At 41.6% G+C, this 84,279-nt stretch carries 97 protein-coding genes (1 of these 97 running past the window's edge); 64 read left to right on the top strand and 33 right to left on the bottom strand.

Annotated elements, in window-relative coordinates:
• Positions 1-382: 382 nt before the first annotated feature.
• The gene (locus tag AC1DO4_RS05630) at positions 383-1,312 is read right to left on the bottom strand and encodes an alpha/beta hydrolase (RefSeq protein WP_477413713.1); all 930 of its coding nucleotides are present in this window, start codon (positions 1,310-1,312) and stop codon (positions 383-385) included.
• A 65-nt stretch (positions 1,313-1,377) separates the two neighbouring features.
• On the opposite strand from AC1DO4_RS05630, the gene trxA reads away from it, so the two are divergent.
• The 7 genes from trxA to AC1DO4_RS05595 all read left to right on the top strand — a co-directional run bounded on the left by trxA (position 1,378) and on the right by AC1DO4_RS05595 (position 7,516).
• Positions 1,378-1,674: a thioredoxin gene (trxA, locus tag AC1DO4_RS05625; protein ID WP_295717750.1), complete on the top strand. Its 297-nt coding sequence runs from the start codon at positions 1,378-1,380 to the stop codon at positions 1,672-1,674.
• A 108-nt stretch (positions 1,675-1,782) separates the two neighbouring features.
• Entirely contained in the window at positions 1,783-2,418 is a 636-nt protein-coding gene (locus tag AC1DO4_RS05620; protein ID WP_477413711.1) for a TetR family transcriptional regulator C-terminal domain-containing protein, read from the top strand.
• Positions 2,419-2,439: 21 nt separating this feature from the next.
• On the top strand, positions 2,440-3,807 hold the full coding sequence (locus AC1DO4_RS05615) for an ABC1 kinase family protein (protein WP_477413709.1): 1,368 nt from the start codon (positions 2,440-2,442) through the stop codon (positions 3,805-3,807).
• Positions 3,808-3,968: 161 nt separating this feature from the next.
• Positions 3,969-4,283 carry a Dabb family protein gene (locus AC1DO4_RS05610; RefSeq protein WP_477413707.1) on the top strand — a complete coding sequence of 105 codons (315 nt, stop codon included), beginning with the start codon at positions 3,969-3,971 and terminating at the stop codon, positions 4,281-4,283.
• 71 nt (positions 4,284-4,354) lie between these two features.
• Complete coding sequence (locus tag AC1DO4_RS05605) at positions 4,355-5,308, top strand: NAD(P)H-binding protein (RefSeq protein ID WP_477413705.1); 954 nt, start codon at positions 4,355-4,357, stop codon at positions 5,306-5,308.
• A complete protein-coding gene (locus AC1DO4_RS05600) occupies positions 5,305-6,204 on the top strand; it encodes a TIGR01777 family oxidoreductase (protein ID WP_477413703.1) in 900 nt (299 codons plus the stop codon). The genes AC1DO4_RS05605 and AC1DO4_RS05600 overlap by 4 nt, the downstream gene beginning before the upstream one ends.
• Positions 6,197-7,516 carry a cryptochrome/photolyase family protein gene (locus AC1DO4_RS05595; RefSeq protein ID WP_477413701.1) on the top strand — a complete coding sequence of 440 codons (1,320 nt, stop codon included), beginning with the start codon at positions 6,197-6,199 and terminating at the stop codon, positions 7,514-7,516. The genes AC1DO4_RS05600 and AC1DO4_RS05595 overlap by 8 nt, the downstream gene beginning before the upstream one ends.
• Here the strand turns inward: AC1DO4_RS05595 and AC1DO4_RS05590 are convergent.
• The 4 genes from AC1DO4_RS05590 to ggt all read right to left on the bottom strand — a co-directional run bounded on the left by AC1DO4_RS05590 (position 7,513) and on the right by ggt (position 11,449).
• On the bottom strand, positions 7,513-8,448 hold the full coding sequence (locus tag AC1DO4_RS05590; RefSeq protein ID WP_477413699.1) for an FKBP-type peptidyl-prolyl cis-trans isomerase: 936 nt from the start codon (positions 8,446-8,448) through the stop codon (positions 7,513-7,515). The genes AC1DO4_RS05595 and AC1DO4_RS05590 overlap by 4 nt on opposite strands.
• Positions 8,449-8,508: 60 nt before the next feature.
• Positions 8,509-9,006, bottom strand: a complete 498-nt coding sequence (locus AC1DO4_RS05585; RefSeq protein WP_477413697.1) for an FKBP-type peptidyl-prolyl cis-trans isomerase — start codon at positions 9,004-9,006, stop codon at positions 8,509-8,511.
• A gap of 189 nt (positions 9,007-9,195) precedes the next feature.
• Positions 9,196-9,648: a MarR family winged helix-turn-helix transcriptional regulator gene (locus tag AC1DO4_RS05580; protein WP_477413695.1), complete on the bottom strand. Its 453-nt coding sequence runs from the start codon at positions 9,646-9,648 to the stop codon at positions 9,196-9,198.
• Positions 9,649-9,730: 82 nt separating this feature from the next.
• Complete coding sequence (ggt, locus tag AC1DO4_RS05575; RefSeq protein ID WP_477413719.1) at positions 9,731-11,449, bottom strand: gamma-glutamyltransferase; 1,719 nt, start codon at positions 11,447-11,449, stop codon at positions 9,731-9,733.
• 253 nt (positions 11,450-11,702) lie between these two features.
• On the opposite strand from ggt, the gene AC1DO4_RS05570 reads away from it, so the two are divergent.
• Entirely contained in the window at positions 11,703-12,200 is a 498-nt protein-coding gene (locus tag AC1DO4_RS05570; protein WP_477413693.1) for a hypothetical protein, read from the top strand.
• A 100-nt stretch (positions 12,201-12,300) separates the two neighbouring features.
• Here the strand turns inward: AC1DO4_RS05570 and AC1DO4_RS05565 are convergent, their stop codons facing one another.
• Complete coding sequence (locus AC1DO4_RS05565) at positions 12,301-16,044, bottom strand: S8 family serine peptidase (protein WP_477413691.1); 3,744 nt, start codon at positions 16,042-16,044, stop codon at positions 12,301-12,303.
• A gap of 97 nt (positions 16,045-16,141) precedes the next feature.
• Positions 16,142-17,791, bottom strand: a complete 1,650-nt coding sequence (locus AC1DO4_RS05560; protein ID WP_477413689.1) for an NAD+ synthase — start codon at positions 17,789-17,791, stop codon at positions 16,142-16,144.
• Positions 17,792-17,848: 57 nt separating this feature from the next.
• Here AC1DO4_RS05560 and gldB point away from each other — a divergent pair, with 57 nt between their 5' ends.
• Positions 17,849-18,886 (top strand): gliding motility lipoprotein GldB, encoded by a 1,038-nt coding sequence (gldB, locus tag AC1DO4_RS05555; RefSeq protein WP_477413687.1) that lies wholly within the window; start codon positions 17,849-17,851, stop codon positions 18,884-18,886.
• A gap of 117 nt (positions 18,887-19,003) precedes the next feature.
• Here gldB and AC1DO4_RS05550 read toward each other — a convergent pair whose 3' ends face one another.
• From AC1DO4_RS05550 to AC1DO4_RS05530, 5 genes are all read right to left on the bottom strand, one after another.
• Complete coding sequence (locus tag AC1DO4_RS05550; RefSeq protein ID WP_477413685.1) at positions 19,004-19,189, bottom strand: hypothetical protein; 186 nt, start codon at positions 19,187-19,189, stop codon at positions 19,004-19,006.
• Between the two features lie 68 nt (positions 19,190-19,257).
• Positions 19,258-20,142, bottom strand: a complete 885-nt coding sequence (locus AC1DO4_RS05545) for a DUF4349 domain-containing protein (protein ID WP_477413683.1) — start codon at positions 20,140-20,142, stop codon at positions 19,258-19,260.
• 144 nt (positions 20,143-20,286) lie between these two features.
• Positions 20,287-21,171 carry a hypothetical protein gene (locus AC1DO4_RS05540; RefSeq protein ID WP_477413681.1) on the bottom strand — a complete coding sequence of 295 codons (885 nt, stop codon included), beginning with the start codon at positions 21,169-21,171 and terminating at the stop codon, positions 20,287-20,289.
• Between the two features lie 211 nt (positions 21,172-21,382).
• Positions 21,383-22,603, bottom strand: coding sequence for a serpin family protein (locus AC1DO4_RS05535; protein WP_477413679.1), 1,221 nt, complete (start codon positions 22,601-22,603; stop codon positions 21,383-21,385).
• 62 nt (positions 22,604-22,665) lie between these two features.
• A complete protein-coding gene (locus AC1DO4_RS05530) occupies positions 22,666-24,339 on the bottom strand; it encodes an ArnT family glycosyltransferase (RefSeq protein WP_477413677.1) in 1,674 nt (557 codons plus the stop codon).
• A 202-nt stretch (positions 24,340-24,541) separates the two neighbouring features.
• On the opposite strand from AC1DO4_RS05530, the gene AC1DO4_RS05525 reads away from it, so the two are divergent.
• Together AC1DO4_RS05525 and AC1DO4_RS05520 are read left to right on the top strand one after the other, a co-directional pair.
• Positions 24,542-25,783, top strand: coding sequence for an alkaline phosphatase family protein (locus AC1DO4_RS05525; protein ID WP_477413675.1), 1,242 nt, complete (start codon positions 24,542-24,544; stop codon positions 25,781-25,783).
• Positions 25,784-25,891: 108 nt separating this feature from the next.
• Positions 25,892-26,740 carry a metallophosphoesterase family protein gene (locus AC1DO4_RS05520; protein ID WP_477413673.1) on the top strand — a complete coding sequence of 283 codons (849 nt, stop codon included), beginning with the start codon at positions 25,892-25,894 and terminating at the stop codon, positions 26,738-26,740.
• 77 nt (positions 26,741-26,817) lie between these two features.
• On the opposite strand, the gene AC1DO4_RS05515 is transcribed toward AC1DO4_RS05520, so the two are convergent.
• The 6 genes from AC1DO4_RS05515 to AC1DO4_RS05490 all read right to left on the bottom strand — a co-directional run bounded on the left by AC1DO4_RS05515 (position 26,818) and on the right by AC1DO4_RS05490 (position 32,379).
• Positions 26,818-27,780: a Gfo/Idh/MocA family protein gene (locus AC1DO4_RS05515; RefSeq protein ID WP_477413671.1), complete on the bottom strand. Its 963-nt coding sequence runs from the start codon at positions 27,778-27,780 to the stop codon at positions 26,818-26,820.
• 355 nt (positions 27,781-28,135) lie between these two features.
• Positions 28,136-29,203, bottom strand: a complete 1,068-nt coding sequence (locus AC1DO4_RS05510) for a hypothetical protein (protein WP_477413669.1) — start codon at positions 29,201-29,203, stop codon at positions 28,136-28,138.
• 121 nt (positions 29,204-29,324) lie between these two features.
• Positions 29,325-30,215: a class I SAM-dependent methyltransferase gene (locus AC1DO4_RS05505; protein ID WP_477413667.1), complete on the bottom strand. Its 891-nt coding sequence runs from the start codon at positions 30,213-30,215 to the stop codon at positions 29,325-29,327.
• Between the two features lie 189 nt (positions 30,216-30,404).
• Positions 30,405-30,758: a four helix bundle protein gene (locus tag AC1DO4_RS05500; RefSeq protein WP_477413665.1), complete on the bottom strand. Its 354-nt coding sequence runs from the start codon at positions 30,756-30,758 to the stop codon at positions 30,405-30,407.
• Between the two features lie 140 nt (positions 30,759-30,898).
• A complete protein-coding gene (locus AC1DO4_RS05495; protein WP_477413663.1) occupies positions 30,899-31,651 on the bottom strand; it encodes an ABC transporter ATP-binding protein in 753 nt (250 codons plus the stop codon).
• Positions 31,648-32,379 carry an MlaE family ABC transporter permease gene (locus tag AC1DO4_RS05490; RefSeq protein ID WP_477402009.1) on the bottom strand — a complete coding sequence of 244 codons (732 nt, stop codon included), beginning with the start codon at positions 32,377-32,379 and terminating at the stop codon, positions 31,648-31,650. The genes AC1DO4_RS05495 and AC1DO4_RS05490 overlap by 4 nt, the downstream gene beginning before the upstream one ends.
• Before the next feature lie 209 nt (positions 32,380-32,588).
• Between AC1DO4_RS05490 and AC1DO4_RS05485 the strand changes: the two genes are divergently transcribed.
• The 3 genes from AC1DO4_RS05485 to AC1DO4_RS05475 all read left to right on the top strand — a co-directional run bounded on the left by AC1DO4_RS05485 (position 32,589) and on the right by AC1DO4_RS05475 (position 35,170).
• Positions 32,589-33,293, top strand: coding sequence for an SDR family oxidoreductase (locus tag AC1DO4_RS05485; protein WP_477413661.1), 705 nt, complete (start codon positions 32,589-32,591; stop codon positions 33,291-33,293).
• Between the two features lie 277 nt (positions 33,294-33,570).
• Positions 33,571-34,167 carry a PspC domain-containing protein gene (locus tag AC1DO4_RS05480; protein WP_477413659.1) on the top strand — a complete coding sequence of 199 codons (597 nt, stop codon included), beginning with the start codon at positions 33,571-33,573 and terminating at the stop codon, positions 34,165-34,167.
• A gap of 4 nt (positions 34,168-34,171) precedes the next feature.
• Positions 34,172-35,170, top strand: a complete 999-nt coding sequence (locus AC1DO4_RS05475) for a LiaI-LiaF-like domain-containing protein (protein WP_477413657.1) — start codon at positions 34,172-34,174, stop codon at positions 35,168-35,170.
• 93 nt (positions 35,171-35,263) lie between these two features.
• Here AC1DO4_RS05475 and AC1DO4_RS05470 read toward each other — a convergent pair whose 3' ends face one another.
• Positions 35,264-35,569 carry a HigA family addiction module antitoxin gene (locus tag AC1DO4_RS05470; protein ID WP_477413655.1) on the bottom strand — a complete coding sequence of 102 codons (306 nt, stop codon included), beginning with the start codon at positions 35,567-35,569 and terminating at the stop codon, positions 35,264-35,266.
• 246 nt (positions 35,570-35,815) lie between these two features.
• On the opposite strand from AC1DO4_RS05470, the gene AC1DO4_RS05465 reads away from it, so the two are divergent.
• Entirely contained in the window at positions 35,816-36,517 is a 702-nt protein-coding gene (locus tag AC1DO4_RS05465) for a carboxypeptidase-like regulatory domain-containing protein (protein ID WP_477413653.1), read from the top strand.
• A gap of 73 nt (positions 36,518-36,590) precedes the next feature.
• On the opposite strand, the gene AC1DO4_RS05460 is transcribed toward AC1DO4_RS05465, so the two are convergent.
• Together AC1DO4_RS05460 and AC1DO4_RS05455 are read right to left on the bottom strand one after the other, a co-directional pair.
• Positions 36,591-37,214 (bottom strand): NUDIX hydrolase N-terminal domain-containing protein, encoded by a 624-nt coding sequence (locus AC1DO4_RS05460; RefSeq protein WP_477413651.1) that lies wholly within the window; start codon positions 37,212-37,214, stop codon positions 36,591-36,593.
• A gap of 174 nt (positions 37,215-37,388) precedes the next feature.
• A complete protein-coding gene (locus tag AC1DO4_RS05455; RefSeq protein ID WP_477413649.1) occupies positions 37,389-38,132 on the bottom strand; it encodes a hypothetical protein in 744 nt (247 codons plus the stop codon).
• 130 nt (positions 38,133-38,262) lie between these two features.
• Between AC1DO4_RS05455 and AC1DO4_RS05450 the strand changes: the two genes are divergently transcribed.
• Positions 38,263-39,522: an NAD(P)-binding domain-containing protein gene (locus tag AC1DO4_RS05450; protein ID WP_477413647.1), complete on the top strand. Its 1,260-nt coding sequence runs from the start codon at positions 38,263-38,265 to the stop codon at positions 39,520-39,522.
• A 311-nt stretch (positions 39,523-39,833) separates the two neighbouring features.
• Here the strand turns inward: AC1DO4_RS05450 and AC1DO4_RS05445 are convergent, their stop codons facing one another.
• Positions 39,834-41,102 (bottom strand): hypothetical protein, encoded by a 1,269-nt coding sequence (locus AC1DO4_RS05445; RefSeq protein ID WP_477413645.1) that lies wholly within the window; start codon positions 41,100-41,102, stop codon positions 39,834-39,836.
• Between the two features lie 977 nt (positions 41,103-42,079).
• On the opposite strand from AC1DO4_RS05445, the gene rplC reads away from it, so the two are divergent.
• The 29 genes from rplC to rplQ all read left to right on the top strand — a co-directional run bounded on the left by rplC (position 42,080) and on the right by rplQ (position 57,493).
• Positions 42,080-42,697: a 50S ribosomal protein L3 gene (gene rplC, locus AC1DO4_RS05440; RefSeq protein WP_477402778.1), complete on the top strand. Its 618-nt coding sequence runs from the start codon at positions 42,080-42,082 to the stop codon at positions 42,695-42,697.
• Between the two features lies 1 nt (position 42,698).
• Positions 42,699-43,331 carry a 50S ribosomal protein L4 gene (gene rplD, locus AC1DO4_RS05435; RefSeq protein ID WP_183556568.1) on the top strand — a complete coding sequence of 211 codons (633 nt, stop codon included), beginning with the start codon at positions 42,699-42,701 and terminating at the stop codon, positions 43,329-43,331.
• 2 nt (positions 43,332-43,333) lie between these two features.
• The gene (gene rplW, locus AC1DO4_RS05430; RefSeq protein ID WP_090643376.1) at positions 43,334-43,624 is read left to right on the top strand and encodes a 50S ribosomal protein L23; all 291 of its coding nucleotides are present in this window, start codon (positions 43,334-43,336) and stop codon (positions 43,622-43,624) included.
• 8 nt (positions 43,625-43,632) lie between these two features.
• Positions 43,633-44,460 carry a 50S ribosomal protein L2 gene (gene rplB / locus AC1DO4_RS05425; RefSeq protein WP_477402779.1) on the top strand — a complete coding sequence of 276 codons (828 nt, stop codon included), beginning with the start codon at positions 43,633-43,635 and terminating at the stop codon, positions 44,458-44,460.
• A complete protein-coding gene (gene rpsS, locus AC1DO4_RS05420) occupies positions 44,460-44,726 on the top strand; it encodes a 30S ribosomal protein S19 (RefSeq protein ID WP_076377419.1) in 267 nt (88 codons plus the stop codon). Before rplB ends, rpsS begins: the two co-directional genes overlap by 1 nt.
• Before the next feature lie 3 nt (positions 44,727-44,729).
• Complete coding sequence (gene rplV, locus AC1DO4_RS05415) at positions 44,730-45,158, top strand: 50S ribosomal protein L22 (RefSeq protein WP_477402781.1); 429 nt, start codon at positions 44,730-44,732, stop codon at positions 45,156-45,158.
• A gap of 6 nt (positions 45,159-45,164) precedes the next feature.
• Positions 45,165-46,073 carry a 30S ribosomal protein S3 gene (gene rpsC / locus AC1DO4_RS05410; protein WP_477402782.1) on the top strand — a complete coding sequence of 303 codons (909 nt, stop codon included), beginning with the start codon at positions 45,165-45,167 and terminating at the stop codon, positions 46,071-46,073.
• A gap of 49 nt (positions 46,074-46,122) precedes the next feature.
• Entirely contained in the window at positions 46,123-46,545 is a 423-nt protein-coding gene (gene rplP / locus AC1DO4_RS05405) for a 50S ribosomal protein L16 (protein WP_295717649.1), read from the top strand.
• 118 nt (positions 46,546-46,663) lie between these two features.
• Positions 46,664-46,873: a 50S ribosomal protein L29 gene (gene rpmC, locus AC1DO4_RS05400; RefSeq protein WP_477402783.1), complete on the top strand. Its 210-nt coding sequence runs from the start codon at positions 46,664-46,666 to the stop codon at positions 46,871-46,873.
• A 20-nt stretch (positions 46,874-46,893) separates the two neighbouring features.
• Positions 46,894-47,148: a 30S ribosomal protein S17 gene (rpsQ, locus tag AC1DO4_RS05395; protein ID WP_008506277.1), complete on the top strand. Its 255-nt coding sequence runs from the start codon at positions 46,894-46,896 to the stop codon at positions 47,146-47,148.
• Between the two features lies 1 nt (position 47,149).
• On the top strand, positions 47,150-47,518 hold the full coding sequence (rplN, locus tag AC1DO4_RS05390) for a 50S ribosomal protein L14 (RefSeq protein WP_073405786.1): 369 nt from the start codon (positions 47,150-47,152) through the stop codon (positions 47,516-47,518).
• A gap of 2 nt (positions 47,519-47,520) precedes the next feature.
• Positions 47,521-47,865, top strand: coding sequence for a 50S ribosomal protein L24 (rplX, locus tag AC1DO4_RS05385; protein ID WP_477402784.1), 345 nt, complete (start codon positions 47,521-47,523; stop codon positions 47,863-47,865).
• A complete protein-coding gene (gene rplE, locus AC1DO4_RS05380) occupies positions 47,865-48,428 on the top strand; it encodes a 50S ribosomal protein L5 (protein WP_091215970.1) in 564 nt (187 codons plus the stop codon). Before rplX ends, rplE begins: the two co-directional genes overlap by 1 nt.
• The gene (gene rpsN, locus AC1DO4_RS05375; protein WP_477402785.1) at positions 48,421-48,690 is read left to right on the top strand and encodes a 30S ribosomal protein S14; all 270 of its coding nucleotides are present in this window, start codon (positions 48,421-48,423) and stop codon (positions 48,688-48,690) included. The genes rplE and rpsN overlap by 8 nt, the downstream gene beginning before the upstream one ends.
• A 147-nt stretch (positions 48,691-48,837) precedes the next feature.
• Positions 48,838-49,236 carry a 30S ribosomal protein S8 gene (gene rpsH, locus AC1DO4_RS05370; protein WP_477402786.1) on the top strand — a complete coding sequence of 133 codons (399 nt, stop codon included), beginning with the start codon at positions 48,838-48,840 and terminating at the stop codon, positions 49,234-49,236.
• 16 nt (positions 49,237-49,252) lie between these two features.
• Positions 49,253-49,810: a 50S ribosomal protein L6 gene (rplF, locus tag AC1DO4_RS05365; protein ID WP_477402787.1), complete on the top strand. Its 558-nt coding sequence runs from the start codon at positions 49,253-49,255 to the stop codon at positions 49,808-49,810.
• Positions 49,811-49,815: 5 nt separating this feature from the next.
• Positions 49,816-50,169, top strand: a complete 354-nt coding sequence (gene rplR / locus AC1DO4_RS05360; protein WP_477402788.1) for a 50S ribosomal protein L18 — start codon at positions 49,816-49,818, stop codon at positions 50,167-50,169.
• Positions 50,170-50,181: 12 nt separating this feature from the next.
• A complete protein-coding gene (gene rpsE / locus AC1DO4_RS05355) occupies positions 50,182-50,700 on the top strand; it encodes a 30S ribosomal protein S5 (RefSeq protein ID WP_295717627.1) in 519 nt (172 codons plus the stop codon).
• Between the two features lie 6 nt (positions 50,701-50,706).
• Positions 50,707-50,886, top strand: a complete 180-nt coding sequence (gene rpmD / locus AC1DO4_RS05350) for a 50S ribosomal protein L30 (RefSeq protein ID WP_090643431.1) — start codon at positions 50,707-50,709, stop codon at positions 50,884-50,886.
• Positions 50,887-50,890: 4 nt separating this feature from the next.
• Entirely contained in the window at positions 50,891-51,337 is a 447-nt protein-coding gene (gene rplO / locus AC1DO4_RS05345) for a 50S ribosomal protein L15 (protein WP_091149790.1), read from the top strand.
• Positions 51,338-51,344: 7 nt separating this feature from the next.
• Positions 51,345-52,688 (top strand): preprotein translocase subunit SecY, encoded by a 1,344-nt coding sequence (secY, locus tag AC1DO4_RS05340; RefSeq protein WP_477413642.1) that lies wholly within the window; start codon positions 51,345-51,347, stop codon positions 52,686-52,688.
• A gap of 8 nt (positions 52,689-52,696) precedes the next feature.
• The gene (gene map / locus AC1DO4_RS05335) at positions 52,697-53,488 is read left to right on the top strand and encodes a type I methionyl aminopeptidase (protein ID WP_477413640.1); all 792 of its coding nucleotides are present in this window, start codon (positions 52,697-52,699) and stop codon (positions 53,486-53,488) included.
• A 63-nt stretch (positions 53,489-53,551) separates the two neighbouring features.
• The gene (gene infA, locus AC1DO4_RS05330) at positions 53,552-53,770 is read left to right on the top strand and encodes a translation initiation factor IF-1 (protein WP_090643449.1); all 219 of its coding nucleotides are present in this window, start codon (positions 53,552-53,554) and stop codon (positions 53,768-53,770) included.
• Between the two features lie 7 nt (positions 53,771-53,777).
• Entirely contained in the window at positions 53,778-53,894 is a 117-nt protein-coding gene (rpmJ, locus tag AC1DO4_RS05325; protein ID WP_074487407.1) for a 50S ribosomal protein L36, read from the top strand.
• Between the two features lie 73 nt (positions 53,895-53,967).
• A complete protein-coding gene (gene rpsM, locus AC1DO4_RS05320; protein ID WP_295717612.1) occupies positions 53,968-54,345 on the top strand; it encodes a 30S ribosomal protein S13 in 378 nt (125 codons plus the stop codon).
• 129 nt (positions 54,346-54,474) lie between these two features.
• Positions 54,475-54,864 carry a 30S ribosomal protein S11 gene (gene rpsK / locus AC1DO4_RS05315; RefSeq protein ID WP_259097382.1) on the top strand — a complete coding sequence of 130 codons (390 nt, stop codon included), beginning with the start codon at positions 54,475-54,477 and terminating at the stop codon, positions 54,862-54,864.
• A gap of 67 nt (positions 54,865-54,931) precedes the next feature.
• Entirely contained in the window at positions 54,932-55,540 is a 609-nt protein-coding gene (rpsD, locus tag AC1DO4_RS05310) for a 30S ribosomal protein S4 (RefSeq protein ID WP_477405535.1), read from the top strand.
• Positions 55,541-55,726: 186 nt separating this feature from the next.
• The gene (locus tag AC1DO4_RS05305; RefSeq protein ID WP_477405537.1) at positions 55,727-56,719 is read left to right on the top strand and encodes a DNA-directed RNA polymerase subunit alpha; all 993 of its coding nucleotides are present in this window, start codon (positions 55,727-55,729) and stop codon (positions 56,717-56,719) included.
• A 216-nt stretch (positions 56,720-56,935) separates the two neighbouring features.
• On the top strand, positions 56,936-57,493 hold the full coding sequence (gene rplQ / locus AC1DO4_RS05300; protein WP_477405539.1) for a 50S ribosomal protein L17: 558 nt from the start codon (positions 56,936-56,938) through the stop codon (positions 57,491-57,493).
• A gap of 108 nt (positions 57,494-57,601) precedes the next feature.
• Here rplQ and AC1DO4_RS05295 read toward each other — a convergent pair whose 3' ends face one another.
• A complete protein-coding gene (locus tag AC1DO4_RS05295; protein WP_477413717.1) occupies positions 57,602-58,090 on the bottom strand; it encodes a GNAT family N-acetyltransferase in 489 nt (162 codons plus the stop codon).
• Between the two features lie 548 nt (positions 58,091-58,638).
• Between AC1DO4_RS05295 and dnaK the strand changes: the two genes are divergently transcribed.
• The 3 genes from dnaK (at position 58,639) to AC1DO4_RS05280 (ending at position 62,712) form a co-directional block, all read left to right on the top strand.
• A complete protein-coding gene (gene dnaK / locus AC1DO4_RS05290) occupies positions 58,639-60,552 on the top strand; it encodes a molecular chaperone DnaK (protein WP_477413638.1) in 1,914 nt (637 codons plus the stop codon).
• A gap of 609 nt (positions 60,553-61,161) precedes the next feature.
• Positions 61,162-62,181, top strand: coding sequence for a Gfo/Idh/MocA family oxidoreductase (locus AC1DO4_RS05285; RefSeq protein ID WP_477413636.1), 1,020 nt, complete (start codon positions 61,162-61,164; stop codon positions 62,179-62,181).
• 42 nt (positions 62,182-62,223) lie between these two features.
• Positions 62,224-62,712 carry a TlpA family protein disulfide reductase gene (locus AC1DO4_RS05280; protein ID WP_477413634.1) on the top strand — a complete coding sequence of 163 codons (489 nt, stop codon included), beginning with the start codon at positions 62,224-62,226 and terminating at the stop codon, positions 62,710-62,712.
• A gap of 188 nt (positions 62,713-62,900) precedes the next feature.
• On the opposite strand, the gene AC1DO4_RS05275 is transcribed toward AC1DO4_RS05280, so the two are convergent.
• The 3 genes from AC1DO4_RS05275 to AC1DO4_RS05265 all read right to left on the bottom strand — a co-directional run bounded on the left by AC1DO4_RS05275 (position 62,901) and on the right by AC1DO4_RS05265 (position 66,506).
• Positions 62,901-63,869 (bottom strand): transglutaminase family protein, encoded by a 969-nt coding sequence (locus AC1DO4_RS05275; RefSeq protein ID WP_477413632.1) that lies wholly within the window; start codon positions 63,867-63,869, stop codon positions 62,901-62,903.
• A 132-nt stretch (positions 63,870-64,001) separates the two neighbouring features.
• Positions 64,002-64,937: an alpha-E domain-containing protein gene (locus AC1DO4_RS05270; RefSeq protein WP_477407926.1), complete on the bottom strand. Its 936-nt coding sequence runs from the start codon at positions 64,935-64,937 to the stop codon at positions 64,002-64,004.
• Positions 64,938-65,057: 120 nt separating this feature from the next.
• Positions 65,058-66,506, bottom strand: a complete 1,449-nt coding sequence (locus tag AC1DO4_RS05265; protein ID WP_477407928.1) for a circularly permuted type 2 ATP-grasp protein — start codon at positions 66,504-66,506, stop codon at positions 65,058-65,060.
• Positions 66,507-67,195: 689 nt separating this feature from the next.
• On the opposite strand from AC1DO4_RS05265, the gene AC1DO4_RS05260 reads away from it, so the two are divergent.
• Positions 67,196-68,035 carry a hypothetical protein gene (locus AC1DO4_RS05260; protein ID WP_477413630.1) on the top strand — a complete coding sequence of 280 codons (840 nt, stop codon included), beginning with the start codon at positions 67,196-67,198 and terminating at the stop codon, positions 68,033-68,035.
• A 75-nt stretch (positions 68,036-68,110) separates the two neighbouring features.
• On the opposite strand, the gene AC1DO4_RS05255 is transcribed toward AC1DO4_RS05260, so the two are convergent.
• The 5 genes from AC1DO4_RS05255 to pdeM all read right to left on the bottom strand — a co-directional run bounded on the left by AC1DO4_RS05255 (position 68,111) and on the right by pdeM (position 73,087).
• Positions 68,111-68,893 (bottom strand): succinate dehydrogenase/fumarate reductase iron-sulfur subunit, encoded by a 783-nt coding sequence (locus AC1DO4_RS05255; RefSeq protein WP_477413628.1) that lies wholly within the window; start codon positions 68,891-68,893, stop codon positions 68,111-68,113.
• A 53-nt stretch (positions 68,894-68,946) separates the two neighbouring features.
• Complete coding sequence (locus AC1DO4_RS05250) at positions 68,947-69,300, bottom strand: four helix bundle protein (protein ID WP_477413626.1); 354 nt, start codon at positions 69,298-69,300, stop codon at positions 68,947-68,949.
• A gap of 137 nt (positions 69,301-69,437) precedes the next feature.
• On the bottom strand, positions 69,438-71,372 hold the full coding sequence (locus AC1DO4_RS05245) for a fumarate reductase/succinate dehydrogenase flavoprotein subunit (RefSeq protein WP_477413624.1): 1,935 nt from the start codon (positions 71,370-71,372) through the stop codon (positions 69,438-69,440).
• 108 nt (positions 71,373-71,480) lie between these two features.
• The gene (locus tag AC1DO4_RS05240; RefSeq protein WP_477413622.1) at positions 71,481-72,260 is read right to left on the bottom strand and encodes a succinate dehydrogenase cytochrome b subunit; all 780 of its coding nucleotides are present in this window, start codon (positions 72,258-72,260) and stop codon (positions 71,481-71,483) included.
• A 161-nt stretch (positions 72,261-72,421) separates the two neighbouring features.
• Positions 72,422-73,087, bottom strand: a complete 666-nt coding sequence (pdeM, locus tag AC1DO4_RS05235) for a ligase-associated DNA damage response endonuclease PdeM (RefSeq protein WP_477413620.1) — start codon at positions 73,085-73,087, stop codon at positions 72,422-72,424.
• 194 nt (positions 73,088-73,281) lie between these two features.
• Here pdeM and AC1DO4_RS05230 point away from each other — a divergent pair, with 194 nt between their 5' ends.
• The 11 genes from AC1DO4_RS05230 (at position 73,282) to AC1DO4_RS05180 (ending at position 81,098) form a co-directional block, all read left to right on the top strand.
• Positions 73,282-73,701, top strand: a complete 420-nt coding sequence (locus AC1DO4_RS05230; protein ID WP_477406399.1) for a cobalamin B12-binding domain-containing protein — start codon at positions 73,282-73,284, stop codon at positions 73,699-73,701.
• Between the two features lie 12 nt (positions 73,702-73,713).
• Entirely contained in the window at positions 73,714-74,496 is a 783-nt protein-coding gene (locus tag AC1DO4_RS05225) for an enoyl-CoA hydratase-related protein (RefSeq protein ID WP_477413619.1), read from the top strand.
• 533 nt (positions 74,497-75,029) lie between these two features.
• Positions 75,030-75,632: a hypothetical protein gene (locus tag AC1DO4_RS05220; protein ID WP_477413618.1), complete on the top strand. Its 603-nt coding sequence runs from the start codon at positions 75,030-75,032 to the stop codon at positions 75,630-75,632.
• A 183-nt stretch (positions 75,633-75,815) separates the two neighbouring features.
• Complete coding sequence (locus tag AC1DO4_RS05215) at positions 75,816-77,240, top strand: sigma-54-dependent transcriptional regulator (protein WP_477413616.1); 1,425 nt, start codon at positions 75,816-75,818, stop codon at positions 77,238-77,240.
• A 2-nt stretch (positions 77,241-77,242) separates the two neighbouring features.
• Positions 77,243-77,458, top strand: a complete 216-nt coding sequence (locus AC1DO4_RS05210) for a hypothetical protein (protein ID WP_477403071.1) — start codon at positions 77,243-77,245, stop codon at positions 77,456-77,458.
• 159 nt (positions 77,459-77,617) lie between these two features.
• Positions 77,618-78,661, top strand: a complete 1,044-nt coding sequence (locus AC1DO4_RS05205) for an AI-2E family transporter (protein ID WP_477403069.1) — start codon at positions 77,618-77,620, stop codon at positions 78,659-78,661.
• A gap of 154 nt (positions 78,662-78,815) precedes the next feature.
• Positions 78,816-79,082: a YtxH domain-containing protein gene (locus AC1DO4_RS05200; protein ID WP_477403067.1), complete on the top strand. Its 267-nt coding sequence runs from the start codon at positions 78,816-78,818 to the stop codon at positions 79,080-79,082.
• A 73-nt stretch (positions 79,083-79,155) separates the two neighbouring features.
• Positions 79,156-79,506 (top strand): phage holin family protein, encoded by a 351-nt coding sequence (locus AC1DO4_RS05195; RefSeq protein ID WP_477413614.1) that lies wholly within the window; start codon positions 79,156-79,158, stop codon positions 79,504-79,506.
• Between the two features lie 5 nt (positions 79,507-79,511).
• Positions 79,512-79,955, top strand: a complete 444-nt coding sequence (locus AC1DO4_RS05190) for a hypothetical protein (RefSeq protein ID WP_477403063.1) — start codon at positions 79,512-79,514, stop codon at positions 79,953-79,955.
• Between the two features lie 66 nt (positions 79,956-80,021).
• Complete coding sequence (gene trmB, locus AC1DO4_RS05185) at positions 80,022-80,672, top strand: tRNA (guanosine(46)-N7)-methyltransferase TrmB (protein ID WP_477413612.1); 651 nt, start codon at positions 80,022-80,024, stop codon at positions 80,670-80,672.
• 93 nt (positions 80,673-80,765) lie between these two features.
• The gene (locus AC1DO4_RS05180) at positions 80,766-81,098 is read left to right on the top strand and encodes an MGMT family protein (protein WP_477413610.1); all 333 of its coding nucleotides are present in this window, start codon (positions 80,766-80,768) and stop codon (positions 81,096-81,098) included.
• Here the strand turns inward: AC1DO4_RS05180 and AC1DO4_RS05175 are convergent.
• Positions 81,093-81,452 (bottom strand): VOC family protein, encoded by a 360-nt coding sequence (locus AC1DO4_RS05175; RefSeq protein ID WP_477413608.1) that lies wholly within the window; start codon positions 81,450-81,452, stop codon positions 81,093-81,095. The genes AC1DO4_RS05180 and AC1DO4_RS05175 overlap by 6 nt on opposite strands.
• A gap of 74 nt (positions 81,453-81,526) precedes the next feature.
• Entirely contained in the window at positions 81,527-81,904 is a 378-nt protein-coding gene (locus tag AC1DO4_RS05170) for a VOC family protein (protein ID WP_477413606.1), read from the bottom strand.
• Positions 81,905-82,072: 168 nt separating this feature from the next.
• Between AC1DO4_RS05170 and AC1DO4_RS05165 the strand changes: the two genes are divergently transcribed.
• From AC1DO4_RS05165 to polA, 4 genes are all read left to right on the top strand, one after another.
• Positions 82,073-82,417: a carboxymuconolactone decarboxylase family protein gene (locus AC1DO4_RS05165; protein WP_477413603.1), complete on the top strand. Its 345-nt coding sequence runs from the start codon at positions 82,073-82,075 to the stop codon at positions 82,415-82,417.
• Positions 82,418-82,590: 173 nt separating this feature from the next.
• A complete protein-coding gene (locus AC1DO4_RS05160) occupies positions 82,591-83,205 on the top strand; it encodes a biopolymer transporter ExbD (RefSeq protein ID WP_477413601.1) in 615 nt (204 codons plus the stop codon).
• Entirely contained in the window at positions 83,202-83,765 is a 564-nt protein-coding gene (locus tag AC1DO4_RS05155; RefSeq protein WP_477413599.1) for a DNA-3-methyladenine glycosylase I, read from the top strand. Before AC1DO4_RS05160 ends, AC1DO4_RS05155 begins: the two co-directional genes overlap by 4 nt.
• Before the next feature lie 148 nt (positions 83,766-83,913).
• Positions 83,914-84,279 carry the beginning of a DNA polymerase I gene (gene polA, locus AC1DO4_RS05150; RefSeq protein WP_477413597.1) on the top strand. It continues 2,442 nt past the right edge of the window, so only the first 366 of its 2,808 coding nucleotides appear in the window; it begins with the start codon at positions 83,914-83,916; the stop codon falls past the right edge of the window.

The following is an 84,279-nucleotide window of genomic DNA, read 5'->3' as shown; positions in this document are numbered from 1 at the left end:
GATATTATATATGACGCTTATTGTTGCGATGATGTTACTTATCTACAAAAAGGCAAACAACATCGGTTACAAAACTGCCAAAAGACGCTTTGCTATGGAAGTGAGGGATCTTACAATTGCCCTGATCGTTCTGCAATGTGGCGGGGATCCAGGTCTGTTTTTTAAAACATAAAAAATGGCCGGAATTTCTTCCGACCATGACTGGGTGAAAACCGGGCTTTTTTAATGAAAAAGAAAACTTTTTAAATTGCGGAAAACCCTTCATTTTTCTCGATTTTTCTCAATTTATTTTGCTCTTTTTTTGCATATTTATTGATATAATCAGCGTTTTTATTACATTTTATAGCTAAAAAACGACTTTAAGAAGTTTTTTGGGAAATAATTAATGCAAAACCTTCTTACGCTCCTTACTAACCGGGTTGAGGTAATTATTATCGGCCAGCCAGTCGGCCAAACGCTGCGGCCAGGTGCTGATGGATTGCAGCTTTGAGCGGTTACCCATATTAAACCCATGACCACCCTGCGTAAAAATATGCACCTCGATGGGCACTTTGGCATCCCGGTACTTTTGGAGCAGGCTTACCACCGGTACGGCGCAGCATGGGTCGTCATTGGCGGCAAGTAAAAAGGCAGGCGGGGCATCCGCGGGGATCACATCCGGTATATACAGCGGCCCCGGATAGATCTGGATTACAAACCCTGGCTTGGCATTCAGGCGGTCGATAGGGTCGGCGGCAGCAGGATCGCCTTTGCCATCGCCAAAGGCTACCATATCCACAACCTCGCCCCCGGCCGAAAAACCCATCATACCTATACGGTTGGTATCCAGGCCATATTCAGTTGCCTTACTGCGTACCAGCCGCATAGCGCGATAGCCATCCTGCCTGGCATGCACATCAATTTTATAGGGCGAAAGGGTATCCCGGCCCAAGCGGTATTTCAGCACAAAAACAGTGATACCCAGGCTGTTGAGGTATTTGGCAGGCTCTACTCCCTCGGCTGTATAAACCAGCAAACGATGACCGCCACCAGGGCATATCACCACAGCAGCGCCATTAGCTTTGCCTGCAGGGGGTAAAAACACGGTAAGTGAAGGGTTATGGATGTTCTTCACCCAATAATCCTTTGCCTGTTCTGGTTCATTCCGCCGGTTCTCGAACCCGGGGGCACCCTTTGGCCAAAGGGGGATCACAGCAGGCTTTTCTTGTGCCAATACAGCAAATGGGGCTGCAAATAGCAGCAGGCATAGGTAAAGGGCGAGTTTTGTTTGCATAAAGTAAATATAGTTTATAGTTGATATTTCAAAGTTCATTGGCTTAAACTTTTATGTAACTTAATAGTTATAAACAAGGATTATAGATCGTTAATTAAAATAATATGGCAAATTTCCAGGAAATTATAGCATCAGAGATACCCGTACTGGTTGATTTTTCGGCTGAGTGGTGTGGCCCTTGCAAAATGATGCCACCAATATTGCAGGATGTAAAGCACGCCCTTGGCGATAAGGTAAAGATCATCAAAATAGATATTGACAAAAATCCGCAGGCTGCAAGCGCCTACAAGGTTCAAAGTGTGCCAACACTCATGATATTCCAAAAGGGTCAAACTAAATGGCGTCAAAGCGGCGTTGTACAGGCCAGGGACCTGCAGCGGACGATAGAGATGTTTATATAAGCCTTAGTCCTGCCTGTCAAAGGGAGAGGGGGCTACGTGAGGCTTCCATGACAAATAGTTCATACTATGTATGTAACTTTAACGTATAATAATAAAAGCAAACCCATTATGGCAACTATCGAAAGCATCCAGAACGCATATATTGATTATGTACTTACCGAAGGTTCGCAACCAAAATCGGTATACATATTTGCTAAACAAAATGAAATGACCGAAGCTGAATTTTACCAGCTCTTTGGTTCGTTTGAGGCGGTAGAGCAATCTATTTGGGCTGGTTTTGCCACAAAAACACTGACCGAAATAAGGGCCCAGGAAGTTTGGGGGCAATATAGCGCCCGTGAAAAGGCCTTGTCATTTTTTTACGGTTTTTTCGAGTTGCTAAAAGGCAGTCGCAGTTTTGCCATTTACACCATAAATAAACAGCCTAAAGGATTTACTACCCCGCGTGTTTTTGAGCGCCTGAAAGATATTTATGAAAACTTTGCCGATGAAATCCTGAAAGAAGGCATTGAAACAACGGAGCTTACCGACCGAAAATTTTTCAGCAAACGCTATAAAGATGCACTGTGGATTCAGTTTGTATTTGTGCTAAACTTTTGGGTGAATGATAATTCAGCCGGGTTCGAGAAAACCGATGAGGCTATTGAAAAAGGTGTAAATGTAACGTTCGACTTGTTTCAGCGCTCACCTATCGACAACCTTTTTGAGTATGGCAAATTCCTCGTAAAAAACGGCAGAATTTAAGATGAGATTTTAGAAATCATTATGACAGATAATAAAAAAGATCTTCTATCGAAAGATGGAGGAGATTTGCAGGGGGCTGCTCCCGAACAAAACAGCATACCAACTACCAAAGCAGAACGTTCGGCCAGGTTTGTAAAAACAGGTTTTAAAATAGGGGGCAACTATATAAAGCATTATTCAAAAAAACTGTTCAACCCCGGTATGGATAAATCCGAATTGAATGAGGATAATGCAGCAGATATCTATCAATCGCTAAGCGAACTTAAGGGCAGCGCGCTTAAGGTTGCTCAAATGCTCAGCATGGATAAAAACCTGTTACCCCAGGCTTATGTAGATAAATTCACACAATCGCAATACAATGCTCCACCGCTTTCTGGGCCGCTGATTGTACAAACATTTAAAAAATATTTCGGCAAAAATCCCGAACAGATCTATGATAAGTTCAATATCAGATCGACCAACGCCGCATCAATAGGCCAGGTTCACCAGGCCGAACTGAATGGTAAAAAACTGGCCGTAAAGATCCAGTATCCCGGCGTAGGTGATTCTATATCATCCGACTTGAAACTCATCAAACCCTTTGCTTTCCGCATGTTGGGCATGAGCGAAAAAGAACTGGATGTTTACATGCGCGAGGTTGAGGAACGCCTGCTGGAAGAAACCGACTACGAGCTGGAAGTACGCCGCTCCATCGAGTTCTCGACCGCCTGCGCCAATCTGGATAATGTGGTTTTTCCCGAATACTATCCCGAACTATCCAGCAAGCGTATCATCACAATGGATTGGCTGGAAGGGAAACATCTTAAAGAGTTTTTGGCTACCAATCCATCACAGGAGTTGCGCAACCGGATAGGCCAGGCTTTATGGGATTTTTACAATTTTCAGCAACACGAATTGCGGGCTGTACATGCCGATCCGCATCCCGGTAATTTTATGATTACCCCGGAAGGTAAACTTGGTGTTATTGATTTTGGCTGCATAAAAGAGATGCCCGAAGATTTTTACTATCCCTTTTTCTCGCTCACATCTACCAATCTGCTTGATAATAAGGAAGAAACTATCAAGGCTTTCCGCCAGCTGGATATGATCCGTAAAAATGATACCCCGGCGCAGGTAGCGTTTTTTTACACCCAGTACAAGGAGATGATCAGCCTGTTTGCTTTACCCTATATTGATAACCATTTTGATTTTAGCAAAAAGGAGTTTTTTGAAAAGCTATTCAGCTTTGGCGAGCGGCTTTCAAAAATGCCCGAGTTTAAGCAGGCCCGCGGGGTTAAGCATTTTATTTATGTAAACCGCACTAATTTTGGCTTGTATAATATTTTACATGAGCTTAAGGCCGAGGTGAAAACGGATACGTTTAAGCCGCATGTAGTGTTGGAGTATTGAGTGGGTATGGATACTCCTTCGCTATACTAAGCGATAGTAGTGAATCTAATCGCCAACATGTAAAATCTGCGTATATATCTTCCACAGGTTAGGATGATAAAATTTTAGGCTTGCAATGAATTATCTAATTTTTAATTTAGCATTAAATCTCAAATACTGCCATGCCATTACTCCAAAACACCTTTATTCACCATGTACATTTTTGGCTAAAAAATAAGGCCGATAAGGATAAGCTGATTGAGGGCCTAAACATATTGAAACCTATAGCCCACATTCGCGACATGCATATAGGCGTACCTGCCGATACCAACCGCGATGTGATCGATCGTTCATATGACGTTTCATTATTGCTTTTGTTTGATTCGCCGGAGTTACAGGAAGCGTACCAGGTTGATCCTACTCATGTTATTTTTGCTGAGCAATATGCTAAACCACTATGCAGCAAAGTTGTTGTTGTGGATAGTATTAACGTATAGCCGGGTAGCTCAAAATACATTGTAGCATAACCCAATTAAAACACCCTGCGTTTTTGGTTGTTGCAGATAGCATGAAGGTATTACTTGCAGGCACCAATAGTTATATAAGTACAAAGCTTATACCTGTTTTGCTGGAGAAAGGCCATAATGTAATTTGCCTGGTGCGCGATAAACGCCGCTTTAATGAACAAAACGAATTTAGCAGGCAGGTAACCATTATAACCGGAGATCTGCTTAAAGAATCGAGTATAGAAGCCTTTCCTGAAGATATTGATGCGGCTTACTACCTGGTGCATTCCATGTCGCAGGCGAAGGATTTTGCTGCATTGGAAGTGTTATCGGCCTATAACTTTATTCATGCGCTGGATAAAACCAACTGCAGGCAAACAATATTTTTAAGTGGCATCGGTAGCGATGATAATCGTTCTATACATCCCGAATCGCGCAGGCATGTAGAGGACGTTTTAAAGAAAGGCAAACCGGTGCTTACTGTGTTAAGGACGGGCCCAATCATCGGTCAGGGCAGCGCATCGTTCGAGATCATTCGTGATCTTACCGAAAAATCCCCTGTAATGGCCGGTGTCAGGTGGATGAATACCCGTTGCCAGCCTATTGCCATTTGTGATGTGCTGGGCTACCTGGAAAGTGTAATGCTCAACGAAAGAACGTTTAATAAAACCTTTGACATCGGCGGGCCTGATATTTTAACTTTTAAAGAGATGATGCTTACTTATGCCAAGGTGCGCCATCTTAAAAGATATATTATTAACATTCCGCTTCTGTCGCCAAAAATATCATCATATTGGCTATCCCTTATAACTTCTACGGGTTATGTAATGGCCCAAAACCTGGTAAATAGCATGAAGCACGAAACCATTGTGCATAATCACAGTATAGATCATATAATACTACGACACTGCTTAACCTATGAGGAGGCTCTTAAACTTGCGTTCGTTTCCGTGCAACCAATAAGTAACGCAATGAAAAGCAACGAACTATTAACCAATGAACAAGTGAATCAATGAATATATTAATAACCGGAGGCTCCGGAGGATTAGGTAGGCGGCTTAGTAAATTATTGTTGGCAAAAGGTCATTCTGTAAGTTTTTTGAGCAGAAATCCGGCTAAAGATATAGATATTAAAACCTTTATCTGGGATGTGAATAAAGGTACTATTGATGAGCATTGCATTGATGGAGTAGATACTATTGTCCACCTTGCCGGGGCCGGTATAGCCGATAAACGCTGGACAGATCAGCGTAAAAAAGAAATAGTTGAAAGCCGTACCAAATCCATCGCCCTGGTATATAGTCTTCTTAAAAGCCGGGCAAACAAGGTTACATCGGTTATATCCGCATCCGGAATTGGTTACTATAGTGATAGGGGTGAGGAGGTAATGACAGAAACCAGCGCTCCAAAAACTGATTTTCTATCGCAATGCTGTGTTGATTGGGAAGCTGCTGTTGATGAAGGTGATAAATTAGGTCTTCGTGTAGTAAAGTTCCGTACAGGTGTAGTATTGGATAAAGATGCCGGGGCATTGCCCGCGCTTGCCTCGCCGGTAAAGCTTTACATCGGTTCGCCAATTGGCAGCGGTAAACAATGGATCTCCTGGATCCATTGGCAGGATGCGATTGATATGTACCTGTTTGCTATAGAAAATAAGGAGCTGAAAGGTGTTTTTAATATGGTGGCGCCTAACCCGGTGACCAATGCTCAAATGATAAAGGCAGTGGCTAAACAATTACATAAACCTACGTGGGCGCCAAATGTGCCTGCATTTGTGCTGAAATTGATGTTGGGCGAAATGAGCAGCCTGGTTTTAGGAAGCACAAAAGTAGCTGGCAAAAAAATTAAAGATGCCGGCTTCAGCTTTAAATATGCTGAAGTGACGGAGGCATTAAAAGAAATATATGGATAATAATATCCCGGTAACCATCTTCTGGTTTCGTCGTGATCTGCGCTTAAATGACAATGCCGGTTTATACCATGCCTTAAAAAGCGGCAAACCTGTTTTGCCTTTGTTTATTTTCGACAGGGAGATATTAGATAAGCTGGAAGATAAGGATGATGCCCGGGTAAACTTTATTTATAACACTATTGAAAAGCTGCATCATGAACTGCATAACAACGGCAGCAGCTTGTTGGTAATTTATGATAAGGCCACACATGCCTGGGATAAGGTTATTAAAGAGCATAACATTGCGGCGGTTTATACCAATCATGATTATGAACCCTATGCTGCCAGGCGCGACGATGCCGTAAGGGAAAAGCTAAAAAAGCATAGTATAGATTTTAAAACCTTTAAAGACCAGGTAATATTTGAAAAAAATGAAGTGGCCAAAGATGATGGGAAGCCTTATACTGTTTATACGCCTTACCGGCGTAAATGGTACGCCACAATTAAGCCGTTTTACCTGGAGGCTTACCCTACCGGAAAATATTTAATAAACCTGGTAAAAACCCAGGCGCTGGCGATACCAGAATTAAGGGAAATAGGCTTTGAAAAAAGTGCAAGGCACTTTCCCGTTCAGAAGTACAAAAATGTTATCGGCGATTATGCCGATAAACGCGATTTTCCAGCTATTAAAGGCACATCGCATATTGGGCTGCATTTGCGTTTCGGCACGGTGAGCATACGGGAACTGGCCAAAACGGCATATGGCTATAGTGATAAAACGTGGCTTGATGAGCTTATATGGCGCGAGTTTTATATGATGATATTGTACCATTTTCCGGATACTACGGATCACGCCTTTCGCCCGGAGTACGACCGCATAAAATGGGTTAATAACGAGGAGCAATTTAAAGCCTGGTGCGAAGGGCAAACCGGTTACCCTATAATTGATGCAGGCATGCGCGAGCTGAATGCTACAGGCTTTATGCACAACCGGGTACGTATGATAGTAGCCAGCTTTTTAAGTAAAGATCTGCTGATAGACTGGCGTTGGGGCGAACAATACTTTGCCCGCAAGCTATTGGATTATGAAATGGCCAGCAATGTTGGTGGCTGGCAATGGGCTGCAGGTTCAGGTACCGACTCCGCGCCCTACTTCAGGATCTTTAATCCTCAATCGCAAACTAAAAAAATCGATCCGGATCTGAAATACATAAAGAAATGGGTTCCGGAATATGCTGACTTTAGCAAATATCCGAAACCCATTATTGATCACGCGTTTGCACGTGAGCGTTGCTTAAACGCCTTTAAAGAGGCTTTAGTTGACAAATATTAATTAGACACCGTAACGATGGTAAAGTCAAAACGCAAGTTTGTATTTGTTGGGATACTTTGATTGCCACCCCTGCCATAAGCATATCTTGATGGCAGGAGGAGGGTAACTGCAGCGCCTGTTGTATAGCCTTGTAAACCTTGCGCCACACCTGTTACAGGTACGCTCCCGCCATTGCCCGAAAGATCGAATGCTACACCTGTAGTGTTGGCGTCAAACTCTGTTCCGGTTAAAAATTTGCCCGAGTAAGTTGCAGTAAAGGCCGAATACGCACCTATAGGATTGGCGCCTGTACCTGGAGTTGTGACTTTATAATAATAACCACCAGTCGCTTTAACAAAGCCCGTTAAACTATTGGCAGCTATGTAATGTTTTATGACCTGATCGTCATAGGTATTTTGATCAGATATCACATTTACATAAATGTCAAGGCATTGGTTACCGGCAATACGGGTATTCACATTACTTGAACTCCCAGATCCGGTTCCATTAATGCCATAGCCAAGGCGCGATGGTATCAACACTCTTGCTCTTGTACCTTTGTACTTAATGAGATTATGAATGGCTATCTGCAATCCCTTAGGTAAATTGCCCTGGTTTATATGCCCTACAAAGCCATCATAATGATTGGTGGTAAGTGAATCTACTGAATTATACTTGCCATCAAATGATTTTAGGGTGAATACAAATTTCACTGTATCTGAGTAGTCTAATGGTGTGCCTGCCGTTGATCCCTGCGAAAGTATCTGGTAATAAATGCCAGTGGTATCACCATCGGTGGTATCACGTTTCATTGCAGTAAGCCCGTTTGCTGTAATATAGTTTTGGATATTGGTTTCGTCGTATTGTGTAATATTCGGATCGTTCCCGGTTTTACGGCAGGATATAAAACCTATTGTGGTAAGTAGTAATAACGTAAAAGTAATTTTCTTCATTTATATTGTTTGTTAACAGTAATAGCTAATCATTATCGCTCTTTACCTTTATTATTTTGTCTAATTAGTTATGTTATAAAGCTGTATATTAAAATCAAGCACCGAATTAGCGGGCAAATTTATCGAATCCTGTGCAAATGGTCCATAAGCATATCTCGATGGAATAAGCAACCTTATTTTGCCACCTTTTTTTATTTGAGGTACTCCCAACTGCCAACCCTTTATCACACTTCCTAATGTATAGGATGGATGAAAATTGCTGGTTTGCGCAAATACTACACCATTGTTTAATCGTTGTCCGGTAAAACCTACTGTTATAGTTGTCGAACTGGTAAACAGGTCATTTCCTGATCCTTCTTCGCCTTTTTTTATAATGTAAAACACACCTGATGTATCAACACGTTTTGCACTGTCTTCCGGATGCTGTGCCAGGTAATCGCTGATTATTTTATCATCAATATCAGCTTGTATTTTATACTGTGTTAAAGGATCGGCAGATTTTTTACATGCACCCAATCCAGCCATCAAAAGCAATAGTAAAACAAGTAACCTGTTCATTTTTTCAAAAGGCAAATTTATTCTTTTATAATAGAAAAACGGCAGCTTAACATTTTTTAACACATTGCTCAGCCATTATTTGTTCACAACGAACATAGTTCAATCAAAAACGCATTATTCTTTGAAAAATTATAGCGGAATCGGCTTCTCAGTTATTGGTCATTAGAACTCATCTGCGCCATGCAATGCCTAATGACTATTAGGTTTATAGTTAACTGTAAGCTTGTTTATCTTTTTAAGCATTTCGGTGAGATATTCCTTATCTGCCTCGCTGATATGGGCATCAAGGTAATTGTTAAATTGCCTTACTACTACACGTGCCTGGTGACGTTTTTCTTTACCCAGTTCGGTCAGGTAAATCTTTACCGAGCGTTTATCGCCTTGGTTGGATTCGCGATAGATTAACCCCGTTTTTTCCAGTTGACTAAGCATTCTTGATAAACTGGTTGATTTAAGACCCAGCAAAGCTGCAGCCTGGGATACAGTGGTGCCTTCTTTTTCATCGATATTGATCAACAGATAGCCTATAGATTGTGTGATACCAAACTCGGTAACCAACTGGTTATACCTGTTAGCCACTGTTTGCCACACAATCTTTAAAAAATAATCGATGGTTTCCTGGTGTTTTACGCTGTTATGCATGCATACCAAACGTAAGAAATGCTTGTTAATTACGCAAATTTAAGTTTGCGGTTTGCAACAAAACAGGTATTAAGTAATACAGCTACCACCCCAGTTTAGTATCGTCCCCTCTGGGGTCCGCACCGCCTTCATAATAACCCCCCTTGGTTTTAAGGATGGCGTCTACGCGACCTATAGCATTGCGGTTTGTTATTTTGTAACCTTTGCTTTGCAGTTTTATTAGGGTTGCGCCGTCTATCCCGTCTTTTTCAACGGCTACTTCATCGGGCAGCCATTGTGAGTGGAAGCGTTTGGAGGTTACAGCCTGCTGCATATTTTGGTTAAACTCAATTACGTTAAGTATAGTTTGAAAAACGGAGGTGATTATAGTTGATCCGCCGGGAGTACCCACCACCATAAACAGCTTGCCATCCTTTTCAACAATGGTTGGCGTCATGGATGATAGCATGCGTTTACCGGGCTGAATGCTATTGGCCTTACCGCCAACCAAACCATACATATTGGGTACACCTGGTTTTGAGCTAAAATCATCCATTTCGTTGTTCAGTAAAAAGCCGGCGCCTTTCACAAATATTTTGGAGCCAAAGCTATCGTTCAAAGTTGTGGTGACTGACACTGCATTGCCATCCCCATCTACAATAGAATAATGCGTTGTTTGATCGCTTTCATAACCTGTAAAGGTGCCGGGTTGTATGCTGGTACTTGGGGTAGCTGCAGCCCAGTTAAAATTATTCATGCGTGATGTTATATAAGCCGGTTTGAGGAGACTATCGACGGGCACTTTATAAAAATCGGGATCGCCCAGGTATTTTGATCTATCGGCATAAACCCGGCGTTCGGCCTCAACTACCAGCCTTATAGTACTATCCTGGTTATATCCCCATCTTTTTAAAGGATATTTTTCAACCGATTGCAGCAGTTGCAGCAGGGCAATTCCTCCGCTTGATGGCGGTGGCATGGTAATAATCTTGTAGTCTTTATAATTACCGGTAAGGGCTTTACGCCAAACCGCATGATACTTTTTTAAGTCTTTTTTGGAGATCAGGCCATTCCCGCTTTTCATTTCGGCAACAATCTGATCGGCAACCACGCCCTTATAAAAGCCTTTACGACCTTTATCACGGATAAGTTCAAAGGTTTTGGCAAGGTCTTCCTGCACCAGCAGATCGCCTTCTTTCCAATCTCCATCTTTAATTAAATAGGTTTTACCAGGATTTAGTTTCAGGAATTGGGCATGGGTGCGGTTTAGATCATTGGCCATGCGTTTGGTTATTTTAAAGCCGTTGCGGGCAAGGTCTATAGCAGGTTGTACCAGGTCGGCCCATTTTAGCTTGCCATATTTGCGATGAGCCCTAACCATGCCATCAACAGAGCCGGGCACGCCCGATGCCTGGTGTGTATACAAGCTCATATCGGGTATTACATTCCCGGCGGAATCAAGATACATATCCGCACTTGCACCGGCAGGGCCTTTTTCTCTGAAATCGAGGGTGTTGCATTTGCCCTTTTTTGAGCGGAAAACCATAAAGCCACCGCCGCCAATATTGCCGGCATCCGGGTAAGTTACAGCAAGCGCAAAATGTACAGCAACAGCGGCATCAACTGCATTACCGCCTTTCTTCAAAATATCAAGACCAACCCGGGCTGCATCGGGGTAGGCACATACTACCATACCATTATGATATTGACCATTATTGTTAACAATTGATTGCCCATATGCGCAACCGGCAGAAATAAAAAAAAGTATTGTTAAAAATCGCGTTAAGTATCTGATAATTGTTGTTTTGAAAGTATATATCATCATAGTTTGCAGTAATTATTTTTACTAAAATAACTTATTTAAGGGCATAAATCCACTAAAAAGAGAGAACCAATATTTCCCTCTGAAAATCAGTTAGATGAGCATTTGTCAAAGTAGTTTTTGCGTTACAATACCATAAAAACCCAAATCCGGCGTTTATTTGCAGAAACATTTAAGCTTACGCATGGTTAAACCTGTGTTAAGTTTTTATGCCAAAACATTACCTGTTTAATTGTTTATTTAAAACTACTATATGAAAAAATTAATTTACATTCTGCTCTTCTCTGTTTCATTTTTATTAATTGGTAAGCGCTCACATGCGCAGGATTATAAGGTGGCCGCCGGTTTAAAATTCGGGGCATATGAAATTGGTCCTTCCGGAAAATACTTCCTGGATAAAAACACGGCACTTGAAGGCCTCCTGGGCATTCGCGATCATGGCCTGGTAATAACAGGTTTATATGAAATACATACGCCGGCTTTTAATGTTGATAAGCTCAATTTTTATTATGGCTTTGGGGGGCACTTAGGCTCCATAGGTAGCGGGTATTACAAACGCTTTGGCAGCGATGATCAATATTATAAAGACAGGCACCTTTTATTAGGAGCTGATGGCGTTTTGGGCCTTGAGTGGATGGTGCCCAATAGCCCGATTGCGGTAAGTCTGGACCTTAATCCACGCCTTGAGGTGGCAACCGGACCGTTTTTTGACATTGCACCGGGTGTTGGAGTAAAATATACTTTTCAGTAAAAAAGCACCCTTTAAGTCTCACGCGCCAGTTGGTGTGTGAGACTTGCAAACACAATTTAAGCCCTTCCTTCCCTTGAAGGGTTTGGTTGAGGCTGATGATTTAATGGGCTACAATCACCTTCTTCCCGTAAACCTTACTACCCAGTAATACCTTTAATACATAAACGCCCGGCTGCAAATTGGTTACATTTATTACAGTACTGAAATTGCCCTGGGGCAGGGTTTGTTTATTTGACAACACAGTTTGCCCCACAGAATTTACAAGCGATAAATTCAGGTCGGCAGCAGCTTTTGCTGTAAATACAACATAAAGGTTGGTACTTGCCGGCACAGGAAATACTGTCAGCCCGATATCGGTCGATTTATCCGCATTTGCAACCGTTCGTGCGTAAGTAAAAACATCTGATAAGGCTACACATCCGCTGGCTAAAGTATCTGCCACCTGGTAATCCCCGCTTTGCAGGGGCTCATAAGTGGCACTGGTGGCTCCTGCTATAGGCTCTCCATTTAACAACCATTGGTTGCCTGTTGCGATACTCGAGTTTAAGGTATTATTACTTTGCGTAATTACGGGTTTGATTAGTGTAACAGCTTTTCTTGCAGCCGATGCACAGCCCAGGCTTTGCACCTTCATATCATAAAAGTAATAGTAAAAACTTTTGTAGTAGCTTGTATCCGAAGGGTTATCACCTGTCGCGTCGTTCCCTGTAATGCTGAAAATATTACCTATGCCGAACGGATAGGCTGTTACACCTGCGTTGTTACGGTAAATGGTTGCTGTATTATCATACTCAACCGATATTAAGTATTTGCCGGCAGCAGGTAATTCAAGATTAAGATTATAAACCTTACCCTGGTCGGCCGGGTCATCTGCTTGCGGGCCTGGCAGAGGTACGGTACGGGTGGCCTGGGCATTTATAGTTGTTGATGCCACGGTTTGTCCGCTGCTGTTACTTACATTAAAAGTAATTTTACCAGGATTGCCGATGTACAGGCGGGCGCTTTGAATAACTACCGGTACTTTGGTATTAACAATTACCGATGGTGTAAACTGGTTATACCCACCGCCGCCGAAAGTATTTTTGGTAGCCGGACCTACCGTCCCTTTAAAATCATTTACCCCCGCGTAATATTTATTATTTACAGGCGGATAAGCTGTGCTTACAAGGCTGCCTGCGGCAATAGGGATAGTATCATTTATGTTTTGATACCAAAGTAAAGTGCCATCACCATCGCCCGATAAAAGGTATTGTTTGCTATCGGTACAGTAGTAAGCGTTAAGAGCGCCAATAGCAGATGGTGAGTTGACAACAATAGTTGTTGTTACGGTATCATTTGTTTTTACCGGGTCGCCGGTTAAGTTGCTTATGGCAGTTATTGTATAGTTGGCCCCGGCAAGCGCATTAAAACTTTGACTAAAGGTAAAATTATCTTCATCGCCCGATGCAAGTGTACCGGTATAGGTTCCGGTAAAGGTAGTTACAGTGTTGTCAGAAGCGGTTATTTTTACCGTTAGCGGGATATTTCTGATTGCTGCGCTGCCAAAGTTTTTAACCCGGATAGTTACGGGTGTACTTACCGAGCAAGTTCCACCTGACCCAGGGTTAACAATGGCCGAAATACCTGCATCAACGCTGGTTTGTAAAAACTGCACCCGGTAATCCTGGGTTTCGCCTTTGCTGTAACTGCCGCAGGCTTTTATAGTGGAGGTGTCCCCGGTTTCGCTTAATACTACCCTCATTAAACTGTAAGTGCCCGCGGATACATTTGCCGGTATTTTTATAGTAGTATTATATGTGCCCGTACCGTTAATAAATCCGGTAGTTGCAACCAGTTCGGTATTATCAAAAACGCCGTTTTCATTATAATCAATAAATACCCTCGCCGCTTTAGTGAAATTGCCGCCACAGGTACCCAGGGTAATACTTAGCGGATAGGACTTGTCCTGCTCCAATTGAACTGTTAAATTGGTGTAATCAGAATAACTTTTGCAGCCCTGGGCCGGCGTATTATTAATATTAGCAAGCTTAAGGTTGTCAATGCGCGAATCGGCATTACTCAGCGGAGCCGACGAGCAATATGCAGTGCCACCAATACCGGTTACTATAAGTGAGTAAGCCTGGAGGCCTGGCGATAAAGTGCCTTTGTGAGACACTGTAACTGTGTAAGCTTTGCCTGGTACCACATTGGCAATATAAACCTGCTCCACATTATCCCGAATGTTGTCGCCGGTTGTTGCAGCAGCAGATGGGTGATCGGGATCTAAAACCCATGCATCATAGGTAGTATTGCCATCGCTCACTTTTATATCCAGGTCATTTACCAGTTTTGGGGTACGGCTGTTTATGGTGCCGTCAGGCGAAACCGTTCCCTGCGGGTCGGTCCATGCAATGGTGGCCATTAAAGCGCCCGATCCTGATGCCAGCACATTAAATGTTTGGGTTTGGCCCTGGGTAAGGGTATTCTCTTTAACAAGACTTTTGGTGCCATTATCAGTTATAGCCTCCGCAGCCTTTGTCATATTGAGCAGTCCCCATCCATAGATATAATCGGGGCCTATATTACCGGCATCAAAAGCAGTATGGCAAACCAGGCCTTTCAGCGTTGCCGAGCGCATAAAATTCTGGTTGTTTTGTTTGTAATAGTACTCCTGCAATAAATATAAAGATCCTGTAATATTGGGAGCGGCCATCGAGGTACCCGATAAGGTAAGATATGATGTGCTGTTTGCAACGCCTACCGATGTTACATTAACGCCGTCACCAACAATATCGGGTTTAACCCGGCCATCATCAGTTGGCCCCCAGGCACTGAAATAAGCAATGCTTACATCCTGCCTGTTTGTAGGGCCCGACGGTAAAGGATTTACAGCCCCTACGGTAAGTGTGTTTTTAGCATTACCAGTTGTGCTTATGATATCATAACCGCTATTATCGCTGATGGTTGCAGGTCTGGCGCCCTTGTTTACCATTGTTTGGTCGGTTCTGCTCCTGTAGCCATAATAGGTTGAACCTATGGCTGGTCCGTTACTGGACCGGCTATTACCGGCCGATTCGACTATAAGATAATATGGTGCGGTATAAGCAATTTTATCCCATGACTGTGCCCGGGTATCATAAAAACCAAAAGTGTAATCAACAGAATCACCGGGTATGCCATACCATTCCCAGCGGGAGTCGGTATCACTATATTCCCATCCAGCCACATCACCATAGGAATGATTGGATAGCAGCAAGCCTGATGCGGCAGCACTCATTTCGCTTATATCGTTATCAAAATCCCATGATAAAAGGCTGCCCGCATTAAAGGCCATGCCTTTGGCAGGTGCATATACACCCTTAGCTATCATAGTACCTGCTACGTGAGTTGTATGGTCAAGTATGGCTGCACTATTTTTTATGGTAATGGTTTTACCTGTAAATTCCTGGTGAGCGGCATAAACCGAGCCGCCATCCCATATGGCCAGTTTATTGAGGAGGATGGCACTGGAACCAGACAAATTTAATCCTAACGAACCACCGGGTTGTACAGTATTAGTACCTGTTGTTGCCGCGGCAGTAGTATTATTATGTGTAATGAGGTATATGGGGAAACCTAAACTGTTTACTCCTTGTAACGACAGTAAATTGCCGTTTTTTGACCGGCGGCTGATTGGCCACCCGCGTTTGCCTGCTAACGACAGAGCCTGCTGCTTGCTTACCGTATAAGTATCTTTTAATTGTGATGAAAAGTTAGCTAATTCGGCCTTTTTGGCATCACTTACCAAGGGTTGCTGGGCAAAAGTTTGACCGGCTGTACACAGCACAAAAAAACAAGCACATAGCGCTGCGTAAAATTTATTCATGGGCTTGAAATATAGGTATTTTCAAGAAAATTTAAATGAACAAATTAACTCATTATAAAATTTGTTTTTATAATGAGAATCGATAAACAAAATTTATCTACGAAAGATATTTACCCACAATAGGCATTCTGCGGCCCATACCAAAGGCCTTGGGCGAAACCCTTAAGATTGGGGGTGTTTGGTAGCGTTTATGCTCGGCCGAATTGGTAAGCTTGATTACCCGGCGAACGATTGCTTCGTCATATCCCATTTTAATGATCTCGGCAGATGAGCGACGGTATTCAATATATTCTTCCAATATTTTATCCAGAATATCATACTCGGGCAGGGAGTCGGTATCCTTTTGGTCGGGCCTTAACTCAGCCGATGGTGGTTTAACAATGGAATTGATTGGGATGATTTCTTTATCACGGTTAATGTGACGTGCCAGTTCAAAAACCTGCGTTTTATATACATCGCCTATAACGGAGATCCCTCCGCACATATCGCCATATAAAGTGCCATAACCCACGGCTGCTTCACTTTTATTGCTGGTGTTTAGCAAAATATAACCAAACTTATTGCACATCGCCATTAATAAAATAGCTCTGCTGCGCGATTGGATATTTTCTTCGGCAATATTAAACGGAAGGTTTTTAAACTGCGGGTGCAAGGAGCCCTCAATTGCTTCGGTAATATGCTTTATAGCTATTGTTTCGCTTTTGCAGCCCAGGTTTTTCACCAGGTCTTCAGCATCTTTAAGAGAATGGTCTGTTGAAAAACGCGAAGGCAGCAATACAGCCATCACATTTACGGGGCCCAAGGCCTCAGCAGCCAAAGCGCAAACCACGGCCGAATCTATCCCGCCGGATAAACCTAATATGGCCTGTTTAAAGCCCGATTTATGAAAGTAATCGCGGATACCCAATATAATTCCCTGGTGTATCTGGTCAATATCACTCGGCCGTTCAGTTTTTAGGGTCGATGGATGTTCAAAACTTAGCGTGCCATCATCCGCAAGGGTATAATAGGCCATATTCTCTTCAAAATAAGGCAACTCGTCTATCAGCTTACCTGTATTATCAAATATTAATGATCCCCCATCAAATATCAATTCGGTTTGGGCGCCTACCTGGTTTACATAAAGCAGCGGCAAATTATAGCGACTGGCATTATCGCTCAAAATGGCAATCCGCACCTCATCATGGTTATATGCAAAAGGCGATGCGGCAATATTGATCATTATATCAGGCTGCTGATTGATCAGAATATCCATTGGGCGGGTTACGTATAATGGGTTCTCGATGGTGTTCCACAGGTCCTCGCATATAGTAAGCGCTATTTTTTTGCCCTTAAATTCAATACAATTAAAATCTGTTGATGGTTCAAAGTAACGGTACTCATCAAATACATCATAATTTGGCAGCAAAGCTTTGTTCACGATGGCTTTAACCTTACCATCTTCAATAAAATATGCAGAGTTGTTCAGGTCTTTACCCTCTGTTTTGTTATTGAAAGTAGGCAGGCCGATAATACAGGCCACATCAGTACATATTGCAGCTATTTTTTTTGCGGCTTCATCGCACAAACCAATAAATTCGTCAAATTCAAGAAAGTCGCGCGCCGGGTAACCGCAAACGCATAGTTCGGCAAATACAACAAGGTCGGCGCCGTTTTGCTTTGCCTCTAATATATGATCAATAATTTTGGCCGTGTTTGATTCGAAATTACCTATATGATAGTTAAGCTGGGCTAATGCGATTTTCATGGATGGTATAGTAACGTATTAATGCAAATAAAAATTATTTTTGCTCAAAGGATAAAAATGATAACTACCCGGCATAAAGCAAAACAAATTTACTTAATTTTTTTTATTGGCCTGATATTGGCGGCCTGCGGGCGCAATAAAAAGATTGATGTAAGTAATATTGACCTTGAGGTGAAGATACAGCGCTTTGATCATGATTTTGATGCAATGCGCACCGGATCCATGAGTAGGCAGGCAGGCTTTCTTCATAATAAGTATGGTGTATTTTACCAGGATTTTATTGAGCGTATTTTACAGGCTGGTAGTACAAAAGATACTGCCTATTTTAAAACCTTGCACGAAGTATTTAAAGGGAAAGCCTATAACGATCTGAAACATGATGTGGAAGCTGTTTATCCTGATATGGATAAGCAAAATGCCGAACTGACCGAAGCTTTTAAGCATATTAAATACTACTATCCGCAGAAAAGGATCCCGAAAGTTTATGCTTACTTATCAGGTTTCCAGGCACAAACATCAATTGGCGACGGTTATTTTGCTATAGGGCTTGATTTGTTTTTGGGAGCCAACTCCAGGTTTTATCCTTCAATTACCAGCGCATTTCCGCATTATTTGTCAAGGCATTTTACGCCTGATAATATTACACCCCGTGTTATTGAGGGTATTGCCCGTGAGGATATGTTTCCCGAAGATKATAATGATAAATCATTGTTATCAAAAATGGTATACAACGGCAAGATCATGTATTTTATGGATAGGATATTGCCAGATGCAGGCGATACATCCAGAATAAACTATACTACGGCCCAGTTGAAATGGTGCACTGATTTTGAATCGAAGATATGGGCTTACTTTTTAGAAGAGAACTTATTGTATGAAACTGATTACCCAAAAATTCAGAAATATCTTACCGAAGCCCCGTTTACGCCGGGCTTGGGCGAAAGAAATGAATCGGCGCCAAAGCTGGCCGTATACACAGGCTGGCAAATTGTGCGTGCCTACATGGATAGGCACCCTGAAGTTACTTTGCCGCAGTTAATGGCTGATAAGGATGCGCAAAAAATATTAAATCAATCTAAGTACAGGCCGAAGTAGCACTTTGAAAGGACACTTTTTGATTTGTAGATGCATGTTTAAAACTAAAGAAGCCCCGTTCAAAAATGAACGGGGCTTCCTGTTTATATCTGCCAACTCCCTTTTAGGGGTGGGGGATTACTTCATAATATCAAACACTGCTTTTAAAGCGAGCAAAGTGCCAACCAGTAGCGCGAAATTAGCTATATAAGAAAAGTAATGAGAGTTTTCATCACCTGCAAAACGGATGAATACACCAAAAATGCCTATAATAACTGCGACAACTAATAGTTTGTAATGTTTCTCTGCGTTAGCGTTTTCCATTGACTCCATGATACCGTATTTAATGTTTTGGCAAAAATAGAAATGTTTAGCGAAAATGCCACTAATTTTTATGATTTTATGGAGCTTAAAAATGTGGGGTGTTTTCTTTTATAATATTTTAACAGGATCCACACACTGATGCCTGCTAAAATGAATACCCACAGGTTAGTTATGCCCAAAATAAGTTGAGTAACTAAATACCAGCCATTATGCAATGAATTGGTAAAACGTTTACTAAACGACAATTGGTACGCCGATGGATCATCATTGGCGATAGTTTCGGTTACTATAGTGTTGCTTTGATAAAAGCTGAGGGTTATAACACTAAACTTAACGGCAGCATCAATTTTCATATTGTCAATCTGGCCGTCAACCATATCGTCTTTCAATAACAATACATTCAATGGGTTTTTTATGGTGATCTTGCCTTTTTTTTGTTGATCAACAAGCTCCCTGCGACTATTGAGTTTCAATTTCGACGATAAAAAATCCAGCGATTTATCATCAATATCCATTTTGCTATAGGTAACATACATGCCCATATGCGCTACCTGTTGCATGAAACCGCCAAGCACGTCGGATGGGACCTTAACTGTCATATCCTCCGCAGTGCTAAAAGCAGATATCCGCTTTACAGAATCGTCGCTAATGCGATAATCCTGGCTGTTTTGTACCGATGACTCCATCTGGTGGTGCATTACCATTCCATTATTTTTAACGGTCAAGGCGGCAATTTTCTCGGCAGTTTGCTGCACATTTTGAACTTTGAAGCGCATATCGGCAGTTTTCACCAATTTGGGTTGCACCATCATTAAGGAATCTGTGCGGGCATCTACCGTTGCCGAATCTGCAGCGCTGCTGTTATTAGTAGCTTCATACTTAGATACGCCTCGTTTACACGCGCCCAGCAGAACAATGCCCGCCAGCAGCGCACTTACAATTTTTGTTTTCATGAATTTTAATTTTTTTTGGTTACTATTGATACTTATAAGTACGAATAAGTAACCCTTGTGTGGAGAGAATCAGGTAGTTAGCATACGGTCAGATAGTTATTTACTGAAAAAAACATCTATACCACGATGATTTTTTATATTTTATTATTTGGTCATTGATCGGTTCAATGAAAGGGGTAATCCAACCGAAAAAACCATGTTGGGTTTATCTGATGAATACCTGGTTAAATTAGCCACACCTACGCTAAGGCATACCGGGCTTTTAAATGGCCTTAAGCCAGTCGAAAATCCTAAATTCATGCCTGTCCATTCTGCATTCATACTCACGTGCCTTATCACTTCAAATGATATACTACCAAATATTGCAGTGCCATGCGCGCCTTTTCCGTTGGCAATGTCTGTAGGGCTTTTTTCATAAAACCTGCCGCTGCCTAACCCAATGGTGTAACTAAGCCGTGAGCAGCCCGGGGTTAATGACGGAATGGTTTGTATTGCATGGCTTATAGCCAAAAAAAAGGTTGATCCTGGTGAATCTGATTGTTTATTGTTGGCAAACATCTGCAGCGCACCTGCTGAAATACTTGTACCCTGAAATACTTTTCTGCTCAGGATAAAATTGCCGGAAAAGTCGCGAAATTCGTGTACATCGGTCATATTCAAACCGGCAGCAAAGTTTACCGCCGATTCGGGGTTGCCTGTGCAAAAACCTATGGAGCTAATTAAGTCGGCCTTGTGAGGAGTGTATACTTCCGGGTAGGCGCCGCCCAGGCCTCCATAAATATAGGTGCCATACCCACCAAAACCTGTAGGTGTTAATAACGAGCCCGGCGCATCGCTGGGGTAAAGTTCGCCATTTTCGTCCAGTAATGTTTCCTGCATTGCTGCTACAGGCACTGGCGCTAAAAACGAATCGATCTTTTGCTTTAATTCTTTTTCGAAGGAATTTTGACCAAGGGCCGATTGTGCAAACAAACAAAGAATGGTAACAGTATAAAACTTAAATGAGCACAGCCGTAGTTTGCAAATCATGATGGGTGATTAGATTAGATAGTTGGTTTATTACAGCTGTTTGTTTATTGGTTAGTTACGCCAATTAGAACTAAACTATGTATTTTTTTGATACGAAACAATAAGCATGTTTGTTTCGCAAAAAAACCTACCAGGATTAATATAATTGATAATGACCAATGACAGCGCAGTGAAATGACTAATGACTGCGAAAGCAAGATAACGGCGCAGCTTATTTAGTAGGGTCATTCACCACACCTGCAAACAATACCAACCCGCTTTTCATTTCGCGAATAGCAAAAATGAAAGGGTGATCAAACCTATACGTATTGGGGTTTATAGCAGTAACACCAATGCTTATTGAGGTTACTGCCGCGGCGGTTGTGCCATCTTCGTTTACTTCAACGTAAGCTTTGTGTTTTACTTCGGTGATTTGCAGCTGCCCCGCGGCATTAATGCGGGTAAAATCGGCTGCATCAGTAAATGCAATGCCCATCCCCAGGCTGCCTAAAATATCGTCCAACTTAGTTTCGTAGCTGAACTTGAATTTGGGTATGGTAACCAACCCTTTAGTTTGTGTTAAACCCTTCATTAACGTTTGCCATTTGGCGGAGTCAAGCGAGGCGGCAAATTCCTTTACCGATTTATCTATTGGCATTAAAAGCACCATGCTGAATTTATTATTGGCATAAGGCAGTTCTATCACCCGGGCATCTGATGCAGCTACGGTATTAAAGTTTACCTCACTATTCATCAGATCGGCCTGAACGGTGCTGCCAGATCCTAAATAGAAAGTCGATTTCTGAGTTTTGGCGGCATCAAATTTATTGGCCCAGCTACTTTTAAAGTAAATGGCGTTGATGAGATACATTATCACATTATCCTGAATATTATCGATGATACTGGTGATCTTGCCATCGGTTGCATTATTAACCCAGCTGTTGATTACATCTTTAGCGGCTGCATTTTTAAAATCAGCAGCTTCAATCCTTGCGTTATAATTTGAAGCGTTTACCTGCAAAAATGTGGGAATTGGCGTAAACGAATTAGTGTACCAAATGGAGTTGGCAAATTTTAGCGTGGTTTTAGGATCAAGCTGGGGAAGCTCGGTTATCATTTTGTGATAGTAGCCGTTTACCTGGTCCTCGGTAAAATTATTAAAATTCATGGTATTCCGGATGGCTTGCAGGGTTTGTCCTGATGCTCCGTTGCTGGTCATGCCTACGGCCATGCTTACGCTAAGGGGTGACAGGAAAAGATTATCAGCATCCGGATTGCCACTAAGGGTGGCTTTAAATAGTTTCAGGGTAAAGGCATTATCGGCAGTAACTTTTAGCTGTTCGGCAGCAGTAAGTGTAAGTTCTTTACCGGTATCCGGGGTATTGTCAATTTTTTTGCAGGCGGTAATTATGATAAGCGACAGGCAAAGGAGCGTAATAGTTTTGCGGATCATATATAACTGGTTTATAATGCTATTACGGCCTAATAAATCATAATGCAACAAGCTATTGTCTTTTATTTTTTTGACAAATTGACAATGGCCACTTCCATGTTATACAATTCTTTATCGCGTGTGGCTTTGTTTAAAAAAGCAGGACTGAGGCGGGTGACAGGGTATGATTTAAAAGTTTTAAGCACTTTAATATCCCACCCTTTATTAATATAGGTATGCACTACATCGGCATTGGTATAAAGCAGCACCGGGCCAGGCAGACTGCCTGTACTATCAGGGTTGATTTCGGTAAAGGGAGCATCCAGGTAAAAGTTTAAATCGTCATGAAACTGACCTGCAGCTATATAAACGGGCAGTTTGCCGGGGTTGTTATGGTTTATCCACATAGCGGCCTCGCTGCCCCCCTGGTAATGCAGCAACGATGGGTAAAAGCACAGGTTAAGGTACAGGTTAACGGTAAAGGACACCAAAAGTGTGCGGTATATGGTTTGTTGCATTCCTGCTGATATTTTTGAGGGCAAAAATATCAGCATCAGCAAAAATGCTAAAATGATGGGTACTGTTGGCCAGTTAAACGTTTCGGGTTTGAAAAAGTATTCAAGCGTGCTCACTATAACTACAAGCAGTATAATAACCACATTTTGCGTAACGCGTACTGCTTTAATGCTTTTTAAGGATTTTAGCTTATCAAGATATTGCGCTGTAATAATAGCGAAGAAGGGGAATACGATATTAAGATAATGCGGCAGCTGAAATTTTGATGCTGAAAACAGCAGGAAGGTGATCAACGATCCGCAGATGCAATACCACTCCTGTGCCTGTACATTTTTAGCTCCTTGTTTGATGAACTGAAATATAGCTGCAAACAATAAAAGCGACCATGGTGAAAATGCCCATAGCAGGGTATGGATAAAAAAGCTGGGGTCGCCGCTTCCTTTGATGGGGCCTGTATTAAAAAAACGGCCAAACTGACTATCCCAAAAAAAGAATTTAATACCTGATACACCGGTGTGGCCAAATACCACCTTTTCGGGGTGCAGATCAAACTGCCGGTACAGGCTCCAGATCTCGGGCAAAATAAACACCAGTATCAATAAGGCAGCAAATAGCCATCGCCAGGTAAAAAGCTGTTTCCACTGCCTGGTGATAATCAGATGGCCCGCAACTGCGCCGCCTATGGTAATAAGGGCGAACATACCCTTAGTCATGAGCGCACAGGCTGTGAACAGGCTGGCCAGTATTAAATGCCAGAAGCTGTTACCAGTTTGGGCTTTATAAAAGTGATAAACCGCTGCAATGATTAGCCCGGTTAAATAAGGCTCGGCACGTACATCGGTGTTGGATAGGATAATGTGCTGCGCAGTAAGCAATATTAGTACCGACCAAAGGGCTATTTGTTTACTGTAGAGGTTTTTTGCTAATTGATAAGTATAAACGGCTCCCATCATCATAAACAAAATACCCGGGAGCTTATAAGCCCATGTTTTAAACCCGAAGCATTTAAAAAACAAACTGGTAACCCAAAATGGAAAATGTGGTTTATCCAGCCAATCGCCGCCCCAGGCAAACAGATCGCTGTAATTGTTGCGCAAAACCATGTTTTTAGAGATGGTGGCATACAGGTTAGCATCGGGGCCTATAATGGTTGTAAACAACCCGCTAAAATTTATAACAACCGCCATACCGATAAACAGGTAAAGCCATTTGGTTTGATTTGCGGTGCTGTTGAGATTCATAAGGTAATTGCTGTAAAGATAAATAGAATTGTAGGAGGTGCGAGAATCGAGATTGAATTGTCTGTCGCTGTACTCGTCCCGTTACAAGGTGCTGGTAATATTTTTTGCATTCGTTGGCTTTTACTACAAAATCAAAAAACATAACAATTTATTAACCCGGCAATTTTTTATTCATCTTAGCTTAGCGCTTTATATTTCAACAATGCAAAACCTTGTTAAATTATTCCTTTTTGGCCTGCTGTGTACTGTGGTTATTGGGGTAAAGGCCCAATCCCGTATAAAAAAAGCTATTTTTATTATTGCTGATGGGATTCCTGCTGATGTGATCGAAAAATTGAACACGACCAATCTTAAGCAGATTGCCGCACAAGGTGCCTATCTGAGGGCACACGTAGGGGGCGAAAAAGGTGGTTATTCGCAAACGCCTACTATTTCTGCCAATGGATATAACAGCTTGCTTACTGCTACATGGGTAAACAAACATAACGTTTGGGGTAATGATATTAAAGCGCCAAACTATAATTACTGGAACATCTTCAGGATGTTTAAAAATGCTTATCCAGGTAAAAAGACCGCTATATTTTCGAGCTGGACGGATAACCGCACAAAGCTCATTGGCGATAACCTGCCCGAAGCAGGCAGCGTTCACCCGGAGTATGCTTATGATGGCTTTGAACTGGATACGGTAAAATTTCCGCATGACAAGGCCGGTAATTATATGCACCTGATAGATGAGGAGGTTGCAGCATCAGCGGCATTATGTATTAAGGATAAAGCGCCCGACCTTTCCTGGGTGTACCTGGAGTATACCGACGATATGGGGCATAAATATGGCGATAGTCCGCAATATTATGAGGCCATTGAGAAGATGGATGCGCAGGTTGGCCGTATATGGCAGGCTATCCAATACCGACAGAAAAATTTTAAGGAGGATTGGCTGATATTTGTCACTACCGATCATGGCCGCGATGAGCAAACAGGCAAAAATCATGGTGGCCAAAGTACGCGGCAACGCAGCACCTGGATGGTAACAAATTACAAACCGCTTAACAATTACGCCAGATACTATACCCCGGGCATTGTGGATATTAGCCCATCAATCAACAACTTTTTAAATGTAAAAGTACCCGAAGCACAGTTACGGGAGATGGATGGTATTTCGCTGATTGGTCCTATATCAGTCGCTCAGCCCGAAGCCAATTTAGTGCAGGGCGCACTTGATGTAAGCTGGAAAGCTATGGATGCTAAAGGTAAAGTAAAGATATGGGTAGCCGCTGCAAATAATTTTAAGGAAGGTAAAGCTGATGAATATAAGCTGTTAGCCGAAGTGCCTGTTACTGCGGAACATGTTTTGGTCGATGTAAAAAATATGCCATCCGGGTTTTATAAGGTATGTATTGAAGGGGAATTGAATACGGTGAACAGGTGGGTGATAGTGAAGTAGGATTTTTGGAGCAAGGATTTTCGGACAAAGGACGAAGTTATCTAAACCATTACAGTTTAAGATGACTTCATATTTTTTTAAATATTAACGCTTAATTTTATATAGATCATGGGCACACGGCGGGATTTTATTGGAACCAGCCTTACTGGTATAGCGGCTTTAACTTTATTGCCAGCTGTTAACTCTTTTGCAAGCATTGGTAATAGTTATAGGCGGCAGCATAAAGCAAAACTTAAACTTCGTTTTGCGCTGGCATCTGATATTCATTACGGGCAGCCCGGTACCGATTTTACTGCCAATACCGGCAATATGGTAAAATGGCTTAATGAGGATCATGCTAAAAATCACCTGGATATGGTGATTGTTAACGGCGACCTGGTGCATAATCGTCCCGATTTGCTGCCCGAAATTAAAAGCACTTACCTTGATAAATTGAGTGTGCCTTACCATACTATTCCTGGTAATCATGATTTTGCTGATGCCTCTGTTTGGAAGAAGAGCTTTGGTTACGAGGATAAATATACTATAGAATTTGGTGACATCGCTTTTGTACTGGCCAATACTGCCGATACAAAAGGCGTTTATGTGTGCCCCGATAATTCCTTTATCAAAACATCGCTGGATAAATTTGCCGGCAAAAAAATTGTATTTGCAATTCTGCATATCCCGCCAATAAACTGGACTAAAAATGATGTTTTTACCGATTGCCCCGAAACCATTGAGCTGCTGCATAACTACCCGAATGTAAAGGCCGCTTTTCATGGTCACGATCATTTGCTGGACGGCGTGCGCTATACCGGCAACAAATTCCCTCATTTTTTTGATTCGCATATAGGAGGTAATTGGGGAACCGATTACAAGGGATACCGGATAGTTGAGGTAGATGAGCAAAATGCCATTTATACTTACCAGGTAAATGCCAGCCAAAACCCGGTGCTCAACTCCAATAAATTTTAATAGGGCAAAACAGGTTTGAATTTGAATGCTGTTTTGGCTGCCGGTTTTACAAACAAGCTTTAAATTAATCTTTATTACTATTCTCCCGGATATTTTAATCCAACCTGCGCCCGCGCACGGTCGATCATATCAATCATTTGCCGCGACATCTGGTGGGGGATGATGGGGCTTTCTGTTGCACCCGATCTGATCAGGTCGCAAAAATGTTTTATCTCGTAATTCAAGCCTCCGGCGGTAAATGGCTCATTGAGCTCTATACTTCGGCCATCCAGGTAATCAATAGTTGCGCGGGCCGGGTTCCACCAGTTTTTATGGATGGTTACGTGGCCAAGCGGACCAGCGATGAGGGCGTCGCCCTTGCCATGCAGGTCAAACCCGGCATATAATTGCGAATAACCACCCGCGTGCAATGTTTGGAATATAGCAAACATATCGATACCCGTTTTGCCAAAGCGCCCCATGGTTTGTACTTCCTGCAATTCGCCAAGCCAGTCAATGGCCAAAAAGGCTTCGTAAATCCCTATCCCCATTAAACTGCCGCCAACCAGATCGAGGTTATAATTTGGATGATCGGGCGGGCAATCGGCAACAGCCGATCCGGCGCGCACATAACCCGCCGGGCCAATAGGGTCGGTAGCCAGGTATTCTTTTAAACGGGTGTATAATGGGTAGAAGGGAGGTTTCATACCCTCCATAAATAAGAGCCCGGTTGATTTCACTACTTTCAACACCTCATCCAGTTCGGACAGGTTTACCGTGGCCGGTTTTTCGCAAAGCACATGTTTACCTGCTTTAAGGGCGGCTATGCTATAGGCGGCATGGCTATCGGGCAGGGTGGCAATATAAACCGCATCAACATCGCCTGCCAGCAGCTCATCTAAAGTATAACAGGCCTTGCCACCATATTGCGCCACAAAATCATCGACGGTAGCCGCCCGGCGCGAATATGATGCCACCAGCTCAACACCCTCAACAGCGGCAACACCCTGCATAAAGCGGTGAGCGATGCGGCCGCAGCCTATAATTCCGAATTTGATCATTTTTTTAAGTCTGTAGTTCTAAGTCGTGAGTCTTAAGTCCAAAGCTCTAAAAAGCTGTATAAAAATGATTTATTAATGTTTTTATACTTCTAAAGAAGTACATATCCACGCGTCATTGCGAGGTACGAAGCAATCCCCACCTTACAGGGTAGCTTTGCAAATCCGATCTGTATAGTTTGGGATTGCTTCGTACCTCGCAATGACGGTTCGTTTTTTATTTTTAGACAGCCGCTAATCCAGTAATTTAACTCAGATTCAAAAGTATACTAAAACTAAAAAGTCCCAACTCAAAAATATAAATATTCCTGACCTGAGACCTTTACTTAGAACTTAAGACTTCCGACTTAAGACTTATTTATTGGTACTGAATATAAATAGGGTACGGTTTGTACCTGGATAAAACCTCCTCTGGTGTTAACATATGGTGAGGGGCTTTCTTGATGTCGTTTTTGTAAAACAATTTAAAGCCTGTAAACTGTACCGGCTCCTGGTTAATGAAGTAGCGGTAAGTACCGGTTTTAAGGTCGGGTTCGCCCCAGCCGTCCATATCCATAACTAATTGTACTTCTTTATGCAGTTTGATGTTTTTGTAGTTGGTCACCATTTTTTTGGTGAAACGGTGTACTACCAAAATTTTAGGTGGCAAACCGTTTTTTCTTACAATTTTTGCAAGGTAGTCTGATACGTAATTGATATCAGCTGCGTCATAGGTGCCTATCTTTTTGCCGGGTTTGCTGCCATCTTTCATTGAAAACTCAGGGTCCATACCAAAATGAACCTGTGGCATTGATAAGTATTTTTCAAATAATGGTAACTCTGCCTGTATGTTGCTTAAGGCTACCTGTACATCTAAAAATACAATGGCATGTGCTTTTTTTGCTAATACCAATACACTGTCAATTTGTTTAAAAGGCATGCGGTAACGGAATTTTCCGTCTTTGCCGCCATCACCCTGTGCTACTACAGCAATGTAGTGCAAAGCGGGTTGCACCGGTGTTTTAGGATCGGCTTTTTCCCAGTGCTTTACCTCTCCCTTTAATTTGGCAAGCATTTCTTTTGGCGGCAATTCGCCCAAAATGCCCATTTTTTTTGAGTAAAGATTGCCGTAAAAAGCAACTACGCGTTTATATGGTAAAATAGCGCCGCCTATTGGGTATGGTGTATTTTTAACAGGCCATCTGCCGGTGGTATCACCATGGGCATTAAACTTTAATAAAGTATCATATTTTGCCTTATCTATAGGAGGATAATCTGATTTTTTTACGCTGAGCGAATCTGCTTCTTCGGCTTTTGCCGAATCAGTTTTAGCAGCTGTTTTCTTACTATCTGTTTTGCCGGCACCATCGCTTTGCGAGCAGCCAGGTAATAGTACAATGGACGATAAGAGCAGGGTTGCAGATAATAGGACGTTTTTTAATTTCATGTGCGTTTATGTTCGGTAAGTGGCAGGTGTGCGTAAGTTGTATTTTAATTTAAACTAATTTTCAGCTACTTATAAAGCAACCAAAGCAGGTTTAGTTTGAGGCAAATATAAATATTGATAATTAATTACCTTTAACTTTATGAAACTTTCCGAAAACGCCCAATGGCAATTTGGGGCCAGCTGTGGCCTGCAGGTAAAGTTCGCCAATCTCCAGGTTTTGCACTTTAGGGTAGGCGCTTTTAATCAGATTTTCTATTATTACCGATGAAAAACCAAGCGAATAGGTGTTGAGGATCAGGAAATGTTCTTCAGGATCCAGCAGTTGGATCACATCGGCCATCATCTCGTTGATGTTATCTTCCAGTTTCCATTTTTCGCCGTTCGGGCCATTACCATAAGCCGGTGGATCAAGGATGATGCCATTGTATTTTTTGCCGCGTTTAAGTTCGCGTTTTACAAATTTAAGCGCATCCTCAACCACCCATCGGATATTGCTTAAGCCCGAGATCTCCTGGTTTTCGTTAGCCCATGTAACCACCTGTTTAATGGAATCCACATGTGTGGTATCGGCACCCGCGGCCTGCGCTATCAATGATGCACCGCCGGTGTAGGCAAACAGGTTTAGTACTTTTGGCTGTGGTGTTTTAAACCGTTTTATATTTTGAGTAATGTAATCCCAGTTTACGGCCTGCTCGGGGAAGATCCCAAGATGTTTAAAAGAGGTTAACCCCAGGCGGAACTTGATAGCGGCATCGTTATTTTTATACTCGATGTGCCAGCGGTCGGGAGTTTTTGGGTCTTTTTTTATCCAGTCGCCCGCTGTTGCAGAGCGGCCTTTAAACTTTATGTGGTGTAAACGCTGCCATTCGGCAGGAGGGAGGCTTTTGCTCCAAACCGCCTGTGGTTCGGGGCGTATAAGTACAGTATTCCCAAAACGCTCCAGCTTTTCAAAATCGCCGCAATCAATCAGCTCATAATCTTTCCAGTGCGTTGGGGTAAGTAATTGAATCATTTTTTAGTATCAAGTAGTTAGTATCAAGTATCAAGACAGCTGTACTTGTGTGGCGCAAATTTAGTATCTTTTTTTGGATAAGAGATTTGCTAATCCAATTGCCTTATTATCAATCTGATCAAGGTCTTGAAATTGTGACTTTTGCTATCCCCCAAAAAAATCTTACTACTTGATACTAACTACTTGCTACTAGTTAGCGAGGCTTTTTTGCAGGCCGTAGATCATCTTTTGAATATCGTTGATCTGTATACAGAGGCTATCTAATGTTTCCTGGGTTAGATAATTAAACTCTTTGGCGATAATAAACTGGGTTTCCAATTCAAAAGAGGACCCCAAAGCAATGTTTAAGAATTGATGTAATTCTTTATTCGACTTTCTTCCACAACCTTCTGCAATATTGGATGGTATTGAAATAGCTGCACGAACCATTTGAGAGATTAATCCATACTTTTCTTCGGACGGAAATGTTCTGCACAATTGAAAAGTAGTTTTGGATACCTCAATGCCAGCTTTCCATACTTTTAACTCCTTAAAATTGTGCATATTGATTTAAGACATCTGCTCTTGTGTAGCATAAATTTCTCATTGTCACGCCGATCAAAAATCTTGCTATTTGATATCAACAACTTTCTCGTTGTGGCCGATTAAAAATCTTGCTACTTGATACTAACTACTTGATACTATTATAATTTCGCTTTTGCTGCCCTCATGAACTTGCTGGCGAATACAAAGTCGTTAAGTTCTTTGTTATCGGTGTGGGCAATTTCTTTGTTGCTGCCCTCCCACCATTTTTTGCCCTGGTGCAGGAACAAAATATGATCGCCAATACCCATTACCGAATTCATATCGTGGGTAACAACAACCGTGGTAATCTGGTATTCATCGGTAAGTTCGCTTATCAGGTCATCAATCAGGATGGAGGTCATAGGGTCGAGGCCCGAGTTGGGCTCATCAACAAACAAGTACTTGGGTTGCATGGATATTGCCCTGGCTATGCCCACACGTTTTTTCATACCTCCTGAAAGCTCGGATGGGTACAGTTTATTTTTACCTGCCAGGTTAACCCTTTCAAGGCAGAAGCTGGCCCTGTCTCGTTTTTCGGCCCTGGTTTGGTTGGTGAACAGGTTTAGCGGGAACGTGATGTTTTCTTCAACTGTCATGCTATCAAACAAGGCCGAGTTTTGAAAAAGCATCCCGATGTGGGTGCGTATAGGCACGCGTTCCTCAAAACCCATATCGGTAAAGTTTTCGCCATTAAAAAGCACATCCCCTTCGGTAGGTTCATGCAGGCCCACAATACATTTTAGTAATGTTGTTTTTCCCGAACCTGAACCGCCAATGATGAGGTTATTTACACCGGGTTTAAAATTAGCGCTTATGCCAGATAGAACTTCGTGTTCGCCAAATGTTTTATGGATGTTTTGAATTTCTATCATAAAAATAGACGGGAGATTACTAAATCGAACAATAAAATCATTACGCAGCTAAAAACTACACCGCGTGTGGCAGCCTGGCCAACTTCAAGGGCACCGCCTTTGGTATAAAAGCCCTGGTAGCTGCAAATTGTTGTGATGATAAAACCAAACACAACTGCCTTAACTAAACATACGGTGATAATAACAGAGTTAAAACCATCCGACAGGCCAATTATAAAGTCATCGGTAGTAACTTCGCTTGAAGTAAGACAAGCAATGTAGCCACCTATAAATCCTAATAATATAGATACGATAACCAATAACGGGAACATGGTTACACCTGCTATAACCTTGGGCGATATTAAATAGCCCGGCGCGTTTACGCCCATGATCTCTAAGGCGTCAATCTGCTCGGTAACCCGCATGGTGCCTATCTGCGATGCCATACTTGAACCAACGCGGCCTGCCAATACCAAAGATGAAATGGTGGGGCTAAATTCAAGAACCATACTATCGCGGGTAATACCGCCTACTACCGATTTTGCTATCAGCGGACTCACCAACTGGAAGGCAGTTTGGATGGTTACAGCTGCACCGATGAAAACCGAAATAATCATGATTATGCCTAATGAACCGATGCCCGCCGAAACCATTTCGCGCATTACCTCTGCCCAGTACACTGTGAATTTTTCGGGTTTTCTAAAACTTAATCTTAGTAAAAGTATATATCGCCCTAAACTTTGAATCATAGTTATGTATTAAAAATCGGATAAAATTACATTTTTAAATTTAGCTTACCAGTCGCTATTATTTAATTGCCTAAAATAGGAGCTTTTTGCAAGCTATTATTTTAGCTTGTGTAATTTAGCTTGTCAAATATCAACAGGCATAAAAATCACCCTCAACAATTGGGGGGCTTAAATTAAAAGTACATTCGAAATAAAAACTCATCATCATTATGAAAAATGCCCTTATTACCGGTTCAACAAAAGGCATGGGCCGTGCTATTGCCATAGCTTTTGCAAATGAAGGATTAAACGTGGCCGTTTGTTCGCGAAACGAAAAAGAATTATTGGAGTTTAAGGACGAACTGCTGCATCATAACCCCAACATTAAAGTTTTAGCCAGGGTAGCCGATGGAAGTAACAAAACCCAATTGCTTGGCTTTGCCGCCGCCGCGCAGCAGGAGCTTGGTTTTATTGATGTGATTGTAAATAACTTAGGCATGTTCACCCCAACAAGTATACTTGATGATGCCGATGATACTTTTGAAAAACAGGTAAATACAAACCTTATGCCTACCTATGAGTTGTATCGGTTTTTTGGTAAAGCCATGCAGGCTGCACATAAGGGTCATTTTTTTAACATATGCTCGGTAGCATCATTAAATCCAATTGCCCAGGCAGGTGCTTATAGCGTAACAAAATACGCGCTGTTAGGTCTAACAAAGGTAATGAGGCTTGAAATGCAGGAACATGGTGTAAAGGTAACCGCAATAATTCCCGGATCGACGTTAACGGATTCATGGAAAGATGCGGTTGTTGATAAAAACACAATGGTTTTACCAGAAGACATCGCATCGGCAATCATCAATATATACAGGATGAGCGCGGGGGCCAATGTGGACGAGATAATCATTAAACCAGCGCCGGGTCAGTTGTAGTACTTTCAAGTCTGTAGTACTAAGTCTTAAGTCTCAAGTCTTTTTTTGTGATTTTTGACTTCCGACTTAGTCAGCAGTACTAAGTCTCAGGTGATTTTCGACTAATGACTCAAGACTTCCGACTTAAGACTTATAGCCCGGAAGTTTCACCGTCAAAACCCGGCAATTCACCGACTTGTTGTACCTGCTAACCTATATTGTATAGGTATTTTTAACGGCCCGCTGTACTTTTATATCATTAAACAAACCCAAACTTGAACGTTATTTAAATAAGATTATGGAAAAGAAGCTTTATCGGGATGAATACCGAAAGAAAATAGGAGGAGTTTGCGCCGGTCTGGCCGAATACTTCGACATGGATGTAGCCATTATACGCGCCTTGTTTTTACTTACATTTATATTTATGGGCACAGGCCTTGCGGCCTACGTTGTACTATGGATAGTGATACCCAAAAGAGGGGTCAACTTTTATAACCCTAATGTTGATTACAGAGTACCACCAGAGCAGCCCTATAATCCTTTTGATAACAGCGGCCCGGTAACACCAGGTGCCCCGTTTGGAGCCATACCGCCAAAAAAATCATCATCAACCGCAGGTGTTATTATTGGATGTGTACTGATATTTTTTGGTGCGTCATTCCTGCTTCACGAACTGCATGTTTTTTACTTTTGGCACATGGCTAAATTATGGCCTGTTATTTTAATAGTAGTTGGTTTGGCTGTCATTGTATCGGGCCAAAAAAAGGAGCCCTGGGAAACAGGCTTTCAAAATACCACTACCGATCAGGAAGTGAAAGCAACTGATGACACCGACACCCTGAATAAGGAAGAGAAAAAAGACGATAATATTACAGACACCCCTCCAACTATATAAAATCATGAAGAGCGATAAATTAATTCCAGGTGCTATCCTGGTATGTATAGGAGCCATATTTCTGCTTCACAACTTTGATATTATTGATTTCCATTGGATGAATATACTCCACCTTTGGCCTATATTTTTAATTATAGGTGGAGTGAACCTGGTTTTTGCAGGCAATAAATCGCCATTGGCAACAATTTTAAAACTTACGGTGGTTGTAGCGGGTTTTGCACTGCTGCTGTTTGGCCGCTTTGGTGATCGTTATAACTTTTGGCCACATAATTTTGTTCATTGGGATAGTAACGATAGCGGCGATGACAATAGTGATGACGACAACAGTGACAGCGACAGCACCAACACCGATCACGGCGTAGTAAAAATTGAAGGCAGCAGTATATTTAATAAAGAATATACGCCCGATGCCAAACTGGCCCGTCTTAACATCAGCGGCGGCGGTACAACTTATACACTTAACGATACCACCAGCCAGCTGTTTAAAGCAGAAACAAAGGAGTTTTATGGTAAGTATGAGTTTAATACCAGTAAGGACGACTCGGTTTATGTTTTAGACCTGAAGATGAAGAATAATAAGGGATGGCATTTTGATTCTGATGACAATAAATCAAACCAGGCCAACATCAAGCTTAATCCAAACCCTATCTGGGATATTTATGTGGAAACAGGCGCAACAAAATTGGATTTTGATTTAACAAAATTTAAAATTAAAAGTGTAACTTTAAAGGGTGGAGCGGCATCATTTGATGTAAAGCTGGGTGCGCCATTAGCAACCACCAATGTTGAAGTGTCTACAGGAGTTTCGGAGGTTACCATCAGTGTGCCTAAGAATGCTGCCTGCAGTATAAATGCAAACACCGGCCTGTCATCCAATGAATTTGCAGGATTTGACAAAAAGAATGATAACACGTACGAAACAGCAGGTTTTGATGCAGCAAAAAACAAAATATATATCCACATGAGCGGCGGAATATCTGATTTTAAAGTAAACAGGTATTAACCCCCCCCCCAACCGTTACCGGGACAATACTAACATATAGCCAAATTTTACCGCCCCATGAAAATGGGGCGTTTTTTGTATATTCCAATTAAGCTACTTGCGAATGCCAAAAACTTTAACCTGCTTAATGTCGAATTTTTTGCGGGCCCGTGCAAGGTCATAGTTTTCCTGGGCGTGCAGCCAAAATTCGGCGGTGGTATTAAACGCCGCACTTAAACGAAGGGCCATGTCGGGACTAATGCTTTGTTTACCGTTAATAATTGCTGATAAAGTTTTGCGGGTTGTTCCCAAACCTGTAGCAACCTGTTCAACAGTTAGTTTTTGGCTTGTTTCTTCCTTTATTCCGTCAAGAGTCTCGCGTATTAATTCGCCTGGATGGGCGGGATCAAACATCTGCATTTTTTAATCTCCTTATTATATTAGCGGTAATCCAAATAATCAACTTCGAAAGATATAGCCGCAAGCCTTTATGGCGGAAGCCAACAATCATTAACAAATGTAACCTGGAACGTGTCGGGTTACAAGTTTTTGAGAAAATTGTTTTTTCACCCTTTTGTAATTAATGCACTACAAAAAGTTAATTATGTTAAATTCAAAACTATTACCGCAAAAAATAGGTTTAATTTACAGCTTGAATCAACGTCTATGAAAATAACATACTTTATATTGGTAGCCTCCCTTTTTATTACAGCAACTGTGAATGCCCAGGATGTACTGAAAGGCACGGTTTATGAAAAAAGCAAAAGCGATAAGCTGGCCAACGTTTTTGTGAAAGATATTAACAACAGGCAAATCACCATAACCGATAAGAACGGTAATTTCAGCATTCGTACCCTAACAGGTCATACGCTAATATTTAACTCACCGGGGTATGTATCAGATACATTATATGTAACAGATTTGCGGCCAAAGCGCGTGGAGATGATATCACAAACTATATCATTAAGGCAGGTAAACGTTACTGCTACCCGCCCGGCTTTTGATCCGCGTAAAGAATACCCTGAAGTTTATACTAAAAGTAAGGTTTCGGTAATGTCGCCGTCTACCTGGTTTAGTAAAGAGGGTAAAGATGCAAGGCGGTTAAAAAGGTATTTTCAGCACGAGGAAGAAGAGCGGCAAATTGATGAAGCCTTTAATGTTGATTATGTAAAAAGTGTAGTTCCGCTGCGTGGTGCCGAACTGGAAAACTTCATGTCGCTTTACAGGCCAACTTATGCATTTCTTAAAAACAACAACGCGCCGTCGATGACAGCCTATATCAACGAATCTTACAAAAAATACCTTGCCCTGCCGGCTAATAAGCGGGTGTTACCAAAGCTAAGTGCCGCGCCTACGAGTTTGCAGTAGCTTCAGTTTACAAATATCAGATAGTAGTTGGTAAATAAATCCGAAATCGAACATCCGAATTTCCAAATCAAAATTAATCCACTTCCGCAATTAAATCTCCGGTAACTATCTTTTGGTACAATAACTCAATCTGGCTTTTCAGGATCCTGTCTTCAGAAAGCTCTGGCAGATTATGGATGTCGAAATATTTCACGTCAAGCACATCAAAGCCTTTGTTAACGGTGGTTGAAATTGCTTTGCAGTAAAATACCATCTTATAAACATAAAAAGGCTGTGGTGGATGGGGGTGCATTTTTTTATCGAATACCGCCAACAACCTGTCGGCAACAACCTCAAGCCCGGTTTCTTCCTGGAATTCTTTAACGATAACTTCCTTCGCGCTGTACCCAACGTCGGCCCAGCCGCCAGGTAAACTCCATTTGCCATCGGCGCTTTCTTTAGCCAGTAATATTTTGTTTTCGGCATTTAATAACAGGCCACGCACATCAACCTTAACGGTAGGATAATCATGCGGCATCGGGAAATTGAATTTTATATCGTCGCTGCCCCAGCCGGTAACATTATCCAACATCCCTATGGCAATGTGTTGTAACTCGGCATAGCGCTCAATATCATATTCGTTTTTGGCGTACAGCAAACCTACATCGGCAACAGAACGCAGGCGTGTAATGAGGGTTAAAAGTTCGGTGTTATTCATAGAAAACTGTCTAAAAAAGAAATGCTAAGTCATCCTGAACTTGTTTTAGGATCCCTCTTGCAGAGTTTACAATATGTTGGCAACCTGTCCTGTGGGGGGGCGAAACAATCTCGGCATGACGTTCTCAATTCGGGGATTATACATCTGCACATCTGAAATTTGCACATCGAAAACCTATCCTCTCCCTAACAATTCATCCAGCTTGTTACGCTCGGTTTGCAGTTCGCGGGCAAGTTTCTTTTCTTTTTCGTTGGCTTTAGCTTTGTAGGCTTTGTATTCTTCGTCAAGCTCATTATACAGCTTAATGCGGTATTTGGCTTCACGACTGTTTGCGCCAGACCGGGCTATCACAATGGCCGCAGTAAGACCGAAAAAGATAACCAACCCCCACATTAATAAATTATAGGAGGCTTTGGTAAATGAGATGCCTAAAAGATTTATTTCGTCGCGTTTGGCGTTAGATTCAGAAAGGGTTTGATCCTTGGTGGTTACATCGGTTTTAAGCGCGGCAATATCCCCTGTTTGTGCAGCCAGTTTGGTTTGGGCTTCTTTAAGCTTGCGGCGTTCTGTGTTTAGAGTATCCTGCAGGTTTTTCCATAACGCTGAAACCAATGGCTGCTGGTAACGGAATAATTTGGTCAAGAGGTATCGGTACTGCCCATTCAGGCTTTTATCCTTTGCCAGCGCCGAGTCGGCAGCGGTTTCGCGGGGCCTGGTATATTGGGGCTGATATGCACCAGCCGGGTTTGCACCAGCGGGGGCGGCATTATATTTTACTACCGGTTTTATCACAGCCGGTTTTGTTGCGGGCGGTTTAACGACAGCTTTTTTAACAGTATCCTGGGCAAACCCCAAATGGCTGATGCCTAAAATAATTACCATTAAAACAGAGATACGGAATATAAAATGCTTATTCATTATGTAAAATTAGGTATCTGATGTTAACAAAACAGGATTTTAATGGTTTTAATTTGCATTATCCTGAACTTTCCGATCGCTAATGTAAGCTTTCATACGGAATTTTGCTACTCATAGTTATATTAGCGGCATGAATATAGGTATCATTGGTTTGGGCGATATGGGGCGTTTGTACGCAAAAGCTTTCGCAAAAGCAGGTTACACCGTTTGTGGCTGCGATTTACCCGAAAATCGTACTAAGCTGGAGGAAGAACTTTCGCCCTTTGGCATTACCATTATAGATAAGGCGGGTGATGTATCCCGTACCAACGACCTCATTATTTACTCCGTTGAAGCCGACAGGCTGGAGCAGGTGGTAGCAGAGTGCGGTCCGCTGACTAAATACGGAGCTATTGTTGCCGGCCAAACGTCCGTTAAGCATCCCGAGATAGCCATATTTGAAAAATACCTGCCTGCCGATGCGCAAATCATCACCTTTCACGCCATGCACGGGCCGGGCTTTGATCCAAAGGGGCAAACACTCATCCTGATACCGCATCGTTGCCAGCCAGATGCTTACCAGCGGATGGTTGATCTGTTTACGGCTATTGGCAGCGATATTGTGGAAATTGCCGACTATCACGAGCATGATAAAATTGTAGCTGATACCCAGGCCGTAACCCATGTAGGTTTTGAGAGTATGGGCACCGCCTGGATGGCCGCCGGCTTTTTTCCATGGGAAAACGCATCTTATATAGGCGGCATTGATAATGTGAAAATCCTGACCACCCTTCGCATATTTAGTTATAAAGCGCACGTGTACGCGGGGCTTGCCATATTGAACCCTTATGCAAGGCAGCAGGTAAAGCGTTATTCCGAATCAGAATCAGAACTATTTAAGCTGATGATCAAGGAGGAGGCCCAAACTTTCAGGGAGCGGCTGTACCGCGCCCGCGATTTTGTATTTCACGAAAGCCGTAAGCCCATTATGCTCAACGATGTGGTGATGAAGGAGTTTTCCCTTTCGCAAAAGCCCGAGCTGCAGAAACCCAACTCGCACCTGAGCATATTAAGTATGGTTGATGCCTGGTACCACTTGGGCGTAAACCCCTATGATAACCTCATTTGTCAAACCCCACCATTTCGCCTTAGACTGGGCATTGCCGAATACCTGTTTAAGAACGAGGAACTACTGGAAGAATCCATTGAAACTGCCCTGTATGACAAAACCATCCGCGGCGACGATCTGGAATTTCACTCGGCAGTAAGGGAATGGTCGGCTATTATTGGATACGGCGATATGGAAGGGTATAAAAAACACTTTAACGAGGTGCAAGCTTTTTTCAGCCACAGGCTTGAAGAGGGGAAGGTGCAGAGCGCAGAGCTGATCAGAAGGTTAATGATGGAGTAAGTTGATTTCGGAAAGCGAATAACAACGTTGTGATAAGGATGGTTAGAAAGCGTTTGGGTAATGAACTGATATTATCGCAAGCAGTACTTAAGGTTTAAAGTGGGGCTATGGCATCTTTTGGCAATTGTAAAAAAGGGCCCTCACCAGGTTTAAAGGTGCATGCCAGCCCGATTTTACTTATATAGCCGGTAATACTGCCATGAAACACGTATACCAATTCCCCTTTTTATATTCCCTTTCAAGTCAATGACATTAGCTCAAAGGGATGTCTCTTGTCGGGATATGCGGGTGGTCTTTGTCAGGTTTTGTTTTCATGTCTGTTTCTTTTGCTGCCATTTAATAAACAGGCTGCGGCTGCCCTCATACCATTCTTTGCATGCTAAATATTCGGCGCCATTGATAGTGAAAATTTCCTTCCAATACCGTGGGCGATCTTTAATTATTCTTAATTCTTCTATCGATTTTCCCGCAACAACCTTGATTAAAAAAGAATAATTGATATCAAAGTTTACTTTCGAAAACGTTTTTTCCGATAGGTTTTTAATATCCCCGTCGGCTATTAATTTATCCTTTATTAAAGCCGCAAAAGCAGTTTTTACAAACTCGCCAACTTTCATCGTTGGTTGATCGGCTGCAGTGTTTGTGCCTTTTCTCTTTTTTTGAGATTTGGCTTTTTTCGCCTTATTGCCGGCTTTGGCGGCTATTTTATTAATGTTGATATTGATGATCGTTTCGCCAGGGTCAGCGCTGGTAGGTTTATCGAGCGCAGCTATACTTTGTTTATATTCGAGATATACTTCACCAAACCGGCTTAACTGGATCCCTTTCATAAATTCCAGCAGATCGGCATGTTCGCCAATATTATTCCCAACTGCCGATTGGTGATGTTTAGCTTTAGGAACGGTAAAGTAGTTTATAGGGTGCACAAAACGCAAAAAGTGTGTTTTAACGGTGTTTTGTTCATCAGCACTAAGGTCAACAGGATTAACGCGCGATGTCCATTTTTCGCCTTTTATCCAATTTTTATGTTCGCCAAGAGTAAACAGCTTACGCTCTACAGTTTTATAATCATAGGAGTAATCGTTTTGATTTACCGAATAGATATGGGCCAGTTTCCAGCCGTTGGAGTTAATTTTAGGCGATTTTCCCCGCGGAGATGCCCGGTGCTCCAGTTCTTCTTTGGTTTCCATATGGCCATAAGGGAATTTCATCTGAAGCATGGTATCCCTAAAATCTTCATATTCGGGTACATAACCTTCAATGGCCATATTGTAAAAATAATGGGCTAAAAAATTATCACAGTATATGAAGCCTGCGTCATTATACTCGGTCAAAAATCCCCGACGAAGCAGGAGCCATTGTTTTTTTGGCGCACCACCAAATTTCCTGATAAAGAATTTAGCGGCCGGCTCGTTAATAAAACGCATTAGAATTTTGTGCCACGCCTTTACGATGTCTGCATCCGGAAGGTTCATTTCGATAGTGTCCCGGAAAAAATCATAGATGGTTACCGAAGACGAATTGGTTAATGGGACGATATTTTTTTGAGTAATACCATTTAGGAAGTCGAGCATTTTCATGTTGTGCAATGTTAATGATAGTTTATATTAAGAAAGTGGTGTTTTCTAATATTTCCCTATATCCAATATGCACCATGAAATATAAAGGATTTTGAAATTAGTTTTCCACAATTTTGAGTTAGGAAGGGGGATTTGCAATAAAGGCGAGTAGATATATGTGTGCAGGGTTATAAGAATGTTTAAATTAGTTCTTGATGAGTCTTACAATATCTACACCCCAAAAATCTGTTAAGGTGCTGACAGATTTGGTTGCAATTATGCGGAAGAGTAATTTCTATTGATGAAGGTAAAAAACATGGTAAAACCACAAAAAAGAAATGGATATTGGCCGATCTTGAACAAGCTATTAGAATTGTTGAGCTACATCAGGAAGGTAAAGCAGAAGCAAAAACATTAGAGCAAATAATAAATGAGCTATGAGATGTTGTAGCAGGAATTTATATTTAGTAATTACCCACAACAGGGATGGCAGCGAATACCAGCCCGGAGCCTAATGCCTGTACAGTATCGTAGGCATTGCCATTTTTTGGACAAAGGATTAAGGACAGAGTATACAATAACACATCCCCTCGTTTCCTAGTAAGGTTTTAGAGCAAGCCCATTATACATTAGGAATTATACATAGCTGCCGTTTTTATTTAGTTTTATAAGCACACGGTACTAAGCGCCTTTCTTCATTCTTAAATTCTAAAAATCCCGGTTAAAACAAATTATGCGCCCTTCCTTATCGGTAGATCGCTTCGTGCATGGCAAAGGTGCGTGAGGGTGAAATAAATCTATCCCAATTAAACCACTTAACCCCCAATCAAATACCTTCAAACCACCTGTTAAAACACGTATATAAAATTTATAAAAAAATAACTCACTAACTATTTGATAATTACTACAAAGTTTCTATCTTTGCCGTCCCTTTCGGGGGGAATAATATGTCTTGAACGAAGCCCTACTGCTTCGATGGACACAAACAAATTAAGAAAATGTCAGGAATTATTGGTAAAAAAGTAGGAATGACCAGCATTTTCGACGAAACAGGGAAGAATATTCCTTGCACCGTAATCGAAGCTGGCCCTTGCGTGGTAACACAAGTTAAGTCTGTTGAATCAGACGGATATGCTGCTGTACAGCTGGCATATGGCGACAAAAAGGAAAAAAACACTTCTGGTCCGTTAAAAGGACACTTCCAAAAAGCCGGTACAACTCCAAAGCGTAAGCTTGTTGAATTCAAAACTTTCGAAGACGAAAAATCATTAGGTGATACCATCACTGTAGAGATTTTCGCCGCCGGAGATTTTGTTGATGTGGTTGGTACTTCAAAAGGTAAAGGATTTCAGGGTGTGGTAAAACGTCACGGTTTTGGTGGTGTGGGTATGCAAACTCACGGTCAGCATAATCGTTTACGTGCGCCGGGATCTTTGGGTGCGTCATCATGGCCATCTCGTGTATTTAAAGGCATGCGCATGGCGGGTCAAACCGGAAACGTACGCGTTAAAACACAGAATTTACAAGTTGTAAAGGTTTACGCTGAGCAGAATCTGTTGGTTGTTAAAGGTTCCATCCCCGGAGCTAAGGGTTCATTCGTAATAGTGGATAAATAAGATGGAAGTAAACGTATTAAACGTATCAGGTAAAGAAACAGGTGCCAAGGTGCAGCTTCCTGAGTCGGTATTCGGTATTGAACCAAACGATCACGCGATCTATCTTGATGTTAAGCAGTATTTAGCTAACCAGCGTCAGGGTACACACAAAGCAAAACAGCGTAACGAGATTGCAGGTTCAACCCGCAAATTATATAAACAAAAAGGTACAGGTGGTGCCCGTGCAGGTAGCGTTAAATCTCCATTATTTAATGGTGGTGGTCGCGTTTTCGGTCCGCAGCCCCGCGATTACAGCTTCAAGTTAAACAAGAAGTTAAAATCACTGGCCCGTAAATCGGCTTTATCATACAAAGCAAAGGATAACAACATTTTAGTATTGGAAGATTTTAATTTTGATAGCATCAAAACTAAAAACTACATTAAAATGGAGGCTGATCTGAATGTTACTAATGACAAAACATTATTAGTAGTAGCAGGCGCCGAAAATAACAATGTGTATTTATCAAGCAGAAACCTGAAGAAAACGAAAGTAATTTCAGTTGAGCAGCTAAACACTTATGATGTGTTAAACGCTGGTAAACTGTTATTAACTACAGGCGCTGTTAAAACTTTGGAGGAAGCATTAGCTAAGTAATTATGGAAATTTTAAAGAAACCCCTACTTACTGAAAAAGTAACTCAATTAACCGAGAAACTTAACCGTTATGCGTTCAAAGTTGATCACAGAGCAAACAAGATTCAGATTAAAGGCGCCATTGAGGCAATGTATGGTGTTAACGTTAAGGCGGTAAACACTATGAAATACGTCGGCAAACTTAAAACTCGCAATACTAAGGCAGGCGCCGTATCTGGCCGTGCTGCTACGTATAAAAAAGCGATCATTACGTTGAACGACGGGCAAACAATTGATTTTTACAGCAATATATAATTATAGAGATGGCAGTAAAGAGATTTAAACCGGTTACACCGGGTACCCGTTTCAGAGTTGATGTATCTAACTCAGATATTACAACAAACGTTCCGGAAAAGTCGTTGGTTGTATCAGCCAACACAAGATCTGGCGGACGTAACAACAGCGGTAAAATGACTATGCGCTACATGGGTGGTGGTCATAAACAAGCATATAGGTTAATTGATTTCAAACGTAATAAATTTGACATCCCGGCAAAAGTTGCAACTATTGAGTACGATCCTAACCGTTCGGCACGTATAGCACTGTTACATTTTGTTGATGGTGAAAAACGATATATGATAGCTCCGGAAGGCTTAACAGTTGGAACGGTAGTTGTATCTGGCGAGAGTGCTACTCCAGAGGTTGGTAATACCATGCCTTTGAAAAACATCCCGTTGGGTTCTATCATTCACAACATTGAGTTAAACCCAGGCCAGGGTGGTATTATTGCCCGCAGCGCCGGCACTTACGCTCAGTTATCAGCCCGTGATGGTAAATATGCCATTATTAAATTGCCTTCAGGCGAAACACGTATGATACTGTCAACTTGTTTGGCAACTATTGGTACCGTTTCAAATGGCGAAAGAGCAAACGCGGTGTTAGGTAAAGCAGGCCGCAAACGCTGGTTGGGCCGCAGGCCGCGTGTTCGTGGTGTTGCCATGAACCCGGTAGATCACCCTATGGGTGGTGGTGAGGGTAGGGCCTCAGGTGGTCATCCACGTTCACGTAAAGGTTTGTTAGCTAAAGGCTACAAAACACGTGATAAGAAAAAAGGGTCGGATCGTTATATCATTGAAAGAAGGAAAAAATAATGGCACGTTCAATTAAAAAAGGACCTTATATTGATCATAACCTGGAAAGAAAAGTTCTGACCTTGAATGAATCAAGTAAAAAATCAGTTGTGAAAACATGGTCACGTCGTTCCATGATCTCTCCTGATTTCGTTGGTCACACATTCGCAGTACACAACGGTAACAAGTTTATCCCGGTGTATGTAACAGAAAACATGGTTGGTCACAAATTGGGAGAATTTGCTCCAACCCGTACATTCCGCGGTCACGCAGAAAAGAAAAAATAAGGCATGGAAGCAACAACTAAAATCAAAAAGTCTGTACTGATCAGGCAACAAAAAGAAGCTGCAAAAGCCCTTGTAGGCGGCGCTTCAGTTGCAAAGCTACAGAACTGCCCAACTTCACCACGCAAAATGCGTTTGGTGGTTGATCTGATCCGTGGTGAAAACGTTGAGAAAGCGTTATACATATTAAAATATACTAACAAAGAAGCTGCAATTCGTGTAGAGAAACTTTTGTTATCAGCCATCAAAAACTGGGAAGCAAAAAACGAAGGCAAACGCGTTGAAGATAGCGCCTTATTTGTTAAAGAGATTTCAGTAGGTGGTGGCCGTCAGCTTAAAAGATTGCGCCCTGCTCCGCAAGGAAGGGGATACCGCATACGCAAACGCTCAAACCATGTAACACTGATTGTGGATAGTAAAAACGATAATAATTAATTTGAAATGGGACAGAAAGCACATCCAATAGGTAACAGGTTAGGAATCATCAGAGGATGGGATTCTAATTGGTTCGGTGGCAATCACTATGCCGACAAATTAGTTGAAGACGAAAAGATCCGCAAATACCTTTCAGCTCGTATAGCTAAAGGCGGTGTATCAAAAGTGGTTATTGAGCGTACTTTAAAACGTATTACTGTAACTATTCACACAGCCCGTCCGGGTATTGTGATTGGTAAAGGTGGCGCAGAGGTTGATAAGATCAAAGAAGAGTTGAAAAAACTTACCAAAAAGGAAGTTCAGATCAACATATTCGAGATTAAACGCCCTGAGCTTGATGCACAATTAGTTGCAGAAGGTATCGCAAAACAATTAGAAGCACGTATCTCTTTCCGTCGTGCCATGAAAACTACAATTGCTTCAACCATGAGAATGGGCGCTGAAGGAATCAAGATCATGACATCAGGCAGGTTAGGCGGCGCCGAGATGGCACGTAGCGAACAATACAAAGAAGGAAGAATTCCTTTGCACACTTTCCGTGCCGATATTGACTATGCATTAGCAGAAGCATTAACTACCTATGGTAAAATAGGTGTTAAAGTATGGATCTGTAAAGGCGAAGTTTACGGCAAGCGCGATTTATCACCAAACATTGGTGGTACAAGCAGCAACAGCGGTAAAGGTGGCAGACCAGATGGTGCCCCGGCTTTCGGTGGTCGTGACAACGCTCGCGGTGGCGAACGTGGTGGCGAACGCAGAAACGACAGGAAACCAGGTGGCGACCGCAGAGGTGGCCCGGGAGCAGGTGGTCAAGGTGGCCCTCGTGGTGGCGGTAGCCGTCCGGGTGGTCAAGGTGGCAGCCGTCCAGGTGGTCAAGGTGGTGGTAACCGTCCAGGCGGCCCAGGAAAGAGATAATAATTATAAGTAGAAGAAAAATATCGTAACGATATAAAAGCTTAAGAAAATGCTACAGCCAAAAAGAACGAAGTTCAGAAAGATGCAAAAAGGCAGGATGAAAGGTTTAACCACTCGTGGTGCTGAACTTTCATTCGGATCTTTCGGTGTAAAATCACTCGAAGCGGCGTGGATTACCAGCCGCCAGATCGAGGCTGCACGTATCGCTGTAACACGTTTTATGAAACGTGAAGGCCAGGTATGGATCAGGATTTTCCCTGACAAGCCTGTAACCAAGAAACCAGCAGAGGTACGTATGGGTAAAGGTAAAGGTGCTCCGGAATATTGGGTAGCGGTAGTACGCCCCGGAAGGATCATTTTTGAAGCCGAAGGAGTGCCTTTGGAAGTTGCAAAAGAGGCTTTACGCCTTGCAGCTGCCAAGCTTCCTGTACAAACAAGATTTATTGTACGTAGGGATTACGTAGAAGCATAAATTGAGGAGTTGAAGGTTGTAAGGTTGAAAATGTTGTAAAGTTGGATTGACTTTCAACAGCCAACAAAAACATTACAACGTTGAAACATTCCAACATTACAACAAATAATAAAAGAAAATGAAACACTCAGAAATTTTGGAGCTATCAACAGAAGAATTGAATGCAAAACTCGCCGAGGAAAGGGCAACCCTAACCAAATTGAAGTTTGCTCATGCAGTTTCTGCTATTGAGAATCCATCCCGTATAACAAAGGTACGCAAGGGAATTGCTCAGTTAAATACTGAATTAACACAGCGCAAAGCGGCGTCGGCTTCTGAAAAGAATTAATTTTTTAAGCATTCAGAAAAATGGAAAGAAATTTAAGAAAAACACGTACCGGCCTGGTGGTTAGCAATAAGATGGAGAAATCTATTGTTGTGGCTGTTGAGCGTAAAGTAAAACACCCTATCTACGGTAAATTCGTGAAGAAAACCACAAAATTTATGGCTCATGATGAGACCAATACTTGTGGCATAGGCGATACCGTACTGATTATGGAAACCCGCCCGCTGAGCAAGAGCAAAAACTGGAGATTAGTTCAAATTTTAGAAAGGGCTAAATAAGATGGTACAACAGGAATCAAGATTAAACGTAGCCGATAACAGTGGCGCTAAAGAAGTTTTAGTGATCCGTGTATTAGGTGGTACCGGTAAAAGGTATGCATCTATCGGCGATAAGATAGTAGTAACCGTAAAAAGCGCTTTACCATCAGGTAACGTAAAAAAAGGTACTGTATCAAAAGCCGTAGTAGTACGCACCAAAAAAGAGATCCGCAGAAAAGATGGTTCATACATCCGTTTCGACGATAATGCAGCTGTTTTGTTAAATAACCAGGACGAGCCAAGAGGTACCCGTATCTTTGGCCCGGTTGCAAGAGAACTGCGTGAGAAACAATTTATGAAAATTGTATCATTAGCACCGGAGGTATTGTAATCATGGAAAAGAAAAAACACGCACAACCAACCAAATTAAAGATCCGTAAAGGTGATTTAGTGAAAGTTATGGCCGGTGATTCAAAAGGAACACAAGGCAAAATTGTTGAAGTATTAGTTGACAAAGGCAGAGCTATTGTTGAAGGTGCCAATATGGTATCAAAACATACTAAACCTAATGCTGCTAATCCTAACGGCGGAATTGTTAAACAAGAAGCTGCTATACATATTTCAAACCTAATGCTGGTTGATCCTAAAACAGGTAATACAACCCGTGTTGGCCGTAAATTGAACGATGCCGGCAAATTAGTAAGGGTAGCAAAAAAATCAGGGGAGGAAATTAAGTAATGACTTACGTACCAAGATTAAAATCAAAATATAAGGAAGAAATTCGTACTGCACTGAAAGATAAATTTCAGTACAAAAGCGTAATGCAGGTTCCTAAACTGGAGAAAATTGCCATTAACCAGGGTGTTGGCGGTGCTACTACTGATAAGAAACTTATCGAGAACACCATCACCGAGTTAACAACCATCACCGGTCAGCAGGCAGTATCTTCAAAATCTAAAAAAGATATCTCGAACTTTAAATTGCGTAAAAATATGCCGGTAGGCGTACGTGTTACCTTGCGTGACAACACAATGTACGAGTTTTTAGATCGTTTAATCGCAGTTGCCCTGCCACGTATCCGTGATTTTAAAGGCATCAACGATAAAGGTTTTGACGGAAGAGGTAACTATACTTTAGGTATAACAGAGCAAATTATATTCCCTGAGATAAATATTGACAAAATCAATAAAATCCAAGGTATGGATATTACCTTTGTAACCTCCGCAACTAACGATGTTGAAGCATTGGAGTTGTTGAAACAATTTGGATTACCATTTAAAAATCAAAATAGCAATGGCTAAAGAAGGTGTAAAAGCACGTGAAGTAAAACGCGCTAAATTAGTTGCTAAATACGCAGAGAAAAGAGCAGCCCTTAAAGAAGCCGGCGATTATGCAGGCTTAGATAAATTACCAAAGGCTTCATCACCGGTAAAATTACACAACCGTTGTAAATTAACCGGCCGCCCTCGTGGTTATATGCGCCAGTTTGGCATTTCACGTGTAACATTCCGTGAAATGGCATTAGCAGGCAAAATACCGGGAGTAAAGAAAGCAAGCTGGTAAAAAAGAGCATAAAGCTCAAGGCATAAAGCATAAAGCTAAACAGGTTTTAAGCTTTGTGCTTTTAGCATTAAGCTAAGAAAGAGAATTAACCGATGGCAGGTCGTCCCGGATGTTACGGGAAGGAAACCACCATCATAACACAATAAAATGAATACAGATCCAATCGCAGATTATCTTACACGAGTAAGGAATGCTATTAAAGCCAACCATAGGGTTGTTGAAATTCCTGCATCAAATCTTAAAAAGGAAATCACTAAGGTGCTTTTCGATAAAGGTTACATTGCCAATTACAAGTTTGAAGAAAATGGTCCTCAAGGCAGCATTAAAGTTGCTTTAAAATACCACCCGATAACTAAAATTTCTGCTATCCGTAGCATTACGCGCATCAGTAAACCAGGTTTGAGAAAATACGCAGGCATGGATAACTTGCCAAGAGTATTAAATGGTTTAGGTATCGCCATCCTGTCAACTTCAAAAGGCGTAATGTCTGATAAAGAGGCCCGTCAGCAAAATGTAGGTGGCGAAGTTTTATGCTACGTTTATTAATAGGAGAAATTAAGCAATGTCAAGAGTAGGAAAAGCACCGATAGCAATGCCACAGGGAGTAACTGTTACCGTATCAGCAGATAATGTTGTTACCGTAAAAGGCCCTAAAGGCGAATTGCAGCAAGCGGTTGATAGCGATATCACCATTGCACAGGAAGACGGTCAGTTACTGGTTCAACGCCCGTCTGATCAAAAACGTCACAAAGCATTACATGGTTTATACCGTGCGCTTTTAAATAACATGGTAGTAGGTGTAACAGAAGGTTACAAAATACAGCAGGAATTAGTGGGTGTGGGTTACCGTGCTACCAATACCGGTAATACTTTAGATTTAGTGTTGGGTTACTCTCACCACTATGTATTTGAATTACCAAAAGAAATTAAAGTTACAACCACTGCTGATAAGGGTAAAAACCCAACTATCATACTTGAATCAATTGACAAACAGTTAATTGGCCAGGTAGCTGCAAAAATACGCTCGTTACGTACACCAGAGCCTTACAAAGGTAAAGGTATTAAGTTTGTGGGCGAGATATTGAGAAGAAAAGCAGGTAAATCAGCATCTAAAAAATAATCGTCATGGGAGCTAAATTATCAAGAAGAGACAGGATTAAAAAGGGTATCAGAAAACGCCTTTCAGGATCAACAGAGCGTCCTCGCCTGTCAGTATTTAGGAGCAATAAAGGTATTTACGCGCAGATCATTGACGATTTAACCGGAAAAACTATCGTATCAGCATCGTCTTTATCAAAAGACTTTATCGCAGCAGAAGGCACAAAATCTGATCAATCAGTAGCCGTAGGCAAACTGGTAGCCCAGAAAGCTATTGCAGCAGGAATTAAAGATGTGGTTTTCGACAGGAACGGTTATTTGTACCATGGTCGTGTTAAGTCACTGGCCGAAGGTGCACGTGAAGGTGGTTTAAACTTTTAATCGAAAAGAGAAATGTCAACAATCAACATAAAAAGAGTAAAAACAAGCGAGATCGAATTAAAAGACCGCTTGGTAAGCATACAGCGTGTTGCCAAAGTAACCAAAGGTGGCCGTACTTTCAGCTTCAGTGCCATTGTGGTAGTGGGTGATGAAAACGGTGTTGTAGGTTACGGTTTAGGTAAAGCAAAAGAGGTTACCGAAGCAATTGCAAAAGGTATTGATGATGCTAAAAAGAACCTGGTAAAAGTGCCTATTATTAACGGTACAGTACCTCATGAGCAAATAGGTAAATTTAGCGGTGGTTTTGTTTTTATTAAACCAGCTGCTAACGGTACCGGTGTTATTGCGGGTGGTGCAATGCGTGCAGTGTTAGAGTCTGCAGGTATCCACAACGTATTAGCTAAATCAAAAGGTTCATCAAATCCGCACAACGTGGTTAAAGCAACTGTATCTGCGCTATCACAATTACGTGATGCACATACTGTGGCACAGCAACGTGGCGTTAGTTTAGGTAAAGTATTTAACGGATAATCAGTCATGGCCAAAATCAAAATAACACAGATTAAAAGCGTGATCGACAGAAGTGAGCGCCAAAAAAAGACTATCGAAGCATTAGGCTTGCGTAAAATTAACCACAGTGTGGAAGTTGAAGCAACTGCAGCTATAATTGGTATGGTTAGAAAAGTTAATCACCTGGTAGCGGTAGAAAATATTTAATATCATGAATTTAAGTAATTTAAAACCTGCAGAAGGTTCTACTAAAAATAGAAAAAGAATTGGCCGTGGTACAGGTTCTGGCCGTGGCGGTACGTCAACCCGTGGCCACAAAGGCGCCGGTTCACGTTCAGGTACAAGCACTAAGGTAGGTTTTGAAGGCGGTCAGATGCCTTTACAACGCCGTGTGCCTAAGGTTGGTTTCAAAAACCCTAACCGTGTTGAGTATACAGGTGTTAACCTTGATGTACTGCAAGAATTAGTTGAGAAATATACACTTGCAAAAGTTGATTTCGCTACTTTGAAAGAACACGGATTAGTATCTCGTAATGACCTGGTTAAGATCCTTGGTCGTGGCGAGTTGAAAGCCAAATTAGAAGTTGAAGCACATGCATTTACTGCTACGGCTCAAAAAGCTATTGAAGCAGCTGGTGGTACCATAGTTAAGCTATAATTTTAGGATGAAGAAATTTTTCACCACATTATCCAATATCTGGAAAATCGAAGATCTGAGAGTGCGTATTATAAACACACTCTTATTTCTTTTAATATATCGCGTCGGTTCATTCGTGGTTCTGCCCGGGGTTAATCCTGCGTCTGCAATGTCAAACCAAAAGGCAGAAGGATTAGTAGGATTGCTGAATATGTTTGCAGGAGGTTCGTTTTCACGTACTTCTATTTTTGCATTGGGTGTAATGCCATATATCTCGGCTTCAATTGTGGTGCAATTATTAGGTATCGCTGTACCTTACTTTACCAAATTGCAAAAAGAAGGCGAAAGCGGACGTAACAAACTAAACCAGTGGACTCGTTACCTAACTATAGGTATCACGTTTTTACAGGCTATAGGTTATCTTAAATCACAGGTTGGCGCTGATGCCATGCTGATCAACAATCCATTGTTTACTGTACTTAATACGTTTGTTTTAACCGCAGGCACCTTATTTGTAATGTGGCTGGGCGAGAAAATAACGGATAAAGGTATTGGTAATGGTATATCACTCATCATCATGGTTGGTATTATTGCCCAATTGCCAGGTGCTTTCTTAACAGAGTTCACTTCACGTACTACCGGTACGGGTGGTTTGGTAACTTTCATTGTTGAGATTGTAGCGCTTATTGGTGTGGTAATGTTCACGATAATGATAGTACAGGGTACCAGGAAAATTGCGGTGCAGTATGCTAAACGTATTGTTGGTAACAAACAATACGGCGGTGTACGTCAGTACATACCTTTAAAGGTAAATGCTGCCGGCGTAATGCCTATCATATTTGCCCAGGCTTTAATGTTTATACCGCAAACGGTACAACAGTTTATGCCAAGCATCTCATCAAACGGTGTTTTAATTGCGTTATCAAACTATAATTCATGGCAGCACAATTTGCTGTTTGGCGTGTTGATCATTCTGTTCACCTACTTCTATACAGCTATTACGGTTAACCCTAACCAGATGGCTGATGATATGAAGAAGAATGGCGGATTTATCCCCGGCGTTAAACCAGGTAAAACAACTGCAGATTATATAGATGGCGTAATTTCAAAAATCACCTTACCCGGATCTATTTTCCTTGCTATTATAGCAATCATCCCGGCAATTGCCAGTTTGGTTGGTGTGTCTCCAATTTTCGCAAGATTCTTTGGTGGTACATCATTAATCATCCTGGTAGGTGTTGTGCTTGATACATTGCAACAAATAGAAAGCCACCTGTTGATGCGCCATTATGATGGTTTAATGAAAACCGGACGAATTAAAGGACGTACAGCAATGCCTGCTGCTGCCGGAACAACTCCGACAGCGATCTAATATACAAGATGTCAAAAATCAATTATAAGTCTGTCGAGGAGATAGAACTCATAAGGGAAAGTTCATTACTCGTATCTAAAACCCTTGGCGAAATAGCGAAAGTTATTGGCCCCGGGATAAGAACGATCGAGTTGGACAAACTGGCTGAAACTTTTATACGCGATAACGGCGGCGTGCCTGCTTTTTTAAACTATCATGGTTTTCCTTATTCACTATGCATCTCCCTGAACGATCAGGTAGTGCATGGTTTTCCAGGCAAGCATGTTTTAACCGATGGTGATCTTGTTTCTGTTGACTGTGGCGTTATCTTAAACAAATACTTTGGCGACTCGGCTTATACCTTTGCCATTGGCGAGGTATCAGAGCACACTAAGAAGCTTATGCGTGTTACGCAGGAGTGTTTAGACCTTGGTGTGGCAAAAGCCGTTGTAGGTATGCGGATAGGCGATATAGGCCATGCCGTACAGGAACATGCCGAAAAGAATGGCTTTGGTGTAGTTAAAGAGCTTGTGGGGCATGGAGTGGGGCTTCAGTTACATGAAAAACCCGAAGTGCCAAACTATGGTAAACGAGGCGCTGGTACTAAGCTTGAAGAAGGTATGGTGATAGCTATTGAACCGATGATAAACGCGGGCCGTGCCGGCGTTAAGTTTTGGGATGATGGCTGGACAGTATCAACAGTAGATAAAAAGGTATCGGCACATTATGAGCATACAGTTGCCATAGGTAAAGGTAAACCAGACATTTTATCAACGTTTGAATATGTTGATAATGTTTTAAAAGAAAAAAATAATAATTAAATAATTTTTATTAATTTTGCATCCCGGTTTTAGGGCGGATAATTAAGTAATAATCAACAAAATATGGCTAAACAATCTTCGATTGAGCAAGACGGTACAATTAGAGAGGCATTGTCAAATGCAATGTTCAGGGTTGAGCTGGAAAATGGTCATGAGATTATTGCACATATTTCCGGCAAGATGCGTATGCACTACATCAAAATTTTACCTGGCGACAGAGTAAAATTAGAAATGAGTCCGTACGATTTAAGTAAGGGTAGAATAACCTATAGATATAAATAATAAAGAGATGAAAGTTAGAGCATCCATTAAGAAACGCAGCGCTGATTGCAAGATCATTCGCCGTAACGGGAAACTTTATGTTATTAACAAGAAGAATCCTAAGTACAAACAACGCCAGGGCTAAGAACAATTAAAGAATTTGGGGGTTATTGAGTTTTCAATAATTCGATAATTCGCTCAATCAATAAATAAAAAATATGGCAAGGATATCAGGTATTGATTTACCAAAAAATAAAAGAGGAGAAATCGGACTTACTTACATTTTCGGTATAGGCCGCTCAACAGCTCAAAAGATTTTGACTGAGGCTGGTATTGATTTTAATACCAAAGTGCAAGACTGGAGCGATGATCAGTTAGCCGCAATCCGTGGGATCATTAACGATCAGATCAAAGTGGAAGGTTCACTTCGTTCAGAGGTTCAGTTAAACATTAAACGTTTAATGGATATTGGTTGCTACCGTGGTACACGCCACCGTAAAGGTTTACCATTACGTGGTCAGCGTACTAAGAACAACTCACGTACCCGTAAAGGAAAACGTAAAACAGTTGCTAACAAAAAGAAAGCTACTAAGTAGTAAATAGTGATTGGTGAGCGGTGAGTAGATATATACTTTAAGCTTATCAGGAATATAAGTTATAAAGAATGGTTACGGGTCCTGGTTATTGTATTAACCAAGTAATTCGTAAACTCAATAATCAGAAAAATGGCTAAAAGTAAAAAAGTTACCAAAAAGCGCATTGTAATTGTAGAGCCTGTTGGCGAAGCACACATCAATGCAACTTTTAACAACATTATTATCACCCTTACCAACAAAACCGGCCAGGCTATTTCATGGTCGTCAGCTGGTAAAATGGGATTTAAAGGTTCAAAAAAGAATACTCCGTACGCTGCTGGACAAGCTGCCGGCGATTGCGGTAAAGTTGCGTACGACTTAGGTTTACGTAAAGTAGAAGTATTTGTAAAGGGCCCTGGTGCTGGTCGTGAATCAGCTATCCGTACTTTGCAAACAGCAGGTATTGAAGTTACCACGATAAAGGATATCACACCGCTTCCACACAATGGATGCCGTCCGTCTAAAAGAAGAAGAGTTTAATTAACAAATTTTTTAAAGCTAAGATTCTGCAGCTAAAGGCTGCATGATACTTTAAGAACACACAAAAATGGCAAGATATACAGGACCAAAGTCCAAAATTGCACGTCGTTTCCGTGAGCCGATCTTCGGTCCGGATAAAGCGTTAGAACGTAAAAACTATCCACCCGGAATGCATGGAGCTTCCAAACGTCGTGGAAAGCAGTCAGAATATTCAACTCAGTTGATGGAGAAACAAAAAGTTAAATACACTTACGGTGTATTAGAGCGTCAGTTCGAAAACTTGTTTCACCGCGCTTCGGCTAAAGAAGGTATCACAGGCGAAAACCTGCTGAAATTTTTAGAGGCCCGTTTAGATAACGCTGTTTATCGTTTAGGTATATCGCCTACACGTTCAGGAGCCCGTCAATTGGTTAATCACAAACACATTAATGTTAACGGTGCTGTTGTAAACATTGCATCGTATGCGTTAAAAGCTGGTGATGTGATCTCTGTACGTGAAAAATCTAAATCACTTGAAGCTATTACTACATCAGTAGCCGGAAGAAGAATCAACAAATACAGCTGGTTAGAGTGGGATGCAAATTCCTTAACGGGTAAATTCCTTAACTACCCTAACCGCGATGAGATCCCTGAAAACATTAAAGAGAACTTAATCGTTGAGTTGTACTCTAAATAAGATATGAGATTTTAGATGTGAGATTTGAGAGTTTTTTTCAAGTCTCATTTCTGGTTTCATACATATACAAGAAAATAAGCAAAAGAGTTTAGATATAGGATTTCAAAAAACGTGGGTAAGTATCTCACATCTAAAAATCTCACGTCTAAAATCTATAATCAAGTAAACAATAAATAAAGGATATAAATGGCAATTTTAGCATTTCAAAAACCAGACAAGGTTATCATGCAGAAATCGAATGATTTTGATGGAACGTTTGAATTTCGTCCGTTAGAACCAGGCTTCGGTGTAACCATTGGTAATGCTCTACGTCGTATCTTACTTTCATCACTGGAAGGTTATGCAATAACTTCTGTTCGTTTTTCGGGAGTTACGCATGAGTTTTCAACCATCAAAGGTGTTGTTGAAGACGTAACCGAGATCATTTTGAACCTTAAGCAAGTTCGTTTCAAAAAAACAGGTGAATCTGGCGATAGCGAGAAAATATTTGTTATCATAAACGGCCAGGACGCATTTAAAGCTGGTGATATCACTAAGTTCTCAAACAACTTTACTGTGTTAAATCCTGATCTTGTACTTTGCAACATGGATTCATCAGTAACGCTTGAAATTGAGCTTACTGTAGGTAAAGGCCGTGGTTATGTTCCGAGCGAGGAAAATAAAAACCCGGATGCAAACGTTGGCGTTATTGCTATCGATTCTATCTTTACGCCAATCAAAAACGTAAAATATACCATCGAGAACTATCGCGTTGAGCAAAAGACCGACTATGAAAAATTAGTTTTGGATATTGCTACCGATGGATCTATCCATCCGGAAGATGCATTGAAAGAAGCTGCCAAGATACTTATTCAGCACTTTATGTTATTCAGCGATGAAAACATGATGCTGGAAGCACAGGCTAAAGAAGAAACCAAAGAAGTTGATGAAGAGATTCTGCACATGCGCAAGATTCTTAAAACAGAACTGGTTGATCTTGATCTTTCTGTACGCGCATTAAATTGCCTTAAAGCTGCTGATATCCGCAGCCTGGCCGATTTGGTATCATACGATGTTGCTGATATGTTAAAGTTCAGGAACTTTGGTAAAAAATCATTAACTGAGATTCAGGACTTGGTTAAATCAAAAGGTTTATCTTTTGGCATGAACCTGTCTAAATTTAAGTTAGACGAAGAATAAGATATGAGATGTTAGATTTGAGACATGAGATTTTTCTCGCCTCCGATCTAACATTTTTTATTTAATAATAATAACCCGGGATCAGGGTAAAAGGGGAGGGGCTTAAGTCTCAAATCTAATATCTCACATCCCAAATCTAATATAAAATAGCGAAGGCATAATTCCGAAGGCTTGAGTTGATCGCCGGACGGTATGCACGTGAAATAATTTAAAACAATGAGACACGGAAACAAAAACAATCACTTAGGCCGTACTACCAGCCATCGCAAGGCGATGCTGTCAAACATGGCAACTTCGCTTATCTTACACAAGCGCATCACTACAACATTAGCTAAAGCAAAAGTTTTGCGCGGTTATGTTGAACCACTTTTAACAAAATCTAAAAACGATACTACTCACTCCCGTCGTACGGTGTTTAGCTATTTGCAAGACAAAGATGCTACAACTATCCTTTTCCGCGAGATTGCTGAGAAAATAGCTAACCGCCCAGGTGGTTATACCCGTATCATTAAATTAGAAAACCGTTTAGGCGATAACGCCGAAATGGCGATCATTGAATTGGTAGATTATAACACTGTTTACGGTGCTGATACAGCAGCCGCAGCTAAAAAATCAACCCGTCGTCGTGGTGGTTCTGCAAAAGCTAAAACAGCTGCACCGGTTGCTGCTGAAGAAGCAGTAGTAGTTGAAGATGAAGTTAAAGAAGCACCAGTTGCCGAAACTGAAGCTCCTGCAACTCCTGAAGCAGAAGAGAACGCTGAAAAAGGAATTTAATCTCCTTTTTTTTGACATAAGAAAACGCCCTGTTCATTTGAGCAGGGCGTTTTTTTGTGATACGATTTTCTGGATTACATAGGATTGACGGGATTAGCTGTTAAGTAGCTATCTATTTAACCTGTATGTTAGCAATGTCTCCACATCTTCCACCTGCTCAAATCCGCATTTGTCCAGCAACCTACGCGATGGCAGGTTATCTGCATAGGTATGCACAATGATAGCGATTACAAATTGATGCGTGAATGCCCAGGTAATCATCGTTTGTAAAGCTTCTGTCGCGAAGCCTTTGTTGTGATGGTTGCCATCAATCATATAGCCTATCTCTGCTTCGCCATTATCATTGGGGTAGCCGGCGAAGCCCATGCCGCCCACCGATGTATTTGTGCTTTTAAGCACCAGTTCCCAATCGGTATACCAATGGTATTTTTCGGGGTATGCAAGGGTGTTGGGTAGCCAGAAGTTGTCGAGTGCATCTATGATTTCGGCATAATAAAGGGGTTCGACAAGCATGAAAGACGGTGTTAGCCCGATAGAAATTTCCATGAGTGCACGGTCTTGCCTTAGCAACAAAAGCTGCTGGTGTGTTAACGGCATTAGTTTTAACCGTTCCGATTCGATAAAAAACATTTGATTTGTTTGGAATTAAATAACAATAGTAAACCTGTTCTCTTTTTTAAAGTGAAGGGCAAGCTTTGTGTACAAAGCTTTTGTTATGCAATTCCAGGCGTAGTAATATGCCTGTTTGGATTGTTGGATGACAGAGGCGTTATTTTTGTTGAGGTAAAGATGAGGGAATAATTTGAAAATACCTAATGATAGAAGTTTTTTGAACGGGTTACAATTTGCGGACTAACTACTCTTTATCTTCCGGTAGTACAATTAAGTGGTTCTATATTCAAATTTACTTTTCATTAAATAATTCCGATTCCAGTTTTCAGCCCTTATACATTACCTTTTTACCTTTCGTATTTCGCCTTTCACCTAAACAAATCTCAACTTTTCTGCCAACCTGTCACCACCTGCAATGACTTTTCTGACGTATAAATTGTCATCCTGACCATATGCCCTGCCAAATGCGTTTGGCACAAACGTTGTTAAATAGCAGTTGTAGTAAATTAATAAAATCAAGAAAAATCAATCATATGTCTAAAATAATTGGAATCGACTTAGGAACAACAAACTCCTGCGTAGCTGTAATGGAAGGTAACGAACCTGTAGTTATAGCAAACAGCGAGGGCAAACGTACTACGCCGTCCGTAGTTGCTTTTATAGATAACGGCGAGCGTAAAGTTGGCGATCCTGCAAAACGTCAGGCAATCACTAACCCTACAAAAACCATTTCGTCTATCAAACGCTTTATGGGTAACCAGTTTAACGAGGTTACAAGTGAAGCTGCACGTGTACCTTATAAAGTAGTAAAAGGTGATAACAACACTCCGCGTGTTGAAATTGGCGACCGTAAATACACACCGCAAGAAATCTCTGCAATGATTCTTCAGAAAATGAAGAAAACTGCCGAAGACTTTTTAGGACATGAAGTGACCGAAGCTGTTATCACTGTACCAGCTTACTTTAACGATGCACAGCGCCAGGCTACTAAAGAAGCCGGTGAAATTGCTGGTTTAAAAGTACGTCGTATTATTAACGAGCCTACTGCTGCTGCCTTAGCTTATGGCTTTGATAAAGCGCACAAGGATATGAAAATTGCCGTATTTGATTGCGGTGGTGGTACACATGACGTATCAATCCTTGAATTAGGTGATGGCGTTTTTGAAGTAAAATCAACTGACGGTGATACACACTTAGGTGGTGATGACTTTGACCAGGTAATTATTGACTGGCTGGCTGACGAATTTAAAAGCGACGAAGGTATTGATCTGCGTAAAGATCCAATGGCTTTGCAACGTTTAAAAGAATCTGCCGAAAAAGCTAAAATTGAGTTGTCGAGTTCTGCACAAACAGAAATTAACTTGCCATACATCACTGCTGCCGATGGTATGCCAAAGCACCTGGTTAAAACTTTAACCCGTGCTAAATTTGAGCAACTGGCTGATGCCCTGATTAAACGTACTATTGAGCCTTGCAGAACCGCGCTGAAAAACGCTGGTTACAGCACCTCTGATATCGACGAAGTTATCCTGGTAGGTGGTTCTACCCGTATCCCTGCTATACAGGAAGCTGTTCAAAAATTCTTTGGTAAAACGCCTTCAAAAGGTGTTAACCCTGATGAAGTTGTTGCAATTGGTGCCGCTATTCAAGGTGGTGTGTTAACAGGTGAAGTTAAGGATGTGTTGTTGTTGGATGTTACCCCGCTTTCATTAGGTATTGAAACTATGGGTGGCGTAATGACAAAACTAATTGAGTCAAACACAACTATCCCAACTAAAAAATCTGAAACATTCTCAACTGCCAGCGATAGCCAGCCATCTGTTGAGATCCACATATTACAGGGTGAGCGCCCAATGGCTGCGGGTAACCGTACTATAGGCCGTTTCCATTTGGATGGCATTCCACCAGCACCTCGCGGTGTGCCACAAATTGAAGTAACCTTTGATATTGATGCCAATGGTATATTGCATGTATCTGCAAAAGATAAAGCAACCGGTAAAGAGCAAAAGATCCGTATCGAAGCTTCTTCGGGCTTAACTGATGCCGAAATCAAGAAGATGAAAGACGAAGCAGAAGCTAACGCTGATGCCGACAAAAAAGCACGCGAAGAAGTTGAAAAACTAAATGGCGCTGATGCCCTGATCTTCTCTACAGAAAAACAATTGAAGGAGTATGGCGATAAAATATCTGCCGACAAGAAAGCTCCGATTGAAGCTGGTTTGACTAAGCTGAAAGAGGCTTATGCTGCTAAAGACTTTGATGCAATTGATGCTGCTCAAACTGAATTGAACGCTGCATGGGCTACTGCATCCGAAGAGATGTACAAAGCTGCAGGCGACGCTCAGCAAGGCGGTCAGCCGGAAGGTAACCCGGGTGCAGGTGCCCAGGATCATGGTGACACTGTAACTGATGTTGACTTTGAAGAAGTAAAAGACGAAAAAAACTAAGTTTTCGTTAATTAAATACATTGTGAAGCCCGGTTGGATTATTTCAGCCGGGCTTTTTTGTGCATTTTCATTTTCCTGTTTTTTTCAACCGTTATACGAGTGGCGACCAGCCGAGCTGGAAAAAACAGTAATGATATGTATGGATATCACAACCGCCTCCTGAACGTCGTTGCGGAACGACCAGCCGAGCTGGAAAAAACAGTAATGACAGGTATGGGTACCACAATCACCTCGTGATCGTCATTGCGAGGAGGTACGACGAAGCAATCCCCAAAATACAGAGCGGATTTGCACAGCTACTCTGTAAATCGGGGATTGCTTCGTTCCTCGCAATGACGGCTAAGAGGTTTATGTGTAAGGAATACATATTGATAATCAATAACTTATAATAATGCCGCTATAAGAGCTAAAATCCGAGATTCTGAAAGAGGACGGAGCAATCTCTACATAGGTAAATTGGCTATGCAAATCGAACTTTTCGACTTGCTCTGTACAATTTAGAGATCTCCACGCTGCGCACCCAATGAAAGTAAAGAATAACCTATTATTTCTGGTGCCTTTCAGAAATAATCTTATTTTTACTTCCAAACAAAAGGCAAACAAATATCAATGTCAACAAAACCAATAGTATCGGGCCTGATGGCCTACGGCATGTCGGGCAGAATTTTTCATGCACCGTTTTTAAGCACTAATACCGGCTTTACTTTTAAGGCGGTTGTAGAACGCCATGAAAAAAAGGCAGCTAAAGTATATCCTGATGTAATTAGCTATAATACTGTGGATGAACTGCTAAATGATGCCGAAATTGAATTGATTGTTGTTAATACGCCAAATGATACCCACTTTGACTATGCCATGCGGGCACTTAATGCCGGTAAACATGTGCTGATAGAAAAACCGGCAGCAGTTACTTCGGCAGAGGTGAAGGCTCTGTTTGATCTGGGCAGAAAGCTCGGCTTACATGTGATGATCTACCATAACCGCAGGTATGATAGTGGGTTTATATCTGTAAAGAAAGTAATAGAAAGCGGCAGGCTTGGCGAATTGATAGAAGTGCATTTCAGGCTCGACAGGTACCGTATGCCTATAGGGGTAAAGCAATTCAAAGAAACTAAAGAAACGCCGGGTAATGGCTTAACTTACGACCTTGGCGCTCACCTGGTTGATAATGCAATCAGCATATTTGGCAAGCCGTTAAGCTATATCAAAACTACAGCTACACACAGGCCGGGATCGCAGGTAGACGATTATTTTAATATTCACCTGAGCTATCCAAACCAGCTAAACGTATACTTAACGTCGGGTTTGCTCATTGCCGAACACTTGCCTGGTTTTGTAATACATGGCACCCTGGGTAGCTTTGTAAAGCTGCGTACCGATGTGCAGGAAGCGCAACTGGATACAGGTATGATGCCAACCGACAACGGTTTTGGTATAGAACCTGAAGGCAGCGAAGGTAAACTGGTGTTGATGGGGGCTGATAACGAGAAAACGGTGGAGTGGGTACCGTCAGATAAAGGTAATTATAATGGTTTATTTGATGCCGTGTATCATACTGTGAGAGAAAATGCGTTATTTCCCATAACTGAGGAGCATATTGCCTGGCAGATAGAATTGCTCGAAAGCTAAAAATATCGTAACTATGCTTTAATGAAATATTACATTAATATAATGAAAAGAATATACTTGCTGCTATGCCTTATTGTTGCAGCCGGCTGCAGCCAGGCGCAAACCATGCCTGCAAATAGCAAAATAGCCCCATACCATATATTGACTACCGACAGTGTTTATGTTACGCCTGCCGACTTGAAAAAGAACAAACCAGTAATGGTGATCTATTTTTCGCCGGATTGCAGTCACTGCCAGCGCCTGATGTATGATTTGAAACCAGAGCTGGATAAGCTTAAAGGTGTGCAGATAGTGATGATCACTTTTGTAAACCAACTAAAGGCTATACAAGTATTTCAGCGTGATTTTGATTTGGCCAAATACCACAATATCATCATTGGTACCGAAGGATACACTTATGTAGTGCAGCGTTATTACCATGTGCAGAATACCCCATATATTGCCATATACGACAAAAACGGGAAGCTTTTCCAGACCTATGATAAAGTGCCAAAGATCCCCGTACTAATGGAAACGATTAAGAAAGTGTAATTAATTGGAAATTTGAAGATGTGTTAATTTGAAAATTGTTTTAGTATTTCAATTTTCGAATTCACTTTTAAAATCTTCAAATTGCCGAGCTTTAAAATTAACTATTGCGTGTTAATTTGAAAATTGCTGTAGTACTTCAATTTTCGAATTCATTTTCAAATCTTCAAATTACCAAATTTTCAAATTAATTATTGCTGCTGCTGTTGTTGCTGTTGAATTATTTCCATGTATCGTTGGTAGCTGTTTTTGGGTGTATCGGTTGCAGCTTGCGATGGTGCACCAGGGTGGGGTTTATCTTCAATAGTAAAATCGTTCTCATCATCAACAGTAACCGCCACTTCCAGTTTATGGCCCGATGAACCTTTGTATACACCTTTAACAGGCGAACAATCTGAAAAATTTCTGCCTACTGCAAGGCGAACGTGGGTTTCATTAGCAATACAGTTATTGGTAGGATCGATACCCAGCCAACCGTAATCCGGGATATAAGCTTCGGCCCAGGCGTGGGTAGCGCCTTCGCCGCGCATAGCGCTGCTATGGGTGCAAATATATCCGCTCACATAACGCGCCGGGATCTTTAATAAGCGCAGCATCACCATTAAAATATGCGCAAAATCCTGGCAAACGCCAGCTTTTAAGTTCCATACTTCATCAAGTGTAGTTTCAACTGTTGTAACACCTTTTATGTAATTGAAGTTCTGGTAAACATAACTGCAAAAGCGCAGGGCTATCTGGTAGGGTGTATCATCTTTTTGTCTTTCCTTGTTCACAACCACCTGCAGTTCGGGAAAGCCCTCAAAATATTCCTGCTTTAAAAAATCAATGTAAGGCACCATGTACTGGATATGTTTCAGGTACTCCCATTGTTGCTCGGGGAAGATATCATTAACGGGTGACGGTCTTTGCTTAGTGGTAACACTTAGTTTTGAGTTGATAAGCATTACCGCGTGCGGTTCGCTATAGGTAAAACTGCCAACTTCATTGCCGTAATAATCAATATGCGTATCCACAACAGGGTTGCCTGTTATGTTTATTTCCTGGGTTATTACATCCTGGTACTCATCTTTGATAGGGTACAATATGATTTGGTTGGCGCTATCCCGTACCATGCCCTCATAGGTATATTTGGTTATATGTTGTATTTTAAATTCAGGCATATCTTTAATTAGTTAATTTGTTCAATTAGTTAATTTGAGAATTTGATAAATGAATCTGATTATCCATTTATTAATCTTCAAATTGTTTATTTAATCATTTTCAAATTTTCAAATCAGCGAATTTTCGAATTATTAGGAGTTTGCGAAGTAATATTCATTAAGTGAATTACCTATACCATGAAGTTCATTCCTTATCTGGGTTAAAAACAAATGCAATCCTTCGGCCCGGATGCTTTTTACCGAGCTGTATTTGATCCGGCTTTGTAAACGCCCGATTTGGAATGACATCTCGCGGAAAGTATCAACATTGCTATCATTCTTCAACCTGTCAAAATAACGCTGAATATTGTTTACCGAATAGATAACCGAACGTGGGAAATCATTATTCAGAACAACCTGCTCCAATATGTTTTCGGCTTCAAAACCTTCCCGGTAAGTTTTCAGGTACAACTCATATCCGCCTAAAGAAAGCAGCAGATGTTTCCAATAGGTGGTATCGGTTAATAGATCGGGGTTATCACTTATCGAGCTGAATTTGGTATCCAAAATATCCACCGATTGTATGGCACGCTCCAAATATTTACCAATATTCATAAAACTGCGACCTTCGCCACGCTCCATCGTAATCTCCACCGTGCCGTAATAAAGCATTACCTGCTTTATTAGTACATCAAGTACACCAATAGGGTCCTCACGCTGTAAGGAGCGCTCCAGGCGCGAATCTTTTACGGTGTGGTAATACTCGTTAAGGCATTGCCAAAGATCCTTGGTGATGTGTTCCTGTACGCCACGGGCATTCTCCCGGGCCAGTGTAATGATGCTTAGTATAGAATTAGGGTTGTTTTTGCCCGTAACCATATACTTCAAAACCGCCCGGCTGTCATTATCCAGCTGATCGGCTCCATCTTCATTCAAACCGGCAAATATCCTTACTACCGGCTCCCAGGTAAATTCCTGTACCGTATCCTGCGATGAGGCATAATTAATTTTGAGCATCCGCAACATACCATCACTGCGCTCAATGTAACGGCTTAACCAATAAAAACTTGCTGCAACCCTGCTTAACATATTAGCCCCCTATCCCCCTAAAGGGGGAATTTTTCGATTTGTTTAATTTATAAAGTCTATTTTTCAAGTTTGCCTTTTGTCGCTTGCACACTTCCTCCCCCTTTAGTGGGCCGGGGGGCACTAAGCCAGCACCCATGTATCCTTACTGCCACCGCCCTGCGAGCTGTTTACTACCAATGAGCCTTCCTTTAATGCCACACGGGTTAATCCGCCTGGTACAATTTCAATACCATCCGGACCGTATAGTGCATAAGGCCTCAGATCAATACGGCGTGGTGTTAGTGAACCCTGCATGTAGCAGGGCGCCGACGAAAGGCTTATGGTTGGCTGCGCAATAAAGTTACGGGGATCTTTCAGGATCTCCTTTTTATAATCGTCAATCTCCTGCTCAGTGGCCGCATGGCCCATCAGCATGCCGTAGCCGCCGCTGCCATTGGTTTTTTTAACCACCATTTTATTAAGGTTCTTAAACACAAGCTCGCGCTCGTCGGGATTACCTAATTGATGGGTAGGTACGTTTTTTAGTATCGGCTCTTCGTTCAGATAGTAACGGATCATATCGGGCACATAAACATAAACAGCCTTATCATCGGCTACGCCGGTTCCTATGGCGTTTACAATGGCAACGTTTCCTTTACGGTAGGCACCCATAATGCCGGCAACCCCCAGCATACTGGCCGGATTAAACACCAGCGGATCTAAATATTCATCATCAACCCTGCGGTATATTACATCAACCTGTTGTAAGCCCGTGGTTGTTTTCATATAAACCTTATGGTTGTTAACTACCAGGTCGCGCCCCTCAACCAGCTCAACACCCATTAAACGGGCCAGTGTGGTATGCTCAAAATAAGCAGAGTTATAAATCCCCGGACTTAACAGTACAATAGTTGGGTTCGAGATTTGCCTTGGTGAAATGGCCAGCAAATTTTTATACAATATAGTAGGATACTCGGTAACGCTGCGTACCCCGCATTGCGGCAGCAGATCGGGGAATAGGCGTTTTGTGATCTCCCTGTTCTCCAGCATATAACTTACGCCCGATGGGGTACGCAGGTTATCTTCCAGTACATAGAAAGTACCATCCTCATCGCGGATCAGGTCGATACCAGAAATATGCACATAGATATCATATGGCACCTTTAGCTGGTACATCTCCCGCAAAAAATGCGGGCAGGAGTAAATAATATCTATCGGTACAATACCGTCTTTTACAATAAACTGGTTATTGTAAATATCCTTCAGGAAATGGTTAAGCGCGGTAAGGCGCTGCTTAATGCCGCGCTCTACAAAAGCCCATTCGCTGGCGGTAATAATACGGGGAATGATATCAAACGGAAAAATCTTTTCGATGCCTTCACCACTGTTGTACACGGTGAACGTGATACCCTGGCTCATGAACAGGCGCTTAGCCAGCTCTTCTTTTTTGTTCAGGTCGTCGGCTGATTCATTTGAAATATATTCAATTACCTTGCGATAATGCTCACGAACATTGCTATCCGAGCCGTACATTTCGTCCCAAACACCCCCAATAGGGTTATATTTATTAAAATAAGCTGATTCCTGCATAGAAAATTGTGAAAGTTTGAAAGTTACTAATCAGTTATTTTTTAAAAATGTAATTTATGAAGTGTTTTTGATAAAAAAGCAAATTATTTTTAATTTTTTGCGATTATTTTAATTGATTTTTCATTTTTGGCTAAGTTTGAGTAATGATATGGTAATTTATACGGGTAAAACTCGGTTTAAAAGTCTAATTATCTTCGCTTAAAATCATTCATCAATCATATACCTGTTGCAATTATTCATGTTAGTTACGTCAAATAATTAAAAAATGTGGCTTATTATGTAAGGCGGTGTTGCTGTTGCCCGCAGGCTGTGGTAATAATAAACGGGCAAAAGGTTCATTGTCCGCTAAAGCAGCAACAAAGTTTAATGCAATTGATACCGTATCAGAAAGTTTAGATATATTCTTCAAAGGTTTAGCACCGATTTTGTGTTTCTAATGTTAGGATCGGGTTCTGCTAAAGTTAATGATAATTGCTGGCGAAGATGAAAGCGATACCACAAAATTTCTCAAAAAAAACATCCTTCGCTTGCTGATGTAAGGCAACCGAAGGATGTAATTAATTAAGCCGGAACAAACAAGTTAAATTGCAGGTATAGGTCACCTTTTATAGAAACTACCCGCGTTAGGGTTTACATGATGCCGGATTATTATACAACTTAGTTTACAATTGCTCAAAAATGGTTCAGATATGGAATTTATACCAAGTATTCTGCTTAATTTGGTAGTAACCATATATTTAAACCAGCCTGTTTCAAGCTTATCGTACTTTAATATGAAAACTATTTTAGGTATAATCTTTTTCCTGGCAAATTATCCTGCGTTGGCACAAACAACTGTGCTTGCCGACGTTGCTGATGATGGTTGTAAAATAAAGGTGGAAAGGATTAAAGTAAAAATTGAAGACAGGCGTAAAAAGTATGAATTTAATGTGCAGGAATACAGGAAAGGTTTATTTTGTAGTGAATGCGGGCGAACCAAAAGCGAAATTGAAGAGAGGGCACATTTAAACTTTAACGAGCATATAAAAGAAGGGGCCGCCCATAACAGGCATACGTTGATTGCTACCCAGGAGATCTATGACCATCTGTATGTTGAATATTTTACCGATTTTAATAATCTTAAAGAAGAATATGATAATGAGTATGCCGATTGTGGTGGTGACCTTTCTTCGGCAAACCTGCAAATAATAACCGACCAGCAACTGCAATTTTATACCAAGAAGCTTAACGGCGATGCCAGCTTATATAATGCAGAATTTGGCTTATTACGCATTGATTACTATTTTTATTATGCGTGGACCATAAGGATTAACATTATTAAATGGCAAACTATCCGGATCCATACTATTCAGTTTACAAAAAACAGCTGCCGGGCCGGGGGTACTGATACAGGCAATGCCATCTCACAAGCAGGCAATATGTTAAATGATTATTTAAAAACGTTGGCCGACAAACAGCGCACCTTTTTTCCGGGTGCAGATCCACAGCCTTCCAGGACATTGCAGAACGTATTTGTAAATACACAGTAATAAAATTAATCATAATACAATAACCAAAAAGGCCCGGGAAACTCCCGGGCCTTTTAATTTTGCAGGCAAAATAGCTTAGTGTTTTTCTTCGTGAATTTCTTCTTCCCTAAACAGCTTTGCGCTGAAGAAATCATTATTCATGCGGGCAATGTTGGTTAGCTTAATTTCTTTAGGGCATTCGGCTTCGCATGCACCTGTGTTGGTACAACTGCCAAATCCTTCCTCGTCCATTTGGGCTACCATTGATTGTGCACGGCGATAGCGCTCTGGCTGGCCTTGCGGCAATAAACCTAACTGGGTGATCTTAGCCCCAACAAAAAGCATGGCCGAAGCATTTTTACAGGCAGCAACACAAGCGCCGCAACCTATACAGGTAGCAGAGTTAAAGGCCTCGTCGGCAATTACTTTGGGGATAGCTATGGCGTTACCATCTGGTACGCCGCCAGTATTAACTGATACGTAACCGCCAGCCTGCTGGATCCTATCGAACGCTGAACGATCAACTGCCAGGTCTTTTATAACCGGGAAAGCAGAGGCGCGCCATGGCTCAATAGTGATGGTTTGGCCGTCATGAAAGGTGCGCATGTGCAGCTGGCAGGTTGTAATACCCCTTTTTGGTCCATGCGGGTGACCGTTGATATACAACGAACACATGCCGCAAATACCTTCGCGGCAATCGTGGTCAAAGTTGATCGGCTCGTCGCCTTTATGGGTCAAACTTTCGTTAACAACGTCAAGCATTTCCAGGAATGACATATCAGGCGAAATATTTTCGGCCTTGTAAGTCACAAATTTGCCCGATGTCTGAGCGTTTTTTTGACGCCATACTTTCAGCGTCAGGTTCATATTTCCGTTCATTCTATTTAGATTTGAGATATGAGATTTGAGATATGAGACATTTTATCAGATCACTAATTCAATAACATCTTTTGAAAAGCATAGTTCATTTTCTGCAATTCTTCAATCTGTTTGAGTAAGTCATTCAATAATTCATCTTTTAATAAATTTAATTTGTTTGATATAACTAATTGCGTTTGCAACTCATAAGCAGAGCCATTAGCTATGCCTAAAAAATTACAAAATTCCTTTTTCGAATTTCTACCTGCACCTTCAGCAATATTTGAAGAAATTGAAACGGCTGCTCTCCTTATTTGACTTGTTAATCCAAACCTCTCATCGGCCGGATAACTTATAGTTGCTTTATATACAGCAACTGCCAGATCAATAGCTTTTTGCCAAATTTTCAATTCCTTCAGATTATGCATTTTTTAGATATGAGGTGTGAGATTTTAGATATGAGATCAACTCTTTTGCAATATGGTAAATTTCTAATCTTCACTTTATTCAGATACGTGATTTAAAATTCCGGTCTCAAATCTCATATCTCACATCTCAAATCTAACTAAGCATAATTTCGTTGTGATAAATGAACTGATTCAAATACCAATTGTTCTTTGTGTAACACTTCGGGCTGGTTTTCACCTTTAAATTCCCAGGCTGCAACAAACGCGAAGTTTTCATCATCACGTTTGGCTTCGCCATCTTCGGTTTGCGATTCAACCCTGAAGTGACCACCGCATGATTCGCGGCGCATCAGTGCATCATCAACCATCAGTTCGCCCAGCTCAATAAAGTCGGCAATCCGGCCTGCTCTTTCCAGCGAAGCGTTTACTTCTTCATTTTCGCCGGTTACGATCGCGTTTTTCCAGAAATCAGCTTTCAGTGCCTGTATTAATCCTTTGGCTTTTTTCAATCCTTCTTCTGTACGGGCCATTCCGCAATATTCCCACATGATGTGGCCAAGGTCGCGGTGGTATTCGTTAACAGTTTTGGTCCCTTTTAAAGCCAGTAATTTATTGATATAGGTAATCACATCCTTTTTAGTTGCTTCAAAAGCAGGGTGTGATGTATCCACTTTTTTAGGCCCAATTTTAGCCAGGTAATCGCCAAGGGTAAAAGGGATTACAAAATAGCCATCAGATAAACCCTGCATCAAAGCAGAAGCACCTAAACGATTAGCGCCGTGATCAGAGAAATTACATTCGCCCAAAGCATATAAACCCGGTACATTGGTGCTCAGGTTATAATCAACCCAAAGTCCGCCCATGGTATAGTGAACGGCAGGGTAAATACGCATTGGCTGTTTGTATGGGTTCTCATTGGTAATCTGGATATACATATCAAACAGGTTACCGTATTTTGCTTTCACTGTTTCTTCGCCTAAACGCTTGATAGCATCGGCAAAGTCAAGGAATACCGCAAAGCCCGAGCCGCCTACACCTTTACCTTCTTCAACCATTTCCTTTGCGTTGCGTGAGGCCACATCGCGCGGAACAAGGTTACCAAACGCCGGATATTTACGTTCCAGGAAGTAATCGCGGTCGTCCTCTTTAACCTGGTCGGCCCTAAGTGTTCCTTTACGTAACTGCTCGGCAATCTCTACAGTTTTGGGCGCCCAAACGCGGCCATCGTTACGTAACGACTCAGACATCAGCGTAAGCTTTGACTGGTGGTCGCCGGTTACCGGGATACATGTTGGGTGAATTTGGGTATAGCAAGGGTTACCAAAGAAAGCACCGCGTTTGTGTGCTCTCCAGGCAGCGGTTACATTTGAACCGATTGCATTTGTTGACAGGTAGAACACGTTGCTGTATCCGCCGGTACATAACAATACCGCGTGGCCTGCATGTGTTTCAATAGCACCGGTGATCATGTTACGGGTAACAATACCTTTGGCATGGCCATCTATGGTAACAACATCCAGCATTTCGGTACGGGTGTACATTTTTACTTTGCCGGCGTGAATCTGGCGGTTTAATGCCGAGTAAGCGCCTAAAAGTAGTTGTTGCCCGGTTTGGCCGCGTGCATAAAACGTACGTGACACCTGCGAACCACCGAACGAACGGTTATCCAGCAAGCCACCATACTCGCGTGCAAAGGGAACGCCCTGTGCAACACATTGGTCAATTATATTCACAGATACTTCGGCAAGGCGGTACACGTTACCTTCGCGGGCACGGTAGTCGCCACCTTTTATAGTATCGTAAAACAAACGGTGCACGCTGTCACCATCGTTCTGGTAGTTTTTTGCTGCATTGATACCACCCTGTGCTGCAATAGAGTGCGCACGGCGGGGGCTATCCTGGAAACAAAAAGATTTTACGTTATAACCCAACTCGGCCAATGAAGCCGCGGCTGATGCGCCTGCCAAACCTGTACCTACAATAATAATATCGTATTTACGCTTGTTGGCCGGGTTAACCAGCTTCAGGTCAAATTTATGCTTGCTCCATTTTTCGGCTAATGGGCCTTGAGGAATTTTAGCATCTAAACTCATTTCTTATCTATTTTATATTTAGTGAGTGGTTGATTGGGTGAGTAGTGAGTGGTTAATAACTCACTTGTCCAAACTAAATCAACCTAATCTAACTTAATCAACCTTTATTTAGCGTACAAAAAAATAGTAGTACACCGGCATGGCTGCAAAAAGCAGCGGAATAATCACCGCAAAGAACCATGTACCTACCGCGTATACTATAGGCGTGTATTTACGATGTACCCAGCCCAGTGTGCGGAAGGCGCTCTGGAAACCATGCAGCAGGTGGAACGATAGTGCGCCCATTGCTATTACATAGAAAAGCACATACCACAAATGGCTAAAGCTATATACCACACGTGCATGCAGGTTTTTTAACCTAACTATTTCTACATTGTTTTCGGTAGATACAGAGTGGTTAAAGTCTTCAGATACCGGAGTATAAGCAGACTCGKTTGTTTTGCCTGTTGCCAGATCTGTGCGGTACTCCTTAAAAGCAACATCGTTGGTATATTTATACTTGAACCAAAAATCGCCCATGTGGATCACGATGAATAAAAACAGGATTGAACCCAGCAACCCCATGTTTTTTGATGACCAGCTTGCATCAGATTTTGCGGCCACCGCATAACCAACCGGGCGTGCCTTACGGTTTTTAACCGTTAAAATAAGCGCGTACAGCGCATGTACCAGGATTGAAAGGTAAAGCAGGTATGCAATAACCTCGATAGGTGGAAAATGTGTTAAAAAATTGGCATACACATTAAAACCAAAGCCATTATCGTTGCTAAATAACAACAGGTTGCCCCCAAGGTGTACTATAATAAAAGTACACAAAAACAAGCCTGTTAAAGCCATGATAAGCTTTTTTCCCAGCGATGAGTTAAAGGTTTGTTTAATTTCGCTCATTATGAATTAGATTTATTTTGGCAAAAGTATTTATTAAATGCCAAAAGATATAAATGCATCCGGCTTATTAACCGCAAAAAAGCTATTTAGAATCAATCTAAGAAATTACAATGCAATTACACTCCTTTTATGCGTAAAATGCTTGCTGCAAGGCCGCGTGGTTAGGCAATAACAATTACCTTATCCTTCAAAACAGCAAATATTTTATCTTTTCGCTGGCTGCGAATAGCCACTTTGCCGGTGAATTTGCCAAAGGAGGGTAGTATAGCCTGCCTGCCGCTAAATGCAAAACAGGGCAGGGTAATGCTTTGCCTTCCCTTGCCGCTAAGGTTTACCCCAGGGTGAATATGCCCGCAAAAAACATAACCGGCAGCGTTTTGCAGCGTATCATCGGGCAAGGGGTGGTGCAGCATCAGGAATGGAGCCATCAGCAGTTCATCATGTAGTTCGATGTTGAGTTTTTGGTAGTGGCTGTCGGCTATAATATCGTGATTACCTTTTATTAGGATGATCTGCAGAGCGGGGAACTGGCTGCGCCAAAGAATGAACCAATCCCAGTCATTGTTCATATCACTGTGGAACAGGTCGCCAAGGAACAGTAGCTTTTCGGGTTGATGTTCATAAATCAGGTCGGATATAGTAGCCAGGTCGCTTTGTTCCATATCCCTTGGCACGGCTATGCCTGCTTTACGGAAATGCCCTACCTTGCCAAAATGCACATCGGCAATAATTAAAGCTTTTTGCTGCTGCCAGTAAATGGCTTTTTGGGGTAGCAATAAAAGATCCTGGTTGAGTAAATTAAATGGAGTTGCCGCACTGATCGTCATAACAGGGCCAAAGTTAAAATTTATTTTTTGAGATCAGGAGGTAGGCGCGCAAAGATGCTAAGACGCAAAGGATCGGTTTATTTTAGAATAACATTGTTTAATAGTTTTTCTTAGCGTCTTAGCACCTTTGCGTGAGTCAAATAACACAACATCATAATTTTCTTATTACTTTTACCACAACCAATCCGGTTTACATGAGTAATACCTTTAACCGACCCATCCGCGTTTTAGTTGCCAAAGTAGGGCTTGACGGGCACGACCGCGGGGCACGCATTATTGCTACCTCGCTGCGCGATGCCGGCATGGAGGTAATTTATACCGGTTTGCGCCAAACACCCGAAATGGTGGTAAATACCGCCCTGCAGGAGGACGTGGATGCCATTGGTATCTCCATATTATCCGGAGCGCACATGACCGTTTTCCCCAGGATACTCAAATTAATAAAGGAGAAGGAGATGGACGATGTGCTGGTTACCGGCGGGGGCATTATCCCCAATGATGATATGATAGCGCTGAAAGAACAGGGCGTAGGCGAACTTTTTCCACCAGGAACCAGCACCCAGGACATTGTTAAATATATAACAGGCTGGGTACATGAGCACCGTAACTTTTAAATAACAGTTGCAATGAAATTTCAAAATTTATTGATCACCAACCAGGATCGCGTACAATATATCACCATAAACCGCGAAAATAAGCTCAACGCGMTTAATAAGGAAACGCTTACCGAACTGCATACCGCTTTTTTTGATGCATTTAATAATCCGGCCATTGGCGGCATTATTATAACCGGAGCAGGAGCGAAGGCCTTTGTTGCCGGGGCTGATATCAGCGAATTTGCCGACCTGGATGCCGATGCCGGAACATCACTTGCCCGCAATTACCAAACTAAAGTTTTTGACCAGATTGCTAATGGCAGCAAACCTGTACTTGCGGCTATAAATGGCTTTGCTTTAGGCGGAGGTCTTGAACTGGCCATGGCCTGCCATATCCGTATAGCTGCCGAAACTGCTAAAATGGGCCTGCCCGAAGTAACTTTGGGATTAATACCCGGCTACGGCGGCACCCAGCGCCTGGCACAACTGTTGGGCAAAGGCAAGGCGCTTGAAATGATACTTACGGCCGATATGATCACCGCTGCCGAGGCGCTCCATTACGGATTAGTTACGCATGTAGTCGGCCAGGAATCCTTGCTGGAAAAAGCCGGGGAACTAATGCATAAAATACTGCTTCGGGCTCCTTTAGCCCTTGCTGCCGCCATCCGGTCGGTAAATGCAGGGTTAAATGATGGCGTAAATGGTTTTCAAACCGAAATAGAAGAGTTTGGCAAATGTTTCGGCACCGAAGATTTTAAAGAAGGTGTTGCTGCTTTTTTTGGTAAACGCAAGGCAGAGTTTAAGGGAAAGTAATAGCCTTTCTGATTCTATCTATTACTTATTTGCTAAAGAAACTCTTTTGTCATCCTGAACGGAGTGAAGGATCTACTGTCCGCCATGCTTCTTCACCCTGTACAGTCTGCGAATAGATCCTTCACTCCGTTCAGGATGACAAATCTTTTAAAACGTCATTCTCTCTATAACTATCAATGGCGTTTACTTTATAGAAAAAGATGTGTGTACAAACGTGAGCCCACAAAAAAGAATCGCGCAACTTTTTTTCTTCAAATTTCAGTCTCCATTGAGGAAAACACCCATTTCACGCAGAAAAATTAATTTTTCCCCTTCCAAACCGATGTTGATTCTGCGTCAATTCTGACAATAAAAAAGCAATCGCTGCCTTATTTTACAATGGGCTGACCTTGATACCCGGATGGTCAAAAAATAAATTATTGTTAATCAAACGCTTAAATATTCGTGACTTTGGGATGAAAAATCATATATCATCTGGTGCTTTACTTTGCCATGTGTTTAAAACAAATAAAATCAAAAACACAACAATTGTTATGAAAAATACATTCAAAATTTCAGCTTTAATTTTAGCTTTTGCCGGATTAGGATTGGGCGCAAAAGCACAAACAACTACCACCACTACCAGTACTACATCATCAACTACTACCCCGGGTGGTATCCGTTACAGCATTGGTGTTGATGCGGGTATCCCTGTTGGCAACTTTAAAGATAACTACAAATGGAACTTAGGTGGCTCGGTACAGGCAGACATCCCTTTGTACAAAAACCAGTTATTTGCAACTGTTAACGCGGGTTACAACAATATTTTTGGTAAAAAAGATATTGGCGGTATTGCTAATCTTGATGCACCCGATTTTCATTTAATACCTGTAAAAGCCGGTTTAAAATTCTTCCCGGTTGAGAATTTTTATGTACAGGGTGAAGCTGGCGCGGCGTTTTTGCTAAACAAATCTGATGTTGGTGCTAATAAATCAACTGCCTTTGTTTATGCTCCACAAATAGGTGTTCAGTTCCCGGTAAGTGCAGGCAGCTTTATTGATGCAGGTGTACGTTACGAAGCAACTACCAAATATGCAAGCGGTGTTGATGCCAGTAAAGTAAACTTTATAGGTGTACGTGTAGCATACGGGTTTTAATATCGATCCTACTTATACCTATTAAATTGAACAAAAAAKGGAGGCCAGATCGGGCTTCCCTTTTTTGTTTTCGGATATTTTTTTAACCTGTGAAAAACTATAATTAAATAAAACATCCTAAAATTAGCAACATTGTTTGTAACTTAACGCCTTTAATACATTTTACCACCTGTTATAACTAATATGAAGAAAATCCTCATCATTGATGATGAAGTTAATGTAGGCTTGTTGCTATCTAAATTTTTAACACGCAATGGCTTTGAAGTAAGCACCGCAACAAGCGGCACAGGCGGAATGGAGGCACTTAAAGAAGGCGAATACAACCTTGTACTTTGCGATTTTAGGTTGGAGGATACCGATGGGCGGGAAATGTTACGTAACATCAAAACACAGTATCCAAAAACCGGTGTTATCATTATTACCGGCTACTCGGATATTAAAATGGCTGTTGAGCTCATTAAAATGGGCGCCTATGATTACATTACCAAGCCCTTGTACCCCGACGAAATATTAAATACCATTAATAAAGCCGTTGAAACCCATTATGCCCTGGTTGAAGACGCAGAAAATGCTACTTCTGTAGTAGCTGATAAGTCAAAAAGCAGGGAGCACAAAAAGCAGGTTTTTGCAAGTGAATTTGTTGCCGGTACCAGCAAGGCTTCAAAAGAACTTTTGAGGCAGATTGAACTTGTTGCGCCAACCAATTACAGCGTGATCATTTTGGGCGAGAGCGGTACGGGTAAAGAGTCGGTAGCCAAAAGTATCCACCTGAACAGTCCGCGCAATAACCAGCCATTTATTGCTATGGATTGCGGTTCGCTAACCAAAGAGCTGGCCGCCAGTGAGTTTTTTGGTCATGAAAAAGGATCATTCACCGGTGCGCTATACACAAAAATAGGGCACTTTGAAATGGCCAACGGCGGCACCTTGTTTTTGGATGAGGTAGGTAACCTATCTTATGAAATACAGGCCGCCCTGTTGCGTACCGTGCAGGAGCGTAAGGTTAAAAGAATAGGCAGCACCAAAGAGATTGACCTTGATGTGCGCATTATTATAGCTACTAACGAGAGCCTTCAGGATGGTATCCAAAAAGGAAAATTCAGGGAAGACCTGTACCATCGCTTTAATGAGTTTACCATATATATGCCGCCTTTGCGCGATCGCGGTAATGACATTATGCTGCTGGCCGAGCATTTTTTAAGAATAGCCAACAACGAACTGGGGCGCGATGTAGATACGTTTTCGCCCGAGGTGATTGATTGCTTTATGAATTACCGCTGGCCGGGAAACATTCGCGAGCTAAAAAACGTGATCAGGAGGGCAGCATTACTTGCCGAGGATAATGAGATAACCATGAAAGCATTACCGCTGGAGATCTCGAACTTTAAAACACCATCGTTTGATAGCTTTCACAATTCATCAGTAAACGATGCTCCGGAAGTAAGGGAAAATCGCCATGATCTGAAAAACGCGGCGCTTGAGGCCGAGTATGAAACTATTATCAGGGTTTTAAGGGAGGTAAACTTTAACAAGACCAGGGCAGCCGAGATATTGAAAATAGACAGGAAAACATTGTATAATAAAATGAAGGCCATCAATCTTAAATAACGATGGGTTTACTGCAACAACATAGGGAAGGAGAGGATGAGAATATGCGCAAGCTGAAGCACGATATAAAAAATCAGCTTTCAAACATTCACCTTGCACTTGAGCAGCTAAAATATGAACTGCCCGATATTACTGATGATTGCCTGTTTTATATTGATACTATTACAACAAGTGCAACCAAAATAAATAACCTGTTAAACAATACGGATAAACCTTAAATACAGCGTATATTCTTTCAAAAACGCTAAAACTTTTTGGCGTTTTTTTGTTTATAAATGAAGAGAATCAATAGATAAAGATCAGAAGGAAACTTTTTGATCGTTAGTCTTATCCTGGCTCTTTTTTCCTGACTTTCTGAAAAAAACTCCAAGCCTTTAATGTCAATTTTTAACTATAAGCAGCGCAATAATATCATCCTGGCAAGCATCATTTTACTGGGATGTTTTTTGCTTTATGCGCTTAGCGGTTTGTTCAGCAGCATACTTGGGGCAATAGTGTTGTACACTATTTTCAGGCCGCTGTATATTAACCTGGCCGAGAAACGGGGATGGCCAAAAGCGCCGGTTGCACTGCTCATTATTTTTACCTCCCTTATTATTATTGTTATCCCTTTTCTTACACTGAGTATTATGGTTGTAGGGAAAATATCAAGCATAAATCTTAAAGAGCTTCCCATTGAGCAATGGACTTCAAAAATTGATGCTTTTACAGGTGCAAACCTTAATCAGCCACACTTTGCCGAAGATACACTTCAAAAACTGGGCACTATTGCCACAGGTTTATTTCCATCCATATTAAGCAGCGCGGCCAGCATTATCATAACATTGCTGGTTTTGTACTTTATTCTGTATTTTATGCTTACGCAGATGAGGGAATTTGAAGCCGGATTACTTAAGTATGCGCCATTCAGGGAGCAGCATGCATTAAAATTTGCAGCCGCCCTACGCGATTCTACCTATTCGAACGTTTTAGGACAAGGAATAATAGCCATAACACAGGGAGTACTGCTGGCCAACGGCTTTTTGATATTTGGCATACCCGATCCTGTATTCTGGGGGGTTATTGCTATATTTATTTCGTTTTTACCGGTTGTGGGCGCGCCAACATTGTGTATACCGGCAAGCATAGTGCTGTTTGCGCAGGGACATAACTTGCAGGGCGTTTTGCTGTTGGCTTATGGCTTGTTGTTTATTGGTAATGTAGATAATTTTTTAAGGATGATTATCAATAAACGTATAGCCAATACACACCCAATAATATCCATCATCGGGGTATTTATCGGGATACCTCTTTTTGGGATTTTGGGCCTGGTTTTTGGGCCGGTATTATTATCGTACTTTTTACTGCTGATGGAGATTTACGAAACCAACCGTTTGGCTGCCGATCGCCTGGAGCGGATACGTACTGTGCCGGAAAACTGACACGTATATTGGATACTTTTGTACACACAGCACCAAAAACGCACAAACAAAAAAACAATTTATACATTAATTGCATTCAAATAATACAATTAATGATATTTGGCAAGGTATTAGTATTAATCAATCAAATGTTCAATTTTTAAATTATATTACAATGAACGATAACACAAAAGTAGTTGTTGCTTTACTTGCAGGCCTGGCAGCAGGGGCAGCTTTAGGTATTTTATTTGCTCCGGATAAGGGAGATGAAACACGCGATAAGCTTACAGAATCATTAAAAAACCTGGGCGAATCTATCAAAGAAACCGCCGCGGCCGAAATTGATAATCTGGTTGGCTTAAAAGACAAGGTGGTTGGAAACATTAAATCAAAAATCAGGGGCGCCGAAGAAGAATACCAGGACGATTTGGAACACGCATAATTTTAAATTACCCGGATAATTCATCCTAAATGAGTTATCCGGGATTATAAAATTATAATACAAACAAACACCTATGGAAGCCAAAAAAGAAACACCACCGCCATTACCACCTATTATTGATCAGTTAAAAGAATACGCCGAAACGCGTTTTAAGCTTTTAAAATATGAGGCTATTGAAGGTGGAACTTCAATTTTAGCAAGTATTATTACCGACGTAGTTGTTACAATAAGTATGTTGCTGGCTTTTATTTTTGCCAGTTTTACGCTTGCTTTTTATTTAGGTGATGTGTTGAACTCATTGTGGGAGGGCTTTGGATGCGTGGCACTTATTTATTTAGTGATCGCGATTATTATAAAACTCAATAAAAATGCCATTGAAAAGCCTTTGGCTAACATTTTTATCCAAAAAATATTTAAAAGGTAAACACAATGAGCTATCAAATAAAAAGTATAAACGATCTGCAGGACGAGATTTTCAGGTTAAAAACGGTAGAAAGCCAGCAAAGCGTGGCGTTAAAGGCGCGCTTTAGCAGTCCTTCTGCCATATTTTCATCTGTTATGTCAATATTTCCGCGCTCGGTGGATAGCGAGGGTCGTGATCATGGGGTTTTTCACCCGGATATTATAAACCTGGTTTCACGGTTGGTTATTCCGCTAACGTTAAACAAAACCATTTTTAAAAACTCCAACTTTTTAATTAAAACCCTGGTGGGGCTGGTATCTCAAAAAGCATCAAACTATGTTAACGAGGATTCGGTTTCGGGCATTTGGGGTACGGTAAAGGGGCTTTTTGAAAAATTCACCAAAAAGAAGTCAAAGGATGATTACAAGCCCGCACCTTACAAAAAACCAGCAACAGGTGCAGTTGTTTAAGGCTATTTTAAACCCCATTCTGCTCAATTAACAGAAAAGCCTATTTTTGCACTTTATTTTTATAAAGTGGGAAAAGATAAGTTAAAACGATTTGCTGAGATTGATACTTTTAGTAATGTATTGCAATTAGACGCCGGTAAACCCTTTAAGGGTCAATGGAGCGCCGGTTTTTTTAAAAATGACAACCCCGTTGTTTTAGAGCTGGCCTGCGGTAAAGGCGAATACACTGTGAACCTGGCCAATTTGTTTCCCGATAAAAATTTTATTGGTATTGATTATAAAGGCAACCGCATTTGGCGCGGCGCCAAAACGGCTATTGAAGATGGTGTTGCTAATGTTGCTTTCCTTAGGATACAAATAGAAAACCTGTTGGATTATTTTGCCGATGGCGAAGTTGATGAGATCTGGATTACCTTCCCCGACCCTCAACCCCAACTGAGTCGCGAGAAAAAACGGCTTACTTCGCCACGCTTTTTGAATAAGTATATTGAAATACTAAAGCCATCGGGCTGTGTTAATCTTAAAACCGATAACGATGGTCTGCATGCCTATACTGCCGAAAAAATTGAAGAATTGAAACTTAATTTGCATGCTAAAACCGAAGATTTGTATCATTCGCCATATGCCGATGAGGTTTTATCCATCAAAACTTATTACGAGAAAATGTATTTGAAAAATAATAAGAACATTAACTATCTTAAATTTTCTTTTGCGTAACCCGGCTACCAAGTGTAATTGTATTTAAGATTGTAAATAATTACAGCAACCAATTGTTCTGCATTTAGGCCTTAAACTTTTAGCTTTTATAACATGGAAGAAATTAACTTTTTTGATAAAGTTTACCAGGTTGCCCGGCTGATACCAAAAGGGAGGGTAACTTCATATGGCGCCATTGCATCGTACCTGGGCACCAAAGGTTCATCGCGTATGGTGGGTTACGCCATGCAGGCCGCGGGTAAGGTTGATCCGCCGGTGCCGGCCCACCGGGTAGTAAACAAGCAGGGATTGCTCACCGCCAAGTTTCATTTTGGTGGAAACCGGATGCAGGAAATGCTGGAAAGCGAAGGCGTAAAAGTAACTGACGACCAGGTGCAGGATTTTAAAACAGTATTCTGGGATCCAAATACCGAGCTGGCGTTATAGCATCTGCAGCAACTCCATCCGGTTACCAAACGGATCGATAAAAGCAAAGCGTTCGCGGCCTGCTATTTTGGGTTCTTCCACAATTTCAATCCCATGATCTTTGAGGTGCCTGCGGGCAGCAACAACATCTGTTACCTCAAAAGCAGTATGCCTGATGGTGCGTGGCAGCGATGGTTCAATACCAATATGCAATTGAATATCGCCTATATTAAACCAGTATCCTTTTGAGGTAAATACGTCTGGCCTTTCTATCAAATCCAACCCAATAATATCAGTATAAAATGCCTTTGCCTCCTCCAGTCTTTCCGGTGGCACACAAACATGTATATGGTCGGCACGTTTAAAATTGATCATAGGTTCTCTCTAAATCTCCCCCGGTAAGGGAGTCTTTTAATTTACTTTTTAAGCCCCCCCTTCCGGGGATGGGTCTATTCATCTTCCGCAAAAGTGAGTACATAATTGTTATTATCCTTAATTGAAAACTCGGTAGCACCATAAAAAGTAGTTTCAAGGCCCTTTAATACTGGAACCAAATCCTTTATCCCTTCAAAAAATTTCCTGATGTTTTTAAGCTTGATGTAAAGCAGCATCGATGCGCCATCCTGCCGGCTGATTTCAGGTAGCTCCCCACCCAGGCTGGCAAAGGTTTGAAACATGAAAGTAACGTTTCCTTTGGCCATCATGGCCCATACCAGGTCGGTGMCGGTTTCGGGTACAGTAACTACCAGGTCGAAACCCAAAAGCTGGTAAAATTTGATGGTTTCGTTAATATCCTTAACAAAAATATTTGGCGACAGGCTTTCCATGGTTGTTTTATTGCGTGGTAAAAATTGAAATTAATAATCTTGGGATAAAAATAAATATTTATAACTTTAAATGCTAAATAAATTAGTAAAATTGTAAAATAAATAGCTAAAAGTAATTTTATAAATTGATGCAGACTATCACCAGTTCAATAACTCAATAATTTGAAAATGGGAAAACTAATAGAAGAATTTGACGCTTATCGTTCTAAAATGAACGACAGGATAATGGAAACTGCCAACACCAACATTAAGCGTTTTTTTGCACTCGATACCACCAGCTATGCCGATGGCGCCCTCGACGTAAAAACCAAAGAAATGCTTGGCCTGGTAGCCAGCATGGTACTGCGTTGCGACGACTGCATAAAATACCACCTTGGCAAATGCCACGAGGCCGGTGTAAAACACGATGAAATGAACGAGATTTTTATGATAGCCAATTTGGTTGGAGGTTCAATCGTGATACCGCATTACCGCAGGGCAGTGGAGTATTGGGATGAATTGAATGAAGCTTAGAAATTTTTAGGTTGAATATACGAAGCAGTAGGCGAATTTTTAGCCGCATATCTTTGCGGGGGATGAAGGAATGCCCAATCATTGCACGCGGAATGTGTTTGTTTACAATAGGTTGATTTTTAACGCAATAAAAATATTGAACATGCTTATAGCTCTTACTTAATCCATATCTTATGTATCAATCCAAATCACGCCGTAAACTATTGTATGTTGATATGTTTCCTATGATTAATCTGGCATTGATTGTTTTAATGTTTCTATTGATTTGTGGCAGACCTACATTCCAATGTCCAATTAGGGTTAATTTACCTATTGGGCATTTATTTAATACTGTTGATTATGACTCGGATTTCATAAATATTTTAGTGGGGAATAATAAGGTTATGCTTGCCCTTGAATATCCGGAAGTTCGCGAAGACGCCTTAAAACAAATGGCCAAGATATATAGTATCCCAATTTCTTCAGGTGAGGTGATCAAGTTTGGTAAAACTGACTTTATCGGCACACCTTTAGGTTCACTGAAACAATATATCAAGAACTATTACAGTTTTTCTGATTATTACGCTCAACCGGGTTTATTACAGGATCTATCATGTAATGATGAATTGTTCAATTGGATAAAGTGCTCAAGGAGAGCAAATTTCAGGCTACACAACTCCCCATTGCGCATTGCTATACAGGCCGATGGTGAAACTTCTTACCCGGTTATTAAAAACATTATAGATGTATTGCATAAACAGGGCGTCAATAAATTCACTATACTATACTCTTATTTACCAGATTCATGATTCATAATTCAAATAAAATAACCCGCTGTAGTTGGTCTGGAACCGATGAACTCTACATCAAATACCACGACGAAGAATGGGGCAAGGAAGTTCACGATGACCAAATCCTATTTGAGTTTCTCATCCTTGAATCCGCCCAGGCCGGTTTAAGCTGGATCACCATTTTACGCCGTCGCGAAGGCTACAGAAAAGCCTTTGCCGATTTTAACGTACACAAGGTAGCCGCTTTTACCGATAAGGATGTGGAACGGCTAATGCAGGATACGGGTATTATACGCAACCGGCTTAAAATTCTGGCGGCCATCAATAATGCTAAACTTTTTATAGGCGTACAAAAAGAATTTGGCTCGTTTGATAAATACCTATACAGCTTTATGCCTGGTGGTAAACCTATTATAAACCATCATCACAAAATTCCGGCAAGTACTGCAGAATCAGATGCCATTAGCAAGGATATGAAAAAACGTGGCTTCAAATTCTTTGGCACCACCATTTGCTATGCCCATATGCAGGCAACAGGCATGGTGAATGATCATATACCGGAGTGTTCTTTTAAATAGAATATACACGAATGGCACGAATTGATTCGAATTTCACGAATTTTAATGGGCATGAATTGTCCCGGATTTAATTCTATTTTTGCATAAAGCTGTTGCAGTGAATTCGTGAAATTCGCTCTGGTTCGTGCAATTAGTGTTAAATAATATTATGAAAAAACTATTTCTTTTGGATGGCATGGCCCTTATTTACCGGGCGCATTTTGCTTTGAGTAAAAGTCCGCGGTTTACCTCGGGCGGAATGAATACATCGGCAGTAATGGGATTTACCAATACCCTGCTGGATGTTTTGAAAAAAGAAAAACCAACCCATATGGCTGTGGTATTTGATACCGAAGCGCCAACCGAACGTCATACCGATTATGAGCATTACAAGGCCCACCGCGAAGCCATGCCCGAGGATCTTTCCAAAGCATTGCCGTATGTAGTTAAGCTTATATTAGGATTCAACATTCCCGTTATTACATCAGATGGTTATGAGGCTGATGACATCATTGGCACCCTTGCCAAAAAAGCC

Source organism: Mucilaginibacter sp. P5_A6 (genome assembly GCF_056400585.1).
The sequence above is the reverse complement of the archived record's forward strand: the minus strand, read 5'-3'. Positions and strand labels throughout refer to the sequence as shown.

Coding starts and splice junctions, on each gene's coding strand:
- rplB (WP_477402779.1), top strand. CDS start 43,633: ATGGCAGTAAAGAGATTTAAACCGGTTACACCGGGTACCCGTTTCAGA.
- AC1DO4_RS05450 (WP_477413647.1), top strand. CDS start 38,263: ATGAATATAGGTATCATTGGTTTGGGCGATATGGGGCGTTTGTACGCA.
- rplO (WP_091149790.1), top strand. CDS start 50,891: ATGAATTTAAGTAATTTAAAACCTGCAGAAGGTTCTACTAAAAATAGA.
- rplX (WP_477402784.1), top strand. CDS start 47,521: ATGGAAAAGAAAAAACACGCACAACCAACCAAATTAAAGATCCGTAAA.
- AC1DO4_RS05165 (WP_477413603.1), top strand. CDS start 82,073: ATGGGAAAACTAATAGAAGAATTTGACGCTTATCGTTCTAAAATGAAC.
- AC1DO4_RS05180 (WP_477413610.1), top strand. CDS start 80,766: ATGGAAGAAATTAACTTTTTTGATAAAGTTTACCAGGTTGCCCGGCTG.
- AC1DO4_RS05270 (WP_477407926.1), bottom strand. CDS start 64,937: ATGTTAAGCAGGGTTGCAGCAAGTTTTTATTGGTTAAGCCGTTACATT.
- AC1DO4_RS05200 (WP_477403067.1), top strand. CDS start 78,816: ATGAACGATAACACAAAAGTAGTTGTTGCTTTACTTGCAGGCCTGGCA.
- rplQ (WP_477405539.1), top strand. CDS start 56,936: ATGAGACACGGAAACAAAAACAATCACTTAGGCCGTACTACCAGCCAT.
- rpsQ (WP_008506277.1), top strand. CDS start 46,894: ATGGAAAGAAATTTAAGAAAAACACGTACCGGCCTGGTGGTTAGCAAT.
- AC1DO4_RS05515 (WP_477413671.1), bottom strand. CDS start 27,780: ATGATCAAATTCGGAATTATAGGCTGCGGCCGCATCGCTCACCGCTTT.
- rplN (WP_073405786.1), top strand. CDS start 47,150: ATGGTACAACAGGAATCAAGATTAAACGTAGCCGATAACAGTGGCGCT.
- AC1DO4_RS05215 (WP_477413616.1), top strand. CDS start 75,816: ATGAAGAAAATCCTCATCATTGATGATGAAGTTAATGTAGGCTTGTTG.
- AC1DO4_RS05570 (WP_477413693.1), top strand. CDS start 11,703: ATGAAAAAATTAATTTACATTCTGCTCTTCTCTGTTTCATTTTTATTA.
- AC1DO4_RS05620 (WP_477413711.1), top strand. CDS start 1,783: ATGGCAACTATCGAAAGCATCCAGAACGCATATATTGATTATGTACTT.
- AC1DO4_RS05250 (WP_477413626.1), bottom strand. CDS start 69,300: ATGCATAATCTGAAGGAATTGAAAATTTGGCAAAAAGCTATTGATCTG.
- AC1DO4_RS05550 (WP_477413685.1), bottom strand. CDS start 19,189: ATGGAAAACGCTAACGCAGAGAAACATTACAAACTATTAGTTGTCGCA.
- AC1DO4_RS05455 (WP_477413649.1), bottom strand. CDS start 38,132: ATGAATAAGCATTTTATATTCCGTATCTCTGTTTTAATGGTAATTATT.
- AC1DO4_RS05535 (WP_477413679.1), bottom strand. CDS start 22,603: ATGATCCGCAAAACTATTACGCTCCTTTGCCTGTCGCTTATCATAATT.
- AC1DO4_RS05595 (WP_477413701.1), top strand. CDS start 6,197: ATGGATAATAATATCCCGGTAACCATCTTCTGGTTTCGTCGTGATCTG.
- AC1DO4_RS05590 (WP_477413699.1), bottom strand. CDS start 8,448: ATGAAGAAAATTACTTTTACGTTATTACTACTTACCACAATAGGTTTT.
- rplE (WP_091215970.1), top strand. CDS start 47,865: ATGACTTACGTACCAAGATTAAAATCAAAATATAAGGAAGAAATTCGT.
- rpmJ (WP_074487407.1), top strand. CDS start 53,778: ATGAAAGTTAGAGCATCCATTAAGAAACGCAGCGCTGATTGCAAGATC.
- infA (WP_090643449.1), top strand. CDS start 53,552: ATGGCTAAACAATCTTCGATTGAGCAAGACGGTACAATTAGAGAGGCA.
- AC1DO4_RS05495 (WP_477413663.1), bottom strand. CDS start 31,651: ATGATAGAAATTCAAAACATCCATAAAACATTTGGCGAACACGAAGTT.
- AC1DO4_RS05480 (WP_477413659.1), top strand. CDS start 33,571: ATGGAAAAGAAGCTTTATCGGGATGAATACCGAAAGAAAATAGGAGGA.
- rplC (WP_477402778.1), top strand. CDS start 42,080: ATGTCAGGAATTATTGGTAAAAAAGTAGGAATGACCAGCATTTTCGAC.
- AC1DO4_RS05460 (WP_477413651.1), bottom strand. CDS start 37,214: ATGAATAACACCGAACTTTTAACCCTCATTACACGCCTGCGTTCTGTT.
- AC1DO4_RS05565 (WP_477413691.1), bottom strand. CDS start 16,044: ATGAATAAATTTTACGCAGCGCTATGTGCTTGTTTTTTTGTGCTGTGT.
- AC1DO4_RS05465 (WP_477413653.1), top strand. CDS start 35,816: ATGAAAATAACATACTTTATATTGGTAGCCTCCCTTTTTATTACAGCA.
- AC1DO4_RS05445 (WP_477413645.1), bottom strand. CDS start 41,102: ATGAAAATGCTCGACTTCCTAAATGGTATTACTCAAAAAAATATCGTC.
- rplD (WP_183556568.1), top strand. CDS start 42,699: ATGGAAGTAAACGTATTAAACGTATCAGGTAAAGAAACAGGTGCCAAG.
- rpsN (WP_477402785.1), top strand. CDS start 48,421: ATGGCTAAAGAAGGTGTAAAAGCACGTGAAGTAAAACGCGCTAAATTA.
- trxA (WP_295717750.1), top strand. CDS start 1,378: ATGGCAAATTTCCAGGAAATTATAGCATCAGAGATACCCGTACTGGTT.
- AC1DO4_RS05275 (WP_477413632.1), bottom strand. CDS start 63,869: ATGCCTGAATTTAAAATACAACATATAACCAAATATACCTATGAGGGC.
- rpsE (WP_295717627.1), top strand. CDS start 50,182: ATGTCAACAATCAACATAAAAAGAGTAAAAACAAGCGAGATCGAATTA.
- AC1DO4_RS05580 (WP_477413695.1), bottom strand. CDS start 9,648: ATGCATAACAGCGTAAAACACCAGGAAACCATCGATTATTTTTTAAAG.
- AC1DO4_RS05630 (WP_477413713.1), bottom strand. CDS start 1,312: ATGAACTTTGAAATATCAACTATAAACTATATTTACTTTATGCAAACA.
- AC1DO4_RS05605 (WP_477413705.1), top strand. CDS start 4,355: ATGAAGGTATTACTTGCAGGCACCAATAGTTATATAAGTACAAAGCTT.
- AC1DO4_RS05190 (WP_477403063.1), top strand. CDS start 79,512: ATGAGCTATCAAATAAAAAGTATAAACGATCTGCAGGACGAGATTTTC.
- AC1DO4_RS05510 (WP_477413669.1), bottom strand. CDS start 29,203: ATGAAATTAAAAAACGTCCTATTATCTGCAACCCTGCTCTTATCGTCC.
- rpsD (WP_477405535.1), top strand. CDS start 54,932: ATGGCAAGATATACAGGACCAAAGTCCAAAATTGCACGTCGTTTCCGT.
- rpsM (WP_295717612.1), top strand. CDS start 53,968: ATGGCAAGGATATCAGGTATTGATTTACCAAAAAATAAAAGAGGAGAA.
- AC1DO4_RS05475 (WP_477413657.1), top strand. CDS start 34,172: ATGAAGAGCGATAAATTAATTCCAGGTGCTATCCTGGTATGTATAGGA.
- AC1DO4_RS05470 (WP_477413655.1), bottom strand. CDS start 35,569: ATGCAGATGTTTGATCCCGCCCATCCAGGCGAATTAATACGCGAGACT.
- AC1DO4_RS05155 (WP_477413599.1), top strand. CDS start 83,202: ATGATTCATAATTCAAATAAAATAACCCGCTGTAGTTGGTCTGGAACC.
- AC1DO4_RS05265 (WP_477407928.1), bottom strand. CDS start 66,506: ATGCAGGAATCAGCTTATTTTAATAAATATAACCCTATTGGGGGTGTT.
- AC1DO4_RS05540 (WP_477413681.1), bottom strand. CDS start 21,171: ATGATTTGCAAACTACGGCTGTGCTCATTTAAGTTTTATACTGTTACC.
- AC1DO4_RS05615 (WP_477413709.1), top strand. CDS start 2,440: ATGACAGATAATAAAAAAGATCTTCTATCGAAAGATGGAGGAGATTTG.
- AC1DO4_RS05505 (WP_477413667.1), bottom strand. CDS start 30,215: ATGATTCAATTACTTACCCCAACGCACTGGAAAGATTATGAGCTGATT.
- AC1DO4_RS05610 (WP_477413707.1), top strand. CDS start 3,969: ATGCCATTACTCCAAAACACCTTTATTCACCATGTACATTTTTGGCTA.
- rplP (WP_295717649.1), top strand. CDS start 46,123: ATGCTACAGCCAAAAAGAACGAAGTTCAGAAAGATGCAAAAAGGCAGG.
- rplF (WP_477402787.1), top strand. CDS start 49,253: ATGTCAAGAGTAGGAAAAGCACCGATAGCAATGCCACAGGGAGTAACT.
- secY (WP_477413642.1), top strand. CDS start 51,345: ATGAAGAAATTTTTCACCACATTATCCAATATCTGGAAAATCGAAGAT.
- AC1DO4_RS05160 (WP_477413601.1), top strand. CDS start 82,591: ATGTATCAATCCAAATCACGCCGTAAACTATTGTATGTTGATATGTTT.
- AC1DO4_RS05195 (WP_477413614.1), top strand. CDS start 79,156: ATGGAAGCCAAAAAAGAAACACCACCGCCATTACCACCTATTATTGAT.
- dnaK (WP_477413638.1), top strand. CDS start 58,639: ATGTCTAAAATAATTGGAATCGACTTAGGAACAACAAACTCCTGCGTA.
- AC1DO4_RS05490 (WP_477402009.1), bottom strand. CDS start 32,379: ATGATTCAAAGTTTAGGGCGATATATACTTTTACTAAGATTAAGTTTT.
- AC1DO4_RS05260 (WP_477413630.1), top strand. CDS start 67,196: ATGGAATTTATACCAAGTATTCTGCTTAATTTGGTAGTAACCATATAT.
- rpsH (WP_477402786.1), top strand. CDS start 48,838: ATGAATACAGATCCAATCGCAGATTATCTTACACGAGTAAGGAATGCT.
- AC1DO4_RS05485 (WP_477413661.1), top strand. CDS start 32,589: ATGAAAAATGCCCTTATTACCGGTTCAACAAAAGGCATGGGCCGTGCT.
- rplR (WP_477402788.1), top strand. CDS start 49,816: ATGGGAGCTAAATTATCAAGAAGAGACAGGATTAAAAAGGGTATCAGA.
- rpsK (WP_259097382.1), top strand. CDS start 54,475: ATGGCTAAAAGTAAAAAAGTTACCAAAAAGCGCATTGTAATTGTAGAG.
- AC1DO4_RS05520 (WP_477413673.1), top strand. CDS start 25,892: ATGGGCACACGGCGGGATTTTATTGGAACCAGCCTTACTGGTATAGCG.
- AC1DO4_RS05500 (WP_477413665.1), bottom strand. CDS start 30,758: ATGCACAATTTTAAGGAGTTAAAAGTATGGAAAGCTGGCATTGAGGTA.
- AC1DO4_RS05220 (WP_477413618.1), top strand. CDS start 75,030: ATGAAAAATACATTCAAAATTTCAGCTTTAATTTTAGCTTTTGCCGGA.
- pdeM (WP_477413620.1), bottom strand. CDS start 73,087: ATGACGATCAGTGCGGCAACTCCATTTAATTTACTCAACCAGGATCTT.
- rplV (WP_477402781.1), top strand. CDS start 44,730: ATGGAAGCAACAACTAAAATCAAAAAGTCTGTACTGATCAGGCAACAA.
- AC1DO4_RS05530 (WP_477413677.1), bottom strand. CDS start 24,339: ATGAATCTCAACAGCACCGCAAATCAAACCAAATGGCTTTACCTGTTT.
- AC1DO4_RS05525 (WP_477413675.1), top strand. CDS start 24,542: ATGCAAAACCTTGTTAAATTATTCCTTTTTGGCCTGCTGTGTACTGTG.
- map (WP_477413640.1), top strand. CDS start 52,697: ATGTCAAAAATCAATTATAAGTCTGTCGAGGAGATAGAACTCATAAGG.
- AC1DO4_RS05205 (WP_477403069.1), top strand. CDS start 77,618: ATGTCAATTTTTAACTATAAGCAGCGCAATAATATCATCCTGGCAAGC.
- AC1DO4_RS05230 (WP_477406399.1), top strand. CDS start 73,282: ATGAGTAATACCTTTAACCGACCCATCCGCGTTTTAGTTGCCAAAGTA.
- AC1DO4_RS05285 (WP_477413636.1), top strand. CDS start 61,162: ATGTCAACAAAACCAATAGTATCGGGCCTGATGGCCTACGGCATGTCG.
- rpmD (WP_090643431.1), top strand. CDS start 50,707: ATGGCCAAAATCAAAATAACACAGATTAAAAGCGTGATCGACAGAAGT.
- rpmC (WP_477402783.1), top strand. CDS start 46,664: ATGAAACACTCAGAAATTTTGGAGCTATCAACAGAAGAATTGAATGCA.
- AC1DO4_RS05245 (WP_477413624.1), bottom strand. CDS start 71,372: ATGAGTTTAGATGCTAAAATTCCTCAAGGCCCATTAGCCGAAAAATGG.
- AC1DO4_RS05600 (WP_477413703.1), top strand. CDS start 5,305: ATGAATATATTAATAACCGGAGGCTCCGGAGGATTAGGTAGGCGGCTT.
- AC1DO4_RS05560 (WP_477413689.1), bottom strand. CDS start 17,791: ATGAAAATCGCATTAGCCCAGCTTAACTATCATATAGGTAATTTCGAA.
- AC1DO4_RS05280 (WP_477413634.1), top strand. CDS start 62,224: ATGAAAAGAATATACTTGCTGCTATGCCTTATTGTTGCAGCCGGCTGC.
- ggt (WP_477413719.1), bottom strand. CDS start 11,449: ATGATATATACTTTCAAAACAACAATTATCAGATACTTAACGCGATTT.
- rplW (WP_090643376.1), top strand. CDS start 43,334: ATGGAAATTTTAAAGAAACCCCTACTTACTGAAAAAGTAACTCAATTA.
- AC1DO4_RS05210 (WP_477403071.1), top strand. CDS start 77,243: ATGGGTTTACTGCAACAACATAGGGAAGGAGAGGATGAGAATATGCGC.
- AC1DO4_RS05175 (WP_477413608.1), bottom strand. CDS start 81,452: ATGATCAATTTTAAACGTGCCGACCATATACATGTTTGTGTGCCACCG.
- AC1DO4_RS05255 (WP_477413628.1), bottom strand. CDS start 68,893: ATGAACGGAAATATGAACCTGACGCTGAAAGTATGGCGTCAAAAAAAC.
- AC1DO4_RS05545 (WP_477413683.1), bottom strand. CDS start 20,142: ATGAAAACAAAAATTGTAAGTGCGCTGCTGGCGGGCATTGTTCTGCTG.
- AC1DO4_RS05585 (WP_477413697.1), bottom strand. CDS start 9,006: ATGAACAGGTTACTTGTTTTACTATTGCTTTTGATGGCTGGATTGGGT.
- AC1DO4_RS05305 (WP_477405537.1), top strand. CDS start 55,727: ATGGCAATTTTAGCATTTCAAAAACCAGACAAGGTTATCATGCAGAAA.
- AC1DO4_RS05295 (WP_477413717.1), bottom strand. CDS start 58,090: ATGCCGTTAACACACCAGCAGCTTTTGTTGCTAAGGCAAGACCGTGCA.
- rpsS (WP_076377419.1), top strand. CDS start 44,460: ATGGCACGTTCAATTAAAAAAGGACCTTATATTGATCATAACCTGGAA.
- rpsC (WP_477402782.1), top strand. CDS start 45,165: ATGGGACAGAAAGCACATCCAATAGGTAACAGGTTAGGAATCATCAGA.